Genomic DNA, 115,343 nt, shown 5'->3' on the forward strand with positions numbered 1-115,343 from the left:
GGTCGTTCTTGAGCTGCTGGCACACCTCATGGCCGGTCATGCCCGGCATCATCACGTCCAGCAGGACCAGGGCGGGCCGCTCGCGGCCGGCCAGTTCCAGGGCCTTGGGCCCGTCCTTGGCGAACAGCAGGCGGTAGTCGTCCTGGAGGATGTGGCGCAGCACCTGCAGGTTGGTGGGTTCGTCGTCCACCAGCAGCAGGCACTGGCGCGGGTCCGGCGAAGTCGGGCTCATGATGGGGATAGCTCTCCTGTCTCCAGCCAGGCCTGCAGCTCGGTGAGCTGCTGGAGGGCCTGGTCGAAGTCGAAATCGTCAATGGCATGTTGCAGCGCGTGCAGGCGTGCCTGGGCGGCCTGCCCCTCCAGCCCCTGGCGCAACAGGGCGAGGGCCTCGTCGTCCAGCCCGCCACGGGCCAGCTCGGCGGCCAGACGGCGACTGGCCTCCAGCAGGGCCTCCCGCGGGACCGGCGCGGACGCCACCTCGGCCTCCGCCGGGAACACCGGGACCGCGGCGCGGACCCGGATCATGATAGCCGCCAGTTGCTGCAGCAGCGTCTCCAGGGCCTGCGGCTGGCCGCCGCTGCCGGCATGCTCCAGCTCGGCGGCGCAGGCGGCCATCTCGTCCAGCCCGAGGTTGGCGGCGGCGCCGCGCAGGCGGTGGGCGTTGGCCACCACGTCGCTGAAATCGCCCTGCCGGACAGCCTCGCGCAGGTGGCCGAGGAGCCGCTCCTGCTCGTCGAGGAAGCGCACGATGGCGGCGGCCATCTGCACGGCGCCGCCCCACAACTGCTGGCCCCGGACCCAGTCGAACAGCGCATCCGGGTCCGCCGGCGCCTGGGCCGCTGCCGGGTCGGTATCACGGCCCGGCTCCACGCCCAGCAGCCGGGCCATCTCGTGCAGCAGCTCGGCCATGTCCAGGGGCTTGCCGGCAAAGCCGTTCATGCCGGCGTCCAGCGCGTTCTGCCGGTCACGGTCGAGCACGCTGGCGGTCAGGGCGATGATCGGCACCGGGCGCCGGCCTTCGGCCTGCTCGCGCTGGCGGATCGCACAGCTGGCTTCCAGGCCGTCCATGCCGGGCATCTGCACGTCCATCAGGACCAGATCGAAGGCCTGCTCGCCAAAGGCGGCGACTGCGGCCGCGCCGTCTTCCACGCCGTGCACGCGGTGCCCCAGGCGTTCGAGGTTGAGGGTGAGCAGCTCCAGGTTCTGTGCCACGTCGTCCGCTGCCAGGATGCGCAGCGGCGGCAAGGTGGGCGCGCTCTGGCGCAGCGCATTGACATGGGCGCGCTCACCGGCGGCCAGCGGCACCTCGACGGTGAATACGCTGCCCTCGCCTTCCCGGCTCTCGACGCGGATGCGTCCGCCCATCAGTTCCACCAGTTGGCGGGAGATGGTGGTGCCCAGCCCGGTGCCGCCAAAACGCCGGCTCATGGAGGCGTCGGCCTGGGCGAAGGGGTCGAAGATCTTCTCCAGGCGGTCGGCGGCGATGCCGATGCCGGTGTCGTGGATGGCCAGGCGCAGGGCGCCGGGGGCGCCGTCCACCACCAGGCGCACGCGGCCGCGCTCGGTGAACTTGACGGCGTTGCCCAGCAGGTTGGTGACCACCTGCTGCAGGCGCAGCGGGTCGCCGCGGAAGTAGTCGCCCAGGTGCTCGGCGTAGTCCAGCTCCAGGCTCAGGCCCTTGCGCTCGGCGCCCAGGCGCTGGGAGTCGCAGACCTGCTCGCAGAGTTCGCGCAGGGAGAAGTCGATGTCCTCCAGCTCGATGGCGCCCCGGTCGAGCTTGGCGGTGTCTAGGATGTCGTTGAGCAAGCCCAGCAGGGAGCGCGAGGAGTGCTGCACGGTGCGCAGGTGGCGGCGCTGGGTTTCGCCCAGGGGCGTGTCCAGCAGCAGTTCGGTGAAGCCGATGATGGCGTTCATCGGCGTGCGGATCTCGTGGCTCATGTTGGCCAGGAAGCTGCTGCGGGCGGCGGCGGCCTGCTCGGCGCGGTCGCGGGCGTTGCGCAGGTCCTGCTCCATCATCCGCCGTGGGGTCAGGTCGGTGGCCAGCTTGAGGATCTTGAAGGGGCGGCCGTCGGCATCGAGGATCGGGTTGTAGGTGGCCTGGATCCACACATCGCGCCCGTCCTTGCCGAGCCGGCGGTACTCCCCGGAGCGGAAATGGCCCTCGCGCAGGTCTTCCCAGAACAGGCGGTAGCGCTCGCTGGCCACCAGGTCGGCGTCGCAGAAGATGCGGTGGTGCTGGCCGATCAGCTCCTCGCGGGTGTAGCCGAACAGGTCGAGGAAGTTCTCGTTCACCTCCAGCACGTGGCCGGTGAGGTCGAACTCGATCAGTGCCATGGCCTTGCTGATGGCGGTCACCTTGCCCTCGTATTCGGCGTTGCGCAGCTTGGTCTCGGTCTGGTCCAGCATCACGCCGTCCACCCAGCGCGGCACGCCCTGGGCATCGACGTCGACGCTGCCGCTCTCCCACACCCAGTGCTCGTGGCCATCGCGGTCGAACAGGCGGTACTCCACCACGTAGCTGCGCCCCAGGCGGGCGGCGTCGTTGACCTCGTCCAGCACCCGCTCGCGGTCATCCGGGTGGCACAGCTCGATCAGCGAACGCTCGCCACTCATGAAGGACTCCGCCGGCCAGCCGGTGACGCGGCGCACCGCGTCGCTGACGAAGCGGGTGCTGCAGCGCTCGTCCATCAGGCAGCGGAAGGACACGCCGGGGATGTTGCGGATCAGCGAACGGTACTGCTGCTCGCTGTCACGCAGGGCCTGCTCCATGGCCTTGCGCTCGCTGATGTCGGCGACGAACACCACGAACCAGGGGTTGCCGTCGCGCTGGGTCACGCCCAGGCTGACCCGCACGGGAATCTCCCGCCCATCGCGGCCGATGCCCGACACCTCCAGCTCGCTGCCGGAAAGACGGGACATCCCGGTCAGCCGGTACTGCTCCAGCGCCTCGGTGAACTGCCGGGAATGCCGCTCGGGCATCAGCAGGCTCATGTGGCGCCCGATCAGCTCCTCGGGTTGCCAGCCATACAGGCCGGAGACGGCATTGTTGACGGAGCGGATGACGCCCTGGTGGTCGATGGTGAAAATCACCTCGAAGGCGGCATCCAGCAGCGAGTTGAGGTGGTCGCGGCCGGCCTCCAGTTCGCGGAACAGCTCGCGGTAGCGCAACAGGCCGTTGACCGCCGCCACCAGCAGGCTCAGGGCCACGGTGGCCATGGCCACCGCCATCGCCAGGTAGGCCGCGCCCACCACCGGCTGCGGCATGCTGAATTCCTCGATGCCGGTGAAACGCGCCGCCGCCATGCCGGTGTAGTGCATGCCGCTGATGGCCAGCCCCATCACCGTGCCGCTGAGCAGGATGGCGCGCACCCCGCTGACGCGTCCCCGCAGGCCGAAACGCACCCACAGGGCGATGATCGCCAGCACCACGGCGACCAGGATCGACAGCCCGAACATCAGCGGGTCGTAGCGCAGCAGCGGCGCCAGCTGCATGGCGGCCATGCCGCTGTAGTGCATGGCGCCGATCCCCGCCCCCACCAGCACGCCACCCATGACGAACTGCACCGGCGACACCCGGCGGCGCGACAGCAGGTTGAGCGCGATCCAGGAGGCGAACAGGCTGGGCAGCATGGAGAGTACGGTCAGGCCAGGGTCGTAGCGCACGGCGGCGCACAGCTGGAAGGCCAGCATGCCGATGAAGTGCATGGCCCAGACGCCGCCACCCAGGGCCACGGCACCGGTGCCGATGGCCAGTTGGCGGTACAGCGGGACGCGGCTGAGACGGGCCATGCCGGCCAGTTGCAGGGCCATGGCGGAGGTGAAGATGGCGATGCAGACCGACAGCAGCACCAGCCAGGGATTGTGACTGCCGAAGACCAGCAGCGTGGGCTGGTCGTTGTCGAAGAAGAACCGGGAGAACTCGAACATCGGGTGGGTCTCGAGGGCAGCGACTGGCGTGTCTGGAGTCAATGCCCTCTTGCCCATCCGGTCAAATGCCGATGGGCGGAAATCAGGGGGCGGGGCTCCGGCAAAATGCCATCATCCCGCCCCCTTGCCAAGCGCCGGCTGGCCGCTACAGGAAGACTTCGTCCAGCAACGCGTCCATGGCGGCGAAGGCCCGTCGCGCCACCTTGGGGTTGTACTGCGCGACGCCGGGGCGATTCGCCTCGGGATCGGTGAAGGAATGCACCGCTCCGCCGTAACTGAGCAGTTGCCAGTCGACCCCGGCGGCGCTCATTTCCTCGGCGAAGGCCGGCAGTTGCGTGCGCGGCACCAGCGGGTCGGAGGCGCCGTCCAGCACCAGCACGGCGCCCTTGATGTGGCGGGCGTCGGTGGGGTCGGGGGTGTCCAGCGCGCCATGGAAGGAGACGAAGGCCTTGAGCTCGGCCCCGGCTCGGCCCAGCTCCAGCGCGCAGGTGCCGCCGAAGCAGAAGCCAAAGGCCGCAAGACGCCGGGGGTCGATGGCCACCGCGTGTTGCTCCAGCAGGGCCTGCAGCGCAGCCTGCATGCGGCGACGCAGCAAGGCGCGATCCTCCTTCAGCGGCTGCATGGCGGCAGCCGCTGCCTCGGCATCCTTCGGCCGCACCTCGGCGCCATAGAGGTCCGCCACCAGCACCACACGCCGCTCCTCGGCCACCTGGCGCGCCGTTTCCACGGCGGTCTCGGTGATGCCGAACCAGTTGGGCGCCATCACCAGCCCGGGGCGCGGGTCCTGCACGCTGGGGTCGTAGACCAGTTGGCCTTCGAAGGCCTGCCCGTCGAGTTCATAACGGATGGCATGGGCGCGGATCTGGGTCATGGATCACCTCTCTCGGGACGGATGGGATTGGGCAGCCACTCGGCGGGGCCTCATCGGCCGGCAGTGGAGCTTAGCGCCACCGCGCACCGAGCGCATGCGACCGTTTGGACAGGCTCCGCCGGCCATTCGTGCAGGGTTTCGCGTTTCGCTGCACGGATTCACCGCGCCCCATTGCGAGCGCGCCATCATATCGGCATCATTCCGCCGCCGTTTTTCCGGCGCCAAGAACACTCGACCATTTCCCTCACAAGGAGCGTGACATGAAGGGGCCTTTCGCCGCTGTCCTTCTCGCCCTGTCCATGCTGACGGGGTGCGCTACCGTGCCCCAGGGCACGGATTTCCCCACTCCCGACAAGACCGCCACCACCAGCCAGCAAAGCGTCGCCCTGGCCAGCGTGGAGGTCACCGACAAGACCTTCGTCAACTGGAATGCCGGAAAGACCCAGTCCACCGGCATGACCCTCAGCCTGGGTAACTACCTCAAGGCGAGCAATCGGTTCAGCAATGTGCGCATGCCCGGCCAGACCGTCGCGGCCGATGACCAGGTGCTCTCGTTCAGCTTCGACACCTACAACGTCCACCGTCGGCCCTATGGCGGCTACTTCCCCTTCGCCATCGTGACCCTGACCGGCTACATCTGGTTCGGCGGCACGACCCACATCGACGAGTCCAACGTCAGCGGCCGCCTCCAGGTCAGCGATGCGCAGGGCAAGCTGCTCTACAGCTACCAGACCCGCCAGCACGCCGAACACAGCGTCTCGCTCTACTCGATGGGCACCGTCAACGGCAGCCCGGAGCGCCGCAGTGCGCTCGACGACCTGCTCAACCAGTATCAATCCGACCTTGGGAAACACACGAAATGACCCGTCTCCTGCGAATCTCCGCCCTCTTCCTGGGCCTGGCCCTGCTCACCGGTTGCGCGGGCGTCCGCTCCGGCGAAACCGCTGACCTGGGCGCCTGGCCGGCAGCCAAGGAACAGAAGCCTTCGCTGCGTTATGTCGTGGAAGGCCGGATGAAGATGAACGATGCGGACAGCACGGCTGCACCGGCCGTGGTCAAGTCGTGGTCCGACATCGTTGGCAAGGCCTACCAGGAGTCGAACCTGTTCTCGTCGGTCAACGAAGGCTTTGGCGATGCCGACATCACGGCGGAGGTCAAGGTGACCAACGATGGCCACGGGAGCATGGCGCTGGCGTTCATCAGCGGCTTCACACTCGGCGTCATCCCGGCAACCGGTGAAGACCGCGTGATCACCGAAACCATCTACCGCGATCGCAACGGGCAGGTGCTGGCCACGCTGACCAAGGAGGATGGCGTCCGCACCTGGATCCAGATCCTCCTGCTTCCGGGCGCCTTCGTGGCCAACCCCTTCACCAAAATCAACCAGGTTCACTACGACAACAACAAGGCCACGATCCTGGAGGCCAGCAAGAAAGGCATCTTCTGATCGCCAATGCCCCATGAAAAAGCCCGCTGACGCGGGCTTTTTCATGGCAGCGGTTACGACCGTTCGACTCAGGCGGAGAGTTCCACCAGCAGCTTGTTCAGGCGGCGCACGTAGGCGGCCGGGTCCTTCAAGCTGTCGCCGGCGGCCAGGGCGGCCTGGTCGAAGAGGATGTGGGACAGCTCGCCGAAGCGCTCTTCATCCTGCTCGTTGTCCAGCTTCTCGATCAGCGGGTGGCTGGGGTTGAACTCGAAGATGGGCTTGGAGTCCGGCACCTTCTGCCCGCTGGCTTCGAGGATCTGGCGCATCTGCAGGCCCAGGTCCTGTTCGCCGATGGCGAGGATCGCCGGGGAGTCGGTCAGGCGGTGGGAGACACGCACCTCGGCCACCTGCTCACCCAGCGCGCCCTTCAGGCGCTCCACCAGCCCTTCCTTGGCCTTGGCGACTTCTTCCTGGGCCTTCTTGTCCTCTTCCGAGTCCAGCTTGCCGAGGTCCAGGTCGCCACGGGCGACGTCGACGAACTGCTTGCCGTCGAACTCGGTGAGGTAGCTCATCAGCCACTCGTCGATACGGTCGGTGAGCAGCAGCACTTCGATGCCTTTCTTGCGGAAGACTTCCAGGTGCGGGCTGTTCTTCACCTGGGCGTAGGACTCGCCGGTGAGGTAGTAGACCTTGTCCTGGCCGTCCTTCAGGCGGCCGAGGTAGTCGGCCAGGCCGACGCTCTGCTCGCCGCTCTCGTCGTGGGTGGAGGCGAAGCGCAGCAGGCCGGCAATCTTCTCCTTGTTGGCGAAGTCTTCCGCCGGGCCTTCCTTGAGGACCTGGCCGAAGTTCTTCCAGAAGCCCTTGTATTGCTCGGGTTCGTTCTTGGCCAGTTTCTCCAGCATGTCCAGCACGCGCTTGGTCAGTGCCGACTTCATGGAGTCGATCACCGGGCCGTTCTGAAGGATCTCGCGGGAGACGTTCAGGGACAGGTCGTTGGAGTCCACCACGCCCTTGATGAAGCGCAGGTACAGCGGCAGGAACTGCTCGGCCTGGTCCATGATGAACACGCGCTGGACGTAGAGCTTGAGGCCCTTCGGCGCTTCGCGGTGGTACAGGTCGAACGGTGCGCGGCCCGGTACGTAGAGCAGCGAGGTGTACTCCAGCTTGCCCTCGACCTTGTTGTGGCTCCAGGACAGCGGGTTCTCGAAGTCATGGGCGATGTGCTTGTAGAACTCCTGGTACTCCTCGTCCTTCACCTCGGTGCGCGGACGGGTCCACAGGGCGCTGGCACGGTTGACGGTTTCCCACTCCGGCTCGGCCGGTTTGTCCTTCTCTTCGCCGTGGTGCTCCTTCGGCAGTTCGATGGGCAGGGCGATGTGGTCGGAGTACTTCTTGATGACGTTGCGCAGGCGCCAGCCATCGGCGAACTCTTCCTCGCCGGCCTTCAGGTGCAGGACGATGCGGGTGCCGCGCTCGGCCTTCTCGACGTTGGCGATGTCGAACTCGCCCTCGCCGCGGGAGGACCAGTGCACGCCATCGGCGGCGGAGAGGCCGGCACGACGGGTGAACACGTCCACCTTGTCGGCGACGATGAAGGCGGAGTAGAAGCCCACGCCGAACTGGCCGATCAGGTGCGAATCCTTCTTCTGGTCGCCCGACAGGTTCTTCAGGAAGTCGGCCGTACCGGACTTGGCGATGGTGCCGAGGTGGGCGATGACTTCATCGCGGCTCATGCCGATGCCGTTGTCTTCGAGGGTGACGGTCTTGGCGTCCTTGTCGAAGCTCACGCGGATCTTCAGCTCGGCACCGCCTTCGAGCAGCTCGGGCTTGGCCAGGGCTTCGAAACGCAGCTTGTCGGCGGCGTCGGAGGCGTTGGAAATCAGCTCGCGGAGGAAGATTTCCTTGTTCGAATAGAGGGAATGGATCATCAGGTGAAGCAGTTGCTTCACCTCGGTCTGGAAGCCCAGGGTTTCTTTTTGAGTTTCCACACTCATGGTCATCTAGCTCCAAGGACGGTTGAAGCCGCAGGGGCGGCGGATGTCAGCCGAGATGGGGCCATGCTGTGGAATTTCAAGGGCTTTTTTCACACGACGCTACGAGCGGCGTCGCCAGGATGCGCGGGAGCGCACGCCTGGCGGGGTGGAAGCGGGCTCAGGGCTCCAGCAATTCGATCCGGGCGATTTCCTCGGGACGCAGCACGAAGCTGGCGGAACCGGCGCCGGAGACGTTGCGCTGGATCACCACCTGGCCATCGGGGTTGATCCCGGTGAAACGCCCTTCCACCTGGCTGCCTCGGGCGGTCTGCACCCGTACGGTGAGGTTCTGGTAGCGGTTGGGGTTGGTCAGCAGGCGCTCCAGGGAGAAGCGCTGGCGGCGGTCCACCGGACGGCTGGGGCGCGCCTCTTCGGGCTCGGCCTCGGCGGTGGCGGGCTTGGCCTCCACGGCTGGCAGCGGCGGGAAGGCATCGCCACGGATGCCCCAGCCACGCAGGTCGCTCTTGAAGAACTGCAGCGGCAGGCGCTGGGCCACGCCGTCGATGCGGGCCTCCACGTCCAGGTCCAGGTCGCGGGCCGGCAGGCTCACCGGGGGCAGGTGAGTGACCTGCACCTCGCGGGTGGCGAAACGACGCTGCAGGTAGTCACGGGCGACGTAGGCGAGGGTGTCCTGGGAGTCGTGGCGCAGATCGACCTGGCCGTTGGCGTAGCGCAGGCGGTCGGTGAACAGCTCCAGGTCGCCGCTCAGGGTGGTGCGCAGTTGCGGCGGCAGCACCAGGTGGAAGCCGCCGGCCAGCGTGTTGGGGCCGGTGCGCTTGAGGTCCAGGTGCAGGGTGTAGCCCTTGCTCAGGCGGCGGGCCTCCGGCAGCTCCTGCTCGGGGAGCAGCCAGCTGATCTCCACTTCGGGCTTGCTGCCCGGGTCTTCCGGGAGGATGTCCAGGCGCACGTCGCCTTCGGGCTGGCTGGGCAGGCGGATGCTCACCTCGCGCCGTGCGAAGAAGTCCTGCCCTTCGCGCAGGCTCAGCACGCCGTCGATCAGCTCGGCCTGTTGAGGCAGGAAAGGCTCGCCGTTGAGCTCGCCCCGCAGGTGGATGGCCAGTTCGCCCGGGGCCTGCTTCTCCGGCTTGGCCCAGTCGAGGCTGAGCAGCGCGTGCAGGCGCTCGGGGTCGCGGTAGGCCAGCATGGTCAGGCCCACCACCAGCGGGATGATGCCCAGCGCGAGGAGCATCACGGCCTTGCGCGCGGTGCGCCAGTGCGCCGCGATGTAGGCCAGGGTGATCGGCGGCAGCAGCAGGCTGCCGAAGCCCCACAGCAGGCTGGTACCGAAAGCCAGCATGACCAGCCAGACCAGGCTGAAGAGGATCGACAGCAGGCCGCCGAGGATCAGGAGCGCATCCATCCAGGATTCCTTGTTGCATGGACCGGGCGCATCGCGCCCGGCCACGGGTCAGGGTTCGTCGACCTTGAAGTGGGCTCGAGCGGTGGCGATGGGCTCGGTCTGAGTGGTTTGCCAGGCGGTGATGGCGACGTTGGCGACGCGCCGCCCCTGTCGCCAGACCTGGCAGTGGGCGTAGGTGTCACGATAGTGCCCGGCGCGCAGGTAATCTATCGAGAAGTCGATGATTTTGGGCAAATGTGGCGTGCCCATGAAGGTCAGCAGGTGCAGCATCGCGGCGTGTTCCATGAACCCCGCGATCACCCCGCCGTGGATCGCCGGCAAGGTCGGGTTGCCGATGCTGTCCTTGCTGGCGGGCAGGCGGAAGACCATGTCGTCGCCCAAGCGCAGGCATTCGATGCCCAGCAGGCGCGCATAGGGAATGGCACGCACCAGGGCGTCGTAGTCGTTCTTCTCGTGGGCTTCGCGCACCAGGGCGCTCAGGTCCAGGCTCATGCCGCACCTCCGGATTTCCCGGTCTTCCCGCCGATGGCCTTGCCCATGCGCATGAAGGCGCCGACCACGTGGGCGATGGGCTGCTCGGGGTCGTCCTGGTAGGCGTAGCCACGGGTGAAGATCACGTTCGGGGTGACGCGGTAGCACTCGGCGAACCCATAGACGTCCTTGTTCGGCTCGGCCGGGTGCATGTAGTCGATGCGCAGGTCCAGGGTCGGGCAGATCTCGAAGGACGGCAGCACGCACACGGTGGAAATGCCGCAGGTGGTGTCCATCAATGTGGTGATGGCGCCGCCATGGATCACGCCGGTCTCCGGGTTGCCGATGATCTGCTCGCTGTACGGCAGGCAGAGGGTCAGGCCCTGGCGGTCGGCGCTGTGCACGCGCATCCCGAGGACCTGGCAGTGACGCAGCACAGCGAGGAATCGCTGGGCGTTGTCGAAGATCGGGTTTTCGCTCATCCGGTACTTCCCATGGCGTTGGCGGTAAGGCGCGCATGATACCGCCGCCGGCCAACCGCCGGGCAGGCCCGACTGAACTTCCGGCCGACCATGGGGTTCGAAAGGGGGTCTCGACATTCATCGGACCAAGGAGACCTACATGAAAAAGCCTCTCGCCTACAGCCTGTTGCTCGCCTCTGCCCTGGGCCTGGCCGCCTGCGACAAGCCCTCGGATGAGAAAGCCGCCCAACCGGCGACCCCGCCGGCCACCACGCAACCGGAAGCGACTCCGCCGACCCAGCCGGCACCCGCCCCTGCCGCCCCCAGCACTGCACCGGGCGAAACCACTTCGCCGGCCGCCCCGCAAGGCGGCACCCAGCAGTAACCTGCAGGCCGCCAGCCCCGGCTGGCGGCCTCATGCCCTACCGTCCGCCTTGTCCAGGAGGACCACCGTGCGCAAACGCCTCGCCCTGCCCCTCTGCCTCGCCCTCACGCTGGCGCTCAGTGCCTGCGAACCCACCACCGAAGACCGCCTCGCCGCCGCCGAGGAGTCCGCCTCCCAGGCGCTGGACTCATTGCTCGCGGCCAGCCAGCCGCCCCAGGCCGAACCGGCCCGCCCGGCCACCCGGGATGCCTCCGCCGGGCAGCCGTCCACCGCCCGTGATGGGTGAGGTTGTACGCGCAGGAATGCCTTGAAGGGCCGGGCGCTGCCAGGAAGGTAGCGCTCGGCAGGAGGGTGCCCCGGCCTGGCCGGGGCCATGGGATCAGAGTGCCGGGCTGAGCATCAGCACCAGGCAGCACAACAGGCTGACGAACCAGGCCAGACTGCGAAGCGTCGACAGGTCGCGCAAGTAGCAGAACAGGAACACCAGCCGCGCCGCGATGAAGGTCAGCGCCAGGCCGTCCACCAGCCAGCCACGGGTGTCGGTGGTGTGGGCCATCAGCACCCCGGCGAGGAACAGCGGGAACATCTCGATGCTGTTGAGGTGCGCCGCCAGCGCCCGCGCCCCGAGCCCGGTGAGGCGCGCCTGCTGGATCCGGGGGTTGTGGTTGTCGTAACCACTGCCCTCCTCCTTCATTGCCTTGCCCACGAAAATCCGTGGGATGTAGGTCAGCAGCACAGCAAGAAGCACACACCAGAACGGCAGACTCATTCCTCTTTCTCCTTGGGCGGCTCGGGCGCCCGGGTCGGGGTGTAGACCATCACGTCCAGAACGGCGGAATGGAACTCGCGGCGGTACAGCACCAGCACCACACCCGCCGTCACGATCATGAAGAACCAGGGGTTGATGAACCAGGCCAGCATGGCCAGGCCGAAGTAGTAGCTGCGCAGGCCCAGGTTGAACTGGTTGGCCGCCAGGGAGATGACCCGCGCGGTGCGCTCGGCGAAGTCCTTGCGCTCCTGGTCCCCCACATTGCGCTCACCGATCAGCGGCGCCGACCCCACCAGCACGGCGGCGAAGTTGTACTGGCGCATGCACCAGCTGAAGGTGAAGAAGGAGTAGACGAACACCACCGCAATGGACAGCAGCTTGACCTCGGAGATGCCCCGGGTGGCCGACTGCACGAACGGCAGGTCGGCGAGGATCGACACCGCGCGCTCGGTGGAGCCCAGCACCGTGAGCACGCCGGCGAGGATGATGAGGGTGCTGGAGGCGAAGAACGACGCGTTGCGCTCCAGGTTGGCGATCACGCTGGCATCGGCGATGCGGTTGTCGCGCATCAGCAGCCGGCGCATCCAGTCCTCGCGGTAGAGGTGCATGACCGAGGCGAGGCAGGGGGTGTCGCGGCCCTTCCAGATGGCGTAGCGGGTATAGCCGACCCAGCAGACGATGAACCAGATGATTGCGATGACGTTGTGCAGGGCGTGGCTCGACATGAAGGCTCCTAGGCAGAATGCCGCGCATTATAACGGCCGGCAGTCGCCCGAGCGCGTGCGGACAGCGCCCTGCAGGTCGCTATCCGCACGTTTTTCAGCAGGGTGCGGGCCTGTGGTGACAGACCCGCGCGGGGCTCAGAAGGTTTCCCCTTTCGCCGCCTTCTCCAGCAGCAGCGCCGGCGGCTCGAAGCGCTCGCCGTACTGCTCGGCCAGGTAGCGGGCACGGGCGACGAAGTCGTCCAGGCCGTACTGGTTGATGAACTGCAGCGCCCCGCCGGTCCAGGCGGCGAAGCCGATGCCGAAGATCGAACCGATGTTGGCGTCGGCGGTGGACAGCAGCACGCCCTCCTCCACGCAGCGCACAGTCTCGATGGCCTGGATGAACAGGATGCGGTCGCGCACGTCTTCCTGCGGGATCTGCCGGTCGGCCTTCTCGAAGCGCGCCTTCAGCTCCGGCCACAGGTGCTTCTTGCCGCCTGCCGGGTACTCGTAGAAGCCGCCGCCGGCCGCTTTGCCGGGGCGCTTGAACTCGTTGACCATCAGGTCGATCACGGCGAAGGCCGGGTGCTGCGGCATCGCCTTGCCTTCGGCCTTGAGGTCGGCGGCGGTCTGGTTGCGGATGTGGGTCATCAGGCTCATGGAGACCTCGTCGGAGATCGCCAGCGGGCCTACCGGCATGCCGGCCTTGCGGGTCTCGTTCTCGATCATCGCCGCCGACACGCCCTCGCCGAGCATGGCGATGCCTTCGTTGGTGAAGGTGCCGAACACCCGCGAGGTGAAGAAGCCCCGGCTGTCGTTGACCACGATGGGGGTCTTCTTGATCTGCAGCACGTAGTCGAAGCCACGGGCCAGGGTCTCGTCCGAGGTCTTCTCGCCCCGGATGATCTCCACCAGCGGCATCTTGTCGACCGGGCTGAAGAAGTGCAGGCCGATGAACTTCTCCGGCTTGGCCACGGCGGTGGCCAGCCCGGTGATGGGCAGCGTGGAGGTGTTGGAGGCGATCACCGCATCCGGCCGGGCCGCCGCCTCGGCGGCGGCGGTGACCTTGCCCTTCAGCTCGCGGTTCTCGAACACGGCCTCGATGATCAGGTCGCAGCCGTCGAAGTCGGCGTCATCCACGGTCGGCTTGATGCGGGCGAGGAAGGCGTCGCGCTTCTCCGCGCTCATGTGGCCACGGGCGACCTTCTTGTCCAGCAGGCCGGCGGAGTAGGCCTTGCCCTTCTCGGCGGCTTCGATGGAGACGTCCTTGAGCACCACCTCGATGCCGGCGGCGGCGGAGACGTAGGCGATGCCCGCGCCCATCATGCCGGCGCCGAGCACGCCGACCTTCTTCGTTTCATAGCGGGTCGGGCCCTTGGGCCGGGAGCTGCCGGCGTTGATCTCGTTCAGCTGGAACCAGAAGGTGCCGATCATGTTCTTCGCCACCTGGCCGGTGGTCAGCTCAGTGAAGTAGCGCGCCTCGATCAACTGGGCGGTGTCGAAGTCCACCTGGGCGCCTTCGACGGCGGCGCACATGATCTTCTCCGGCGCCGGGAAGCAGCCCTTGGTCTTGTCCCGCAGCACGCTCGGGGCGATGGCCAGCATCTGCGCCACGGCCGGGGTCGACGGGGTGCCGCCGGGGATCTTGTAGCCCTTCACGTCCCAGGGCTGCACGGCCGTGGGGTTGGCGGCGATGAAGGCGCGGGCCTTGGCCAGCAGCTCGTCGCGGTCCTTGGCGATGTCGTGGATCAGGCCGGCCTTGAGGGCCTGGTCCGGGCGCACCTTCTTGCCTTCGGCGAGGTACGGCAGCGCCTTCTCGATGCCCAGCAGGCGCACCATGCGCACCACGCCGCCGCCACCGGGCAGCAGGCCCAGGGTGACTTCCGGCAGGCCGAGCTGGACGTGGCTCTCGTCAAGGGCGATGCGGTGGTGGCAGGCCAGGCAGATTTCCCAGCCGCCGCCCAGGGCCGCGCCGTTGATGGCGGCAACCACGGGCTTGCCGAGGCTCTCCAGGCGGCGCAGCTGGCCCTTGATCTTGAGGATCATCTGGTAGAAGCCGTTGGCGTCGGCCTGGGTGACCTTGATCAGTTCGTTGAGGTCGCCGCCGGCGAAGAAGGTCTTCTTGGCGGAGGTGACGATGACCCCGGCGATGGAATCCTTCTCGGCTTCCAGGCGGTCCACGGTGGCGCCCATGGCCTCGCGGTACACCGCGTTCATGGTGTTGGCGCTCTGGCCGGGCATGTCGATGGTCAGGACGACGATGTTGTCCGGGCCTTTTTCGTAACGGATGGCGTCAGTCATTTTTTGTTCTCCGGCCTCAAACGCGCTCAATGATCGTTGCGATACCCATGCCGCCGCCCACGCAAAGGGTGGCGAGGCCGTAGCGCAGCTGGCGCTTCTCCAGCTCGTCGAGCAGGGTGCCGAGGATGGCGCAACCGGTGGCGCCCAGGGGGTGGCCCATGGCGATGGAACCGCCGTTGACGTTGACCTTCTCCTCCGGCACGCCCATGTCCTTCATGAACTTCATCACCACCGAGGCGAAGGCTTCGTTGACCTCGAACAGGTCGATGTCCGCCACCGACAGCCCGGCCTTGGCCAGGGCCTTGCGGGTGGCCGGCGCCGGGCCGGTGAGCATGATGGTCGGGTCGGTGCTGGTCACCGCCGTGGCGACGATGCGTGCGCGGGGCTTGAGGCCCAGTTCCTTGCCCTTGGCTGCGGAGCCGATGAGCATGGCGGCGGCGCCGTCGACGATGCCGGAGCTGTTGCCCGGGGTGTGCACGTGGTGGATGCGCTCGACGTGGCTGTACTTGCGCAGCGCGGTGGCGTCGAAGCCCATCTGGCCCATCATCTCGAAGCTCGGCTTGAGGGCGCCGAGGCCTTCGAGGGTGGATTCGCCGCGGATGAACTCGTCGTGGTCCAGCAGCACGATGCCGTTCTGGTCGGTGACCGGCACCAGGGATTTGCTGAACGAGCCGTCGGCGCTGGCGCGGGCGGCCTTCTGCTGGGAGCGCAGGGCGAAGGCGTCCACGTCCTGGCGGCTGAAGCCTTCCAGGGTGGCGATCAGGTCGGCGCCGATGCCCTGGGGCACGAAGTGGGTGTGCAGGTTGGTTTCCGGGTCCATGGCCCAGGCGCCGCCGTCGGAGCCCATGGGGATGCGCGACATGGATTCCACGCCACCGGCCACCACCAGGTCCTCGAAGCCGGAGCGCACCTTCATCGCGGCGAGGTTCACGGCCTCCAGGCCCGACGCGCAGAAGCGGTTGATCTGCTGGCCCGAGACGGTCTCGTCCCAGTCGGCCACCAGCGCGGCGGTCTTGGCGATGTCGGCGCCCTGGTCGCCCACCGGGGTCACGCAGCCGAGGACGATGTCGTCCACCTGGCTGGTGTCCAGCGTGTTGCGCACCTCCAGGGCCTTGAGCAGCCCGGCGATCAGGTTGACCGGCTTGACGCTGTGCAGCGCCCCGTCCTTCTTGCCCTTGCCGCGGGGCGTGCGCACCGCGTCGTAGATAAATGCTTCGGTCATGGCGTTCTCTCTTGTCGTTAGGCAGACGGGCCGACCCGGGGCCGACCACGGTGGGTCTACCTTAACGGCGACGCCCGCCGGCTCAATGACCGAACTGCTCAGCGCCATTGACCACGGCGCTCAGACGAACGGTCGGCTGACCCCGGGGTCAACGCGAGGCTCTGGCCCAAGGCTCACCCCTGACGCTATGGCAAAGCCGAGGGTAAAGGCCGGCGGCTTGATCCCAAGCGTTCTAAGCCGCCGGGCGGGCCGCACCTAGTGTTCAACGGGCAAGGGGCCGTTGCCGGGTCATGCCGGAGCGGTCGATCAGCAACGCCACGGGGCGCCAGCACCAGGCCAGGCCGTAAGGGCCCGACGCCGCGCCCCAACAAGAAGAAAGGCAGTTGGCCATGTTCAAACAGCCGAAGATGCGGCAGGCGAGCCTTATCGTCTTTGCCACCACGCTCATCCTGATCCTTCCCAATCTGACTCGCCTGGTCGGTTGACCACCGCCTGCCTGCGCTACGCCCCGCTCAACGCGGCGCAGCGCGGGCAAGGAGCGTCCGCACGCCATCAAAACGACATCCCCCGCAGGGCTGGAACCCGCGTTCCAAAGCGGTCGAACAGCCTTTTTGGAGTGTGCTAGGGTCCAACCGGTCACTGTTTGGAAGGAACTGAACCCATGCGCTATCTGATCACCCCGCTCGCCCTCTCCCTCAGCCTCCACGCGGTCGCCGGCGACGTCGACCAGGCCGCCGCCCTGGAAGCCCTGAAGCAGGAGGGCGCCGTGCTGATCGATGTGCGTACGCCGGAGGAGATCCAGGAAGGCGCGCTCCCCGGTGCCCGCTACATCGGCTTCGAAGACATCGGCAAGCGCATCGCCGAGGTCGCCCCGGACAAGTCCACCCCCATCGTCCTGTACTGCCGCAGCGGCAGGCGCTCCGGCATCGCCCAGGACGACCTGCTCGCCCGGGGCTATACCAACGTGCAGAATGCCGGCGGCTACACCCGGCTCAAGCCCCTGTTGGAGAACGCCCCCTGATGCGCCACCTGCTCCTTGCCCTGCTGCTCGCCACCGGCCTGGCCCGCGCCGCCGACCTGACCCTGGAACTGCCCGGCGGTACCCGCACCCTGAGTACCGCCGAGCTGCTTGCCCATCCCCAGGCCCAGGAAGTGCGCATCCCCCAGGACGTCGCCTACAAGCGCGCCATGACCTACCGGGCCGTGCCCCTGGCGGCCCTGCTGCCCGGGGTGGCGCCGGAGCAGCACCTGCAGGCCGTGGCGGCCGACGGCTTCGCCGCCGAACTCAGCGCCGCCCCGCTGCTGGCCCGCGAGGGCGCCCGCGCCTGGCTGGCCGTGGAAGACCCGGCCAAGCCCTGGCCGGGCCTGGCCAAGGACAAGCCCAGCGCCGGCCCCTTCTACCTGGTGTGGACCGCCCCCGAAGCCGGCGGCATCAGCCCCGAGCAATGGCCCTTCCAGGTGGTGAAGATCCGCGCCCTGGCCTCCGTCGCCGAGCGCTTCCCCGCGCTGCTACCAGCCTCGGATGCCAGCGCCGACGTCCAGGCCGGCTTCGCCCTGTTCCAGAAGAACTGCCTGGCCTGCCACCGCCTCAACGGCGCCGGGGACGCCCAGTTCGGCCCCGACCTGAACCTGCCCTACAACCCCACCGAATACTTCGCCGAAGGCTTCCTGCAACGCTACATCCGCGACCCGCAGAGCCTGCGCCGCTGGCCGGAAGCGCGCATGCCGGCCTTCCCCGCCCAGGTCATCGATGACGCGCAGCTGGAACAACTGGTCGCCTACCTGCGCCACATGAGCGGCCGCAAGACGCCGTGACCGCCGCCACGAACCCGCGCAGCCGGCCTTTCCTGCCGGCCTCGCCAGCGCTACGCTCGCTCACCTGAATCGCCGGCCTGGAGGGCCAGCATGAGCACCGAGCTGCACGTCGAGAGCCTGGTCCTTCGCGGGGCCCGCAACGAAGCCTTCACCCCCGACCTCAACCTGCACCTGGCGGACTCCCGGCTCACCCTGGGCGAGCTGATCCGCCGGGTGGTGCTGCACCAGGTGGCCGAACGGACGGTCGCCGGCTGGCTGGACCGCCTCCAGGCCAGCCCCCCTGCCGACTACCTCAGCGATGACGAGATCCGCCGCCAGGCCGCGCGAGGTGCCATCAAGCCGCACGCCGAGCGGCCCGACGCCCCCCGGATCGACGCCGAAGCCGAAGTTCAGCGCGCCCTGGAGGGCTTCCGCCAGCGCCGCTACCGCATCCTCCTCGACGGCCAGATGCTCAACGACCTCGACCATTCCCTCGACCTGCCCGCCCAGGCCCGGCTCACCTTCCTGCGCCTGGTGCCCCTGGTCGGCGGCTGACCCCCAACACGAACGGACACCCCCCATGCAGCACTACCAAGCCGATGCCCATCAGCAGGCCCGCATCGCTCTGCTCGAAGCCTTCCTCGACCGCACCCTGGATGCCCTGCCCGAACGCGACGCGCTGCTGGCCGAAGACGGCCACCATCACCCGTTCTGGGACGAGGTGGACGGCCTGGCCCTGGCCGACGCCTTCCTCGCCGAAGCCGGCCCCGACGGCCCGCAGGCCCTGGTGGACGCCCTGGTCTTCCCGCGCAGCTTGGGCCACGACGAAACCGAACACCTCTACACCCGCCAACGCCTGCTGCAGATCACCAGCAGCGTCGGTGTCGCCGCCTACCCGAGCACCCGCAGCTTCCAGGCCCTGGAGCGGCGCGTGCGGCACATACTGGCCCACGCCTTCGAAGACAGCGACCACGCCCTCCGCCCTGGCTACGTGGCCCGCTATTACTGGCACGACCCCGCCAACGCCTGGACCACCCCCAACCTGGCAGACTGCCTGGAGCTGCTGGCCGAACACCCCGTCGACAATGCCTGGCTGGACGTTGCCCAGTGGCTGCTCAGCGGCGACTGGGACCGCCGCAACCCCCTCGAAGACGCCTATCACCCACGGCTGGCCGGGAGCTACCAGGGCAGGGCCGAGGACGCCATCCGGCGCTTCGCCGTGGGCCTGGCCGACGCCGGCCGCCTGGATGCCGCCCGGCACGAGCACGCCGTGCACACCTGGGCCGACAGCCTGTGCACCCTGCCGCCCCTCGCAGCAGGCGGCAGCCCAGGCGAACAACGGCTGGACGCGCTCAACGCCGACTTCGTCCAGCGCTCGTTGGCCCAACTGCCGGAAAGCGCCGAGCAGCTGCGCAGCCTGATCGGCGAGCGCGGCACCTCCACCGCCCACTGGTTGCTGGCCGGCGTGCGCGAGCTGGCACGCCTCGGCCTGGAGCCAGAAGCCCTCGAAAGGCACTACGAAAACCATCAGGGCCGCGTACTGACCGCCCTGCTCGACGTCGGCCACCTGGAAAAGGACGAAGAGGCCGCACTGGCCGAACAACTCGCCGGCTTCCCCCGCGCCAGCCTGCTCACCGCCCTGCCCTTCAGCGGTGCAGCCAGCGAAGCCGTGCTGGACGCCCTCGGCTGGAGCGACCTGAAGCCCCTGCAGCGCCTCTACCTCGACCTGGCGCTGGCCGTCGACCACACCGGGCACCTGGTGGAAGACCTGCAGAGCAGCGACGACCCGGAGCTGGGCGTGGTGGACCGCGACGCCCTGCAAGCCGCCCTGGACCAGGCCGATGCCGGGCACCTGGCCGACTACCTCGCCGCGCTGGAAGGCACCCCCTGGGCCTTCCCCAACACCCGCCTGCTGCTGGACGCCTTCCGCGGCCTGGAGCGCAAGGCCCTGGAGAAGAAGCTGCAACGCCACGCCCAGGCCGCCCTGCGCGCCTACGGCCTGCTGCCCACAAGCGGCGCGGACGAAACCCGCGAACGCTACCTGACCCTCAAGCGCTACCACCGCGAAGTCGAGCGCTACGGAGCCGAACGCCAGGCCAACTCCCAGGCGGCCATCCAGGCCGGCCTGGAGAACCTCGCCCGCACCGCCGGCTATGGCGACGCCACGCGGCTGGAATGGGCGATGGAAGCGGAGATCGCCGAACAGACCCCGGACCGCCTGCACCTGGACGGCTACGACCTGTGGCTGGAATTGCAGGGGCTCAACCCGGTCATGGTCGCCGGCAAGGGCAGCAAGCGCCTGAAGTCCGTCCCCGCCGCCCTGCGCAAGCACGACGGCCACGCGGAGCTGAAGGCCCTGCAGGGCCGCATGAAGGACCAGATCCGCCGCTTCCGCCTGACCCTGGAAACCATGATGGCCCGGGGCGAAGCCCTGGAGCCGGCGCAACTGCACCAGCTGCTGCGCATGCCGGCGGCGCGCCTGCTGCTGGACCACCTGGTACTGCGCGATGGCGACGGCCTGCTGGGCTGGCTGGACGGCGACGCCTTCGCCCTGCGCCCGCTGGCCGGACCGGCGCGCCCCATCGAAGGCCCGCTGCTGATCGCCCACCCGCTGCACCTGTACGAAGCCGGCGCGCTCTCCGCCTGGCAGCAGGCCCTGGTGGCCCAGCGCCGGGTGCAGCCCTTCAAGCAGGTGTTCCGCGAGCTGTACCTGCTGACCCCGGCCGAACGGGAGAACGGCCTGAAATCCATGCGCTTCGCCGGTCACGTGCTGCGCAGCGCCGTGGCCGCCCGCCTGCTGCGGGCCCGGGGCTGGACCACCCATGACGGCGAGGAAGTGTTCCGCAACTGGGGCCAGGGCCTGTATGCCTTCGTCGACTTCCCCGATGCGCAGCGCTACCTGCCGCTGACCGAGACCATCACCCTGCAAGCCATCGAATTCGTCCGCGACCGCGCGCCCCTTCCCTTGCAAGAGGTCCCGCCGCTGGTGTTCTCCGAGACCCTGCGCGACGCCGACCTGATCGTCTCCGTGGCCTTCACCGGCGAGACCGGCACCCACGCCGGCAGCGCCGAGGTCATCCAGCGCCGCGCCGAGCTGGTGCAGGCCCTGGTGGGCAACCTGGGGCTGGCCAACGTGCGCTGCGAGGGCCACCACGCCCACATCACCGGCAGCCGCGCGCGCTACCGGCTGCACCTGGGCAGCGGCGTCATCCATATCGAGCCGGGCAACTACCTGTGCATCGTCCCGGCCGGCAAGCCGGCGGATGACCTCTACCTGCCCTTCGCCGACAGCGACGCGCGCACCAGCGAGATCATCAGCAAGCTGTTCCTGCTGCTGGACGACGGGGCGATCGACGACCCGAGCATCCTCGAACAGATCCGCCGCAGCGAGGCGCCGGCATGAGCGCCACGCTGAACGAGCGGCTGGAGCAGGTGGAGGACGCCGCCAGCTTCCTCGCCTTCGTCCGCGCCCTGCGCGAAGACCGCCTGCGCGCCCTCGCCGCCCCGGAGACCGGCGCCTGGGCCCACGACACCATCGAGGACTTCCTCGACGGCGCCCTGGCCTGGGCCGACGACAGCGACTTCGGCGCCCGCCAGGGCCTGGCAGGCGCCAACCCCTGGCGCTGCGCCGCCACCTTTCTGCTGTGCGGCAGTCTTTACGAATAGCCGCTCTTCCATAGCGGGCTGACGCGTACCCGGCCGCGCCCGGGTATGCGCACCCGTTGTCCCGCCTGTTAACCGGCCCCACGGCAGCACGCCACGCCGGTCTCCTCCACCTTCCTGCAACCGTCGCGGCATGTGGCTACACGGCGCCAGCCATCTGCACCCCTTCAGAAAGTCACAGCTGATACTTGCACTGCTGATATTATGGTATACCATCATACGCACAGACACTTCCGCCCACCTGACTGGAGCCGTTCATGAGTTTTGAAATCCGCAAGATCGTCAGCTACGTCGAAGAAACCTTCATCGAAGGCGGCAAGTCCGCCGAGAAGCCCGTGACCATGGCCGGGCTGGCTGTCGTGATCAAGAACCCCTGGCTGGGCCGCGGCTTCGTGGAAGACCTCAAGCCCGAGATCAAGGCCAACTGCTCCGACCTCGGCGCCCTGATGGTCGAGCGCCTGGTGGCCCTGGTCGGCGGCGCCGACAAGATCGAGGCCTACGGCAAGGCGGCGGTGGTCGGTGCAGACGGTGAGGTCGAGCACGCCTCGGCGGTGATCCACACCCTGCGCTTCGGCAACCACTACCGCCAGGCGGTGGATGCCAAGAGCTACCTGAGCTTCACCAACAAGCGCGGTGGCCCCGGCACCTCCATCCAGATCCCGATGATGCACAAGGACGACGAAGGCCTGCGCTCCCACTACATCACCCTGGAAATGCAGATCGAGGACGCCCCGCGTGCCGACGAGATCATCGTCGTGCTCGGCGCCGCCGACGGTGGCCGCCTGCACCCGCGCATCGGCAACCGCTACATCGATCTGGAAGAGCTGGCTGCCGAGAAAGCCGAGCAGAACCGCTGATCCAACAAGAAGTGCAGGAGCGCTCCATGATTCGGCTCACCGCTGAACGTACCCCCGCCGGCACCAGCTACCTGGCGACCGGACAAGGCCAACCCGTGGTGCTGATCCACGGTGTGGGCCTCAACAAAGAAATGTGGGGCGGCCAGGTCGTCGGCCTGGCCACGCAGTACCGCGTGATCGCCTACGACATGCTGGGTCATGGCGACAGCCCGCGCCCGGAGCCCGGCACCGAGCTGCTCGGTTACGCCGACCAGTTGCGCGAGTTGCTCGATCACCTGGGCCTGACCCAGGTCACGGTGATCGGCTTCTCCATGGGCGGGCTGGTGGCCCGCGCCTTCGCCCTGCACTACCCCCAGTACCTGCAGGGCCTGGTGGTGCTCAACAGCGTGTTCAACCGCACGCCGGAGCAGCGTGCCGGCGTCATCGCCCGCACTGCCCAGGCCGCCCAGCACGGGCCGGACGCCAACGCCGAGGCGGCGCTGTCGCGCTGGTTCAGCCGTGAGTACCAGGCTGCCAACCCGGCGCAGATCGCGGCGATCCGCCAGACCCTGGCGAGCAACGACCCGCAGGGCTACCTGACCACCTATGAGCTGTTCGCCACCCAGGACATGTACCGCGCCGACGACCTGGGCAACATCCGCGTGCCGACCCTGATCGCCACCGGCGAGCTGGACCCGGGCTCGACGCCGGAGATGGCCGAGCAGCTCGCCCAGCGCATTCCCGGTGCGCGGGCCGCCGTACTGGCCGAACAACGGCATATGATGCCGGTCGAGTCGCCGCGCCTGGTCAACCAGCTGTTGCTGGACTTCCTGGCCACGGCACAGGCCCGACCCAATCCAATCAAGGGGATCGTTGCATGACACTCGCACGCTTCCAGATGTGCATCGGCGGGGCATGGGTCGACGCCCTGTCCGGCAAGACCTTCCAGAGCCTCAACCCGGCCCTGGCCGAACCCTGGGCCGAGCTGCCCGACGCGGACGAAGCCGACGTCGAGCGCGCCGTCCAGGCCGCCCAGGCCGCCTTCGAAGCGCCGGCCTGGCGCAGCCTCACCGCCACCGCGCGGGGCAAGCTGCTGCGCCGCCTGGGCGACCTGATCGCCGAGAACAAGGAACACCTGGCCCAGCTGGAAAGCCGTGACAACGGCAAGCTGATCCGCGAGACCCGCGGCCAGGTCGGCTACCTGCCGGAGTTCTTCCACTACACCGCCGGCCTGGCGGACAAGCTGGAAGGCGGCACCCTGCCGATCGACAAGCCGGACATGTTCGCCTACACCGTGCACGAGCCGCTGGGCGTGGTGGCCGGGATCATCCCCTGGAACAGCCCGCTGTACCTGACGGCGATCAAGCTGGCCCCGGCCCTGGCCGCCGGCAACACCATCGTGCTCAAGCCGTCCGAGCACGCCTCGGCAACCATCCTCGAACTGGCGCGCCTGGCCCTCGAAGCCGGCTTCCCGGCGGGCGTGGTCAACGTGGTGACCGGCTACGGCCCGAGCACCGGCGCTGCTCTCACCCGCCACCCGCTGGTGCGCAAGATCGCCTTCACCGGCGGCGCCGCCACCGCCCGCCACGTGGTGCGCAGCAGCGCGGAGAACTTCGCCAAGCTGTCCCTGGAGCTGGGCGGCAAGTCGCCGAACATCATCTTCGCCGACGCCGACCTGGACAGCGCCATCAACGGCGCCGTGGCCGGCATCTATGCCGCCTCCGGGCAGAGCTGCGTGTCCGGCTCGCGCCTGCTGGTGCAGGACAGCATCTACGACGAATTCGTCAGCCGCCTGATCGAACGCGCCCAGCGCATCCGCATCGGCAACCCGCAGGACGACGCCAGCGAGATGGGCCCCATGGCCACCGCGCAGCAGCTCGCCGTGGTCGAGGGCCTGGTGGCCGACGCCCTGGCCGAGGGCGCACGCCTGCGCCTGGGCGGCAAGCGCCCGGCGCACCTGGAACAGGGCTGGTTCTACGAGCCGACGCTGTTCGAGTGCGACCGCAACTCGATGAAGATCATGCAGGAAGAGGTGTTCGGCCCGGTGGCCTCGGTGATCCGCTTCAAGGACGAGGCCGAAGCCCTGGCGATCGCCAACGACTCGCAGTTCGGCCTCGCCGCCGGCATCTGGACCCGCGACCTGGGCCGCGCCCATCGCCTGGCCCGGGACATCCGCTCGGGCATCGTCTGGGTCAACACCTACCGCGCGGTGTCCGCCATGGCGCCCATCGGCGGCTTCAAGAACAGCGGCTACGGCCGCGAGAGCGGCATCGAGTCGGTGATCGCCTACACCGAGCAGAAGACGGTGTGGATCAACCTGTCCCAGGCGCCGATGCCTGACCCCTTCGTGATGCGCTGAGAGGCACGCCATGATCGAACCCGGTATCTACAAAGACGTGATGAGCCGCTTCCCGTCGGGCGTGACCGTGGTCACCACCCTCGACGCGGACGGCCAGATCGTCGGCATCACCGCCAGCGCCTTCAGCGCCCTGTCGATCGACCCGGCCCTGGTGCTGTTCTGCCCCAACTACGCCTCCGACACCTACCCGGTGCTGCGGGACAGCAAGCGCTTCGCCATCCACCTGCTGGCCGCCGAGCAGACCGCCGAGGCCTATGCCTTCGCCGGCAAGGGCAAGGACAAGGCCAAGGGCATCGACTGGCACCTGAGCGAGCTGGGCAACCCGCTGCTGGCCAAGGCCACGGCGATCATCGAGTGCGAGCTGTGGCGCGAGTACGACGGTGGCGACCACGCCATCATCGTCGGCGCGGTGAAGAACCTGATCCTGCCCGAGGAGCCGGTCATCCCGATGCTCTATCACAAGGGCAAGCTGGGTGCGGTGCCGCCCCTCGCCTGATCCCCTTTATGGGGCCGTAATCTGTCACCCCACGGCCTCTTTTTTCTTTCTGGAGTGGGCATGAACCCGACCGCTTCCCCCCTCTTCCGCCAGCAGGCCTACATCGACGGCCAGTGGCTGGACGCCGCCGACGGCGCGCGACAGGACATCTTCAACCCCGCCACCGGTTCCTGCATCGGCCAGGTGCCGAACCTCGGCGCCGCAGAGGCCCGGCAGGCCATCGAGGCCGCCGAACGCGCCTGGCCGGCCTGGCGCGCGCTGACCGCCAAGGACCGCAGCGCACGCCTGAAGCGCTGGCATGCGCTGATGATCGAGCACACCGAGACCCTGGCGCAGATCCTCACCCTGGAACAGGGCAAGCCCCTGGCCGAGGCGCGCGGCGAGATCGTCTATGCCGCCAGCTTCATCGAATGGTTCGCCGAGGAGGCCAAGCGCATCTACGGCGACACCATCCCCAGCCACAAGGGCGATGCACGCATCGTGGTGACCAAGGAGCCCATCGGCGTGGTCGCCGCCATCACCCCGTGGAACTTCCCCGCCGCGATGATCACCCGCAAGGCCGGCCCGGCACTGGCCGCCGGCTGCCCGTGCATCGTCAAGCCGGCACCGGAGACGCCCTTCTCCGCCCTGGCCCTGGCGGCCCTGGCCGAGCAGGCGGGCATTCCGGCCGGAGTGTTCAACGTCATCACCGGCGACGCCGTGGCCATCGGTGGCGAGCTGACCGCCAGCCCGGCCGTGCGCAAGCTCTCCTTCACCGGCTCCACCGCCATCGGAAAGCTGCTGATGGCCCAGTGCGCACCGACCCTGAAGAAGGTGTCCCTGGAGCTGGGTGGCAATGCGCCCTTCATCGTCTTCGACGACGCCGACCTGGAGCGGGCCGTGGAAGGCGCCCTGGTGGCCAAGTTCCGCAACGCCGGGCAGACCTGCGTGTGCGTCAACCGCTTCCTGGTGCAGGACGGCATCCACGATGCCTTCGTCGCCCGCCTGGCCGAGCGCGTGGCGCAACTGAAGGTCGGCAGCGGCTTCGACGAGGGCGTCACCCAGGGCCCGCTGATCAACGAGCGCGCCGTGGCCAAGGTGGAAGACCACGTGCGCGACGCCCTCGCCCAGGGCGCCCGCCTGCTCTGCGGCGGCGAGCGCCACCCGCTGGGCCACGGCTTCTACCCGCCCACGGTGCTGGCCGAGGTCAACACCGGCATGAGGGTGGCCCGCGAGGAAACCTTCGGCCCGCTGGCGGCGGTGTTCCGCTTCCAGGACGAAGCCGAGGCCGTGCGCCTGGCCAATGACACCGAGTTCGGCCTCGCGGCCTACTGCTACACCCGCGACCTGGGCCGCGCCTGGCGCATGAGCGAGGCGCTGGAGTACGGGATGGTCGGCATCAACGAAGGGCTGATCTCCACCGAAGTCGCGCCATTCGGCGGCATCAAGGCCTCGGGCCTGGGCCGCGAAGGCTCGTACTACGGCATCGAGGATTACCTGGAAATCAAATACACCCTCATGGGCGGCCTGTGAGCCGCCGGGAGCTGGACGCATGAGCAACGAGAAATACGAGAAGGGCCTGGAGATCCGCACCCGCGTGCTGGGCGAGGCCTACGTGAAGCGCTCCATCGAGAACGCCGACGACTTCACCCGCCCGCTGCAGGAGATGGTCACCGAGTACTGCTGGGGCCATGTCTGGGGCCGTGAGGGTTTGTCGCCCCAGGAACGCAGCATGATAAACTTGGCCATGATTTCGGCCCTGAACCGGCCGCACGAGCTCAAGCTGCACGTGCGGGGTGCCTTGCGCAACGGTCTGAGTCGTGAACAAATACGCGAAATCCTGCTTCAGGTCGGTATCTATTGCGGCGTTCCCGCAGCCGTGGACAGTTTCCGGCTCGCCCGGGAAGCCTTCGCCGAAGCCGACGCCGAAGCCTCCAGTCAAACCCCGGCTGTTTAGATGACGAGCACGATCACTGCGCATCGTGCTCGTTTCGCATGGACAGCCCATAAAGAGCGGACCCCATGAAACGCCTGCCACTCGACGACAGCTTCAAGGTCAATCGCAACCCCGTCACGCTCCGTGAAATCGTGCTGGACAAGCTGCGAAGCGCCATCATGAACTTCCAGCTCCTGCCCGGTGACCGCCTCGTGGAACGCGACCTCTGCGACCGCCTGGGCGTGAGCCGCACCTCGGTCCGCGAGGCCCTGCGCCACCTGGAATCCGAAGGGCTGGTGGAATTCGCCGATGCCAAGGGCCCGCGCGTGGCCATCATCACCCTGGAAGACGCCGTCGACATCTACGAGCTGCGCTGCGTGCTCGAAGGCCTGATCGTCCAGCTGTTCACCCTGCGGGCCAAGGCCAAGGACATCAAGGCGCTGGAAAAGGCCCTGGAAGAGAACCGCAAGGCCCTCAAGGACGGCGAGCTGCAACAGGTGCTCGACTCGGTCCAGGGCTTCTATGACGTGCTGCTGGAAGGCTCCGGCAACCACATCGCCGCCACCCAGCTGCGTCAGCTGCAGGCCCGCATCAGCTACCTGCGCGCCACCTCGGTGTCCCAGGAGAACCGTCGCGGCGCCAGCAACCAGGAGATGGAGCGCATCGTCGAGGCCATCAAGAGCGGCGACCCGCTGGCCGCCCACCAGGCCTCGGTGGACCACGTCCGCGCGGCCGCGAAGGTGGCGCTGGAGTACCTCAAGCGCAAGCAGGACGAGAGCGGCGACCTGCCCGAGATCACCGCCCCCATCGCCCTCAAAGAGCCGCGCATAGGCCGCTGAACATGAGTCGCCCGAACTTCTGCGCCCAGTGCGGCAGCCAGGACCTCGGCCTCCAGCGGCCGGCGGGCGACACCCATGAACGCCTGATGTGCCGCGCCTGCGGCTACATCCACTACGTCAACCCGAAGATCATTGCCGGCTGCATCATCGAGCGGGACGGCAAGTACCTGCTCTGCCAGCGCGCCATCCCGCCGCGTCCGGGCACCTGGACCCTGCCGGCGGGCTTCATGGAAGGCAACGAGACCACCGAGCAGGCGGCCCTGCGCGAGGTATGGGAAGAGAGCGGCGTGCGCGCCGAGATCCTTTCGCCCTACTCCATCTTCAGCGTGCCGCGCATCAGCGAGGTCTACATCATCTTCCGCGCCATCGTCCTGGAAGACACCGGCCAGTACGGCCCGGAAACCCAGGACTGCCGCTTCTTCGCCCCCGACGAGATCCCCTGGGACGCCATCTACTACCCCGCCATCCGGCAGATCCTCGAACGCTACATCGAAGAACGCCAGGCGGGGGTCTACGGCATCTACATGGGCAACGACGACAGCGGCAAGGTGCACTTCATCCGCTAGCCGCCGTCACCGCGTCGCCCTCAGGGGCGCGTGCGGAACGCAAGCCGCCCGGCTCAGGGCGCCATGCCCTCGACGATGATCACCTCGGCCCGTGCCACGCCTTCGCGGTGGCGGCGGGCCTCCTGGTATTCCGGCGAGTGGTAGCAGGCCAGCGCCTGCTCGTAGGAATCGAACTCGATCACCACGCTGCGCTGCGGGGTGTCACGCCCCTCCAGCGCCTCGCTGCGCCCGCCCCGAGCCAGGAAGCGCGCCCCATAGCGGGCGAACGCCGCCGGCGCGCGCTGGGTGTACTGGCTGTATTGATCGGCGTCCTCTACGTCTACATGAGCAATCCAGTAAGCCTTCATGATGACCTCTCGCGTTAATTCGTAATATGGTATACCACATTACGTCTTACACCCCACAGAGAGAAGCCCATGGCCTTCCACCCCATCGAAGAACTCATCGCCGATTACCGCCAGGGCAAGATGGTGCTGCTGGTGGATGACGAAGACCGCGAGAACGAAGGCGACCTGCTGCTGGCCGCCGAGCGCTGCACCCCCGAGGCCATCAACTTCATGGCCCGGGAAGCCCGCGGCCTGATCTGCCTGACCCTGACCGACGAGCACTGCCAGCGCCTCGGCCTGGAGCAGATGGTGCCGAGCAACGGCAGCGCCTTCAGCACCGCCTTCACCGTCTCCATCGAAGCCGCCAGCGGCGTCACCACCGGCATCTCCGCCGCCGACCGCGCCCGCACCGTGGCCGCTGCCGTGGCGGCGGACGCCGTGCCGGAAGACCTGGTGCAGCCCGGCCACATCTTCCCCCTGCGCGCCCGCGAAGGCGGCGTACTGACCCGTGCCGGCCACACCGAGGCCGGCTGCGACCTGGCGCGCCTGGCCGGCTTCAGCCCCGCCTCGGTGATCGTCGAAGTGATGAACGACGACGGCAGCATGGCCCGTCGCCCGGACCTGGAGCGCTTCGCCGAGAAGCACGGCATCAAGATCGGCACCATCGCCGACCTCATCCACTACCGCCTCAGCCACGAGCACACCGTGGTGCGCATCGGCGAGCGCGAGCTGCCCACCGTGCACGGCACCTTCCGCCTGTTCACCTACGAGGACCGCATCGAAGGCGGCGTGCACATGGCCATGGTGATGGGCGAGATCGACCGCAACCACCCCACCCTGGCCCGCGTCCACGTCATCGACCCGCTGCGCGACCTGGTCGGCGCCGAGTACCACGGCCCGGCCAACTGGACCCTCTGGGCCGCCCTGCAGCGCGTCGCCGAGGAAGGCCACGGCATGGTGGTGGTGCTGGCCAACCACGAGTCCTCCCAGGCGCTGCTGGAGCGCGTGCCGCAGCTCACCCTGCCGCCGCGCCAGTACACCCGCTCGCAATCACGCATCTATTCCGAGGTGGGCACCGGTGCCCAGATCCTCCAGGACCTGGGCGTGGGCAAGCTGCGGCACCTCGGCCCACCGTTGAAATACGCCGGCCTGACCGGCTACGACCTGGAGGTGGTGGAAAGCATTCCCTTCACCGGCTGAAGGCGGCAGCGGGCCGCGCATCCCGTGGCCCGCCAGCCCCCTTGGGAATCGCGCTGCAGCAGGACGACCGGCACGGCAAAGTGCTTGCACAAAGTTTGGAATACCATAATATGATATTCCGTAGACCGAACAGTTTCAGCCAGGCGAACCCGTCACGGACAGCGTGATATCAGGCCCCTGGCACGGTCGCCACACAGGCTCCGATGGACCCCACTGCTCCCGAAAAGCGGGCGTAGCAGCCCGCTCACAAACACAACAAATGAGGGCGTCACAATGGTGTTGAAAAAAGGTGTATCTGCCGCACTGATCGCCGGCCTGCTGGGAACCGCCAGCACCCTAGCCATGGCGGCCGAGAGCGTGAACTTCGTCAGCTGGGGCGGTACCACCCAGGATGCGCAGAAGCAGGCCTGGGCCGACCCGTTCAGCAAGGCCAGCGGCATCACCGTCGTGCAGGACGGCCCCACCGACTACGGCAAGCTGAAAGCCATGGTCGAGAGCGGCAACGTCCAGTGGGACGTGGTCGACGTGGAAGCCGACTTCGCCCTGCGTGCTGCCGCCGAAGGCCTGCTGGAGCCCCTGGACTTCACCCAGATCCAGCGCGACAAGATCGACCCCCGCTTCGTCTCCGACCACGGCGTCGGCTCCTTCTTCTTCTCCTTCGTGCTCGGCTACAACGAGGGCAAGCTCGGCGCCAACAAGCCGGTGGACTGGAGCGCCCTGTTCGACACCAAGACCTACCCCGGCAAGCGCGCCCTCTACAAATGGCCGAGCCCCGGCGTGCTCGAACTGGCCCTGCTGGCCGACGGCGTGCCCGCCGACAAGCTCTACCCGCTGGACCTGGACCGCGCCTTCAAGAAGCTCGACACCATCAAGAAGGACATCGTCTGGTGGGGCGGCGGTGCCCAGTCCCAGCAACTGCTGGCCTCCGGTGAAGCCACCCTCGGCCAGTTCTGGAACGGCCGCATCTACGCCCTCCAGGAAGACGGCGCCCCGGTGGGCGTGAGCTGGAAGCAGAACCTGGTCATGGCCGACTTCCTGGTCATCCCCAAGGGCGCCAAGAACAAGGACGCGGCCATGAAGTTCCTGGCCAACGCCAGCAGCGCCAAGGGCCAGGCCGACTTCTCCAACCTCACCGCCTACGCCCCGGTCAACGTCGACAGCGTCCAGCGCCTCGACTCCGTACTGGCCCCCAACCTGCCGACCGCCTACGCCAGCGACCAGGTCACCCTGGACTTCGCCTACTGGGCCAAGAACGGTCCGGCCATCGCCACACGGTGGAACGAATGGCTGGTCAAATGAAAATGACGGCGAGCATGCCCCGTCAGCCCGCCACCGGTAGCGCAGCCCGCGCTGCCGGTGGCGCGGCCGCCCACCAAGGCCCGAGCCTCGCACAACGCTGGAAGGGCTTCGGCAACCTCGGCCCGGCCCTGGTGTTCCTCGGCCTGTTCTTCCTCGCCCCGCTGATCGGCCTGCTGCTGCGCGGCGTGCTGGAGCCGGAGCCCGGCCTCGGCAACTACGCCCAGCTGTTCGCCAACTCGGCCTACTCCCGGGTGCTGATCAACACCTTCTCGGTGGCGGGCCTGGTGACCCTGTTCAGCCTGCTGCTGGGCTTCCCCCTGGCCTGGGCCATCACCCTGGTGCCACGCGGCTGGGGCCGCTGGATGCTGAACATCGTGCTGCTGTCGATGTGGACCAGCCTGCTGGCCCGCACCTACTCCTGGCTGGTGCTGCTGCAGGCCTCCGGGGTGATCAACAAGGTGCTGATGGCACTGGGCGTGATCGACCAGCCGCTGGAGATGGTGCACAACCTGACCGGCGTGGTGATCGGCATGACCTACATCATGATCCCGTTCATCGTCCTGCCCCTGCAGGCCACCATGCAGGCCATCGACCCGATGATCCTGCAGGCCGGCTCGGTCTGTGGCGCCAGCCCCTGGACCAACTTCTTCCGGGTGTTCCTGCCGCTGTGCCGTCCCGGCCTGTTCTCCGGCGGCCTGATGGTCTTCGTCATGTCCCTGGGCTACTACGTCACCCCGGCCCTGCTCGGCGGTGCGCAGAACATGATGCTCCCGGAATTCATCATCCAGCAGGTTCAGTCGTTCCTGAACTGGGGCCTGGCCAGTGCCGCCGCCGCGTTGCTGGTGCTGATCACCCTGGTGCTGTTCTACGTCTACCTGAAGCTCCAGCCGGAATCCCCGGTGGGTGCCAGCAACGCGAGGTAAGTCGACATGCTCCTGACCCCCTCCGCCATGAGCCTGCGCATGCGCCTGGGCCTCTACGGCGTCACCGGCGTGATCGCCCTGTTCCTGCTGCTGCCGATCCTGTTCATCGTCCTGCTGTCGTTCGGCTCGTCCCAGTGGCTGGTATTCCCGCCGCCGGGCTGGACGCTGAAGTGGTACGGCCAGTTCTTCTCCAACCCCGACTGGATGAACGCCGCCCTGGCCAGCCTCAAGGTCGCCGTGCTGACCACCGTCTGCGCCGTCGCCCTCGGCCTGCCGACCGCCTTCGCCCTGGTGCGCGGGCGCTTCCCCGGCCGCGAGATGCTCTACGGGCTGTTCACCCTGCCGATGATCGTGCCGCTGGTGATCATCGCCGTGGCCGTCTACGCGCTGTTCCTCAAGCTCGGCTTCACCGGCACCCTGTTCGCCTTCGTGGTGAGCCACGTGATCGTCGCGCTGCCCTTCACCATCATCTCCATCATCAACTCGCTGAAGCTGTTCGATCAGTCCATCGAGGATGCAGCGGTGATCTGCGGCGCCTCGCGCCTGCAGGCGGTGTTCAGGGTCACCTTCCCGGCGATCCGCCCCGGCATGGTCGCCGGCGCCCTGTTCGCCTTCCTGGTGTCCTGGGACGAAGTGGTGCTGAGCGTGATGATGGCCAGCCCGACCCTGCAGACCCTGCCCGTCAAGATGTGGACCACCCTCCGCCAGGACCTGACACCCGTGATCGCCGTCGCTTCGACGCTGCTGATCGGCCTCTCCGTACTGGTCATGGTGATCGCCGCCGTACTGCGTCGGCGCAACGAGATTCGCGCCGCCTGAGGCGCCCAGGAGTACCCCCATGAGTGCAGTCAAAGATCCCGCTCACCAGGCCGACAAGACCCTGGTCAGCCTGCGCAACCTGAACAAGCACTACGGCGACTTCACCGCCGTGGACAGCATCAACCTGGACATCAAGGACGGCGAGTTCCTCACCTTCCTCGGCTCCAGCGGCTCCGGCAAGAGCACCACCCTGTCCATGCTCGCCGGCTTCGAGACCCCGAGCAGCGGCGAAATCCTCGTCGACGGCCAGTCCCTGGTGAACGTGCCGCCGCACAAGCGCGACATCGGCATGGTGTTCCAGCGCTACTCGCTGTTCCCGCACCTCTCGGTGCGCGACAACATCGGCTTCCCCCTGGACATCCGCAAGATGCCCCGCGCCGAGCGTGAACGCCGCGTCGACGCCATGCTCAAGCTGGTGCAGCTGGACACCTTCGCCCACCGCCGCCCCGCCCAGCTCTCCGGCGGCCAGCAGCAGCGTGTCGCCATCGCCCGTGCACTGGTCTACGAACCGCGCATCCTGCTGATGGACGAACCCCTCGGCGCCCTCGACAAGAAGCTGCGTGAAGACCTGCAGGACGAGCTGCGCCAGCTGCATCGCCGCCTCGGCATCACCATCGTCTACGTCACCCACGACCAGGAAGAAGCCATGCGCCTGTCCCAGCGCATCGCCATCTTCAGCCACGGCCGCATCGTCGGGCTGGGCAGCGGCTACGACCTCTACCAGAACCCGCCGAATGCCTTCGTCGCCTCCTTCCTCGGCAACTCCAACTTCCTGCGGCTCAAGGCCCGGGGCAACGCCGTGGCCAGTTTCGAGAACCAGCCGCTGGCCATCCGCCTCACCGCCAACCTCACCCAGGACCAGGACGTGCTGCTGATGGTGCGCCCGGAGAAGGCCCAGGCCCTGAGCCTCCAGCAGGCCGAGCAGGAGCCCCTGGCCGCCGGCTGGAACCAGATCCGCGCCCGCGTCAGCGAAGTGCTGTTCCTTGGCGAAAGCCAGACCTGCAGCGTGGTCACCGACGGCGGCACCGCGCTCACCGTCAAGGCGCTCTCCGCCGCCGGCATGCCGCTCAAGCCCGGCGATGCCGTGTGCGTGCGCTGGGCCACCGCCGATGCCTGCGTCTACACCGAGTGGAACGAAAGCGACCTGAACAAGGCCGCTGGCAGCCACTGAACACACCGGGGCGGCATGGCCGCCCCGGTCCGTTCCAGGCCCCTCGTGGCCGCCAGGAACGGCGCGAAAAGTGCGCTCGGCGTCACCAATCGCGAACTGCTTCAATTGTCGGACAAAGAGGCTCCCGCGCCCCTTCTAGAGCCCTTCGCGGAGTGCGATAGTGGCGCCGGCCATCATGATCTCCCGGACGAGATCCAGCCCCGGGTTCATCCTGGCCAGCCTTGCCTCCGCGCCCCTGGCGCCGCGAGTCGACCATGGAAATCCATCCTGGGACAGGATCATGAACAAGAAAAACATCACACTGGCGCTCTCCCTCCTCCTGGCCGCCCTCCCCGGCCTCACCCCGCACAGCGCCGAACAGACGCTCACTTTCACCAGCTGGGGTGGCACCACCCAGGCCGCCCAGGAAGCCGCCTGGGCCAAGCCCTTCGAGCAGGAAACCGGCATCCGCGTGAACCAGGCCGGCCCCACCGACTACGACAAGCTGCGGCAGATGATCAAGGCCGGCGACGTCACCTGGGACGTGATCGACGTCGAGGCCGACCAGGCCCTGCGCCTGGGCCGCGAAGGCCTGCTGGAACCCCTGGACCTCAAGCAGATCGCCCAGCGCAACATCGACCCGCGCTTCGTCACCATCTACGGCGTGGGCTCGTTCTACTTCTCCTTCATCCTCGGCTACAACACCGAACGCCACGTCAAGGCCCCGCAGGGCTGGGCCAGCCTCTTCGACACCCAGGCCTACCCCGGCAAGCGCGCCCTCTACAAATGGCCGAGCCCCGGCGTGCTGGAAATGGCCCTGCTGGCCGACGGCGTACCCGCCGACAAGCTCTACCCGCTGGACCTGGATCGCGCCTTCAAGAAGCTCGACACCATCAAGCAGGACATCGTCTGGTGGGGTAACGGCGACGAATCGCAAAAGCTGCTCAGCTCCGGCCAGGCCAGCCTCGGCATGTTCTGGAACGGTCGCGTCACCGCCCTCAAGCGCTCCGGCTCACCGGTGGCCATCGGCTGGGAGCAGAACCTGGTGACCGGGGACTTCCTCGTCATCCCCCGTGGCGCCAAGCACCTCGATGCCGCCAAGCGCTTCCTCGGCTTCGCCACCGGCATCAAGCCGCAGGCCGACTTCGCCGTCGCCACCGGCTACACCCCGGTGAACCTGCAGAGCCTCCCGCAGATCCCCGCCGACCTCGCCGCCGACCTGCCCAGCGCCCACCGCGACGGCCAGATCACCCTCAACTTCAAATACTGGCGCGACCACGGCGAAACCATCGCCCAGCGCTGGAACGCCTGGCAGGCCCACTGACCCCCTCCCCGCAGCCCGCCGTCAGGGCGGGCTGCAGCCGCTTCCGTCAGCGCCCGCCCCTGGCTTTTGATGCAGCCCTTCACAGCGCGTCTGGCGGTGACCGTTCCTTGTTCCTGGCACTCCATCAGCACGTCATGAGCGCACACTGCGCTGCTGCCCGACTCCAAATGGTGGGGCGGGGACAGTGCCCCGTCAGGAGGCCGAGCGGAATCGTCATGAAACGCAGCGAAGCGAAGTAACAGCTAAAGGCTGGCCCGAAGGGCGAGCGAAGCGAGTCAGGGGGCTGAGCGACATGGAAGTCGCGAGAGCGCTGACGGGCCAGGGATAGCCCGTCGAGTGGGAGGCCCCCGCCGGTCCCAGGAATGACGATGGAGGGAGGGAGGGGACCCGACGCAGTTGTGAAATTGCAATGAGCTGACCACTCAACTGCATCCGACCTGACAAGTCATGTGCATGAGATTTGACCAGAACGCAATTGGCTGAGATCGAACCCTGGCGGCTATAAGCGCCGGGTACCACCAACGAAATGGGCCAGAGCAAGTACGGATGCTCACGCTCAACGAGCCAGCCAGGTGGGACTCAGGCAGAGCTCGTTACAAGCCAGAGCCAATTCCCCCTAAGCAAATACAAAGAAGCCGCCCATGAGGCGGCTTCCTTGCTCAGCCAGCCCAGACAGCTCACTTCCGTCCTGACATTCGAGGGTTTCGGAACATCGGGAGAAATAGAGAGAGCATGACCGAGAAGAAAAGCATGGAGAGGATCGTAACTATCAGGCCCAGAGCATTTGGGGCTGTAAGGGTTTCAGGCTCGGCATATCGCCAAATGACCAAGAAGGCCAATGCTGCACCAAGAGCCAACTGAATAGCGCTTGCCATGGTGCCTGCAGCGTCACTCAAAATGCCGAAGACATACTTGGTGATATGGTCTGTCCCGCGCTGAGTGGACACTGACTTTAGGTGGATAATGTCCACCGCAAGGAGTGTTCATGACCCAGACCAGACGACGTTTTCCCGAATCCTTCAAACGCGAGGCGGTAGACCAGGTACTTGCAGGCACGCCGCTTCGTCATGTAGCCGAGACGCTGGGCATCGCTGAAAGCCTGTTGGGCAAATGGAAGCGCCAGTACGAGCAGCAAGGTGACGATGCCTTTCCGGGCAACGGCAAGCAGCGAGGCGAGAGCGCGGAACTGCGTCGTCTACGCCAGCAACTGGCTCAGGTCACCATGGAGCGCGATGTTTTAAAAAAGGCGCTCGCCATCTTCTCGCAGCCCACGAAGTGAAGTTCCGCGCCATCGAGGCGTTGGCCGGTCGCTATCCCGTAGCGCCAATGTGTCGGCTGCTGCGGGTATCCCGCAGCGGCTTCTATGCATGGCAGCAGCGACCACCTTCGGCGAGAGAGATGGCGAATCGGCGTCTGAGCAAGGAGATCCGCACCATCCACCATGAGGTGAATGGGATCTATGGCCATCGCCGAATCAAGGCCGAGTTGGCGGCCATGGGGCATGCGTGTGGTCGACACCGAGTCGCTCGACTGATGCGCGAAGCCGGCCTGCGTGTTCGTTCGCGCAAGCGTTGGCGGCTGGTTTCCAGCAGTCGTCATGCTCTGCCGATTGCCCCGAACCATCTGGATCGCCAGTTCGCCTCGGATCGCGCCAATCGGCACTGGGTCTCGGACATGACCTACGTGCGGACGGCCCAAGGCTGGCTATATCTGGCCGTCGTGCTCGATCTCTATTCACGCGCTGTCGTCGGTTGGGCGATGCACCACCGCATGCAGCAGGCTTTGGTACATGCCGCGCTGGAGATGGCCGTTGCACGTCGACAGCCGAAAAAAGAAGTGCTGCTGCACTCGGATCGTGGCAGCCAATACTGCGCGTACGACTACCAGGCCTTGCTTCGGCGACATCGAATCGTGCCCAGCCATTCACGTCCGGGGAACTGCTGGGACAACGCCGCGATGGAGAGCTTCTTCCGTTCGCTGAAGGCTGAGCGGGTGTACCTGACTCGCTACGCCAGTTACCAGGAGGCGAAAACCGACCTGTTCGACTACATCCGCTTTTACAATCACCGCCGTCGCCACTCGACGTTGGGCTATCTCAGTCCGATGGAGTTTGAGCGGCGAAATGCGAGCAGTAGCTCTTAACTACCTGTCCACCAGTCCCGGGACAGACCAATATTCAGAATCCGACCTCTACGCATGTTTATGAACTTTGCAAAGCACGCTCCTATACAAAGCGGAATCATCAAGCATGCGTACCACTTCATAAGGGGGATCGGAGTCAAGCTAGCATTGATCAGCTCTTTCAAAGCTTGGTTCGTCGGGGCAAACATTAGCAGCGGGATGCCGCCCACGATGAACGAAACAGTTAGCTCTCTGCCTGCTTGTCCAAGCACCTGGAGAACTTCCGATCTAGGGGGAATCCAGCTCATTTATTCTCATCCTTCTGTAGTTATGGAGCTGACGGGCGAGTGGTGTGATCAAGCATTTCTTCGAGGATCATTACAACGCCAGGGAAGTGCGCCTGTGACTCCTGCACATGTTTTCCTTGTTTAGGGAAGATCCAGGCGTATGACGTTCTGCGGTTCGGGGTACTGGAGAAATCACCGCAGTCCTCTAACCAACGCTGGACAATCTCGTCGACCGTCTGCTGACAAATGCCATCTACTCGATCACCTTGAGCTTGCTTCATACGAATAGTTGGGACCACGAATGTCACTGCAAGCCGTCGATTCGACTCGCCCTTGAGATACCAGCAATCGTGCCAGGCCGCCCGCTGAGCTTTGCGCATGGTATTCAACCCGGACCCGTTGCGCCCTATACGCTGCCATGCCTGCTTGGCCTCAATGGCATACGACAATCTCTGATTAGAGATAAGCAGATCGCAGCGCCCTGGCCGGAGCTCACCTGATTCGACTGAAGGAGAGGGAATCTTCCCCCTCTTCTTGGTGCTGAACTCTTCCAGCGCTATCCAGCCCGGAAGGCTCCAGGCTGCACCGGCGAGTGTGCTAAGCGTGGCTCGCTCGTTGTACCACCAGCTTTTGTCTCCAGGAAATACTCTCTGGTATCGCCGCACCGATTCGATCCATGCTTTAAGTAACTTGCTTAGGTCTCGATCCTTTTCATAGGCGAAAACCCTCCATCGTTCTTCCACTGTGGCGCTCCCATAATGTAAGGGTGAATAGTCCCGGCTTTTCTAGAGATCGTCTTGCCTCAGAAAATACTGACTTGATGATATTCACCCTGCCCTTGGGCAGGGTAGTCAACTGACATGCAATTACTGGTCAGATCGAATGCAATCACTGATCAAGGCTGAGGCGATCAGCCGGTCAGGTCAGATGGAATTTCGCAGCAGTCGGACGGGGACGCCTAGTTCGGATGCAGGGGCAAGTTTTTTGGTCCCTTTTCACCGAGCTGGCGATCCAGCGATTGGAAAAGGGACTCGCCCGGGAGGGCGAAACAGAAAACACCAGCAGAACTCGATGATCAGCTTGTTCTCGAAATGTGGCCCTGAAAACACCACCCTCTACGTTCGGATAACCGAACGCCTTTCCCTCCAATATCCGAACCACCGAACAAAGCCCTTCCAAGCCCAACCACCCATAAAAATAAAAACCAATAAATTCAACTAGTTACAAACAAATCCCGACACCATACAGATGGCACGCATCCTGCCATTACAGATCCCCGACGGCGCCGAAAACCGCATCGCGCCGATAAGAACAAACAAAGTCGAGGACTGAAACACATGCGTACCCTTCCCAAGGTTCTGGCCGCCGCCATCGCTGCGACCCTGATTTCCGCTCCCGCCATCGCCGACGAACTGACCGGCACCCTGAAGAAGATCAAGGACAGCGGCACCATCGTCCTCGGTCACCGTGACGCCTCCATCCCGTTCTCCTACCTCGGCACCGAGCCGGGCAAGCCCATCGGCTACTCCCATGACCTGCAACTGAAGGTCGTCGAAGCCGTGAAGAAGGAGCTGGCCCTGCCGGACCTGAAGGTCCGCTACAACCTGGTCACCTCCCAGACCCGCATCCCGCTGGTGCAGAACGGCACCGTGGACATCGAGTGCGGCTCCACCACCAACAACCTCGAGCGCCAGAAGCAGGTCGACTTCTCCGTCGGCATCTTCGAAGTCGGCACCCGCCTGCTGTCGAAGAAGACCGCCGGCATCAACGACTTCGCCGACCTCAAGGGCAAGAACGTGGTGACCACCGCCGGCACCACCTCCGAGCGCCTGCTCAAGTCCATGAATGCCGAGAAGCAGATGGGCATGAACATCATCTCCGCCAAGGACCACGGCGAGTCCTTCCTGATGCTCGAGTCCGGCCGCGCCGTCGCCTTCATGATGGACGACGCCCTGCTCTACGGTGAGATGGCCAAGGCCAAGAAGCCCGACGACTGGGTCGTCACCGGCCAGCCGCAGTCCTACGAGATCTACGGCTGCATGGTTCGCAAGGGCGACGAAGCCTTCAAGAAGGTGGTCGACAAGGCCATCGCCGACGTCTTCGCCTCCGGCGAGATCAACGGCATCTACGACAAGTGGTTCACCCAGCCCATCCCGCCGAAGAACCTGAACCTGAACTTCCCCATGAGCGACGAGCTGAAGAAGCTGATCGCCACCCCCACCGACAAGTCGGCCGAAGAAATCTGACCTGTTGCGCCCGCCTCCCACAAGGAGGCAGGCCGGGCGTGAGGGCGAACGGGCGTACCACGCCGCCTTCGTCCCGTCCCCCTGCCAGCGGCAGGGGGCGCCCCCTTCCGCTGCCGTCAACCGCAGACCGACAAAGACCCTGAGGGGACCACCCTGATGAATTACAACTGGGACTGGGGCGTATTCTTCAAGTCCACCGGCATCGGCGATGAAATCTACCTGGACTGGTTCGTCACCGGCCTGGGCTGGACCATCGCCATCGCCCTGGTGGCCTGGATCGTCGCCTTGCTGCTGGGCTCGCTGCTCGGCGTGATGCGCACCGTGCCGAACCGCCTGGTGTCCGGCATTGCCACCACCTACGTGGAGATCTTCCGCAACGTACCGCTGCTGGTGCAGCTGTTCCTCTGGTACTTCCTGGTACCGGACCTTCTGCCCGAACCGCTGGAAATCTGGTTCAAGCAGGACCTCAACCCGGCCACCTCCGCCTACCTCAGCGTGGTCGTGTGCCTCGGCCTGTTCACCGCTGCCCGCGTCTGCGAGCAGGTGCGCACCGGTATCCAGGCCCTGCCCAAGGGCCAGCTCGGCGCCGCCCGTGCCCTGGGCTTCGGCCTGCCGGCCATCTACCGCTACGTGCTGCTGCCGCAGGCCTTCCGCATCATCATTCCGCCGCTGACCAGCGAGTTCCTCAACATCTTCAAGAACTCCTCGGTGGCCTCGCTGATCGGCCTGATGGAGCTGCTGGCGCAGACCAAGCAGACCGCCGAGTTCTCCGCCAACCTGTTCGAAGCCTTCACCCTGGCCACCCTCATCTACTTCACCCTGAACATGAGCCTGATGCTGCTCATGCGTCTGGTGGAGCGGAAGGTCGCCGTGCCCGGCCTGATCGCCGTAGGGGGTAAATGATGGATTTCTCCGCGATCATCCCCGCCCTTCCCGGCCTCGCCGACGGACTGCTGATGACCCTGCAGCTGATGGTGCTGGGCGTGCTGGGCGGCGTCGCCCTGGGCACCCTGCTGGCCCTGATGCGCCTGTCCCACAACCCGCTGCTGTCGAAGATCGCCGGGCTGTACGTGAACTACTTCCGCTCGATCCCGCTGCTGCTGGTGATCACCTGGTTCTACTTCGCGGTGCCCTTCATCCTGCGCTGGATCACCGGCGAGGACACCCCGGTCGGCGCGTTCACCTCGTGCCTGGTGGCCTTCATGATGTTCGAGGCCGCCTACTTCTGCGAGATCGTCCGTGCCGGCATCCAGGCCATCCCCAAGGGCCAGATGGGCGCGGCACAGGCCCTGGGCATGACCTACGGCCAGTGCATGCGGCTGATCATCCTGCCCCAGGCCTTCCGCAAGATGACCCCGCTGCTGCTGCAGCAGAGCATCATCCTGTTCCAGGACACCTCGCTGGTGTACACCGTCGGCCTGATGGACTTCCTCAATGCCGCCCGTTCCCGTGGCGACATCATCGGCCAGCCCCATGAGTTCCTCATCTTCGCCGGCCTGGTCTACTTCAGCATCAGCTTCATCGCCTCCCAGCTGGTCAAACTCCTGCAGAAAAGGTTAGCCGTATGATTTCCATCAAGAACGTCAACAAGTGGTACGGGGACTTCCAGGTGCTGACCGACTGCAGCACCGAGGTGAAGAAGGGCGAAGTGGTCGTGGTCTGCGGCCCGTCCGGCTCCGGCAAGTCCACCCTGATCAAGTGCGTCAACGCCCTGGAACCCTTCCAGAAGGGCGACATCATCGTCGACGGCACCTCCATCGCCGACAAGAACACCGACCTGCCCAAGCTGCGCTCCCGCGTCGGCATGGTGTTCCAGCACTTCGAGCTGTTCCCGCACCTGTCCATCACCGAGAACCTCACCATCGCCCAGGTCAAGGTCCTCGGCCGGGGCAAGGCCGAAGCGCTGGACAAGGGCCTCAAGCTGCTCGACCGCGTCGGCCTCAAGGCCCACGCCCACAAGCACCCCGGCCAGCTCTCCGGCGGCCAGCAGCAGCGCGTCGCCATCGCCCGCGCCCTGGCCATGGACCCGGTGGTGATGCTGTTCGACGAACCCACCTCCGCGCTGGACCCGGAGATGGTCAACGAAGTGCTCGACGTGATGGTCGAGCTGGCCCAGGAAGGCATGACCATGATGTGCGTGACCCACGAGATGGGCTTCGCCCGCAAGGTCGCCGACCGGGTCATCTTCATGGACCGCGGGCAGATCGTCGAAGACTGCGCCAAGGACGAGTTCTTCGGCGACGTCAGCCAGCGCTCCGACCGCGCCCAGCAGTTCCTCGCCAAGATCCTGCAACACTGACGCCTCACCGCCCCCGGCCTGCCGGGGGCCTTTCCCCTCTTCACAACAACAACAGGGAACCCGTCATGCACTCGAAGCGCCTCAGCCCCCTCGCCCTCGGCCTGCTCCTGGCCGCCGCCCACGGCAGCGTCCTCGCCGCGCCCCTTGAAGGCGGCGCCGTCGCCGCACCGGACAGCTACGGCGCCCAGGTCGCCGCCGACGTCCTCAAGGCCGGCGGCAACGCCGTGGACGCTGCCGTCGCCACCGCCTTCACCCTCGCCGTCACCTACCCCGAGGCCGGCAACATCGGCGGCGGCGGCTTCATGACGCTGTACATGGACGGCAAGCCCTACTTCCTCGACTACCGCGAGATCGCCCCCAAGGCCGCCAGCAAGACCATGTACCTGGACGACAAGGGCGAAGTGATCGAGAACCTCAGCCTGGTCGGCGCCCGTGCCGCCGGCGTACCCGGCACCGTGATGGGCCTGTGGGAGGCCCACCAGCGCTTCGGCAGCAAGCCCTGGAGCGAGCTGATCACCCCCGCCATCGGCTACGCCCGCAACGGCTTCAAGGTCGCCCAGCAGCAGTACCAGTATCGCGAGGACGCCCTCGCCCTGTTCAACGGCAAGACCAACTTCAACGACTACTTCGGCACCCTCAAGCCCGGCCAGACCTTCAAGCAGCCGGAGCTGGCCAGCACCCTCGAACGCATCGCCGCCAACGGCCCGGACGAGTTCTACAAGGGCAAGACCGCCCAGCTGCTGGTCGCCCAGATGAAACAGGACAACGGCCTGATCAGCGCCGAAGACCTGGCCGGCTACCGCGCCAAGTGGCGCGAGCCCATGCGCATCGACTGGCAGGGCAACACCCTCTACACCGCCCCGCTGCCCAGCTCCGGCGGCATCGCCCTGGCCCAGCTGATCGGCATCAAGGAAGCCCGCGCCGCCGACTTCAAAGGCGTCGAGCTGAACTCCGCGCGCTACATCCACCTGCTCGCCGAGATCGAGAAGCGCGTGTTCGCCGACCGCGCCGACTACCTGGGCGACCCGGACTTCTCCAAGGTGCCGGTGCAGCAGCTGACCGACCCGGCCTACATCGCCCAGCGCGCCCGCGAGGTGAACCCCGGCGCCATCTCCGCCACCGAGAAGGTCCGCCCCGGCCTGGAACCGCACCAGACCACCCACTTCTCCATCGTCGATGCCCAGGGCAACGCCGTCAGCAACACCTACACCCTCAACTGGGACTTCGGCAGCGGCGTGGTGGTCAAGGGCGCCGGCTTCCTGCTCAACGACGAGATGGACGACTTCAGCGCCAAGCCCGGCGTGGCCAACGCCTTTGGCGTGGTCGGCAGCGACGCCAACGCCATCGAACCCGGCAAGCGCATGCTCTCCTCCATGAGCCCGAGCATCGTCACCCGCGACGGCAAGGTCAGCCTGGTGCTCGGCACCCCCGGCGGCTCGCGCATCTTCACCTCGATCTTCCAGGTGCTGAACAACGTCTACGACTTCAAGCTGCCCCTGGAGAAGGCCGTGGCCGCCCAGCGCGTGCATCACCAGCTGCTGCCCAAGGACACGATCTACTACGACGCCCACGCCCCGCTCACCGGGCCGGTGGCCGAGCAGCTCAAGGCCATGGGCTACACCCTGGAGGACCAGGGCTGGAACATGGGCGACATCCAGGCCATCCGCGTCGATGGCAGCACCCTGGAAACCGCTTCCGACCCTCGCGGCCGTGGTGTCGGCCGGGTGGTGAAACACTGACCCAGGCGGCCCGCCGCCGACCGGGCGGCGGGCTGGCACGGCCCGGATGACTATGATGCAATGCCCCACCACCAGCCTCCGTGCCGTCCCGCCCGCCCTCACCGTGAAGCCGCGCCTGCTCCGCCACCTCTCGCTGACCCTCCTGCTGCTCCTGGCCATGCTGGGCGCCGGCTGGGTGGTCTATCACCTCAGCGAACAGGCCGGCATCCGCGCCCTGGCCAGCAACGGCGAACGCCAGCTGGAACTCCACGCCCGCGCCGTTGAGAGCGAGATCAACCGCTACACCTACCTGCCCAGCCTGCTGGAGCTGGAGTCCAGCGTCAGCCACCTGCTGCTCAACCCCACGCCCTACCGGCGCAACCTCGTCAACGACTACCTCGAAGGGCTCAACCGCCGCAGCGGCAGCCGCGCCACCTTCCTGCTCGACACCGAAGGCCGTGTGCTGGCCACCAGCAACTGGCGCGATGCCGACAGCTTCCTCGGTGAAGACCTGGCCTTCCGCGCCTACTACCAGGACGCCATGAAAGGCCTGCCGGGCCGCTTCTACGGCATCGGCAGCACCACCGGCGAAGCCGGCTACTACCTGGCCCACGGCCTGCGCTACCAGCAGCGGATCATCGGCGTCGCCGTGGTCAAGGTGAAGCTGGAGGCCCTGCAGGAGCGCTGGGAAAAGGCCCGCCTGCACGCCTTCGTCAGCGACGAGAACGGCATCATCATCCTCTCCAGCGACCCGGCCCTGCGCATGAAGGCGGTCCGCCCGCTGTCCGCCGACGACCGGGAGCGCCTGGCCCGCAGCCTGCAATACCACTGGTCGGCCCTCGACGAATGGCAGCCCAGCGCCCGCCAGGACCTGGGCGAAGGCCTGGAGATCATCAGCTTCCCCAACGGCGAAGGTACCGGCAGCGTCGCCTACCTCTCGCAGGCGCGCCTCCTCAACGACACCCGCTGGCACTTCACCCTGCTCTCGCCCCTGGCCGACCTGCGCCGCGAAGCGGTGATCCACGGCCTGCTCGCCGCCGCCGGGCTGGCCCTGCTGGCCTTCCTCGGCATCGCCTGGAACGAACGGCGCAAGGTCCTCGCCACCCGCCTCGCCGCCCGCGAAGCCCTGCTGGCCGCCAACAACGAACTGGAACGCAAGATCGGCGAGCGCACCCAGGACCTCATCGCCAGCAACCAGCGCCTGATGGACGAGATCCGCGAGCGCAAGCAGACCGAGGAAAATCTGCGCAAGGCCCAGGACGGCCTGGTGCAGGCCGGCAAGCTGGCGGTCATCGGGCAGATGTCCACCAGCATCGCCCACGAACTCAACCAGCCCCTCGCCGCCCTGCGCACCCTCTCCGGCAACACCGTGCGCTTCCTCGCCCGGGGCGCCCTCGACGTGGCCAGCACCAACCTCACCGCCATCAACGAACTGGTGGACCGCATGGGCCGCATCACCGCCAGCCTGCGCGCCTTCGCCCGCCGCGCCGACGACCATGGCCAGGCCTCCCTCGGCAAGGCCGTGGACGCCGCGCTGTTCATCCTCCACACCCGACTGGAGAAGAGCCCCATCACCCTGCACCGCACCTGCGCCGAAGCCGAACTGGCCATCGACCAGACGCGCCTGGAGCAGATCCTGGTCAACCTCATCGCCAACGCCCTGGACGCCCTTGCCGGCCACGACGACGGCCAGATCTGGCTGGAAGGCCGCGACGAACAGGGCCGCTACCGCCTGGAAGTACGCGACAACGGCCCCGGCATCGCCCCCGACGCCCGCGTGCACCTGTTCGAGCCCTTCTTCACCACCAAGCCCGGCGAGCACGGCCTCGGCCTGGGGCTGACCCTCTCCGCCAGCCTGGCCACCGCTGCCGGCGGCAGCCTCGGCGTGCGCCACCCGGAAGCCGGCGGCACCGCCTTCGAACTGCTCCTGCCCTACGCCGCTCACCGCGAGCCCGCGCCGAGGACCCCGACATGACCGAGCCCCTCACCGTCCTCATCGTCGAAGACGATCCCCACGTGCTGCTGGGCTGCCAGCAGGCGCTGATCCTCGAGGACATCCCCTGCATCGGCGTCGGCAGTGCCGAGGACGCGCTGGCCCAGGTCGGCGCCGACTTCGCCGGCATCGTCATCACCGACATCCGCCTGCCGGGCATCGACGGCCTGGAGCTGCTCAGCCGCCTCAAGGCCCGCGACCGCAGCCTGCCGGTGGTGCTGATCACCGGCCACGGCGACATCAGCATGGCGGTCAACGCCATGCGCGACGGCGCCTACGACTTCATGGAGAAACCCTTTTCCCCCGAGCGCCTGGTGGAGGTCGCCCGCCGTGCCCTGGAAAAACGCAGCCTCGACCGCGAGGTCAGCGCCCTGCGCCGCCAACTGGCCGGGCGCCAGTCCCTGGAGCAGCGCATCATCGGCCGCTCCCCGGCGATCCAGGCCCTGCGCGAGCTGATCGCCAACGTCGCCGACACCGCCGCCAACGTACTGATCGAAGGCGAGACCGGCACCGGCAAGGAGCTGGTCGCCCGCTGCCTGCACGACTACAGCCGCCGCCGCGACCACGAGTTCGTCGCCCTCAACTGCGGCGGCCTGCCGGAAAACCTGTTCGACAGCGAGATCTTCGGCCACGAGGCCCACGCCTTCACCGGCGCCGGCAAGCGCCGCATCGGCAAGATCGAGCACGCCAACAAGGGCACCCTGTTCCTCGACGAGATCGAGAGCATGCCCATCAACCTGCAGATCAAGTTCCTCCGCGTGCTGCAGGAGCAGACCCTGGAGCGCCTCGGCTCGAACCAGCCGATCCCGGTGGACTGCCGGGTGATCGCCGCCACCAAGACCGACCTGGACGACGCCGGCAAGGCCGGCACCTTCCGCAGCGACCTGTACTACCGCCTCAACGTGGTGACCCTGGAACTGCCGCCCCTGCGCGAGCGGCGCGAAGACATCCTCATGCTCTTCGAGCACTTCCTGCAGCTCGCCTCCCTGCGCTTCGACCGCCCCGCGCCCACCCTGGACAACGCCACCGCCTCCAGCCTCATGGCCCACGACTGGCCGGGCAACGTACGCGAGCTGCGCAACGTCGCCGAGCGCTACGCCCTCGGCCTGCCGGCGCTGAAGAAGAGCGGCCAGGCGCCCGACGGCAATGCCCCGTCCTTCGCCGAAGCGGTGGAAGTCTTCGAGCGCAACCTCATCGGCCAGGCCCTGGAGCGCCACGCCGGCAACATCAGCCAGGCCGCCCTCAGCCTCGGCATGGCCAAGACCACCCTGTTCGACAAGGTCAAGAAGTACGGCCTCTGAATCCGCCGGGCGGGTCGGGTGTGAACCCGATGGCGGCAGGGCCGAACCGTTTTGTGGTCCAATGCCGCCCCTCGTCAGACAAGGACGCACGATGACCACACGGATACTCGCCCTGCCCCTGCTCGCCACCACGCTCCTGCTGGGTGGCTGCGACAGTGATTTCGCCACCCTCACCTTCGAGCGCTCGGTGCGCAAGGCCCCGTTCGGTGACGAACTCCTGCCGGTCTACCGCGAGCAGCTGGAGGCGCTGATGCAGGCACAAGGCATCGACCCGACCCGCATCACCCCACGCATCAAGAACAGCCTGGGCACGGAGCTGGTGCTCAGCGAACCGATCTTCGGCGGCCTGGAACCGGCCCAGAAGAGCGCCCTGCAGGCCGCCCTCAAGGCCATCGTCGATGCCCGCCAAGCACCGCTGGACATGCACCTGACCCTGCACCCCGACGACATACCCCCGAGCCTCCCCCGTGCACGGGAAAAAGCCCTCGAACTACCCCGCGAGTACGACGCCCACTTCACCCTCGACGCGGTGTCCCTCAGCGTGGCGTTCGGCATGACCGACCTGGTCAACGCAGCCCTGAAGGGCTCGCTGAACATGCAGAGCGAGGTGATGTGCAACGTCACCGCGCAGTTCGAACCCGCCCTGCCCTTCATCGGCATGAAGGTGCCGGAAGAGGAAGGCCCCTACCGCACCCTGATGGTGAAGGACCTCGCCAGCGCTTACTCCTACGACGAGATCCCGGTGGAGGTGCGTTTCGCCGACCCGGACCTGCAGGCCCTGGTGAGCCAGCAGAAGGTGCAGGTCACCTCGGCCATTACCGACCGCTCGACCCCCTTCCGCAACAAACGCGGCCTGAAGCAGTTCGAGTTCATCATCGGCCCCGTCGGCACCGTCAATCACGAGAACGCCAAGGTGGATTTCTATTCCCACACCGACCTGGCGGTGAAATGCGAGCACCTGGCCGGCGCCCTTGGCCGCCCCTTCAGTTACAAGCTGGGCGACTCGCTGGATCGGCTGGCTTCGGTGGTCTTCTACTGAGGCACGGCGGGGTGGCGGCACGGGCCACCCCATTGATCGAAATCCGGTTGGGCGCCAGCGCGGATAGCTGTATAAATAGCCAGCCATTCGCCCACCCTGTTCCGCCATGCCCAGCGCCCTCGACGACCCGTTCTATTACCTGAACAACTTCCACACCGTGCTCGACTGGATCGGCTCGCGCTACGACGACCTGCTGCTGGATGAGGAGCGCACCTTCCTCGCCGCCTTCGCCGGGCTGCCGCGCGAAGCCCAGGCGCTGCTGGTGCGCATGGTGATGCGCAAGGGCGAGCGCTTCCGCGAGAGCAAGCTGGTGTACGCCGAGATCGGCCCCACCCGCGAAGCGGTGCGCCCGCTGCTGGCGCTGGGCTGGGTGGATGCAGCGCCCGCGCTGGACCTGGAGCAGCTGTTCGCCCTGCTGCGCAAACCGGAGATCGCCGCCTGCTTCGGCGCCGAGCTGGGCCGGGGTGACGCACGCAAGGCCGAGCAACTGGCGCGGCTGCAGCCCCTGTACTCCGAACCGCGCCCCTTCGATGCCTGGTGCCCGACGCTGGACGACCGCGTCTACGCGCTGCGCCTGATGCCCCTGTGCGATCGGCTGCGGCTGATGTTCTTCGGCAACCTGACCCAGGACTGGTCCGAGTTCGTGCTCGCCGACCTGGGCATCCACCAGTACGAGCAGGTGGCGCTGGAAGCCGATGCCCGCGGCTTCCGCCACCGCGACGACGTGGACCTGTACCTGCACCTGCACCGGTGCCGCGAGCGGCTGGAAGCCGGCGACGCCTGCCCGGCCATGTTGCTGGCGGACATCCCCCCGGCCAACGACAACCCCTGGCTGCAAGGCCGGCGCGCACGGCTGCTGTTCCAGCTCGGCCAGCACTGCGAACGCCTTGGCGAGCTGGACCTGGCCCTGGCCGTCTACCGCGACTGCCCCTGGCCCGGCGCACGCATCCGCCAGTTGCGGGTACTGGAGCGCCTGGAAGCCTTCGAGCAGGCCCATACGCTCGCCCTGGCCCTGGCCGACGCCCCCGGCGACGAGGAAGAGCGCCAACACCTGGCGCGCATCCTCCCGCGCCTGCAGCGCAAGCTCGGCCTGCCCCGCGCCGGCGCCCGCAAGCCGGCACCGGTGGAGCGGCTGGACCTGCACCTGCCGCGCCCCGAGCCGTTCGTCTCGGTGGAGCACAGCGTGCTGGCCCACCTCAGCGACGACGACGGGCCAGTGCACTACGTCGAGAACACGCTGATCAACTCGCTGTTCGGCCTGCTGTGCTGGGAGGCCATCTTCCACCCGCTGCCCGGGGCCTTCTTCCACCCCTTCCATGCCGGCCCGGCCGACCTGCTGGCCCCGGACTTCCATGCCCGGCGCGCCGAGCGCTTCGCCGCCTGCCTGGCCCGGCTGGACGACGGCAGCTGGCGCGACGCCATGCGCCACACCTACCGCACCAAGTACGGCCTGCAATCGCCCTTCGTCTACTGGGGCATGCTGGACGAGCCCCTGCTGGAGCAGGCCCTGCATTGCCTGCCGGCCGACCACCTGAAGCACTGGTTCCGCCGCCTGCTGCAGAACATCAAAGCCAACCGTGCCGGGTTGCCGGACCTGATCCGCTTCTGGCCCGGCCAGGGGCGCTACCAGATGATCGAAGTGAAGGGCCCCGGCGACCGCCTGCAGGACAACCAGCTGCGCTGGCTGGACTTCTGCGCCGAGCACGGCATGCCGGTGAGCGTGTGCTACGTGCAATGGGCCGACACCGAGGCCCTCCCGGCATGAGCTACCGCGTGGCGGTGCGGGCCCTGTGCGAGTTCACCGCCAAGCGCGGCGACCTCGACCTGCGCTTCACCCCCTCCCCCACAGCCCAGGAAGGCATCGCCGGCCACGCCCTGGTGGCGGCCCGGCGGGGCAACGGCTACCAGCGCGAAGTGCCCCTGGCCGGCGCGTTCGGCCCGCTGCAGGTGCGCGGCCGCGCCGACGGCTACGACCCGGCAGGCAACCGCCTGGAAGAAGTGAAGACCCACCGCGGCGACCTGGCCCGCCAGCCCGACAACCACCGTCACCTGCACTGGGCCCAGGTGCGCGTCTACGGCTGGCTGCTGTGCGCCGAACGCGGACTGGACGAGGTGGAGCTGGCCCTGGTCTACCTCGATGTCGCCAGCCAGAAGGAAACCACCTTCACCACCCGCGCCAGCGCCGCCGAACTGCGGGCCTTCTTCGAGACCCAGTGCCAGGCCTTCCTCGCCTGGGCCGAACAGGAGCTGGCCCACCAGGCCCGGCGTGACGGTGCCCTGCAGGTCCTGCGCTTTCCCCATGCCAGCTTCCGCCTCGGCCAGCGGGAACTGGCCGAGGCGGTTTACAAGGCCGCCAGCACCGGCTGCTGCCTGATGGCCCAGGCGCCCACCGGCATCGGCAAGACCCTGGCCACCCTGTTCCCCCAGCTCAAGGCCCTGGGCGGCGGGCGCCTGGAGCGCCTGTTCTTCCTCGCCGCCAAGACCCCCGGCCGGCAACTGGCCCTGCACAGCCTGGCGACCCTGCGCGACAGCGTGGACACGCTGCCCGTGCGGGTGCTGGAGCTGACCGCCCGCGACAAGGCCTGCGAACACCCCGGCAGCGCCTGCCACGGCGACGCCTGCCCCCTGGCACGGGGCTTCTACGACCGCCTGCCGGCTGCCCGCGAGGCGGCTGCGGAACGGTGCTGGCTGGACCGCGCCGCCCTGCGCGAGGTGGCCCTGGCCCACAACGTCTGCCCCTATTACCTGGGCCAGGAGATGGCGCGCTGGAGCGACGTCGTGGTGGGGGACTACAACTACTACCTCGACCTCGGCGCCCTGCTCTTCGGCCTTGCCCAGCTCAACCAGTGGCAGGTGGGCGTGCTGGTGGACGAAGCCCACAACCTGGTGGAGCGCGCCCGCGCCATGTACAGCGCCGAGTTGCGCCAGGGCGCGCTGAAGGCCCTGGTCCGCAGCGTGCCCGGCCCGCTGAGGAAGCCCCTGGAGCGGGTGCAGCGCAGCTGGAGCGAGCTGAACAAGGCCCAGCTGGTGGATTACCAGGCCTACGACGAACCCCCGCAGAAGCTTCTGGGCGCGCTGCAGAACGCGGTCACCGCCATCACCGACCACCTGGCGGAACAGCCCGGCGCGCCGCTGGACCCGGCGCTGATGACGTTCTACTTCGACGCCCTGCACTTCACCCGCATGGCCGAACTCTTCGACACCCATTCGCTGTTCGACCTGAACGCCTACGGCAGCGGCCGCAACCGCCAGTCCACCCTGTGCCTGCGCAACCTGGTGCCGGCCCCCTTCATCGGCCCGCGCCTGGAAGCCAGTCGGTCCACCGTGCTGTTCTCCGCCACCCTCAACCCGCGCCGCTACTACAGCGACCTGCTGGGGGTGCCGGGCAACACGCCGTGGCTGGAGGTGCAATCCCCCTTCACCGCCGAGCAGCTGCAGGTGCGGGTAGCCCAGCACCTCTCCACCCGCTACCAGCACCGGGCGCAATCCCTGGAGCCCATCGTCGAACTGATGGCCGACCAGTTCTACCAGCGCCCCGGCCATTACCTGGCGTTCTTCAGCAGCTACCAGTATCTGGAACAGGTGGCCACGCTGTTCACCGAGCGGCACCCCTTCATCCCGGCCTGGAGCCAGTCGCGGAGCATGGGCGAGGCCGAGCGCCTGGCCTTTCTCGAACGCTTCACCGAGGGCGGGCGCGGCATCGGCTTCGCCGTGCTCGGCGGGGCCTTCGGCGAAGGCATCGACCTGCCCGGCGAGCGCCTCATCGGTGCCTTCATCGCCACCCTCGGCCTGCCCCAGGTGAACCCGGTGAACGAGCAGTTGAAGCAGCGCATGGGCGCAATCTTCCAGGCTGGCTACGACTACACCTACCTCTACCCGGGCCTGCAGAAAGTGGTACAGGCCGCCGGCCGGGTGATCCGTACCCAGGGTGACCGGGGCGTGGTGCACCTGATGGACGAACGCTTCGCCCAACCCGAGATCCGCCGGCTGCTGCCCAGCTGGTGGCGGGTGGAGATGGGGTGAGACCGCACAGGCTATGAGGCTTCGCCCTCGGCGAGTAGCCAGCGGCTGAAGGTCACGAGTGCAGGCGGTGACTCGGCCAGGGGGCGGGTCACCAGCACATAACGCTCGCAGAGTTGCGCCAGAGTCGGCCAGGGCGCACTCAGCCTCCCTTCATCCAGGTCACCCTCGACGTAGCGTCTCGGCACCAGCGCCATGCCGAAACCCACCTTGGCAGCCTCGATGAGCAAGGCGTAGCGGTCATAGACCGGCCCCGTAGTCGCGCTGGACAGGGCCATGCCGGTCAGCTCGGCATAGCGCGGCCAGCCATTGGGGCTCCCATGCTTGTGCAAGAGGGGCATGCGGGCGGGCGCCTCGCCCGCCAAGTGCGGGTGGCAGACCGCGACCATTGGCTCCTCGAACAACGGCTGCACCTGCATGGAGCGCCAGATGGGATGGTCGTAGTTGATCGCCGCATGCAGGTCGCTGTCCTCCAGAGTGAAGGGCTGCGTACGCTCGCGCAGGTTGATCTCGATATCGGGATGGCGTTGACGGAAGCGCGCGAGCCGAGGAATCAACCAGCGGCTGGCCAAGGTGGGGATGACCCCGATCTCCAAGGCAACGCCAGTGGTTGTCTCACTCATCGCCTGGCGGGTATGCCGCTCCATATCCGCTAACACCGTGCGCATCTGCGCCGCGTAGCGAACACCGGCGCTCGAGAGCTCGACTCGGTTGCCCGCACGGAGGAACAGGCGCACCCCGAGGAACTGCTCCAGCTTGGCGATCTGCCGGCTGATAGCCCCCTCGCTCAATGAGAGTTCATGTGCGGCCCTGGCGAAGCTCTGGTGGCGCGCGGCGGCTTCCAGGGCGAGCAAGGCAGAGGTGCTGGGCAGGCGTCTGGTCATCGGTGGCCATCCGTGGATCGATGGGGCGACAGGATGACGCATGCGCAAGCTGCCTTGCAAAAAAAACGGTAACCCATTGCATGGGGGGCCCCTAGCATGGGGCCGCGATTCCGCAAGAGCCGGAACGCAATCCATGATGATTGGGAGTGCTGCCGTGAAGACGATTGACCGGGCCCTGCTGGGGCTGGGCGTGCTGATTCCGTTCTGGCTGTTCGCGGGTGTCGCACTGACCGCGCTCGCCTATCCGGGCTATAGCCATCTCGACCAGGCGATGAGCCAGTTGGGGGCCACAGGCGCCCGAACACAAGGCTTCTCCGCCTGGGTGAACAACCTTCCGTTGGGGGTGCTGTTCGTGCTCTTCGCGGTGGGTGTGGCGAGGCGCTTTCAGGCATCGCGTCTCGCGCTGGTGAGTGCCTCCCTGATCCTCCTCCACGGTCTGGCCAGTTTCGCCACGGGTTACTTTGCCTGCGACCAGGGTTGCGCGCCGACGCAGCCGTCCGTATCGCAGCAGGTGCACAACCTGGCGGGGCTGTTGATGTTCGCCTCGCTGACCCTGGCCAGCGCCCTGTGGGTGTTCCTCGGCAGACGTCTACTCGATGCCCCCGGCTTCGGGGTATTTTCAGCGCTCTGCGTGGTGCTGGCCCTGGTGACGGTAGTGCTGATGGGCAGGGCCCTCGCCGATGGCCAGCTGTTCGGCCTCTACCAGCGGCTCAACTACGGAGTCTCGGTTACCTGGGTAGCATCCTTGGCGCTACTCGCCTTACGGCGCCAGGCGAAGACCGATGGCGTTGGCAACCTCGTTACTACCAGCTGTTGATGCCCTGGGCGGGCGGCAAGTCCACCTGGCTCGGCGGACCTTCCCTCAACGAATCGCCTCGACTACGATCCGCCGAGGCTGATGCTGCCTGCCGCTCGCATCCTTCGGGAATGGTGAATGCATCGCTCCACCGTCTCCCGTTCAGCACCCTCTTGAATGTCGAAGACCGGCAACGCGAGCCCCATGAGCTTCGACATCTGGAGGCAACATGCAAACCATCCAAAACGCCAAAGTCATGGCCAAGCGGCTGCGGGCCCTGCTAGCCACAAGCAGTCACGACATCAGCCACTCCGCCGCCCTCGAACTGGTCGCCCAACAGCTCGGCTATCGCGACTGGAACACCGCCTCGGCCCAGCTTCGAGACGACACCCAGGGCATCGTGTTCGAGCGCAGCATTCCCATCCTGCGGATGTTCGATGAAGGCAAGGCGCGCGAGTTCTACTGCGACTTCCTCGGCTTCTCGGTCGAATTCGAGCATCGCTTCGAGGCGAATCTACCGCTGTACCTGGGTCTGGACCGCGCCGGGCTCAAGCTGCACCTGTCCGAACACCATGGCGACGCCAGCCCAGGCGCCACGATCTTCGTGCCCATGCGCAACATCGCTGCCCTGCATGACGAACTGATCGGCAAGCACTACAGCTACGGCCGGCCAAACATCGTCGAGCAGGACTGGGGGCAGGAGATGCAGGTCCACGACCCGTTCGGCAATCGCATCCGCTTCTGCCAGTACTGAATCGCACTTCGGTCGGGTGGTGGATCCGCCCGGCCATCTGTGTCCGGCCTCAACCGGCGGCCATCGCCTCGTCACGGCTGGCCGAGGGGCTCTGCCCGGTCCAGCGCTTGAAGGCCCGGCGAAAGCCGCGCACGTCGCTGTAGCCGAGCGCTTCGGCGATGCGCTCGATGGGCATATCCGGGTTGCTCAACAGGCTCATGGCCCGCGCCCGGCGCACCTGCTCCAGCAGGGTTTCGAAGGTGATGCCGTGCTCGCTCAGGCGCCGGCGCAGGGTCCGGCTGCTCATGTTCAGCCCGTGGGCCACGGCGTCGATGGGGCTGCCCTGGGGCAGGTCGCGGGCGATGGCACGCTCCACGGTCTGCAGGAGGCTGGCCTTCTGCTGCACCTGGGCGCTTTCCAGCTCCAGCAATTGCAGGGCCTGGCGCAGGGCCACCGGCTGGTGGCCGGGCAGCGTCCTATCCAGCCAGTGGCTGGCGAACACCATGCGGTTGTGCAGGCAACCGAAGTGCAGGTTCGGCCCCAGCAGGCGCTGGTACTGCTCGACGTAGGGCGGCGCGCCATGGGTGAACTCGAAGCGCAGGGGCTGGAATTCGGCGCTGGCCAGGGCGCGGTTGTAGACCATCAGGCTGGCGAAGAACTCTTCCACCGCGAACACCTGCACATCGGCAAAGGGCAGTTGGCATGCCACCTCCACGAAGCTCTCGGCGGCCCCCTCGTGCAGGCTGTAGACGGCCATGCTGCCGGCGGTGTGCTGGAAGCGCAGGCCCACCTCGAAGGCGTCGCGCAGGGTCTTGCACAGCGACAGCACGTGGCCGAGCAGGCCGAGAGTACCGAGCACATTGCGGTGCCCCACCCACAGCCCCAGCCCCCCTTCCGGGAAGGCCGCGAGGGCGCGCTGGATCAGGGTCGCCGCCTGGCGGTAGGAGATGCGCTGGGCTGGGTCCTGGAGGTCATCGGGGGTGAAGCCCAGGCCACGGCACAGGCGTTCGCTGCTGATGCCCCGGTCGCTCACCACCTCTGCCAGGGTCTGCAGCAGGAAGGGTGAAACCTGGGCCAGGTCGTACTGGGCGTCGAGGGGCGTGAGGGTCATGGGCAGGCACATCCGAAGCCGGCGCCTGAGGGTTCTTGTTGTGGGGCCAGGCGCGCAGGGTGGCCATCATAACGCGTTCGGGATCGACCCAAGAGGGGTTGTAACAGCGTATTGCAGCCTGGCCTTCAATGCCCCCTGCCTGTCCGGCAATGCCCTGCTCCGCCAAGCCGCCAGCGCTTATTCCTATGGCGCCGCCCGAGGGGCCCTCCGGCGGCGTCCACACACAATAACAATGAGCACCCCCATGAATCCGAACCGTGCCACTTGGCTGCTTCCCCCTGCAGCCGCCCTCGCCATCGCCCTGCCACTGGCCGCCCAGGCCACCGAGAACGGTGTCGACAACATCGGCCCCGGCACCGATGGTTTCTTCGTCCTGCCGCTGGACGTGAACAGCCTTCCGGACCACATGTTCGCCTTCAACCTCTACTACAACCACTACGAGTCGAAGAAGCTGGACATCAGCTCCCTGGGCGGCAAGGTGCCGGAGGTGAAGATCACCTCCGATGCGATCATCCCGCGACTGGACTACCTCAGCCCGCTGCGGCTGCTGGGCGGCCGGGTCGGTGGCTACGTGGCACAACCCTACATGCGCCAGCAGGTGGCGCTGTTCGGCCAAGAGAGCCGCCGCGAAGCCCAGGGCGACACCACCATCGCGCCACTGATCCTCTGGGACATGGGCAAGGACCTGACCCTGGGCGCGGCCCTGGAGATCACCCTGCCCACCGGCAGCTACGACGCCGCGCGGCCGGCCAACACCGGCAACAACTTCGTCACCTACAAGCCGCTGCTCTCGGCCACCTGGCAGCCCAGCGAGCGCACCGAGCTGTCGGTCAAGGCCACCTACAGCTTCAACAAGGAGAACCCGGACACCGACTACCAGTCCGGCCAGCTGTTCCACTTCGACTACTCCACCAGCTACCGGGTGACCGACAACCTGCGCCTGGGCCTGAACGGCTACTACGTGAAGCAGACCACCGACGACAAGCAGTTCGGCCGCACGGTGACCTTCATGGGCGAGGACGTGGACGACGGCGTGCGCGGGCAGGTCTTCGCCATCGGCCCAGCGGTGCACCTGACCTTCCTCAAGTACGCCAGCGTTGAGATGCGCTGGGCCAAGGAGTTCGCCGTGGAGAACCGCCCGGAAGGCGAGATGCTCTGGGCCAAGCTGAACCTGCCGTTCAGCCTCTGAACCTTTCGGCCTCTGGACCTTCCCGGAACGCAGAACCCCAGGCAAGGGCCTGGGGTTCTCTCAGTCAGTTGGCATCGACCGCAGGAGCGAGCGCTGCTCGCGAAGCGCTTCACGCTGGAGTAGCTGACCCCGCGCTCAGCTGTACACCGGCCACTGCTCGACGATGCGCCCGTCACGCACCGCCAGCAGGTCGCCGAACTGCAGGAGGATGGATTCGGACTGGGTCGGCCGCAGGAACACCTGGTCATCCACGCCCAAGCCGACGGCGTGGGAGCCGTTGATCATTTCCTGGTTGGAGCTGCGCCCGTAGAGGCCGTTGAACTGCAGGCCCTTGGGCGACTCCGGCTCGGCCATCCAGTTGCCGCCGTAGATGAAGAAGGTCTCGCGCTGGTTCGGGTCCCACCAGGAGAACAGCGCCGACTTGCCGTCCAGCGCCGGGATGCGCACCGCGCCGGTGCTCTTGAGCACCGGGGTGGCGATGTAGGCCGCCGGCTGGTGCTCCTCCAGGGAGGGCAGGTCGTAGTGGGTGGGCTTGAGCAGCGCCGAGCCCACCGAGACCTCGCTGCTGGTGCGCTCGCGCTCGTGCATGCGGTAGCTGGGGCTGCCGGCGGTGTTCAGGGTCAGGTCCGGGCGCCACAGCGTTGGGTGCCGGGTGCGGGCGTAGTCGACGAAGCCGTCGTACAGCGTCATCACCTTGGCGAAGAGCGCTTCGGGCGAGCCGAGGATGCCGGGCACGCCCATGCCGACGAAGGGGTCGTAGCCCATGAAGCCGGCGAACTCCAGGTGCTGCGGGTTGGCGCCGATCAGCTTGAGCATCCGCCCGAGGCCGGCCGTGTCCTGCACGCCGCCCCGGTGCAGCCCCACGTCCAGTTCGATGTTGATGCGCATGCGGATGTTCAGGGCCTTGGCCAGCGCCAGGTACTGCGCCAGTCGCTCGGGGGTGTCGAGCAGCCACTGCAGCTGCCGGGCCGGGTCGAACGGACCGCGATGGGCCTCGTAGAACAGCTGCGCCGCACGCACCGGCAGGGGCTTGCCGAGCAGAATGTCCGACTCGGGGAAGCGCTCGGCGTCGTGGTTGAGGAAGGGCTGGTGGAACGACATCAGCCGCTGGGTGCCGGCACGCTTGGCGATGTAGTCCAGTAGTTGCGGCGACGGCAGGGACTTCTCCACCAGGCGAAGCGACTTGCCGGCACGGCGCACCGACTGCATCACCACGTCGATGTTGTGGTCCAGCCGGTCGAGGTCGATCAGCATCACCGGGTGCATCGGCCCCTGGGCCTTCAGCTCGCGGTTCAGGCGGGCGAAGTAATCGCTGTACGGGGCGCCCTTGTCGGCCGGCCGCAGCCAGGCGCCGACACCGGCGAGCAGTACGCCGGCACCGGCCGTGCCGACGAGGAATTTGCGACGGTTCATGGCTTCTCCTTGTTATCCGGCCACGCCGAGGATCGAGGACAGGTGCGCATTGAGGAACTTGCCGCTCGGGTCCAGCGCCTGGCGCACCTCGGTGAATTCCTTCCAGCGCGGGTAGAGCGCCTGCAGGGTGCGCGCGTTGAGCGTGTGCAGCTTGCCCCAGTGCGGCCGGCCGGCGTACTTCCAGAAGATCGGTTCGACGGCGGCGAAGAAGTTGTGGTGGTCCATGCTGTAGTGCTGGTGCACGGAGATGGAGCAGCTGTCGCGGCCCTCGAACATGCTCAGGGGGATGTCGTCGGCCTTCACGTAGCGGTACTCGATGGGGAACCAGGTGCGCAGGTCCTTGTCGCGGATCAGCGCGAGTATCTCCCGCAGGCAGGCCGGGCCATGCTCGGCGGGCACCGAGTACTCCATCTCGTTGAAGCGCACGTTGCGCACGTTGGCGTAGATCTCGTAGGAGTCGCCGACCCGGTCGTCGAAGCTGGCGATGTGGCGCAGGCTGTTGAGCAGCGCGCGGCGGGCGGCGGGGAAGTCGCTGCCGTACTTGTCGAGGTTCTCGATGATCTTCACGAAGCCGTTGCCGCCCTCCTCCTCCGGGTCCAGCGGCGGCGTCGCCGGGTCGGTGGTCTCGTTGAGGGCAACGGACAGCGCGTAGTCGGAATGGGTGATCACCAGCATCTCCCAGTGCTGGTTGTCACGGGTGAGGTTGCCCACGTCCTCCAGCAGCTCCTCGGTACTGGCGATCCACTGCTTCTCGCGCAGGCGATAGGCCTCGCGGTTCTGCAGGCGCACCCGCGTCGCCACGCCCAGGGCACCCAAGGACACCCGCGCGGCGTTGAACACCTCGGGGTGGTGCTGGGCGTCGCAATCCAGCACCTCGCCGCTGGCGGTCACCAGTTGCAGGCCGGTGACCTGTGAGGAGTAGGAGCCGAAGCCGACGCCGGTGCCGTGGGTCGAGGTGGCGATCGCCCCGGCCAGGGTCTGGTAGTCGATGTCGGCCATGTTCGGCAGCGCCTGCCCAACCGCCTGCAGCGCCGGCCCCATCAGGGACATCGGCGTGCCGGCGGCGAACTCAGCCTGCAGGGTGGCCGGATCGTGGGCGAGCAGACCGTTGAAGTAGGCCAGCGACACCAGGGTACCGTCGGTGGGCACCAGGGCGCTGAAGGAGTGGGCCGAGCCCACCGGGCGGACCTTGCCTTCGGCCTGGCGGATGACCTGGACCAGCTCGTCCAGGCTCTGCGGGGCGAGGCGTGCCAGGGGCAGGCAGCTCTGCCCGCCGGACCAGTTGCGCCAGGGGATCAGCCGGGGCGCACGGGCCAGTTCCGCCAGCGCCGGGGTGCAGGCCAGCGCGGTGAAGGCGCCGGCGACGCCGGCCCGCTGCAGCAGCTGGCGTCGGGTGAGGTTCATAGCCATGGAGGACGCCTTATTCGAGGTGCTGACCGGACATGAAGGAAATCAGCGCGAGGAACTGTTCTTCCGAGCACTGCATGCACATGCCCATCGGCGGCATGCCCTTGAAGCCGTTGATGCTGTGGTCCAGCAGGCTGTCGGTGCCCTGGGCGACACGCGGCGCCCAGGCGGCGGCGTCACCGCTCTGCGGCGCCCCGGAGGCGGGGTTGGCGTGGCACAGCTTGCAGCTGGTGTCGTAGACCTTGGCCAGGGCCGGGTCGGCCGGTGCCAGGGTGGCGGCATTCTGCGGCGCGGCCGGCTTGGCCTCCTCGCCACAGCCGCCGAGCAGCCCGGCCAGGGCCAGCAGGGCGGGAATCAGCAGGTTCGCGGGTTTCGGCATCGCACTCCCCTCTTCTACCGTGCCAGGCGGCACGGCGCTTGTTGTGGTGGGTAGCGCGCCACGTTACGCCAGGTGCCTCCGGGCGCTGAGGGCATTGGCGGACAGCGAGGGGGCTTGGCAGGACAGCGCGATGACCGCGCCGGAAACCACAGGGTGCGGCGGTGCCTCAGCCGAGGGTCTTGGTCATCTCGCGGGTGGCTGCCCAGCCGAGGGCCTGGTACACCGGGCGGCCGACCTCGGTGGCGTGCAGCACGGCGAAGCCCAGGCCACACCGGGCGAACTCGGCTTCCGCCAGCTTCATCAGTGCCGTCGCCAGCCCCCGACGCCGGTAGGCCGGCTCGACGTAAACGTTGAGCACGTAGCCGCGCTGGTCCTGGGTCGGGTGGGCCGGGTGCGGTGGCCAGTCGATGCTCATCAGGCCGATGCCGGCCGCCGGACTGCCCTCGTCCATCACCATGAAGCCGTAATAGCGGCCGTCGTCCAGGCGCACCCGCAGCCAGGGGCGGAAGTGCTCGGTCATCACCCGTAGCGAAGCCGGATCACCTCCGGCTTCGAGGAACATCGCCTCGCGGTGCCTGCAGATCAGTTCCAGGTCGTCCGGTACCAGCTGCCGTACCTGCAGCCCACCGAAATCGCTTGCCTCGATACCCTCTTCCATCGCCCTATCCTCCCTGGTTGAGCGCCGATCCTAGGGGCATCGCGTGCCATGGCATAGGCACAGATCGAGGTGGGAAAGGCCATACACCCGACGGGATGTAACCTGCCGGGGACAAGGACGGGTCGAACCCAGGTGGACTGATGAAACAGGAGGGTAGGAGATGGAACGATTCACCGGAGGCTGCCTGTGTGGCGACCTGCGCCTGGTGGCGGAGGGTCGGCCGTACCGGGTCGGGCTGTGCCACTGCCTGGACTGCCGCAAGCATCACGGGGCGCTGTTCCATGCCTCGGCGATCTTCCCCGAGGCGGCGGTGACCCTCGAAGGGACCGCCCACGCCTACGCAGGCCGGCATTTCTGCCCCCGGTGCGGGTCATCGGTGTTCAACCGTTCGGGCGATGAGGTGGAGGTCAACCTGGGGGCGTTGGACGCGCCCGACCAGTTGGTGCCGACCTACGAGAGCTGGGTGATCCGACGCGAGTCCTGGCTGCCGGCCTTCCCACTGGCCAGGCACTACTCCCGGGATCGCGACCCGACCAGCCGCTACGAGGACTGACGGCGCGCACCGCCACATCTCCGCACGGCTGGCGTGCAACAGCGGCTAGAAGGTGTAGGCGATGCCGGCCTGTACGGTGCGCGGCGCGCCGGGATAGGCATAGAGGTTGAAGGCGCCCTCCTCGTACTCCTCGTTGAGCAGGTTCTTCACGTCCAGGTTCAGACGTACCTGCGGCGTCAGTTGGTAGAAGCTGAGCAGGTCGACGACGGTATAGCCCTTCATCGCATAGGTGCTGGCGGAGGTCTGTCCGGCGCGGTCGTCCACGTAGCGCACGCCGGCGCCCAGGCCCAGGCCCTTGGCGGCGCCGTCCTGGAACTCGTAGACGTTGAGCAGGCTGAAGCTGTTGCGCGGGATATTGGCCAGGCGGGTACCTTTCTTCAGGCTGTTGTCGCGGGTCACCTCGGCATCGACAAAGGCGTAGCCGCCGGTCATGCGCCACTCAGGGGTGAGGTTGCCGGCGATGTTGAGGTCGAAGCCACGGCTGCGTACTTCGCCGGCGGCAACACTGAAGGCGGAATCCAGGGGGTCGAGGGTGAGCACGTTCTGCTTGACGATGTGGTAGACGGCCGCGTCGACGCTGAGCTGCTGGTCCGGCGACTCCCACTTCAGGCCCACCTCGTAGGCCTTGCCTTCCTCAGGATTGAAGCCATCGCCCTGGCGGCTCGCACCAGTGTTGGGCTTGAAGGATTTCGACGCATTGGCATACAGCGCCAGGCTATCGGTGAGGTCGTAGATCACCCCCAGGCGCGGGGTGGTGGCGGTGTCCGCCGTGCTCCAGTCGCGGCTGCCGGGCAGACGGTTGTCGTAATCGTGCTCGTAGCGCTCCACACGTACGCCCGCCAGCACCTTGAAGCGTTCGGTGAGCGCGACCTGATCCTGGACGAACGCCGCCCAGGTGTTGAGGTTTTCCTTGTCGTGGGTGGTCACACGGGTCAGTGCCGGACGTGCCTGGCCGGTGGCGGGGTTGAAGATGTCCACGGTGTAGTCGCCGGTCGAACCGCCGGAGCGACGGATGATGGACCTGTAGTGGTAGTCCTCGTATTCCACGCCAGTCAGCAGGGTGTGGGCCAGGCCGAAGGTGTCGAAGTGGCCAGTGAGGTTGAGCTGGTAGTCGCGGTCGCTCCAGTCCAGCTTGCGGTAGTTGAAGTTGCGCCCCAGGGTGCGCCTGTCAGCCTGCAGCCCGTTGGCTTCGATGGCGTTGCCCTGCAGGGTGCCGTTGAGGTCCTGCACGCCACCAGCGAGGGTCCAGTCGGCGTTGAGGGCATGCTCGAAGCGCAGTTGCAGCATGTCGTTGTCGTTGTGCAACCGATTGTCGCTACGCGAGCCCCAGGCATTGATGTCGCGAGAGGGGTTACCGGCCTGGTTGGGGTAGCGGGTCAGGCCCCGGTCGAGGGGATGGTTGTTGCGCATCAGGTCGGCTTCGAGGGTGATGCGCGTGTCGTCGGTGGCCTGCCAGCTGATCACCGGCGCCACGTCGTAGCGCTCGCTCTCGACGTTGTCGCGGAAGCTGTCGCCCCCCTCCCCCAGCAGGTTCAGGCGGTAGGTCACGCGGCCTTCCTCGTCGAATGCGCCAGTGGTGTCCAGGGTGCTGCGGTACAGGCCCTGGTCGGTAACCTGCGCGCCGAGCGTGGTCTTGCGCTCGGCCTGGGGCTGCTTGGTCACCACGTTGAAGGTGCCGCCCGGATCGCCACGGCCATAGAGGCTGGACGCCGGCCCGCGCAGGACTTCAAGGCGCTCGATGGTGTTGGCGTCCGGCGCATTGGGATAACCCCGGTTGATGGGGAAGCCATTGCGATAGAACTCGCCGGTGGTGAAGCCGCGCACGGTAAAGGTGGTCAGCCCCTGGCCCCCGAAGTTATTGGCGCGACCGACGCCACCGGCGTAGTCCAGCGCCTCCTGCAGGCGCGTTGCCCCGGTGTCCTCGACCACGTCGCGGGGGACCACGGTCACCGACTGCGGGGTTTCGTGCAGGGCCGTGTCGGTGCGCGTGGCGCTGGCTGACCGGGTCGCCTTGTAGCCCTTCACCGGCCCATCCGCGCGCTCCCATGCTTCAGCCTGGGCATCGATGTTCAGGGCATTGAGCTCCAGCGAACCGGTGTCTTCGGCGGAGAGTGGCGGTTCGGCACTGAAAGCGGGGGCGGCAGCCTGGAGCAGGCAGAGGGACAGAAGGGTACGGCGCATCGAAAAGCGGTTCCTTGCAAGACGAGGTGAAGGTATTTGTAGGAATGCGCCGCACGCTATCACAAATGACAAGCTTTATCATTCGCAAAAATGCCTTGTCCTACAAAATCTTCTTGCCCGGGCGCTACCAGCGAGCCGCCCAACCCTTCAAGGGTGGCTCGCTGACAAAGACCAGCGCGCCCTCACTTGCACGCCTTCAAATTAACCGCCCCCACGAAATGGTTGCCGTGCCCCATCACGCAGGCCACGCGCTGGTTGCGGTTCCGCTCCCAGGCTTCCACCGGGTACTGCTTGTTCCAGGCGGTGTAGAGCTGGCGGTCCTGTTTGGACAGGCGCAGGCCGTAGCGTTCGCTCATGTAGAAGTAGGTGCGCGCGATCATCCCGCGGATCTGCTGGCGCGGCATGGCCTTGCGCGCCTTGAAGTCCACCACCATCGGGCAGGCGCCGTACTGGCTGGGCGCCTGGGGCAGCCAGCCGAAACCGTAGTTGCTGCGGTCGCCGTTCACCTCGCCGATGCTCGGCACCAGGTTGTGCAGGTCGGCTTCGGCCCGGCGGTAGGCGTCGTCGTGTCGGGCACAGTTCTCGCGGCCGCCGTTCTGCCAGCACTTGCGCTGGTGGCCGATGACCCAGGCCGGGACGATGTGCTCCCACTCGATACGGCTGGCGCGCTTGGCATTGGTCCGCGGGACGTAGCCACAGCTCTTGAGGTCCACCTTGTTGCCGCTGTAGCGGCAGCCGCAATAGAACTCGACGGGGTGGGAAGCGTAGAGCTTCCAGGCGGCTTTCTTGGCTTCCTGGAAGGTGCGCGGCGCGGTGGCCTGGGCGGTACCGGCCAGCAGGAGGGAGAGCAGCAGGACGAAACGGATCATGGATCAGGGGATTCCCGTACAGCGTGGAGAGGCACTCACTGACAGCGGTTCTTCATCGGAGTTTTGTTGCCAGGGGATGAGTTCACCGAGTATATGTATATTCATACAGTATTCAATGAGAATCGTCCGATGATGCCTTCAGCCCCCATGCCCTTGCCAAAACCGCTGTCACAAATCCCTGGGATGATCCGTTCCCGGAAACACCCGCTGCCGCTGCGCGTTGCCGGCGGTCCGGACAACCCTGCACCACGCCGGCCGGCTGGAAGCCGCCACGGGGCGCGGTGCCTGCACTGATGAGGAGAACAGGGATGGTCGACGTGATGCAGTTGAAGTACACGGTCAACCGCATGGCGGTATCCGAAGTACGCGAGGCGGTGGACGAGCTGCTGCTGGAGGGGCTGGTGACCGACGGCAAGACGCCTTTCACCCGCGTGCACTTCAACACCTGCCTGGCGGAGATCGAGGCGCTGTTCCAGCGGGCGGGCTACCACCGGCCGCTGGACGTGGTGGGCTACCAGGGGCTGGTGTATGTACTGTTCGACCCGACCCGCTGGGAGCCGGTGGAGGTGCTGCGCTGGCTGAAGGACTACGTGGAGAACGCCCAGGCCTGCCGCTCCCTGGCACGCACCGCCGACGAGCTCAGCGCCGCTGGGCGTACGCCGTGAACAGGCCGCTGCCGACGATGATGGCGATGCCAACCACGCCGATGGCATCCGGCGCGTGGTCGAAGAGCAGGTAGCCGAGCAACCCGGCGAAGACGATCTGCCCGTAGCTGAACGGTGCCAGCAAGGCCGGCGAGGCATACCGGAACGCCTGGGTCAGCAGCATGTGCCCGCCCATGCCACAGGCGCCCAGGGCCAGCATCAGCAGGCCGTGGCCAGTGGTGGTGGGCAGGCTCCAGAAGAACGGCACCAGGGTGCTCATGATCAGGGTGTTGGTGAGGCCGGTGATGAAGTTGGTGGTGGCCGGGCTGTCGTAGCGCGAGAGGATGCGCGTCAGCAACTGGTAGAAGGCGAAGCACACCGCAGCCGAAACCGGCAGGAGCACCGCCGGGGTGAACAGCGCGCCCCCGGGCCGCACGATCAGCAGCACCCCACCCAGCCCCAGCAGGACCGCCACCCATTGCCCGCGGGTGACGCGCTCCTTCAGCAGCGGCACCGACAACGCCGTGACCAGCAGCGGCGCCAGGAAGATCACCGAGGTCGCCTCCGCCAGGGGGATGTAGCGCAGCCCGGTGGTGAACAGCAGGCTCACCCCGATCAGGCACAACGCCCGCGCCACCTGCAGCCCGGGGCGCTTCGCCCGCAGCACCCGCAAGCCCTGCTGCGGCAGCAGGTAGCCGGCCAACAGCAGCGTGTGCACCAGGTAGCGCACCCACACCACCATGATGATCGGGTAGAAGGCCGACAGGTATTTGGAGATGGCGTCGTGGCTGGAGAACAGGAAGATCGCCACGCAGATCAGCAGGATGCCCTTCAAGGGCTCCTCGCGGCGCAGCGATGGGGTACTGGGGCTCATGCGGGGTTCCGGGCAGTCTGCGGCCGATATGTTTAGCAGACTAATGATGAGGCGGCTCAGAAAATAGCGGCTTGAGCGACCGACCTCAACTCAGCGCGACCGGTCTGGGGTTATCCTAGCCGCCCCTCCCCGACCCCGCCCGGCCCGATGAACCCCGAAGACCTCCTGCTGCTGGTGACCCGCGAGATGCCCTACGGCAAGTACAAGGGCCGCCTGATCGCCGACCTGCCCGGCCACTACCTCAACTGGTTCGCCCGCGAGGGCTTCCCCAAGGGCGAGATCGGCCGCCTGCTGGCCCTGATGCAGGAGATCGACCACAACGGCCTCAAGCCGCTGCTGGAGCCCCTGCGCCAGAAACGGCGCCGACCGCAGGCAGGTGCAACCAACTCGGACTAGTATGGAAACGCGCCCCTCGCCGCGTTTTCCCGACGACCGGTTGCACCTCCCAAGGCAGCGCGCAACCCCGCGCGCACCGAGGCGGTGCGGGGTTTCCCAGGCTTGCTGGAGACAGCGAAATATCAAGGTTGCACCTGGTTGCACCCCGACTTCGGCACAGCTACTCTTGGCGCCGCAATCCGCCGTGCCGACCACGGCAGCTGACGAGGACAAGAAATGGCCACCACCACTACCCTTGGCGTGAAACTCGATGAGGCGACCCGCGAGCGTCTCAAGGAAGCCGCCCGCCGCATCGACCGCACGCCCCACTGGCTGATCAAGCAAGCGATCTACAGCTACCTCGAGACCCTCGAGAGCGGCACCACCCTGCCGGAGCTGCAAAGCATCGCCGCGCGCCTGGCCGAGGGCGACAGTGAAGCGGTGGAGGCCCTCCTCGACCCGGTCTACCAGCCCTTCCTCGAATTCGCCGAGAGCATCCTCCCGCAGTCGGTCCTGCGCGCCGCGATCACCGCCGCCTACCGCCGCCCCGAGGAAGAAGTGGTGCCCATGCTGCTGGAGCAGGCCCGCCTGCCCGCCGAGATGGCCGAAGCCACCTACAAGCTCGCCTACGGCATCGCCGAGAAACTGCGCAACCAGAAGAGCGCCGGCGGCCGTGCCGGCCTGGTGCAGGGCCTGCTGCAGGAGTTCTCCCTGTCCTCCCAGGAAGGCGTGGCGCTGATGTGCCTGGCGGAAGCCCTGCTGCGCATCCCGGACAAGGGCACCCGTGACGCCCTGATCCGCGACAAGATCAGCAACGGCAACTGGCAGCAGCACCTGGGCCAGAGCCCGTCGATGTTCGTCAACGCCGCCTCCTGGGGCCTGCTGATCACCGGCAAGCTGGTGTCCACCCACAACGAGGCCGGCCTCTCCAGCTCGCTGAACCGCATCATCGGCAAGAGCGGCGAACCGCTGATCCGCAAGGGCGTGGACATGGCCATGCGCCTGATGGGCGAGCAGTTCGTCACCGGCGAAACCATCGCCGAGGCCCTGGCCAACGCCAACAAGTTCGAATCCAAGGGCTTCCGCTACTCCTACGACATGCTCGGCGAAGCCGCGCTGACCGAAGAGGACGCCCAGCGCTACTACGCCTCCTACGAGCAGGCCATCCACTCCATCGGCAAGGCCTCCCACGGTCGCGGCATCTACGAAGGCCCGGGCATCTCCATCAAGCTCTCCGCCCTGCACCCGCGTTACAGCCGCGCCCAGTACGAGCGCGTGATGGACGAGCTGTACCCGCGCGTGCTGGCCCTGACCCTGCTGGCCAAGCAGTACGACATCGGCCTGAACATCGACGCCGAGGAAGCCGACCGCCTGGAAATCTCCCTCGACCTGCTGGAGCGCATGTGCTTCGAGCCGGGCCTGAAGGGCTGGAACGGCATCGGTTTCGTCATCCAGGCGTACCAGAAGCGCTGCCCGTACGTGATCGACTACGTCATCGACCTGGCCCGCCGCAGCCGTCACCGCCTGATGATCCGCCTGGTCAAGGGCGCCTACTGGGACAGCGAGATCAAGCGCGCCCAGGTCGACGGCCTGGAAGGCTTCCCGGTCTACACCCGCAAGGTCTACACCGACGTGTCCTACGTGGCCTGCGCCCGCAAGCTGCTGGCCGTGCCGGACGCCATCTACCCGCAGTTCGCCACCCACAACGCCCACACCCTCTCGGCCATCTACCACATCGCCGGGCAGAACTATTACCCGGGCCAGTACGAGTTCCAGTGCCTGCACGGCATGGGCGAACCGCTGTACGAGCAAGTGGTGGGCAAGATCGCCGACGGCAAGCTGAACCGCCCCTGCCGCATCTACGCCCCGGTGGGCACCCATGAAACGCTGCTGGCCTACCTGGTGCGTCGCCTGCTGGAAAACGGCGCCAACACCTCGTTCGTCAACCGCATCGCCGACAGCTCCATCTCCATCAAGCAACTGGTGGAAGACCCGGTCGCAAGCATCGAAGCCATGGCCGCGGCCGAAGGCACCCTCGGCAAGCCGCACCCGCGCATTCCCCTGCCCCGTGACCTGTACGGCGCCGGCCGTGTGAACTCCAGCGGCATCGACCTGGCCAACGAGCACCGCCTGGGCTCCCTCTCCAGCGCCCTGCTCGGCAGTGGCCATGCCGACTGGCGCGCCCGCCCGATGCTGGGCTGCCCGGTCTCCGAAGGCGAGAGCCTGCCGGTGCTCAACCCGGCCGACCGCCGCGACGTCGTCGGCCACGTGCAGAACGCCAGCCTCGAAGACGTCGGCAACGCCGTGCTCGCCTCGCTGACCGCCGCCCCCATCTGGCAGGCCACCCCGCCGGTGGAGCGCGCCGCCGCCCTGGACCGCGCCGCCGACCTGATGGAGGCCGAGATCCAGCCACTGATGGGCCTGCTCTGCCGCGAGGCCGGCAAGACCTTCGCCAACGCCATCGCCGAAGTGCGCGAGGCCGTGGACTTCCTGCGCTACTACGCCGCCCAGGCCCGCCACGACTTCGCCAACGACAGCCACCGCCCGCTGGGCCCGGTGGTCTGCATCAGCCCGTGGAACTTCCCCCTGGCTATCTTCACCGGCCAGGTGGTCGCCGCGCTGGCTGCCGGCAACACCGTGCTGGCCAAGCCCGCCGAGCAGACCCCGCTGGTGGCCGCTCAGGCCGTGCGCATCCTGCTGCAGGCCGGCATCCCCGAAGGCGCCGTGCAGTTGCTGCCGGGTGAAGGCCACACCGTGGGCGCCGCCCTGGTGAACGACGAGCGCGTCAAGGGCGTGATGTTCACCGGCTCCACCGAAGTCGCCGGCATCCTCGCCCGCAACGTCGCCGGCCGCCTGGACGCCCAGGGTCGCCCGATCCCGCTGATCGCCGAGACCGGCGGCCAGAACGCCATGATCGTCGACTCCTCCGCCCTGCTGGAGCAGGTGGTCAACGACGTGGTCGCCTCCGCCTTCGACAGCGCCGGCCAGCGCTGCTCGGCCCTGCGCGTGCTGTGCCTGCAGGAAGACGTGGCCGACCGCGCGCTGGAGATGCTCAAGGGCGCCATGGCCGAATGCCGCCTGGGCAACCCGGACAACATCATCGTCGACATCGGCCCGGTGATCGACGCCGAAGCCAAGGCCGGCATCGACCGCCACATCGAAGCCATGCGCAAGAAAGGCCGTCACGTCTACCAGGTCGCCCGCACCGAAGGCGACGTGATGAGCCGCGGCACCTTCGTCATGCCGACCCTGATCGAACTGGAAGGCCTGGACGAGCTGGAGCGCGAAGTGTTCGGCCCGGTGCTGCACGTGCTGCGCTACAAGCGCGAGAACCTGGACCAGCTGCTGGACCAGATCAACGCCACCGGCTACGGCCTGACCCTGGGCGTGCACACCCGTATCGACGAAACCATCGCCAAGGTGGTGGACAAGGCCCACGCCGGCAACCTCTACGTCAACCGCAACATGGTCGGCGCCGTGGTCGGCGTGCAGCCCTTCGGCGGTGAAGGCCTCTCCGGCACCGGCCCGAAAGCCGGCGGCCCGCTGTACATGTACCGCCTGCTCGCCACCCGCCCGGACGATGCGGTCACCCGCACCTTCCAGCGCCTCGACGAGCAACAGGCCGACGCCGGCCTGCGCACGCTCCAGGAAGAGCGCCAGGGCAAACCGCTGGCCGCCCTCAAGGAGTGGGCCGCGAAGGAAGGCCGTGGCGAGCTGGCCAGCCTCTGCGACCGCTTCGCCGAGCTGTCCCAGAGCGGCCTGAGCCGCACCCTCCCCGGCCCGACCGGCGAGCGCAACACCTACCTGCTGCTGCCCCGCGAGAACGTGCTGGGCCTGGCCGACGACGAAGCCGACCTGCTGGTCCAGCTGGCGGGCGCGCTGTCGGTGGGCAACCGTGTGGTCTGGCAGGACGGCGAAGTGACCAAGGCCCTGCGCGCCAAACTGCCGAAGGCGGTTCAGTCGCGCATCCAGTTGGTCACCGATTGGAAGAGCGAGGACGTGGCGTTCGACGCCGTGCTGCACCACGGTGATTCCGATCAGCTGCGCGAGATCTGCCAGCAGGTCGCCGCCCGCAAGGGCGCGATCATCGGCGTCCAGGGCCTGTCCCGTGGGGAAACCGCCGTACCACTGGAGCGCCTGCTGATCGAACGCTCCCTCAGCGTCAACACCGCCGCCGCCGGCGGCAACGCCAGCCTGATGACCATCGGCTGACGTCCCGGGCCGCCTCGCGGCCCAACGGCCCGCGCTTCCACAAGAAGCCGGGCCGTCCGGTTCCCGGCCTTGCGCCGGGCACCTTCCCAGCCGGCGGCCAGTCCCGCCACCCGCCCCCAGGGCACGAGAGCGACGCCACAAGCGTCGCTCTTTTTTTGCCTGGCGCTCCGGCAGCCTTGGACTCGCCGCTGCAGCCGATCAGGTACGGAAGCGCCGCACCAGCTGGTTCAGCTCGTTGCTGAGGTCGGTGAGGTTGTGGGCATCGCCGCGGGTGGACTCGGCGAGGTTGGCCACCAGTTGCGCATCGCCGTGGATCTGGCTGATGTGGCGGTTGATGTCCTCGGCCACCTGGTGCTGCTCTTCGGCGGCGGTGGCGATCTGGGTGTTCATGTCGCGGATCACGTCCACCGACTCGCGGATCAGCTCGAAGCTCGCCCGTGCCTGGTTGATCGACACCACCGTTTCCTGGGAGACCTCCAGGCTGGCATGCATCTGCTTGCCCATCTGGTGGGTGCGGCGGGCCAGGTTGCCCAGCAGCGTGTCGATCTCGCTGGTGGAATCGGCGGTGCGCTTGGCCAGGGCCCGCACTTCGTCGGCCACCACGGCAAAGCCCCGGCCCTGCTCGCCGGCACGGGCCGCCTCGATGGCAGCGTTGAGCGCCAGCAGGTTGGTCTGCTCGGCAATCGAGCTGATGGTGCCGAGGATGGACTGGATGTCGTTGCTGTCCTGCTCCAGTTGCTGCATGGCCTCGGCGGACTGGCCGATCTCGCGGCTCAGGCGGTCGACATTCGTCACCGCTTCGTCGATCTGCCGCTGGCCGTCGTGGGCCTGGCGCTGGCCGCTGTCGGCGGAGTCGGCGGCCTGGCTGCAGGAGCGCGCCACTTCGTTGGAGGTGGCGACCATCTCGTGGAAGGCCGTGGAGACCATGTCCACCGCCTCGCGCTGGCGGCTGGCGACCTCGGCCAGGTCCTGGGCGGTCTCGGTGGAGCGCCCGGAGGTGCTGTGGATCTCCCCGGCGGCATCGCCGATACGGCGGATCAGGGTGCGGATGGCTTCGAGGAACTGGTTGAACCACCCCGCCAGCTGCGCGGTTTCGTCCTGGCCGCGCACGTCCAGGCGCGCCGTGAGGTCGCCTTCACCCTGGGCGATGCCTTCCAGGCCGCTGGCCACACCACGGATCGGCTTGACGATGAGCCCGGCGGAGAAGCCGCCGACCAGCGCGAACAGGCCGCCGCAGGCCAGGGCGATGAGCGCGATCACCCAGCTCAGGCGGGTGGCCGAGGCCATCACCTCGTCCTCGCGGATCACCCCGATGAAGCGCCAGCCCAGCGCGTCGGACGTCCAGACGTTGGCCATGTAGCGCTCTCCGCCCAGCACCACCTCTTCCAGGCCGGTGCCGGCCTTGGCCAGTTGCGCATAGCCCTCGCCCAGGTCGCTGAGGTTCTTGAAGTTGTGCTCCGGTGCGTTGGGGTCCACCAGCACCTTGTCGTTGCCTTCCAGCAGCATCAGGTAGCCGCTCTCGCCCAGGCGGATCTGCTTGACCAGGTCGGTCAGCTGCTTGAGCGACACGTCGATGTTCACCACGCCGCCCGGGTTGCCCAGTTGGTTGGCGAAGCTGCGCACGGTGCTCACCAGCACAACGTCGTCCGCCGCCCAGTAGTAGGCGGAGGTGCGCAGCGTCCTGCCCGGCTGGGCCATGGCGGCCTGGTACCAGGGGCGGGTGCGCGGGTCGTAGCTGGCGAGCTTGGGGTCACCGGGCCAGAACACGTAGCCACCCTGCTGGGTGCCGAGGGACAGGTAGGCATAGGCCGGGTGGGACTTGGCCAGGCCGTTGAACAGCTCGAACACCTGCTCGTCCTGGGGGCCGGTGGGCAGGTCCGCTGCGTTGGCGGCGATGTACTGCTTGAGGCTGCCATCCACCGCCTGCAGGCGTGGATGGGTGGCCAGGTAGTCGACGTTCTGGCTGATGCCCTCGAAGAACAGCTTCATGGCGTTCTCCACCTGGCGGATTTCGCGGCCGCTGCTGTCGAGGAAGTCCTCGCGCGCCTCCCCGCGCAGGTTGAGGACGATCAGCACCGCCACGAGGACGACCGGCACGCTGGCGATGGCGGCAAAGGCCATCGTGAGTTTTTGTTTTATGTTCATCTCGCTCGGATTCCTTGAGGCCGACAGATTGTGTTTGCGGATATTCCATATTATGGTATACCAATATCACAACAGCCGACCAGCGGTATCCCGAGCGGATCCGGTGGCCTGAACATCCCGGCAATGCCCGCTGCAGGCGGGTCATCGCATCGGCCAACAACAAAAAGCCCGAGGTAAGCGAAATGAAATTCTCCCTCTTCGTACACATGGAGCGTTGGGACGAGAGCATCAGCCACCGCCAGCTGTTCGAAGACCTGACCGAACTGACGCTGATGGCCGAGGCCGGCGGCTTCAGCACCGTCTGGATCGGCGAGCACCACTCGATGGAGTACACCATCTCCCCCAGCCCGATGCCGACCCTGGCCTACCTCGCGGCCCGCACCACCACCATCCGCCTGGGCGCCGGCACCATCATCGCGCCGTTCTGGAACCCGGTCCGCGCGGCCGGTGAATGCGCCCTGCTGGACGTGATCAGCAACGGCCGCATGGAAGTGGGCCTGGCCCGTGGCGCCTACCAGTTCGAGTTCGACCGCCTCGCCAACGGCATGCCAGCCACCGACGGTGGCCAGCACCTGCGCGAAATGGTCCCGGCGGTGAAGGCCCTGTGGCAGGGCGACTACGCCCACGACGGCGAGATCTGGAAGTTCCCCACCTCCACCTCCTCCCCGCGTCCGATCCAGCAGCCCTACCCGCCGATGTGGATCGCCGCCCGCGACCCGGACTCCCACAACTTCGCAGTGAAGAACGGCTGCAACGTGATGGTCACCCCGCTGATGAAGGGTGACGAGGAAGTGGTGGACCTGAAGAACAAGTTCGAGGCCGCCCTGGCCAACAACCCGGAGGTGCCGCGCCCGCAACTGATGGTGCTGCGCCACACCCACGTGCACAGCGTGGACGACCCGGAAGGCTGGAAGCTCGGCGCCGCCGCCATCTCGCGTTTCTACCGCACCTTCGACGCCTGGTTCGGCAACAAGCAGACCCCGGTCAACGGCATCCTGCCGCCCAGCCCGGAAGAGAAGTTCAAGGACCGCCCCGAATTCGAGCTGGAGAACATCCGCAAGAACACCATGATCGGCACCCCGGACGAGATCATCGCGCGCATCCGCTACTACCAGGAGCTGGGCGTGGACGAGTTCAGCTTCTGGTGCGACAACAGCCTGCCCCACGCCGAGAAGAAGAAGTCCCTGGACCTGTTCATCAAGCACGTGGTGCCCGCGTTCCGCTGATCCCCCGCTCTCCCTTCTGACTCGCCATGCCGATCGAGCGTCCAGGCATGGCGGGTCGTTTTGCATTCCCCCGCCCATTCACGGGCCCTCCCCCGTCACCCGCCCCCTCGCTGAACGCGAACTCAGCCCTCCGCCCACGCAGCACCTGGCCATGCCCTGCGCGGCCATGACGGGCGGCAAGCACGCGCGTTCAGGGCGCGATCAGCTCGATGAAGGCCCGCGACAGCGGTGAGCGCTCGTCATCCCGGCGTACCAGCCACACGGCGGTAGTGGCGCCGGCGTCCAGCAGCGGCCGGTAGACCACGCCATCGAAGTGCATGCGGGTGAAAGACGCCGGCAGCACCGAGACCCCGAGCCCCGCCGCCACCAGCCCGATCAGCGTCAGTGCGCTGTGGGATTCCTGGGTGATGCGCAGGCTGAAGCCGGCCTCGTGGGCCAGGGCGATCACCTGGTCGTAGAGGCCGGTGCCGGCATTGCGCGGGAAGTATACGAAGGGTTCGGCTGCCAGCTCCGCCAGGTGCAGTCCGGCGCTTTCGCCTGCCAGCCGGTGCTGGGCGGGCAGCACCGCCACCAGCGGCTCGCGGAACAGCTCCACCGCCACCAAAGACTCCGGCAACGGCAGCGGGCGGATCAGCCCCACCTGGATGCGCCCGTTGAGCAGCGCGTCGGCCACCTCCCGGCTGTTCAGCTCGTGCAGTTCCAGCTGCACCTCGGGGAAGGCCTGGCGAAAGCGCAGGATGGCGCCAGGAATCACCGAAGTGAACGGCGCCGAGGAGGTGAACCCCAGCTTCAACTGGCCCAATTCACCGCGCTGGGCACGGCGCGCCACCTCGGCCGCCTGGTCCACCTGGGCGAGTATCTGGCGCGCCTCGTCGAGGAACAGCCGACCGGCCTCGGTGAGGGCCACGCGGCGATTGGTGCGCTCGAACAGTCGCGCCCCCAGCTCTTCCTCCAGGGCCTGGATCTGCTGGCTCAGCGGTGGCTGGGATATGCCCAGCAGCTCCGCCGCGCGACCGAAATGGAGTTCGTCGGCGACGGCAATGAAGTAACGCAGGTGGCGGAGTTCCATGGCGGCGATTGATAGGTTTCAGATATCAAAGATGTCGAACAATATATTGGAAACGCGTATTGGGCACCGATAGGCTTTTCACCGTCCCCCAGAGCCCGCCAGCAGCGGGCCACGGCCCCCACGGGCCGACTGCCTGATTCGCGTGATGAGGTCCCCGATGAGCCACCCCGAGCGCCAGACCGCCACCGGCGCGCCCGCCGAACCGCCCACCCATATCGAGAAAGGCAGCGCCGCCTTCCTGCGCACCAACCTGGCGCTGTTCTGCGGCGGCTTCGCCACCTTCGCCCTGCTCTACTGCGTGCAACCGATGATGCCGGTGCTGGCCCAGGCCTTCGCCATCAGCGCTGCCCAGGCCAGCCTGGTGCTGTCGGTGTCCACCCTGGCGCTGGCAGTGGGCCTGCTGTTCACCGGTTCGCTGTCCGACGCCTTGGGGCGCAAGCGGGTAATGGGCGTTTCGCTGCTCTGCGCGGCCCTGTTCACCCTCGCCAGCGCCGCCATGACCCGCTGGGAGCTGGTGCTGCTGATGCGCGTGCTGGTGGGGCTCTCCCTCAGCGGCCTGACTGCCGTGGCCATGACCTACCTGAGCGAGGAGATCCACCCGGCCCACACCGGCCTGGCGGTGGGCCTGTACATCGGCGGCAACGCCATCGGCGGGATGTGCGGCCGCCTGGTGGCCGGGGTGATGGTGGACTACCTGTCCTGGCACTGGGTGCTGGCCTGCATCGGCCTGCTGGCGCTGCTCGCCGGCCTGGTGTTCTGGCGCCTGCTGCCGGAGTCCCGGCACTTCCGGCCCCGGCCGATCACCCTGGGCAACCTGGCCGGCGGCTTCGCCCTGCACCTGCGCGATGCCCGGCTGCCGGTGCTGTTCGTCGAGGCCTTCCTGCTGATGGGCAGCCTGGTGACCTTCTTCAACTACATCGGCTTCCACCTGCTGCAGGCGCCCTACCACCTCAGCCAGGCGGCGGTGGGCATGCTCTCGGTGGTGTACCTCTCCGGCACCTACAGCTCGGCCATGGCCGGCTCCCTGGCCGACCGGGTGGGCCGGCAGAAAGTGCTGTGGGTGATGATCCTGCTGATGCTCGTCGGCTTCGGCCTCACCCTGCTGGCGCCGCTGCCGCTGATCCTGCTGGGCATGCTGCTGTTCACCTTCGGCTTCTTCGGCGCCCACTCGGTGGCCAGCAGCTGGGTCGGCCGCCGTGCCACCCAGGCGCGGGGCCAGGCGGCGTCGCTTTACCAGGCCTTCTACTACACCGGCTCCGGCGTGGCCGGCACCCTCGGCGGGCTGTTCTGGCACCAGGCCGGTTGGCACGGCATCGGCCTGTTCGTCGGCGGCATGCTGGTGCTGGCCCTGGTACTGGCCATCGGCCTGGCCCGGCGCCCCCTGGGCGAAGCGGGAACCTGCCCGGGAGGCCCGCGCTGAGCCCGACGCCTGGCTGGCGGAATGCCCGGCACCTGCTTTAGTAAGGAGCTGTAGGCAACATCGCACCAGGGAGGGCACGTGGAAGACCAATACAAGGCCGAACAGGAACGCATCGACTGGCGCCGCGAGACGCTCGGCATCGACACCCCGGCGGAACCGTGCCGCCGCCCCTGGGCCCTGGCCCTCTCCGGCGGCGGCATCCGCAGCGCCACCTTCTGCTTCGGCGTGCTCCAGGCCCTGGCCCGCGCGCCCTACACCCCCGCCAACCGCCCCCTCGGCAGTACCGGCGACGCCCCCGCCGAGCGCCTGCTGCCGCGTTTCGACTACCTCTCCACCGTGAGCGGCGGCGGCTACATGGGCTCGTTCTTCTCCAGCCTGTTCCAGCCCGGGCGCCTGCGCCCCAGCACGGGCACCGAGCAGGCCCAGGCACGCCAGGCGGCCGAGGACGCCTACCGGGTGCTGAGCTACCAGCCGCCGGGGCGCATCCACTCCTCCACCAACTACCGCGCGGCCCCGGTCGGCGCCGGGCCCACCGCCTGGCTGCGGGAGAACGGCCGCTACCTGACGCCCACCGGCGCCGGTGACCTGCTCTACGCCCTGGCGATGACCTGGCGCAACTGGGTGGCCGTGCACCTGGTGATCGGGCTGCCGATCCTGCTGGTCACCGCGCTGCTGGCCCTGACCCAGGGCGTGGCCTGTTCGCGCTGGAACCTGTTCTGCGACCACCTCCTGGCCATTCCCCTGGGCATCGCCCTGTTGGCCGTGGCCCCGCTGATGCTGGCGTACTGGCTGATCTACTCGCGCAAGACCCAGGACGAACCGCCCGCGCTGCTCAACTGGGCCACCGGCAGCGCCCTGGCGATGGCCGCGGCGCTGGGCTGGCTCACCTGCAAGGTGCCCGACACAGCGGACTGGCTGCCGGTGCCCGCCCGCGACCTGCTCTGGATAGTGGTCACGGTGCTCGGTCTGGGGCTGGCCTGGTGCGCCGCGCTGGTGGCGTCCCAACGCCTGAAGCAGCGCCCCGACGACGGTGGGCTGGACGCCGACAACGTGCGCAACTACCGGGTCAACGTCACCCGGGCGCTGAGCACGGCGATCACCTGGGCGGCTGTCGCCCTGGTGCTGGTCCTGGTGCACCAGTTGACCTTCGAGCTGTACACGGTGCTGGCCCGGCACTGGCAGGGCAGCCTCACCTTCAGCGTGCTGCCGGTGCTGATCTGGCTGGTGCGCCACCTGGCCCGCAGCCGTGACGAGAAACCCGCCCCTGGCCTGCTGAAGAAACTGCCCCTGGACGCCCTGGCGCTGGTCGCCGGCCTGGTCCTGCTGCTGGCCGTGACCCTGGCCTGGGGCCTGCTGGCCCACTGGTTCGCCTGGAACGGCCGGGTGCCGGGCGCCCACGCGGGTGATGCGCAGCTCTTCCGCTTCGGCCTGCTGGCGGTCATCGCCCTGGTGATGGCGGTGGTCACCGGGCAGTTCATCGGCTTCATCAACCTCTCCAGCCTCCAGGCGTTCTACGCCGCCCGCCTGACCCGCGCCTACCTGGGCGCCTCCAACGGCCAGCGCTTCGACGTCTCCTGCGCCCAGAGTCGCCGACGCATGAGCGTGGCGCAGACCCTCTCGCGGGACGACATTCCCCTGAAGGACTACTACGGCAAACGCACCGCCGGCCCGCTGCACCTGATCAACGTCACCATGAACCTCACCGTGGACCCGGCCGAGCAACTGGTGCAGCGCGACCGCAAGGGCAAGCCGCTGTGCGTGGCGCCCTACCGCTACACCCCCGGCGGCGAGCAGGACCAGGTCACCAGCTTCATCCTCGACGGCCAGCGCAAGTCCCGGCAGCCGCCCAATGGCCGCGGCGAGATCAACCAGCCGCTGAGCCTCGGCCAGTGGGTGGCCACCTCCGGCGCCGCCGCCAGCACCGGCCTCGGCCGCCAGACCAGCCTGGGCCTCTCGCTGCTGCTGGGGCTGGCCAATGTGCGCCTGGGCACCTGGTGGCAGAGCAACTTCGTCGGCCGCGCCAAGCCGCTGTCGCGGATCGGCGAGGCGTCGTCCCACTGGTTGCCGACCCAGACCTACCTGTTCTACGAACTCACCGCGCGCTTCCACGGCCATCGCCGCGACAAGCTCTACCTCACCGACGGCGGCCACTTCGAGAACACCGCCACCTACGAGCTGCTGCGCCCCGCCCGCGACATCGAACTGGTGGTGATGTGCGACTGCGGCTGCGACCCGGAGTACCGCTTCGACGACCTGGCCAACCTGGTGCGGCTGTCGCGCATCGACCACGACCTGGAGATCGAGGAAGACTCCGGCGTGCTGCGCCACCCGCTGCTGTCCCAGGTGTTCGGCAGCACCCAGTCCCTGCGCGCCGCCACCGAACCGAGCGACCGCCGCTGCGCCGTGCTGCTCAACGTCTTCCACACCCCGGACCGGGAGAACCCCGACATCCCGCGCCGCCTCACCAGCCGCATCCTGCTGATCAAGCCCCGGCTGATCGAGGGCGTGCCCACCGACGTGCTCAACTACGTGCGCGCCAACCCGGACTTCCCCAACCAGACCACCGGCGACCAGTTCTTCGACGAAGCCCAGTTCGAGAGCTACCGCCAACTGGGCCTGAGCATCGGGCAACTGCTGTTCGGTGACGGCCAGCGCCCCAACAACATCGCCCACGCCCTGTCGCGCTACCTGGCCAAGCCGGTGCTGGAGGATGCCGCCGGGGAGTGAACGCACATGCCGGGACGGTTCCTTGTGAGCCGTCCGACGGGTTGCGTCATGGCGCATTGACAGCCCGGTCGATTTGCGCAAAATCCGCGCCTTGCCATCAGGGAAGACGCCGCTTTGAACGCCATCCAGCACGCCGCCAGTGAACTCCGCTCGGCCATTCGCACCGCCACCACCGGCCTCGTCGGCCGTGAGCAACTCGCTGAACTCATCATCCTCGCCGCCGTGGCCCAGGAGCACCTGCTGGTGGTCGGCCCGCCCGGCACGGCAAAAAGCGCCGTGGTGCGCCGGGTGGCCCAGGTGCTGGGCGGCCGCTACTTCGAGTACCTGCTCGGGCGCTTCACCGAGCCCAGCGAGCTGTTCGGCCCGGTGGACCTGCGCAAGCTGCGCGAGGGCACGGTGGAAACCGATGTCAGCGGCATGCTGCCGGAAGCCGACGTGGCCTTCCTCGACGAGGTGTTCCTCGGCTCCACCGCCATCCTCAACACCCTGCTCGGCGTGCTCAACGAACGGCGCTTCCGCCGTGGCCACACCGAGCTGCGCTGCCCGCTGCGGGTCTGCGTCGGCGCGGCCAACGGCCTGCCGGAAGACGAGGCCCTGGCGGCCTTCGCCGACCGCTTCCTGCTGCACCTGTTCGTCGACACTGTGCCGGACCACCAACTGGAAGCCATGCTCGCCGGCGGCTGGAAGGCCGAGCAGCTACCCGTGCTGGACGCGCACCACCTGGGCCACCTGGACACGCTCTGCGGCGCCCTGCGCCAGGTCGACCTTGACAGCGTGCGCCCGGCCCTGGCCGACGCCATCCGCCGCCTGCGCCAGGCCGGCATCCCGCTTTCCGACCGGCGTATCGTCAAATCGCAACGGCTGATCGCCGCCGCCTCACTGCTTGGCGGCCGCCAACAGGCCAGCGAGGCGGACCTCTGGCCGCTGCTCTACGCCCTGCCCACCCAGGCCATGCAGCAACAGGCCCGCGAGGTCCTGCGCGAGCTGTTCGCCCAGGCCAGCAACGACAACCTCTTCAGCGCGGTGGAAGAAGCCACCCTGCAACCGCTGTCGCGAGCCAGCCGCCTGGCCGAAGAAGCCCGCGCCTGCCTGGACGAGGCCGAGGGGGCGAACCCGGAAGCGGTGCTGCGGGAGATCGACGCCAACTTCCTCGCTGACGCCCTGCCGCCGGAACTGGCCGAGCTGCGCGAGCGCCTGGTCGCCCGCCTCGCCACCCCCGCATGAGCGCCCTGAAACAGGCCTGGCGCTGGCAACCCCGCGTCCAGGCCCTGGAACCCCGTGCTGCCGTGGCCTGGGGCGAAGCCTCCCGGCGCCTGCACGCGCGCCTGCTGGCCCTGCCCGCCGGGCAACTGGCGGGCCTGCAGGCCACCGCCGCCGATGACCTGCTGGTGGTGATCGGGGAAGGCGACGCCCTGCCCTGGGTGGATGGCATCGACTACGCCGCCCCCTGTGAAGTCGCCCCTGAACTCTGGCTGCCAACCCGGCTGTGCCCCGATGCGCCACTGGACCTGCTCGCCCGCGCCCTCACCAAGCGCCACGGCCGCACCCCGCTGCTGCTCTGGCCCGCGCCGGCCAGGACGGTGCCGCTGGACCGCCAGCTGCCGCTTTCCGAAGGTCACCTGGCGCGCATTGCCGAACATTGGGCAGCCCCATGAGCCTGCTGCTACCCGACGCCCTGGCCCACTGGGGTCAGCCTCTGCAGGAACTGGACAGCGAGCTGGCCGAAGCCCTGGCCGACATCGCGCAACGCCTGCACAACCTGGTGGGGCCGGTTCAGCGCCGGCAGAGCGGTGAGCTGAAGGAGCCGGACGGCCTGGGCGACCTGCAACGTCGCGGCCCCTATGAGCGCCTGCTACCCAGCGAGTGGTTGCTGGCCGACGCATTTCCCGACGAGTTCCTGCGGCGCGCCGCCAGCGGCGAGCACCTGTTCCTCGCCTCCGAGGCACGCGCCTGCCAGGGCAACCGCACGATCATTGCCCTGTTCGATGCCGGCCCCCGGCAACTGGGCGCCCCACGGCTGGCCCACATTGCGATGCTGATCCTCTTGGCGCGCCGTGCCCAGGCCGTGGGTGGCGAGTTGCGCTGGGGCATCCTCCAGCAACCCGGCTGGATCGATGGCGTGCGCGGCGCAGTTGACTTCGCCCGCCTGCTCGAAGCCCGGCGCTGGCAAGCCGCCGAGCCCGATGACTGGCGCGCCTGGAGCGACCTGCGCAACGCGCTGCCCGCAACGCCGGACGAATGCTGGCTGATTGGCGCCCAGGCCACGGATGACGGTTTCAGCCACCGCCTGCACCTGTCCACCAGTCTGGATGGCGAAGCGCTGGAGGCCGAGCTGCACCTGGGCAACAGCCGACGTGCCCTGAGCCTGCCCTTGCCGAGCCCGGCCATCGGCAGGCGCCTGCTTTCAGGGCAGTTCGCCCTCGCCAGGCAGGTGCCTGCCGGGCACGCCGAGCCCTTGAACGTGGAGCGTGTGGCATTGACCTTGCCACCGATCATTTCGCGCTCCGGGCAGATGGTGGCGTTGGCGCTGCTCGATCAGCCCGGCGTACTGGTGTTCAAGCTGCCGGCCCTGGGGAGCAAGAAGAAACCCAGGACCCGCCGGCTCCTCTGGAGCACGGGGGAGCAGCCGCTGGCCCTCGCGTTCACCGGGCGGAGCCTGGCCGGCGTGATGGATGCCGGCCCCAACCTGCGCTTCTGGCAGTTGTCGCCCTTGAGTACCGCCACACGCCCGCCACAGGAGGTACTGAGCGCTCCGCCAGGGACCGCCAGGTTGCTGCCCCTCGCCCTGGTGGACAGCATCCATGACGGCGAACGCCTCTACCTGCTGGATGCCCAGGGGCGACTGCTGCACTGGCACCACCAGAAAGGCCTCCCCCGCAGCCAGGAGCCGCTTCTGGAACGCGTCGAAGACGATGTGCTCGCCATGAGCCACCTCGACGATGGCCGCCTCTATTACCTGCACAAGCGTGACCAGCGCTTCATCCTCCAGGAGGTGCTGTCGGGACACCGCGTGAGCACGCCCCTGCGCCTTGGCGAGGTGGGTGAGGCCAGCAAGGCCTTCATGGCCCGGTTCAGCACCACCAGCACCCACCCGGCATGCGCCCTGCGACTGAGCGCAACGCCCCAGGAGCGCTGGCGGCTGTGTCGCCCCAAGGATCGGCAAGGCGGCGCTGCAGAGAACTGGACACTCGACGTGCCGCCGGGCTGGAGTGCCCAGGGCCTGGTAGCCGACCCCGACGCCAGAGGGTTGCTGCTGGTGCTGATGTCCGGCGATCGCAAGCGCCTTGCCCTGTATGACGGCACTGCGCTCCGGAGCATCGTCGAAACACCCGATGCCATTGCGCGGCTGAGTGTCTGTGCCAGCAGCGGCCTGCTGGCGATCCTCAGTCAGGCTCGCGAGCTGGTGCTCTATTGCACCCGGCACCACGTCGTGCGCCTGCGGGCCTCCTGCACCCGGGCAGATGACCAGGGAGGCACGCCATGAGTGCACCGGATACCCGCGTTCGTCAGCCCTCGCTCAAGGGGCGCCGACCGGTCGCAGGCCTGTGGCTGCCTGCCGACTGGCTGGCGGTCGAGGTCCGTGCGGCGCTGTTGCTGCGCCATTGGCGGGCCGGCTCGGCAGCCTGGCGCTTCCCCGAGGGCGACCTGTTGCGCTTCAACGCGACCGTTGTGCAGGACTGTGACGCGCTGGAGGGCTGGCCGCTGCTGGCCCTGGAGACCGGTGGCCTGTGCTCGGCCGAGCTGACACAGGAAGAGCAGGCAACCCTGCCGGCCGCCGATCTCTGGCTGGTACAGGGTGGCCGCGTCGCCGCGCTGGACCTGCATCAGGCCGAACGCCTGGCGCTGGAGGACTGCCTCGATCTCGACGGCCACCCCTGGCAGGACACCCATGACTGCCGGGACGCGCTACCGCCACTGGTGGTCGAGGAGCTGCCACCCGCCAAGGACATCCACACCATCCTCCAGGGCAAGGTGAAACCACCCAGCCCGCAACGCGAGGCCTTCCTCCAGTCACTGGCGAAGCAACCCCCGGCGCGTGCGTCGGGCAAGCGGGCGCCTGCGCAGGCAACATCCGGAGGCGCCGGCAAGGGCCTGCTCATCTGGATCGTGCTGTTCGCCGTGGTGATCCTGGGTAACCACCTGCCAGAAGCCGTGCACCTGGCCCAGGACGCCGTGTCGCCCTCGGCCAGCACGGCTCCGCTGGCCCAGGACTCCGACGATCCATCCGGCCCCGGGGCGCTCCTGTTCGTGGCCGCCCTGCTGATCGTCATCACCCTGCTGCTCATCGGCGCCTTGCGCCGGTTCTTCTCCGGCACGCCCCAGCACTGGACGGCAGCCCCCAGGCCGGTCGCCAGTGCGCGCGCCCTTCCTCCCCGCAGGAGCCAAGCGCCGGCCACCCCGAGCCGCTGGCGTCGCCTGCTCACCAGCCTGGCCATCACTTCCCGTTTCAGTGCACTGCTCAACCGCCGCCAGAGTGCCTACCTGCGGCGCATGCTCAACCTGTTCGAGAAGGGCGACATCGACGAGGCCCTGCGCCATGCACTGCCCCTCGGGGGTGAACAGAGCAGCCTGGGCCAGGCATTCGGCACGCCGGACCGCCGCGACGACCTGTCCCTGGGACGCCCCTCGGGCCCCGGGGCCTCCATCTCCCTGGGCGAGGACCTGGAAGCCCACCTGCGCAAGGTCTATCGCCAGCACTTCGAGAAACTCGACCGAGCGGGGCGCATCGACGAAGCAGTGTTCATCCTCGCCGAGCTGCTCAAGGTGCGGCAGGAGGCGCTGGACTACCTGGAGCGCCACCAACGCTTCCGCCAGGCCGCCGAGCTGGCACTGGCCTGGGACATGTCGGCCGACTGGATCGTGCGCCTCTTCTGCCTGGCCGACGACTGGAAGACGGCCCTGCAGGTGGCACGCCGTGACGACGCCTTCGTCAGCGCGGTGCAGATGCTGCAGACCAAGTGGCCGCAAGTGGCCGACCGCCTGCGCCTGGAGTGGGCCGAGATGCTGGTAGCACGCGGCGACTGGCTGAAGGCGGTGGACGTGGCCTGGTCCCTGCCCGAGGCCCGGGAGCGGGCGGTGCAATGGCTGAGTCAAGCCGAAGCGGCGGGTGGCAGCCTGGGCACCGAGGCCCTGGTGACCCGCGCCGCCCTGCTGCCGGACACCCTGGAGGCCTACGCCGCCCCCCTGCGTGCGCTGCGCGACGACCCGGCACGTTTCCGGGATCGCCAGGCCCTGGCCCGCGCCCTGCTGTGGGTCGGCACCAAGAACCGGCACACGCGGGACAACCGCTCACTGGCCCTCCTGGCCAGGATGGTGCTGCCCGCCTTGCTGGATGACCACGCCACCCAACGCGCGCACCTGTCCAGGTCCGAGCTGGACAGCCTGCTCAAGCTCAGCCGGGACACGCTGCTGCAGGCCGACCTGCCGTCCCGCGGGTTTCCCAAGGGGCGTGCCACCCCCTTGCAGCGCGCCACCTCGCCGCTGCATTGGCAGGCGCCCCCCGCCGGGCAGCAGGCGATTCTCGACGCGGTGGCCCTGGAGGACCAACGCACACTGGTGGCCCTCGGGGAAGCCGGAGCCCAGGTGCTGGATGCCCACGGGCGCGCAGTATTCAGCTTCGCCGAACCGGCACACCGCCTGGTCATCGCGCACAACCGGCGTGTTGCCCTGGCCATGGCACGCCGCGACCAGGTCTGGCGCATCACCAAACTGGACCTGGTCAGGCGCACGGCACGGGACCTGGGTGTACTGGAGCTGCACGCCCACTCACCGGTCTTCGACGGCATCAGCTGGGCCGTCACCCTGCGGGACAGCGTTCGTGTCGTGGACGTCGACCGCTCGTTCGCCGTGCTCTGGCATGTCAGCGACCTCAATGGCGACATCCGCCTCTTCCACCACACCGAACACTTCGAGCAATGGCTGGTGTCCGGCGCAGACGGATCGCTCGTACTCTGGCGCTACGCCCTGCCCTCGCGACGCCTGGCCGAGCGCAGGCCCGTGGACGCCCCCCTGGAGCGCCAACTCATCACCCCCAACCCCCTGGGCGGGTTGCTGACCTTCACCTGCCAGGACGGCACCACCGGCACGATGAGCCTGACGATGGAAAGCACCGGTGGGCGATACGACATCCCCCTGCCCGATATAACGCCGGAGCAGGTGGCGGTGCCGGACCTGGAGGTGCTCCCGGAGTGGCTGCTGATCGGCCTCGCGCCCCAGGGCAACACCCGGCAGTGGCGCCTGGTGAGCCAGCAGTCGCTGCAGACCTGCGCCGTGCTGGACTGGCAGGCGGACGCCCCGCTGCAGGTGCGCGCCCAGGCACACGACTGGCGTCTGTTCGACCAGACGGGACGCCTGCTGCGCCTGGACACCCTGACCAGCGAACTCCGCGAGCTGCGCGGGTAAGCGGCCGCGCGGCGGTTGCCGCCGCGCTTCAGAACCTGTCCAGCTTCGGCAGCCACACGCGGATCAGCGAGAACAGCCGCTCCAGGTCGATGGGCTTGGCCAGGTAGTCGCTGGCACCGGCCCCCATGCACTGCTCCTGGTCGTCCTTCATCGCCTTGGCGGTGACGGCGATGATCGGCAGCCGGCTCCAGCGCGGGTCCTGGCGGATGCGCCGGGTGGCTTCGAAGCCGTCCATGACCGGCATCATCACGTCCATCAGTACCAGGTCGATCTGCGGGTTCTCCTCCAGCTTCTGCAGGGCTTCCTGCCCATTGCGGGCGGTCACCACCTGGGCGCCCTTCTCGTCCAGGGCGCTGATGAGGGCGAAGATGTTGCGCACGTCGTCGTCCACCACCAGCACGGTGCGCTCCTCGAACACGCGGTCGCGGTTGCGCGCGCTCTGCAACATGCGCTGGCGGTCGCTGGAGAGGGAGGACTCGACCTTGTGCAGGAAAAGGGTGACCTCGTCGAGCAGGCGCTCGGGGGAACAGGCGCCCTTGATGATGATGGAGCGGGAGTGGCGCAGCAGTTCCTCCTCCTCGCGCGGGCTGAGCTGGCGGGCGGTGTAGACGATCACCGGGGGGAAGTTGCCGAGCGCCTCGGCGGCCATGCGCTCCAGCAGTTCGTTGCCGCGCATGTCCGGCAGGGCGAGGTCGATGATCATGCAGTCGAACGTGCCGCCACGCAGGTGCTCCAGGGCCTCGGCGCCACTGGCGACGGCGCTGACCTGGATGTCTTCGTCGCTCACCAACTGGGCGATGCTGTCGCGCTGGCTGGCGTCGCCCTCCACCACCAGGACGTGCTTGACCTTCTGGGTGAGCTTGTCCTCCAGGCGGGCGAAGACTTCGCGCAGTTGGTCGCGGGTGGCAGGCTTGCGTGCGTGGCCGATGGCCCCCAGCTGCAGCGCCGGACCGGTACGGTCGTCGACGGAGAGCACGTGCACAGGCAGGTGCCGAGTGACGGGGTCTTCCTTGAGCGTCTGCAGCACGGCGAGGCCGGACTCGTCCGGCAGGCGCATGTCCAGCAGCACGGCATCGGGCCCCTGCTCCCGTGCCAGACGCAGGCCTTCCTCGGCGTTGCCGGCCACCAGGCAGCGGTGGCCCAGTTCGTGGGCAAGCTCGTAGAGGTCACGGGCGAACTTCGGGTCGTTCTCGATCACCAGCACGCAGTGGCGCGCATCGACGGGCCGCTGGCGGTCGTCCTGAAGGCCACTGGCGGACGCCGCGGGCGCGACAGCCCGCACACCTTCGGCGGGCTGAACCTGGGCGATGGACGGCAGCGGCTCCCCGGCAAGGCAGTTGCTGGGCAGCCAGAGGGTGAAACAGCTGCCGCACCCGGGCTGGCTCTGCACGGTGATGCTGCCACCGAGCATTTCCGCGAGGTTGCGGGAGATGGACAGGCCGAGGCCGGTGCCGCCGAAGCGTCGGTTGGTGGTGCCGTCCACCTGGCGGAAGGGCTCGAAGATGATGCCCATCTGCTCGTCGCTGATGCCGATGCCGGAGTCGCTGACCTCGAAGGCGATGCCGCCGCTGGCGGCGCGGACCTTGAGGCCGATGCGACCGCTGGCAGTGAACTTGACGGCGTTGGACAGCAGGTTGCGCAGGATCTGCCCGGCTCGCTGGCCGTCGGTGTAGAGCCGTGCCGGGGCGCCGGGCTCGACCTGCACGTCGAACGCCAGCCCCTTGTCATCCGCCTGGGGCTGGAACAGAGCGCGCAGCCCGTCCACCAGTTGCGCAACGTCGGTGTCCTCGGGGTGCACTTCCAGGCGGCCGGCCTCCACCTTGGAGATGTCGAGGATGTCGCTGATCAGCCGCAGCAACTCGTTGCCGGACTTGTTGATCAGCTCGGCGTAATGCACCTGCTGCGGGTCGAGGTTGCCCTTGCGATTCTCTGCCAGCAGCTTGGAGAGGATCAGCGAGCTGTTCAGCGGGGTGCGCAGCTCGTGGGACATGTTGGCGAGGAACTCGGACTTGTAGCGGCTGGCCCGCTGCAGCTCCTCGGCACGCGCCTCCAGCTCGCGCCGGGCCTGGTCGAGGGCGTGGTTGCGCTCGTCCAGCAGGTCGCGCTGGTCTTCCAGGCGGCGGGTCTTCTCGCTCAACTGCTCGTTGGTCTGCTCCAGTTCGGCCTGCTGGGTCTCCAGGTTGGCCTGGGAGTCGCGGATCACCCGGGCCTGGTCTTCCAGTTCCTCGTTGGCGACACGCAGCTCCTCCTGCTGCACCTGCAGCTCTTCGTTGAGCTGCTGGGTCTCGGTGAGCATGTCGTGCAGACGCTGGCGGTAGCGGGCCGCCTCGATGGAGGTCCCTAGGCTCTCGGCAACGGCTTCGAGCAGTTGCCGGTCGCGGGGTGACAGGGGCCGCAGGAGGGCCAGTTCCAGCACGCCGTTGACCTGCCCATCGCTTCGGGTCGGCGACAGGATCACCGTCAGCGGATCGGTATCGCCCAACCCGGAGTTGACCCGCAGGTAGGACGGGGGAAGCCCCTCCATGACCCGCGGCTCGCGGGACCGCAGCACCTGACCGAGCAGGCTGGCGCCGTCCTCGAAGACCTGGTCGCGGGCCTGCTGCCCGGGTGCGAAGCCATAGTCGGCCACGCGCCGCAGCCGCCCTTCGCCCTCGCGCACATAGAGGGCACCCACGGCGACCTCCAGGTAACCGGCGAGAAAATCCAGCACGGCGCGACCGATCAGTGCCGGGGTCTGCTGGCCGATCAGTTGTTCGGCCAGTTGCGACTGCCCTTCCCGCAGCCAGGCCTGGGCCTGCAACTGCTCGGTGAAGCGTGACTGCTGGTCGAGGATGCGGTTGTAGTTGGTCGAGAGGCCGATCAACTCGCGCCGGCCGAAGATCGCCAGCGCTCCGCTGCCGCCCAGTTGCATGACCACCAGCAAGCCGATGATCAGCACCACCGCCCGGTTGGCCCGCTCGCTGCGCTCGTGGCGCAGCTGCTCTTCGGTGGCAACCAGGGCCACGAAGCCCTGACGCACCTCGTCCATCTGCCGTTTGCCCTGCTTTTCGCGAATGAAGGCACTGGTGTCCTGGTTGGCGCGCCGCGCGTCGATCACAGCCTCGGTCATCTTCAGCCAGCGCACCTGGGCGGCCTCGATGCGCGCCAGACGCTCGCTCTGGACGGGGTTGTCGTGGATCAGATCACGCAGCGCCTGCAGCCCGGCCAGCAGACGCGGGGCCGTTTCCCGGTAGCCTTCGAGGAACTCTTCCTCCCCGGACAGCAGGAACCCCCTGAAGCTGGACTCGCACTCCACCGACTGGCGCAGGCTCTCGTTGCTGCGGGCGATCACCTGGTCGGTGTGCTCCACCCAATTGAGCACGTACAACAGGTAGCCGATCAGCCCGACGAACAGCACCACGCCCAGGACGCCAACGCCCAGGGGCAATGCCACGTTGCGGGTGAGAATGCGGCGGAAACTGTCTGCATCGATGCTGAAAGACGTGCTGTTCATCGGCCTTCCCTGCTGAACGGTAAAGCGGAACTCCCCGCACAAGGGCACATCCCGAGGCCTTGCACTGGGGTCGGATACGGCGTAGGCACCCAAGAAAGACTGTAGACAGTCGTAGGCAAAATGCCTGCATGTGCGTCACCAAGCCCTACAGGCTCTGAATCCCCTTGGAGTGAGAACCGCTCGTCAATCCGCCGCTTTTTATCCCGGGGGCGGTTTTGTCAGAATGGCGCGCGCATTTCATGGCGCCTCGCCATCATCAAGGAAGAAGGCTTTTATGCAGGAAAGCTCCCCCCACGAGCCGGGACAAGCGCTCGACACTGGGCTTGCGTGCCTGGTGATGCTGGCCCGTTTCCACAACGTGGCCGCCTCCCCCGAACAACTCGCCCACGAATTCGCCGAAGACGGCCGCCACTTCGCCAAGGCCGAGATGCTCCTGGCCGCCAAGAAGCTCGGCCTCAAGGCACGCCCGGCGCGCAGCACCCTCAAGCGGCTGGAGCACACGCCGCTGCCGGCGATTGCCGCCGACCGGGAGGGCCGCTTCTTCATCATCGCGCGGCTGGACGACGGCAAGGCGCTGATCCACGACCCACGCGCCCAGCGCCCGGAGGTGCTGGAGTTCGACGCCCTGGAGGCCCGCTGGAACGGTGAGCTGCTGCTGATCCGCTCCCAGGCGTCGCTGGCCGGCGACCTGGCCAAGTTCGACTTCACCTGGTTCATCCCGGCCATCGTCAAGTACCGCAAGCTGCTGGGCGAGGTGCTGCTGGTGTCCTTCGTGCTGCAGATCTTCGCGCTGCTGACGCCGCTGTTCTTCCAGGTGGTGATGGACAAGGTGCTGGTGCACCGGGGCCTGTCCACCCTGGACGTGATCGCCCTGGGCCTGCTGGGGATCATGCTCTTCGAGTCGCTGCTCTCGGGCCTGCGCAGCTATGTGTTCGCCCACACTGCCAGCCGCATCGACGTGGAGCTGGGCTCCCGGCTGTTCCGCCACCTGGTGACGCTGCCGCTGGCCTACTTCCAGGCGCGCCGGGTGGGCGACTCGGTGGCGCGGGTGCGGGAGCTGGAGAACATCCGCAGCTTCCTCACCGGCAACGCCATCACGTTGATCCTCGATGTGCTGTTCTCGGTGGTGTTCATCGCGGTGATGTTCTTCTACAGCGGCTGGCTGACGCTGGTGGTGGTGCTGTCGCTGCCGCTGTACTTCCTCATCTCCCTGTTCATCACACCGCTGCTGCGGGCGCGGCTGAACGAGAGCTTCACGCGCGGGGCGGAGAACCAGGCCTTCCTGGTGGAGACCGTCAACGGCATCGACACCCTCAAGGCGATGGCGGTGGAGCCGCAGATCAACCGCAAGTGGGACAACCAGCTGGCCGGCTACGTGGCGGCCAGCTTCCGCACCCAGACGCTGTCCACCCTGGCCAACGAGGGCGTCGGCCTGGTGGGCAAGCTGGTGACGGTGGCGACCCTGTGGCTGGGCGCGCGCCTGGTGATCGACGGCGATCTGAGCGTCGGCCAGTTGATCGCCTTCAATATGCTGGCCGGCCGGGTGTCGCAGCCGATCATGCGCCTGGCCCAGCTGTGGACCAACTTCCAGCAGACCGGCGTCTCGGTGCAGCGCCTGGGGGACATCCTCAACACCCGCACCGAGCTGTCCCAGGCCACCCGCAGCGCGCTGCCGCCACTGCGTGGCCATGTGGAGTTCGACCAGGTTCACTTCCGCTACCGCCCGGACGGTTCGGAGATCCTGCGTGGGGTGAGCCTGACCATCCAGCCGGGCGAGGTGATCGGCATCGTCGGCCGCTCCGGCTCGGGCAAGAGCACCCTCACCCGCCTGCTGCAACGCCTCTACACGCCGGAGCGCGGCCGGGTGATGGTGGACGGCATGGACCTGGCCCTGGCGGACGTGTCGTCCCTGCGCCGGCAAATCGGCGTCGTGCTGCAGGACAACATGCTGTTCGCCCGCAGCATCCGCGAGAACATCGCCCTCACCGACCCCGGCGCGCCCATCGAGGCGGTGATGCAGGCCGCCAAGCTGGCCGGCGCCCACGAGTTCATCCTCGAACTGCCCGAGGGCTACGACACGGTGGTGGGCGAGCACGGTGCCTCGCTCTCCGGCGGCCAACGCCAGCGCGTGGCCATCGCCCGGGCACTGATGGGCAACCCGCGCATCCTCATCTTCGACGAGGCCACCAGCGCCCTGGACTACGAGTCCGAGCGGGTGATCCAGCAGAACATGCGCGCCATCTGCCAGGGGCGCACGGTGATCATCATCGCCCACCGTCTTTCGGCCGTTCGCGATGCCAACCGCATCGTGGTGATGGACCGCGGGCAGATCGTCGAACAGGGCACCCACGCCGAACTGCTGGCCCACCAGGCCGGCCACTACTCGCGCCTGCACCGCCTGCAACAGGGGTGATCCCCTGATGAACCCCATTCCAGCCAGCCCCCTCTCCCACCGGGAGAGGCCCGGGGTGAGCGCAACCTCACCCGCAAGGAAGCCCACGCCATGAGCGCACGCCGTGAACTGATCAACCGCTACCGCACCGTCTGGCGCCACGCCTGGCGCAACCGCAAGGCCATGGACGCGCCCGCGCGCCTGAGCCACGAGGTGCAATTCCTCCCCGCCGCCCTGGCCCTGCAGGAGCAGCCGCCGCACCCGGCGCCACGCATCATCCAGTGGCTGATCATCGCCTTCGCCGTGCTGGCGCTGGTGTGGGCCTGCATCGGCGAGATCGACGTGGTGGCCACCGCCACCGGCAAGATCGTCCCCAGCGGCAAGACCAAGGTCATCCAGCCCAGCGAGGTAGCGGTGGTCAAGGCCATCCACGTCTACGACGGGCAGAAGGTGAAGGCCGGCGACCTGCTGGTGGACCTGGACGCGCAGATCACCGGTGCCGACGTCGACCGCCTGAAGAGCGACCTGCTCGCCGCCCAGGTGGACAGCGCCCGCGCCCGCGCTCTGCTCGACGCCATCCAGGACGGTGGCGAGCCCACCTCCCTCGCCGCGCTGATACCCGAGGCCAGCCCCGAACAGCAACTGGCCGCCCAGCGCTGGCTGCAGGGCCAGTACCTGGAGCTGCGCAGCACCCTCGACCAGGCCGACGCCGAGATCGAACAGCGTGTGGCCGAGATCCAGGCCGCCAAGGCCTGGGTGGCCAAGCTGGAGGAGTCCCTACCCATCACCCGCCAGCTCTCCGCCGACTACAAGCGCCTGCTGGACAAGGCCTACGTGGCCAAGCACGCCTACCTGGAAAAGGAGCAGGCACGCCTCGACCAGGAGCGCGAGCTGGCCATCCAGCAGGCCCGCGTGATCGAACTCACCGCCGCCCGCAGCGCCGCCGAACGCCAGCGCAACACCGTGCTGGCCCAGACCCGCCGCGCCATGCTCGACCTGCAGCACGAGTCCGAACAACGTGCCGCCGGCCTCGTCCAGGAGCTGAAGAAGGCCGAACAGCGCGACCGCCTGATGCGCCTCACCGCCCCGGTGGACGGCACCGTGCAGCAACTGGCCATCCACACCAACGGCGGCGTGGTCACCGAGGCCCAGCCGCTGATGGTCATCGTCCCCAGTGACCAACCGGTGGAAGTGGAAGCCATGCTGGAGAACAAGGACATCGGCTTCGTCCACCCCGGCCAGGAAGTCGAGATCAAGGTGGAAACCTTCACCTTCACCAAATACGGCGTGGTGCACGGCAAGGTCGTCAGCATCTCCAACGACGCCATCGACGACGAAAAACGCGGCCTGGTCTACAGCACCCGCATCCAGCTGGAGGAGAACAGCATCCAGGTCGGCGACAAACGCGTGGAACTCTCCCCCGGCATGGCCGTACGGGCGGAAGTTAAAACGGACAAGCGGAAGGTGATCGACTACTTCCTGAGTCCGTTGAAGGAATATCAGGATGAGAGTTTGGGGGAGCGGTAAGAGCCACATTAATTCGAGCCACTGACGCGCTGAAAAGCGCTCATACAGCTCAGATTGAAAGCCAGCATGGATCGATATTTATCGTACTCCCGCTGCTGGCACTGACGTTATGGCTACCTGCCTATCAGCCGCTTTTCTATGCGGCATACCTCTCCAGCACTAATTCAACAACCGTGTTGCACGCAAACCTGCAACCGCTCTTCAAGGGAAATGAAACATATGAGCATCACTTCACACTACAACCCTGAAAATGGTTCACCCGGAATCACAGTTAGTAAAGACCAGGCGAAGGCATATGTTGAGTTCAACTCGAACGGCCAGGCATTTGTCTCTGGTGATTTTGCTGCCTTAAATATTAAATACGATCAGGCAAAAGGCACTTACTCTGAAACTGTAAAAATTCCGGTTACTGGCGGATGGCTGGCAGTTAAAGTCGGTAACGCAGGCGTAATACAACCGAATGGCACTTTGAAGATTGACTCGATTGTAATCGGCGGAGAAATCAAAGGCCCCGGTCCCTATGCCCCTAAGGCCTCTGTCAGCGCTCAGATTGGAGCAGGGATAGATGAGGATGGGGATAGAGCTTTCAAAGTGAAGCTGAAGGCTGACCTAGATATGGGGCCGTTTAAGGTCAGGCTGGAAAGTGACGAGTTCTATCTCGACCCTGCTGACTTGATCGACCCCGATGAAAATGGACTGCTTTCCAAAGGCCTCTTGGGTAATGCTTACGCTGCGCTCAAACACCGCGGTGATTACATTGATGCTCAGGTCGATGCAGCCGTTAATGGGGTGGACCCAAATGTTAACCTTCACTACGAGCGCGCATTGAAGACGTCTTCGCCAATCGTGCTGGACCTGGATGGTGATGGCATCGAGACCTATGGCGCGGAAGGCCAGACCCTGTTCGACCATGACGGTGATGGCAACAAGCATGGCTCAGGCTGGGTGAAGGCAGACGACGGCCTCCTAGTTCTCGACCGAAATGGCAATGGCACGATCGACAGCGGCCGCGAGCTGTTTGGCGAGCACACCCTACTCGCCAACGGACAGAAGGCCCGCGATGGTTTCGAGGCCATGCAGGCCGTGGACAGCAACGGGGACGGCAAGCTGGATGCCAGCGATAATGTCTGGGCGGACCTGCGCATCTGGCGAGACCTGAACGGCGACGGCATCAGCCAGGCCAACGAGCTCAAGACGCTGCAGGAAACGGGTATTGCCAGCATTTCCACGAGTTCCGATGGCAAGAAACAAGCGCTGGGCAACGACAACCACATCGACGGTTTCAGCACCTTCCAATGGGATGAAAACCATGGCGGGAAGGTGGGTGTATCGGGCGATGTCTACTTCGAGAACAACCCGTTCTACCGTCGATTCGCCGATGCGATTTCGATCCCGGCGCACCTGGCCGAAACCCCGAACATGCGCGGTGCAGGTGCTGTAAGGGACTTGCGTGAAGCCGCAGCGCTCAGCGGCGCTGTGAGAGCGGCTCTGTCGACCTACTCCCAAGCCGACAGCCGCGCTGCCCAGTTGGCACTGCTGAATAACCTCGTTAACGCCTGGGCAGACAGTGCAGATTTCCGCACCTTCGACGAACGCGTCTCCGACTTGGCCAGTGGCCGCGCCTTCGAGGTTAAGTTTGCCTATTCCTGGGAAATCAAACGGGAGGGCATGGGCGTAGGTGGCTCAGGTGGAGGCGGCGGAGTCCAGGGCACGACGATCGGCGATTCGCAAAGCAGTGGGCCGACCGCAGACCAAGTGCGCAAGAAAGAGCTGCTGGAAATGGTCCGGGTCCTGGAGGTTTTCAACGGCCAGTACTTCTTCGATTTCAAACCGCAGACTAGAGATGGCTGGAACGGCCAGCTAGCTCTGGAGTACAAGGCAGGCATTCAGGGACGCACAGCCAAGGCAAATGCCGTGCTGGTCACTGGGACGACCTACTACCTGACTGAAGAGGACTTCTCGATCGGTCAAGCGCAGGAGGTGGGTATTCGGACGGCCTACCAAGCTTTGCTCGACTCGGTCTACAACGGCCTACTACTCCAGACCCGGCTCAAACCATACGTAGACCTGATATCTCTTGCCATGACGAAGGACGGCTTGACACTGGATTTCAGCAAGATGATGGAGAAGTTCACCGAAGTACACTCCAGTCAACCAGTCCGCGCCATAGTCGACCTGTTCGAGTTCGGTAATGCCTCTGCGGCAAGCGGGGGATGGTCCTTTAGGGAGGCAGCGCTCTCCGGCGATTGGATACGGCAGTTGGCCCAAGCGGATGTCGAATCGCTCCGCCAACAGCTGGGAGCTGAAAACAGCGTGGTGTTCGACACTACTGGAGCAAGCAGTATCAAAGGCTCCGGCAGTACCGACTTCCTCTTAGGTGAAGGAGGCCAGGACACTCTCTACGGAAACGGAGGGGCTGACTACCTGGAAGGTGGCAACGACAATGACCAACTCAACGGCGAGGATGGCAACGACCTGCTCGACGGTGGTGAAGGCAGCGACGTCCTCTACGGCGGCAACGGTAATGACCTGCTCCTCGGCGGCAACGGCAATGACTACCTCTACGGTGATGCCGGTGACGATGTGCTGATCGGTGGCCTGGGCAGCGACTACCTCGACGGTGGTGCCGGCAATGATGTCTACCGCTTTGAGCGTGGTTGGGGCAATGACACCATCAGCAACTACGACTCGACCTCCAACAAGCTCGACGCCATCGAGTTCGGGACCGGCATTGGTGCCAGCGAAATTCTCATTACCCGCAGTGGCACCAACCTTGTGCTTTCGCTCATTGGCACCACGGACCGCATCACCGTCAACAGCTACTTCAGCGACGACGCAACTGGCCCCTACAAAGTTGAAGAAATCCGCTTCGCCGACGGCACCGTATGGAACATCAACACCGTCAAGCAGATGTCCGTCGCCAAAACCAGCGGCAACGACACTCTCATCGGCTATGCGACTAACGACATACTCGACGGAGGCGATGGTAACGACACACTCTCCGGAGGCAACGGCAACGATCTCCTCATCGGCGGCAGCGGCAATGACAACATCAATGGCGATGCAGGTGACGATGTGCTGATCGGTGGCCTGGGTAACGACACCCTCGACGGTGGCGCCGGTAATGATGTCTACCGCTTCGAGCGTGGTTGGGGTAGCGATTTCATTAGTAACTACGACACCACCACCAAGCTCGACGCCATTGAGTTCGGTACAGGTATAACTACCGGCGACATCCTCATCACCCGCAGCGGAAATAATCTCGTGCTTTCGCTCAGTGGCACCACTGACCGTGTCACCGTCCGCGACTACTTCTACCTTGATGGAACCAGCCCCTACAAAGTCGAGGAAGTCCGCTTCGTCGACGGAACCACTTGGAACATCGACACCGTCAAGCAGATGGCCTTGGTCAGCACCAGTGGTAACGACACCCTAACCGGCTACACCACGAATGACCTGATCACCGCAGGCAACGGCAACGACCTGGTCTACGGCGCAGCGGGCAATGACTCGCTTTCCGGTGAACTCGGGGATGACCGTCTGTACGGAGGAGAAGGTAGCGACCTACTCGACGGCGGGGAAGGCAATGACACTCTCGGCGGCGACAACGGAAATGATCTGCTCCTCGGCGGCAGCGGCAACGACAGCCTCGATGGCGGTGCCGGTGACGACACACTAATCGGCGGTCTGGGCAATGACACTCTCGGCGGCAGCGCCGGCAATGATATCTACCGCTTCGAGCGTGGTTGGGGCAGCGACACCATCAGCAACTACGACACCACAGCCAATAAACTCGATACCATCGAGTTTGGAAGCAGCATCGTTGCCAGTGACATCCTTATCACCCGCAGCGGCACTAACCTCGTACTCTCGCTCAGCGGCACCGCTGACCGCATCACCGTCAGCAACTACTTTCACCTCGATGGAACCAGTGCCTACCGACTAGAGGAAATCCGCTTCGCTGACAGTACCGTCTGGGGCGTCGACACAGTCAAGCAGCTCGCCCTGGTCAGCACCAGTGGCAACGATGCCATTACCGGCTATGTCACCCATGACCTGATCACCGCCGGCAACGGCAACGACTCGGTCTACGGGGGAGTAGGCAATGACTCACTCTACGGCGAACTCGGGGATGACCATCTCTACGGCGAAGATGGCAACGACCTGCTCGACGGCGGCGAAGGTAAGGACACTCTTTACGGCGGCAATGGCAACGACCTGCTCATCGGCGGCAATGGCAATGACAACCTCAACGGCGATGCCGGTGACGATGTGCTGATCGGTGGCCTGGGTAACGACACCCTCGACGGTGGTACCGGTGATGATCTTCTAGCCGGCAGCCTCGGCAACGATATCCTCAACGGGGGCACAGGCAACGACACCTACACCTTCGGGAAAGGCGACAGCCAGGACACCCTCTACGACAACGGCGGGAACGACGTCCTGAGCCTTGGCGAAGGCATCAATGCCTCGGATGTCTGGTTCAAGCGCACCGGCAACAACCTGGAACTCTCCGTCCTCGGCTCCGACGACAAGGTCACCATCAGCAACTGGTACGCCAGCGCCTCGAATCACGTCGAGACGATCAAGACCGCTGACGGCAAGACCCTCCTCGACAGCCAGGTGCAGAACCTGGTCAACGCCATGGCGGCCTTCGCGCCGCCGACTGCGGGCAACGCCAACCTCACGCCTGAGCAACGGGCTCAACTGGAGGTGGTGATCGCCGCCAACTGGCAGTAACACCACCCGCTTTCGACAAGGCCCCGCAAGGGGCCTTGTTCGTCTTGGGCGGCAGCGCGGCAATCCGCCCGCTCTGCCGCGCTGCATTTGGCAGTATCCTGTCGCCCTTTCCCCTGCCAGGAGCGCTGCCATGTCCCGTTGGCCCGATACCCGTATCCAGGATCTGTTCGGCATCGAACTGCCCATCATCCAGGCGCCAATGGCGGGGCCGTCGTATGCGGAGATGGTGGTGGCGGTGGCGCAGGCCGGTGGCTTGGGTTCGCTGCCCTGCGCGATGCTGAGTACCGAGCAGATCCGCCAGGAAGTCGGGCGGATTCGCGAAGGGACTGCGGCGCCGATCAACCTGAACTTCTTCGCCCACTCGGCGCCGGTGCCGGACGAGGTCAGCCTGGCGGCCTGGAAGCAGCGCCTGGAGCCCTACTACCTGGAACTCGGCCTGGACCCGGCCGAGCCGGTGCCGCTGTCCAACCGCGCGCCGTTCGATGAAGCACTCTGCGAGTTGGTGGAGGCATTGCGCCCGGAGGTGGTGAGCTTCCACTTCGGCCTGCCGGAGGCAGCGCTGGTGGAACGGGTGAAGGCGACCGGGGCGAAGGTGATTTCGTCGGCCACCACGGTGGCCGAGGCCCGCTGGCTGGAGGCCCGGGGCTGTGACGCGATCATTGCCCAGGGCGCGGAGGCCGGCGGTCATCGCGGGCTGTTCCTCGATACGAGGGTGGACACCCAGGTGGGCACCTTCGCGCTGCTGCCCCAGGTGGTGGATGCGGTGCGGGTACCGGTGATTGCGGCCGGTGGCATCGCCGATGCACGGGGCATCGCGGCGGCTTTCGCGCTGGGGGCGGCGGCGGTGCAGTTGGGCACGGCCTACCTGTTCACCCCGGAGGCGCGCCTGCCGGCCCTGCACCGCCAGGCGCTGGCGCAGAGCCGGGACGACGGTACGGCCATCACCAACCTGTTCACCGGGCGCCCGGCGCGGGGGATTCTCAATCGGGTGATGCGTGAGGTGGGGCCGTTGAGCGACCTGGCGCCGGCCTTCCCGCTGGCGGGCGGTGCGCTGGCCCCGTTACGGGCCAAGGCCGAGGCGGCAGGTGCCGATGATTTCATGTCGCTGTGGTCGGGCCAGGCGGCGGCGCTGTCGAAGCACCTGCCGGCGGGCGAGCTGACTCGGGTGCTGGCGGCCGAAGCCCTGGAGCGCATGGGGCGCTGAAAGGCCTCTGCGCTTTCATCCCCTGAGGGTGGAGCCCGGTGCCTCGCGGCACCGGACGTGGGCTCAGAGGCCCATCTGCTTGCTGATGATCTCGTTCATGATTTCCCGCGAGCCGCCGCCGATGGAGAGGATGCGGTTGTCGCGGTAGAGCCGCTCCACCAGGCTCTCGCGCATGTAGCCCATGCCGCCGAGCAGTTGCACGGCGTCGTAGGTGACCCGGTCGGCCACGTCGGTGGCGAAGTTCTTGGCCATGGAGATTTCCTTGATCACGCTCTTGCCGGCGGCCATCTTCGCCGCCTGGCGGTAGGTGAACTCGCGGGAGACCTCGACCTGGGTGGCCATTTCCGCCAGGCGATGCTTGAGCACCTGGAATTTGCCGATGGGTTTGCCGAAGGCCTGCCGCTCGCGGGCCCAGCGCTCGGCTTCTTCCAGGGCCATCTGGGCGGTCATGTTGGCCATGATGGCCAGGGCCAGCCGCTCGGACTGGAAGTTGGCCATGATGCAGGCGAAGCCCATGTTCTCGACGCCGATGAGGTTGCCCACCGGGACGAGGCAGTCCTCGAAGAACAGCTCGGCGGTGTCGGAGGCCCACCAGCCCATCTTCTTCAGTTGGCGCCCGACGCTGAAGCCGGGGGTGCCCTTCTCGATCAGCAGCAGGCTGACGCCGCCGAAGCCGTCGCCGCCGGTGCGCACCGCCACGGTGTAGTAGTCGGCGCGCACGCCGCTGGTGATGAAGGTCTTGCTGCCGTTGACGCGGTAGAAGTCCCCCTCGCGCACCGCGCGGGTCTTCAGGTTGGCCACGTCGGAGCCGCCGGAGGGCTCGGTGACGGCCAGTGCCATGATCTTCTCGCCGGCCAGCACCTGCGGGGCGATGCGCTCGCGAAGCTCGGGGCGGCCCCACTTGATCAGGGGCGGCAGGCCGATGTCGAGGGAGCCGAGCCCGGCCACCAGGCCACCGGAGCCGCTGCGCATCAGCTCTTCGCTGGCGGCCACCTTGGCGAACAGGTCGCCCTCATGGCTGCCGCCGTATTGCTCGGGGTAGCCGATGCCGAGGATGCCGGCGGCACCGGCCTTGAGGTAGAGCTCGCGGGGGAAGGATTCGGCCTCTTCCCAGTCGTCGATGTGGGGGAGGATTTCCCGCTCGACGAAGCGGCGTACCGAATCACGCACCAGTTGATGGGATTCGTCGAAGTATTCTTGGCAGGCCGGCATGGCGTAGCTCCCTGGCGAAAGTCAGGAAAACTTACCGAGCGCTTGCTTGGTTTTCAAGGCGGGAGTTGCGCCATCGATCAGGTCGTATGCGCCGCGCCGAAGCGCTCACGGTAGGCCGAAGGCGGCAGCCCGACGGCGTTGCGGAAGGCAACGCGGAAGCTCTCCACCGAGCGGAAGCCGCACCGTTCGGCGATGCGCTCGCTGCCGTCGGCCGTGCTTTCCAGCAGTTCGCGGGCACGGGCCAGGCGCTCGTGCTGCAGCCAGGCCTTGGGGGTCATGCCGGTGGCTTCGCTGAAACGCCGCAGGAAGGTACGCTCGCTCATGGCCACGCGGCGGGCCAGTTGGCTCACCTCCAGGGGCTCGTGCAGGTGCTGGCGGGCCCACTGCATCAGGGCGGACAAGTCATTGCGCGGCGCCTGCGCCACCGGGGCGGGAATGAACTGCGCCTGGCCGCCAGCCCGCTGGGGCGACATGACCAGGCGTCGGGCCACGGTGTTGGCCACCTGGGTGCCGAAGTCCCGCGCTACGAGGTGCAGGCAGGCGTCGATACCGGCAGCGCTGCCGGCCGACGTGATGAGCAGGCCGGCATCCACGTAGAGCACGTCCGGGTCCACCTCGATGGCCGGGAAGCGCTGCGCCAGTTCGTCGGTGTAGCGCCAGTGGGTGGTGGCGCGCTGGCCGTCCAGCAGGCCGCTGGCGGCGAGGACGAAAACGCCGGAGCAGATGGACACCAGCCGTGCCCCACGGGCATGGGCATCACGCAGGGCTGCCAGCAGCCGTTCCGGGGGTGCCTCGGCGCGGTCACGCCAGCCGGGAATGACAATGGTCCGGGCCTCGGCCAGGCGCTCCAGGCCGGCATCGGCCAGCACCTGGATGCCGCCCATGGCGCGCATGGGGCCGTCGTCCAGACCGACGATGCAGTGGCGATACCAGGGGAAATCGAACTCGGGCCGTGGCAGGCCGAAGATCTCCACGGCAATGCCGAATTCGAAGGTGCAGAGGCCGTCGTAGGCGAGGATGGCCACCAGGCCAGGGTCGTCGTGCATTTGGCGGAAACTTACCAGTTACTGTCTCGCCCGCCACTTTAGGGAAGAAAACGCGCTGGATACAGTGGCGCCATCCCCTAACCGACGGAGAACCACCATGCCCAGCCTCGTTCGCCAGCATCCCGCTGCCCACCCGGAAGCCGCCCTCGCCCATTTCGCCCAACGCCTGGCCTTCGAGACCGATTGCTCGGACGTACATGCCAGCCAGCAGGCCGGTGACGTGGACTACGTACTGGTCGACGTGCGCAGCGAGGCGGCCTATGCCGCCGGCCATGTGCCGGGCGCGATCAACATCCCCCATCGGCTGATGACCGCCGAGTTCATGGCCGGCTACCCGCGCGACACGCTGTTCGTCGTCTACTGCGCCGGCCCTCACTGCAACGGCGTGCATCGCGCGGCCGTGCGCCTGGCCGGGCTGGGTTTCGCGGTGAAGGAGATGCTCGGCGGCGTCACCGGCTGGCTGGACGAGGGCCTGAGCCTGAGCGGCGCGCAAAGCCCGCAGACAGCCCACCCAGCCATCTCGTGCGCATGTTGAGCCCATCCGTACGCGAGGCGCGGGCCGAGGACGTGCCCGCCATCCTCCCGCTGATGCGCGAGCTGGCGCGTTTCGAGGCGTACCTGGAGGAGTTCGCGGTGAACGAGGCACAACTGCTGGCCCGCGCCTTCGGCCCGGAGCCCCAGTGCCAGGTCTTCGTGGTGGAAACCTCGGGCCGACTGCTCGGCTATGCCGTGGCCCAGGAGATCGTCTTCACCTACGACTTGCGCCCGACGGTGCGGCTCAAGGAGCTGTACCTGGTGCCGGACGCGCGTGGCCAGGGTCAGGGACAGCGCCTGATGGCCGCCGTGGCGCGCTGGGCGCAAGCTCGCGGCGCGGGACGCCTGAAGTGGGATGTACTGGTGGGCAACCGAGGTGCCGAGCACTTCTATCAACGCCTGGGCGGTCGCCCCGACAGCAAGTGGATTGCCTACGGGATGGATGACAAGGCGCTGGAGGCCTTGGCTGCGCTGGGGTAGCCGGTAGGCCGATGCGATCCTGGGCTACGGAAGAGCGATCAGAGGCCGATGGGGCGGCGGCCGGCCAGGGCGTGGGTCAGGGTGCCGCCGTCCACCAGTTCCAGCTCGCCACCCAGCGGTACGCCGTGGGCGATGCGCGAGGCCACCAGGCCCTTGGGTGCCAGCAATTGGGCGATGTAGTGGGCGGTCGCCTCCCCTTCCACGGTCGGGTTGGTGGCGAGGATCACTTCGCTGAAGGCACCGGCCTCGATCCGCTCCATTAGCTCAGGAATGCCGATGGCCTCCGGGCCCAGGCCATCCAGGGGCGAGAGGTGCCCCTTGAGCACGAAGAAACGGCCGCGATAGCCAGTCTGCTCCACGGCGAACACGTCCAGCGGCCCTTCCACCACGCACAGCAGCGAGTCGTCGCGACGCGGATCGGCGCACTGCGGGCAGAGGTCGTCCTCACTGAGGGTGCGGCACTGCTTGCAATGCCCGACACCTTCCATTGCAGCGGTAAGTGCCTGGGCCAGGCGCAGGCCGCCGCTGCGGTCACGCTCCAGCAACTGCAGCGCCATGCGCTGGGCCGTCTTCTGGCCTACACCGGGCAGGATGCGGAGGGCGTCGATCAGTTGGCGGATCAGCGGACTGAAGCTCATTCAGAAATCTCGGATTGGGGCTGAAACGAGCTCCAGTGCCCTGCTCGCTTCCGACTTCTATTTACAGTCGCTGTCGCCAGGAGCGATCAGACGGCATGCAGTACAAGGCGTGAACGGCTACGGGCACCGGAGTTTACGTCTGTAAATGAGGATGCCCGGAGCCGTTCGCAACGCAGTCATGCGTGCTGGCTGGGCGCTCCCCACTTAGAAGGGCATCTTGAAGCCGGGCGGCAGTTGAAGGCCGGCCGTCATGCCGGACATCTTCTCCTGGCTGTTCTGCTCGATCTTGCGCACGGCATCGTTGACGGCGGCGGCGATCAGGTCTTCGAGGATTTCCTTGTCTTCCTGCATCAGGCTGTCATCCAGGCTCACGCGCTTGACGTCGTGACGGCCGTTCATGACCACGCTCACCAGGCCGGCACCGGATTGACCGGTCACTTCGGCGTTGGCCAGCTCTTCCTGCATCTTCTGCATCTTTTCCTGCATTTGCTGGGCCTGTTTCATCAGGCCTGCCATGCCACCCTTCATCATGATGGTTGTCCTCAGCGGTCAAGGGGTTCAATGGTGTCCGGGCGCACGCTGGCCCCGAACTGTTCGATCATCTTCAACACCAACGGGTCGCTGGCAATCGAGTCTTCGGCGTCACGCTGGCGGGCCGCACGTTTGCGGGCGGCGGCCTGGGCCGGGGTTTCCTGCTCGGGGCGGCGGATCTCCACCTCAAGGGTCAGGGTGCGGCCGTGGTACTGGTTGAGGGCCTCGTTCATGCGCCGTTGCTGGGTGGCGTTGAACAGGGCGCTCTGGGCCGGGTCCAGGTGCAGGCGCCAGGTGTCACCCTCCACGGCGACCAGGGTGCAGTTGGCGGCGATGTTGCCAGTCATGCCGCTGATGCCGAGGCGTGGGAACAGGTCCAGCCATTCGGCGGCCAGGCCAGTGGCCGGCTGCACATCCGGCAGGACTTCGGGCTCGGCCACCACGGCCGGCTCGCCGACGGGAAGCTCGTCGAGGTAGGCGATGGAATCGGCGTCCGCCTGATAGTAGTCGTCATAGTCCCCGGGCGGCGGCTCTTCGTCGTCGAAGGGCGCTTCGGACGCCGGCACGGCTTCGGCGACAGGTGCCGACGCTGCGACGTCTGGGGCCGGTGCGGCGTTCGGTACGGGCGCTTCGGCTGCAGGCTCGGGCTCGGGCTCGGGCTCGGGCTCGGGCTCGGGGGCAGGCTGCGCGACTTGCACGGACGCGGCTGCTGCAGCGGGCTCCTCCCAGGGCAGGTCGACCGGCACCTCGGCGGGGGACTCGGCAACCACGGCGGGCTGCGGCGCCGGCTCGATGACCGGTTCGCTCGCCACGACGGGCTCGACCGGCGCTACAGGCTCGGGTTCAGGCTCGGGCACCACGGCAGCAGGCGCGGCCTCGACCACCGGTTCCGGCGCCGGCTGCAGGGCCGGCACGACCGCCGGAGCGGGCGCGGCGACAGGGGCCGGCATGGGCGGTTGGGGCACGGGCGCGGGGATGACGGCCGCCGGAGCCACAACGGCGGCTCCGGCCACGGGGTTCTGGCTGGAATCAGCTGTGGCCTTGCTGATCCCCGGATCCTTTAGCACCACCCTCGGCGCGCCGTCGGCATCGGCCGGGCGGAACGCCAGCATGCGCAGCAGCACCATCTCGAAGCCGCCGCGCGGGTCCGGCGCCAGGGGCAGGTCACGACGACCGATCAGGCCCATCTGGTAGTAGAACTGCACGTCTTCCGCCGGCAGCGCCTCGGCCAGTGCCAGCACGCGGTCGCGGTCGCCCTGGCCGTTGTCGACGGCATCGGGCAGGGCCTGGGCGATGGCCACGCGGTGCAGCACGTTGAGGATTTCGGCCAGCACGCCGTTCCAGTCCGGGCCCTGCTCGGCCAGGTGGCGGATGGCCTCCAGCACGCCACGAGCATCGCCCTGCAGCAGCGCGTGGAGCACGCCGTAGACCTGGCCGTGGTCGAGGGTGCCGAGCATGGCGCGCACGTCGGTGGCCAGGACCTTGCCTTCACCAAAGGCGATGGCCTGGTCGGTGAGGCTCATGGCATCGCGCATGGAGCCATCAGCGGCGCGGCCCAGCAGCCACAGCGCGTCCGGCTCGAAGGGGACGCTCTCGGCGGTGAGTACGTGGGTCAGGTGCTCCACCACGCGCTCCGGCGGCATGTTCTTCAGGGAGAACTGCAGGCAGCGGGAGAGGATAGTAACGGGCAGCTTCTGCGGGTCGGTGGTGGCCAGCAGGAACTTCACATGGGGCGGCGGCTCTTCGAGGGTCTTGAGCAGCGCGTTGAACGAGTGCGTGGAGAGCATGTGCACTTCGTCGATCAGGTAGACCTTGTAGCGGCCCCGGGTCGGCGCGTACTGCACGTTGTCCAGCAGCTCGCGGGTGTCCTCGACCTTGGTGCGGCTCGCGGCGTCCACTTCGATCAGGTCGACGAAGCGACCTTCGTCGATCTCCCGGCAGACCGAGCACTGGCCGCAGGGCGTGGAGCTGATGCCGGTCTCGCAGTTCAGGCACTTGGCGAGGATGCGCGCGATGGTGGTCTTGCCCACGCCACGGGTACCGGTGAAGAGGTAGGCGTGGTGCAGGCGCTGGTTGTCCAGGGCGTTGATCAGGGCCTTCAGCACATGGGTCTGGCCGACCATTTCCCGGAACGAGCGGGGACGCCATTTGCGCGCAAGAACCTGATAACTCATTGAAAACCGTCGCAGCAGTGAATCGGGAGGGGGCTAATGCTAGCGGAGCAACCTGCAAATTGCACCCGAGATGCACGCTCGTGACGAACTTCTTTCGGTCACGGGAACGCCATAAGGACGGGACGTGGCACGGCAGTGCTCACGCAATGCGTGGCGAAGAAATCAGAAAGAAGGGGATGAAGCGAGGGTAGAAATTAGGAGGCGACCCCACCAGCCACACCCCGGCACTCGATGTCACCGCTGCGGCTGCTCCCTTCCGGGCCTGACCGGGTTCACGGCTGATCAATGCGGGGGGACCGGCAGGGCCACCATAACGCGACTCGCCAGATCGGCGAGCCGCGCCATTGTACTGGCTCTTGGCAAACTTACAACCGCTGAAATCACTTTTCCTGACAAGCACTTGCGTTCAGACCCGGAAGCGCCCCACCAGGCTGGCCAGGCCGCTGGACAGCTCGGACAGGTGCCGGCTGGCCTGGGTGCTCTGGTCCGAGGTCTGAGAGGCCTCCATGGACAGGTTGCGGATGTCGCTGATGTTGCGGGCGATCTCCTCGGTCACGCTGCTCTGCTCCTCGCAGGCGGTGGCGATCTGCGCGGCCATGTCGTTGATCCGCTGCACCGAATCGCCGGTGTCGCTCAGGGCCTGGTCCACCCCGGCGGCGCGCTCGACGCTGTCCCGCGCCTGATGACTGCCGGCCTGCATGGCCCGCACGGCATTCTCAACGCCGACCTGCAGGCGGGCGATCATTTCCTGGATGTCCTTGGTGGAGTCCTGGGTGCGGGCAGCCAGTGCGCGGACCTCATCGGCTACCACCGCGAACCCCCTCCCCTGCTCGCCTGCCCGGGCGGCTTCAATGGCGGCGTTCAGTGCCAGCAGGTTGGTCTGGTCGGCGATGCCCTTGATGACGGCGAGCACCGCACCGATGTTGGCGGTCTCCTGCTGCAGCGTCTCGATGGTGGTGGAGGCGCTCTCCACTTCCTGGGCGAGCTGGCGGATGGCACGGATGGTGGCCCCCACCACCTGGGCGCCCTCGCGGGACTGGCTTTCGGCGTGGCGGGCGGCGTCGGCGGCGTTCTGTGCGCTGCGGGCCACCTCGTGGACAGCGGCGCTCATCTCGGTGGCAGCGGTGCTCACCTGGTCGACAGCGGCGTGCTCGCTGGTGATCAGGCGGTCATTGGCGGCCGCCAGGCCGGCCAGGCTGCGCGCGGAGTTGGCCACCTCGTCGGTCACCCGGCCGACTTCACGGATCAACGGCTGGAGCTTGTCGAGGAAGCGGTTGAAGGCATGGCTGAGCTTGCCCAGTTCGTCCCGCGAGGTGACTTCCAGCCGTACACGCAGGTCGCCGTCGCCCTCGGCGATCTGCTCGATGCGTTCCAGCAGGCGATGCAGCGGGCGGGTCACCAGGGTGGGGAACCCCAGCACCAGCAGCAGGCAGATGCCGCAGGCAACGGCCATGATCACGCCCTGCTGGAGGCTGCGCTGCTGACCCAGGGCGGTCGACGCCAGGCCCTCGGCGTTGGCTTCGGCATCCTCCAGTTCACCCAGCTTGTTGATGACATCGCGCATGGCCTGGAACTGCTTCTCGCTGTCGCCGAAGCTCAGGCGGCTGGCTGCCTCGGGCTCGCTGGAGGACAGGGCCACCACCTTCAGCGAGGTGGCCTTCCACTCGGCAAACCCACGGTCGAAGCTGGCCACCAGCTGACGAGCCTCGTCACCGGGCTTGAGGTCGGCGTACTTGTGCACCCGGTCGTAGGCCTGCTGGAGGTTCTCGGCATGGTCGGACTTGAGCTGGGTGACGAAGTCCCCGGAGCTCTCGTCCAGCAGGCTGCGCTCGGCGGTGAAGGCCTGGTAGAGGTCGCGGTCGGCGTTCAGCAACAGGCTGACGGCGGGCAGGTAGCGATTGGTCAGGCGGGCACTGGAGTCGACCACCTGGTTGAGCCCCTGCACGCCGAGCCCGCCCAGCAGCGCGAGCAGGACCAGCAGGAGCAGGATGGGCAACGTGATCTTCCAGCGGAAACTCAGGTCGGCGAAGGCTTGCAGCATGACGACTCTCCCCAGGGCGCGGCGATTCGCACAAGCGTAGTCCGACTCCCTGCAACGCGCGGGAAACCGAACTGTGCTAGCGTGCCCCCGCCCCGCTTAGAGCCGGGCGCCTTCATCTTCATCGGAGCACCCCCATGGCACTCACCAAAGACCAACTCATCGCCGACATCGCTGACGCCACAGACGCCACCCGCGCAACCGTGCGCGCCGTGCTGGAGCAACTGAGCGAGATCGTCAGCGACTCGCTGGAGAACGGCGATGAGATCACCCTGCCGGGCATCGGCAAGCTCAAGGTCAGCGAACGCCCGGCGCGCACCGGCCGCAACCCGCAGACCGGCAAGAGCATCGAGATCGCCGCGAAGAAAGTGGTCAAGCTGGTGCCGGCCAAGGCCCTGACCGACGCCATCAACGGCTGATACGAAAAGGCCGGGCATCGAGCCCGGCCTTTTCATGTGTGGCGCCTTCACGCGGCGCCGAGGGTCTTCAGTTCAGCGAGGAACTGCTCCTCGTCCAGCACCCGCAACCCCAGCTCGGTGGCCTTGGCCAGCTTGGAGCCAGCACCCGGCCCGGCGACCACGCAGTGGGTACGCGCCGAGACCGAACCCGCCACCTTGGCCCCCAGGGCTTCCAGCTTGTCCTTGGCCTGGTCGCGGCTCATGGCCTCCAGCGTGCCGGTCAGCACCCAGGTCTGCCCGGCCAGGGGCAACCCTTCCACCACCTTGCGCTCGCACGACCAGTGCATGCCGAACTCCAGCAGTTGCGCCTCGATGCGCAGGGCGTGCTCGCGGTTGGCCGGCTCGTCGAAGAAGTCGCGCAGGGAGCGGGCGGCCTTTTCGTTGAGGCGTTCCACCTGGCGCAGGTCCAGCCAATCGGCCTGGATCACGCCCTGCAGGCTGCCGAAGCGGGCCGCCAGCTTCTCGGCGCCGGTGGTGGCGATGCCGGGGATGTTCAGCTTGTCGAGGAAGCCACCCAGGGAGGCGCAGGCGGTGAATTCGGCACTGACCTCGCCTTCGTCCTGCAGGACGACGCCGCGGGCCAGCAGGTCGGCAATCACCTGACGGTTGTGGTCGTCGCCGAAGAAGTTGTGGATCTCCGACGCCACTTCCAGCCCCACGTCGGGCAGGTAGGTCAGCACTTCCGGCAGTGCCTGTTCCAGGCGCTTCAGCGAGCCGAGGGCGCGAGCCAGCAGCTTGGCGGTCTCTTCACCGACATCGGGAATGCCGAGGGCGAAGATGAAGCGCGCCAGGGTCGGCTTGGCGCTGTCCTGGATCGCCGCCAGCAAGTTGCGGGTCGACAGATCGGCGAAGCCCTCCAGCTCCACCACCTGCTCGTAGGTGAGGGTGTAGAGGTCGGCGGGCGACGCCACCAGGCCGGTATCCACCAGCTGCTCGACGATCTTGTCGCCCAGGCCGTCGATATCCATCGCGCGGCGGGAGGCGAAGTGGATGATCGCCTGCTTGAGCTGGGCGCCGCAGGCCAGGCGGCCGACGCAGCGGTAAACCGAGCCTTCGCTGGTGGTGGCCTTGCCCTTGGCGCGCTTGACCAGTTGGGTGCGCTCGACGGCGGAACCGCACACCGGGCATTGCTCCGGCACGTGCACCGGGCGGGCATCCGCAGGGCGGCGCTCTGCTACCACTTGCATGACCTGCGGGATCACGTCACCGGCGCGGCGGATGATGACGGTGTCGCCGATCATCAGGCCCAGGCGGGCGACTTCGTCCATGTTGTGCAGGGTGGCGTTGGCGACGGTGACACCCGCCACCTTGACCGGCTTGAGGCGCGCCACGGGCGTCACCGCACCGGTACGGCCGACCTGGAACTCGACGTCCAGCAGCTCGGTCAGCTCCTCCTGGGCGGGGAATTTGTGGGCGATGGCCCAGTGCGGGGTGCGGGCGCGGAAGCCCAGCTGCTGCTGGTCCTCCAGGGTGTTGACCTTGAACACCACGCCGTCGATGTCGTAGGGCAGCGCCATGCGCCGCTGGCCGATGTCGCGGTAGTAGTCCAGGCAGGCCTCGACGCCCTTGGCCAGGCGCAGCTCGCGGCTGATGGGAATGCCCCAGCCCTTGAGGCGCTCCAGCATGCCCACCTGGGTGGGGGCCAGTTCGGCGCTGACCTGGCCGATGCCGTAGCAGCAGAACTCCAGCGGACGGCTGGCGGTGATCTTCGGGTCCAGCTGGCGCAGGCTGCCGGCGGCGGCGTTGCGCGGGTTGGCGAAGGTCTTGCCGCCGCTCTCGGCCTGGCGGGCGTTGAGCTCCTCGAAGCCGGCCTTGGGCATGTACACCTCGCCGCGTACCTCCAGCACCTGCGGCCAGCCCTCGCCCTTCAGCTTGAGCGGTACGTTGCGGATGGTGCGCACGTTGGCACTGATGTCCTCGCCGGTGGTGCCATCGCCACGCGTCGCGCCTCGCTCCAGCACGCCGTTGCGGTACAGCAGGCTGACGGCCAGGCCGTCGAGCTTCGGTTCGCAGCTGTATTCCACGGCTGCGCCACCGCCGAAGAGGTCGCCGCCGGACAGGCCGAGGCCGCTCTGCACGCTGCGATCGAAGGCCAGCAGGTCCTCCTCCTCGAAGGCGTTGCCCAGGCTCAGCATGGGCACTTCGTGACGCACCTCGCCGAAGGCGCTGAGGGCCTCGCCGCCGACACGCTGGGTGGGCGAATCGGGGGTGACCAGTTCCGGGTGCTCGGCTTCCAGGGCCTGCAGCTCGCGGAACAGGCGGTCGTACTCGGCGTCGGGCACGCTGGGCTCGTCGAGGACGTAATAGCGGTAGTTGTGCTCATCCAGTTCGGCACGCAGTGCCTGGATGCGCTGGGCGGCATTGCCTGAGGTTTCGTTCATGATGCGGGGCTCTTTTCCGTGCAAACGAAAAGAGCAGCCTGGGCTGCTCTGTTTCGGTGGATCTTCCGGTTCAGCGCTTCTGGGTCAGGCTGCGACGCTCGAACTCGACGATGCGCTGGCGGTAATGCTCGATGGTCTGGGCGGTCAGCACGCTGCGCTGGTCGTCCTTCAGCTCGCCGTTCAGTTCCTGGGAGAGCTTGCGGGCTGCGGCCACCATCACGTCGAAGGCCTGCTTCGGGTGACGCGGGCCAGGCAGACCGAGGAAGAAGCTCACCGCACGGGTGCTGAACAGGTCGATGTCGTCCAGATCGAAGGTGCCGGGCTTGACGCCGTTGGCCATGGAGAACAGCACCTCGCCATTGCCGGCCATGCTCTCGTGGCGATGGAAGATGTCCATCTCGCCGAAACGCAGGCCGCTCTCGAGGATGTTCTGCAGCAGGGCGGGCCCCTTGAAGCCGCCTTCGTCGCGGGCGACCACGTTGATCACCAGCACTTCCTCCACGGGCGGCAGGTCCTGGACCTTGGCCGGGCGCGCCGCCTTGGCCGCTGCGGCCTCCTCGACGGGGGTCAGCAGGGTCGGCACCGGCTCGTCCAGCGCCAGGTCGCCCTGGCGTGGCTCGTTGCGGCGCTTGTTCAGTTCCTTGGCGCTCATGCTGGGCAGGTCTTCCTCGTCCAGCAAGGGCTCCCCACGTTCGCGAACGCGGGCCGGTCCGAGGAGGTTGGGGTCCTCCCCGTCATCGGGAAGGTTGGAGAAGCTGCGGTCGAGCTTGAACTTGAGCTTGCCTTTGCCGCCACTCATGCGGCGCCAGCCATCGAACAAAATGCCGGCGATTACGATGACGCCGATGACGATCAGCCACTCGCGCAGACCGATTTCCATTAATCCTGTGTCCCCTGGTCAAAAAATATTCTGATAGTGATGAAGAAAGGACATCCGGTCCTCTGAAAACGTGGCGCCCAACTCCATGTTCCCAATGGCGTTTTCCACGTGTCAAAAAAATTGGGCATTAAGCTAGCACGGCCAGCCCAGCAGAGAAACCTCTGATCACGAGGCCTGCAGGGCAACCCGGGCGGCATTGCCGGCCGGGCGTGTCAGGCCTCTACGAGGGAAAGCGCCTCCTCGACATCCACGGCGACCAACCGTGAGCATCCCGGCTCGTGCATGGTCACGCCCATCAACTGGTCGGCCATCTCCATGGCGATCTTGTTGTGGGTGATATAGATGAACTGGACCTTCTCCGACATTTCCTTGACCAATCGTGCATAACGGCCGACGTTCGCGTCGTCCAGCGGCGCATCCACCTCGTCGAGCATGCAGAACGGCGCGGGGTTGAGCTGGAAGATGGCGAACACCAGCGCCAGCGCGGTAAGGGCCTTCTCGCCACCGGACAGCAGGTGGATGGTGCTGTTCTTCTTGCCTGGCGGACGCGCCATGATGGCAACCCCGGTGTCCAGCAGGTCTTCGCCGGTCAGCTCCAGGTAGGCGTGCCCACCACCGAAGACCTTCGGGAACAGCGCCTGGAGGCCGGCGTTGATCTGGTCGAAGGTTTCCTTGAAGCGGTTGCGGGTCTCCTTGTCGATCTTGCGGATGACGTTCTCCAGCGTGTCCAGCGCCTCCACCAGGTCATCGTTCTGTGCGTCCAGGTAGCGTTTGCGCTCGGACTGCTGCTGGTATTCGTCGATGGCCGCCAGGTTGATCGGACCCAGGCGCTGGATGCGCGCGGCCAGTCGCTCCAGCTCCTCGTCCCAGGCGGGCTCGCTGGCGCCCTCGGGCAGCGTGGCGAGTACGCCGTGCAGGTCGTAGCCGTCTTCCAGCAACTGGTCCTGCAGCGCCTTGCGGCGCACGGTCAGGGCCTGCCACTCCATGCGTTGCTGTTCCAGCTGGCCGCGCAGCAGTTGCGACTGCTGCTCGGCCTGGGTGCGGCGCTTCTCGGCGTCGCGCAGTTCGCGGTCGGCATCCTCGAGGGCGAGCCGGGCGAGCTTGAGTTCGTCTTCCACCGCCATGCGCCGTTCCAGCAGCTCTTCCAGCTTCATGCGCAGCTCTTCCAGCGGGGCGGCGCCCTCCTCCAGGTTGAGGCTGAGCTGCTCGCGACGCTCTTCGAGGCGTTCGAACTGCTGGCTGAGGCGCTCCAGGGCCTGGCGTGTCGAGTCGTGCTGGGCCCGCAGGGAGCCCAGGCGCACGGCCAACTGGTGGGCCTGGTCCTTGTGCTGGCGAGCCTCCTGGCGGATGCGGTCGAGGCGTTCGCGCAGGTCATCGCGCTCAGCCAGCAGGCGTTCGCGCTGCTCGGTGTCGGTGGCCATGGCGTCCAGAGCGTCCTGCAGCACCAGGCGGGCTTCGCCCAGCTGCTCATGCTCCAGGGCACGCTGTTCATCAAGTTCGGCCAGCTCCGCTTCCAGGCGCTGGCGACGCAGGTTGAGCTGCTCGACCCGCGCCTGCTGGGCAGACAGGCGGGCCTTCACCTCGGACAGGCGACGCGCCTCGTCCTGCACCTGGCGGCGTTGTTGTTCACGGGTTTCTTCCTGCTGGCGCTGCTGGTCCCGCAGGGTTTGCAGGGCCTCGTCGAGGCGCTCCAGGGTGGCTTCGCGCTCGTCACGCTCGGCGTGCAGGCGCTCCAGCTCCTGGCCACGGGCCAGCAGGCCGCTTTCCGCTTCGCTGGCGCGACGGACGCGGAGGAAGTTGCGCCCGACCCAGTAGCCATCGCGGCTGATCAGGCTTTCGTCAGCGGCCAGCGCGGCGCGGCCGGCCAGGGCCTCGTCCAGGCTCTCCACCGGACGCACGCGGCCGAGCCAAGGGGCCAGGTCGAGTCGTGACTCCACCTTGTCCAGCAGGCTACCGGCGATTCGTGCACCGCCTTGGCCGGCGGCCACCAGGCGCAGGTCGCCTTGGCTGAAGCCCGCCAGGTCGAGTCCCTGGAAATCATCCAGTTGCACGGCCTGCAGGTCCGCCCCGAGGACGGTCTCCACCGCCAGTTCCCAGCCCGCCTCCACCCGCAGGCCTTCGGCCAGGCGCGGGCGCTGGTCGAGCCCATGCTCACGCAGCCAGTCCGCCGTGCCAGCGCCGGGGTCGAGGGCGGCCTGCTGCAGGGCTTCCAGCGAGGCGATGCGGCCGTTGAGGCGCTGCAGCTCGCCCTGGGCCTGCTGCTGGGCCTGGCTGGCGCGCTGCAGTTCATCACGCAGCTGCTCCAGGCGCTCCACCAGGGCCTCTTCGGCGGCCTGCAGGGTTTCCAGTTCCAGCTCGCCAGCGGCGGCCTGTTCATTCAATTCGAGGATGGCCGCGCTCTCGGGGTCGGCGGCCAGCTGGGTACGCTCATCCGCCAGGCGGCGCTCGCGCTCCAGCACGCGTTCGAGGCTCTGTTCCAGCTGCTGGATGCGCGCCTGCTGCACTTCGGCCTGGCGCCGGGGCTCGGCGCTACGCTGGTTGAAGCCGTCCCAGCGCTCCTGCCAGCCCTGCATGCCGGCCTCGGCCTCTTCGAGCTGGGCGCTGGCCTCTTCGGCGGCGGCGGCGCTGAGTTCCTGCTCGGGGATGAGCATGTCCATCTCTTCGCCGAGGGTCGCCAGCAGGGTGCGGTCATGCCCCAGGTGGGACTCGGTCTCCTGGCGGGCGCGCTCGGCGTCACGCAGGTCGTCCTGCAGTTGCCGCTGGCGCTGCTGGCCGTGCTGGATGCTCTGCTCGACCCGGGCGATGTCACCGCCCACGGAATAGAAGCGGCCCTGCACCAGGTTGAAGCGCTCGGACAGCTCGTGGTGGCCGTCACGCAGGCGCTCGATGGCGGCGTCGGCGTTGCGCTGCTCGGCCACCAGTGCCTCGAAGGCCACCTCCTGGCTGCCGATCACACCCTCGCGCTGGCCCACCTGCTCGTTCAGTGCCTGCCACTTGAGGGCGGACAGCTGGGCCTTGAGCTGGCGCTCCTCAGCCTTGTACTCCTGGTACTTCTCCGCCGCCTGGGCCTGCCGGTGCAGACGGTCGAGCTGGCGCTCCAGTTCTTCGCGCAGGTCGGTCAGGCGCGCCAGGTTCTCGTGGGTGCGGCGGATGCGGTTCTCGGTCTCGCGGCGGCGCTCCTTGTACTTGGAGATGCCGGCGGCTTCCTCGATGAAATTGCGCAGGTCCTCGGGCTTGGCCTCGATGAGCTTGGAGATCATCCCCTGCTCGATGATGGAGTAGCTGCGCGGCCCCAGGCCGGTGCCGAGGAAGATGTCGGTGATGTCCCGGCGGCGGCACTTGGTGCCGTTGAGGAAGTAGGTGTTCTGGCCGTCACGGCTGACGCGGCGGCGAATGGAAATCTCGGCGAAGGCGGCGTACTCGCCCACCAGGGAGTTGTCCGAGTTGTCGAAGATCAGCTCGATGCTGGCCTGGGCCACCGGCTTGCGGGTGTTGGAGCCGTTGAAGATGACGTCGGTCATCGACTCGCCGCGCAGGTTCTTGGCCGAGCTCTCGCCCATCACCCAGCGCACGGCGTCGATGATGTTGGACTTGCCGCAGCCGTTGGGGCCCACCACCGCCGACATGTTGCTGGGGAAGTTGACCGTGGTGGGGTCGACGAAGGACTTGAACCCGGCCAGCTTGATGCACTTGAGCCGCATGGGCGCCTCTCCCGGTCAGTGGCGTCAGTGGCCGGCCAGAGCGGCGAGCACCAGCTGGCAGTTGTGCTGGCCGTAGCCCACCAGCACTTCGCGGATGCGCGCCAGGTCGCGGCCGATCACCGCCTTGAGCAGCTCGGCGAAGGCGGCCATGAACTGCGCCATCTCGCCTTTGCGCTGCTCCAGC

The 115,343-nt window shown here is 67.2% G+C and carries 89 protein-coding genes, 1 other RNA gene and 2 pseudogenes (2 of these 92 running past the window's edge); 55 read left to right on the top strand and 37 right to left on the bottom strand.

What is annotated here, in order from left to right:
* The 3 genes from FBY21_RS09535 to FBY21_RS09545 all read right to left on the bottom strand — a co-directional run.
* Positions 1-232: the start of a two-component system response regulator gene (locus FBY21_RS09535; protein ID WP_142010621.1), read on the bottom strand. The gene continues 776 nt to the left of window position 1, outside the view; only the first 232 of its 1,008 coding nucleotides appear in the window; its start codon is at positions 230-232; the stop codon falls past the left edge of the window.
* Positions 229-3,927, bottom strand: a complete 3,699-nt coding sequence (locus FBY21_RS09540) for a PAS domain S-box protein (RefSeq protein ID WP_142010623.1) — start codon at positions 3,925-3,927, stop codon at positions 229-231. Before FBY21_RS09540 ends, FBY21_RS09535 begins: the two co-directional genes overlap by 4 nt.
* 145 nt (positions 3,928-4,072) lie before the next feature.
* On the bottom strand, positions 4,073-4,798 hold the full coding sequence (locus FBY21_RS09545; protein ID WP_142010626.1) for a dienelactone hydrolase family protein: 726 nt from the start codon (positions 4,796-4,798) through the stop codon (positions 4,073-4,075).
* Between the two features lie 260 nt (positions 4,799-5,058).
* Here FBY21_RS09545 and FBY21_RS09550 point away from each other — a divergent pair, with 260 nt between their 5' ends.
* Positions 5,059-5,661: a hypothetical protein gene (locus tag FBY21_RS09550; protein ID WP_142010628.1), complete on the top strand. Its 603-nt coding sequence runs from the start codon at positions 5,059-5,061 to the stop codon at positions 5,659-5,661.
* Entirely contained in the window at positions 5,658-6,245 is a 588-nt protein-coding gene (locus tag FBY21_RS09555) for a hypothetical protein (RefSeq protein WP_142010630.1), read from the top strand. Before FBY21_RS09550 ends, FBY21_RS09555 begins: the two co-directional genes overlap by 4 nt.
* A gap of 68 nt (positions 6,246-6,313) precedes the next feature.
* Here FBY21_RS09555 and htpG read toward each other — a convergent pair whose 3' ends face one another.
* The 4 genes from htpG to FBY21_RS09575 all read right to left on the bottom strand — a co-directional run bounded on the left by htpG (position 6,314) and on the right by FBY21_RS09575 (position 10,570).
* Positions 6,314-8,218, bottom strand: a complete 1,905-nt coding sequence (gene htpG, locus FBY21_RS09560) for a molecular chaperone HtpG (RefSeq protein WP_142010632.1) — start codon at positions 8,216-8,218, stop codon at positions 6,314-6,316.
* 157 nt (positions 8,219-8,375) lie between these two features.
* Positions 8,376-9,617, bottom strand: a complete 1,242-nt coding sequence (locus FBY21_RS09565; protein ID WP_142010635.1) for an MFS transporter — start codon at positions 9,615-9,617, stop codon at positions 8,376-8,378.
* Positions 9,618-9,665: 48 nt separating this feature from the next.
* Entirely contained in the window at positions 9,666-10,109 is a 444-nt protein-coding gene (locus FBY21_RS09570) for a PaaI family thioesterase (RefSeq protein ID WP_044407907.1), read from the bottom strand.
* A complete protein-coding gene (locus tag FBY21_RS09575) occupies positions 10,106-10,570 on the bottom strand; it encodes a PaaI family thioesterase (RefSeq protein WP_044407910.1) in 465 nt (154 codons plus the stop codon). Before FBY21_RS09575 ends, FBY21_RS09570 begins: the two co-directional genes overlap by 4 nt.
* 139 nt (positions 10,571-10,709) lie before the next feature.
* Between FBY21_RS09575 and FBY21_RS09580 the strand changes: the two genes are divergently transcribed.
* On the top strand, positions 10,710-10,934 hold the full coding sequence (locus tag FBY21_RS09580) for a hypothetical protein (protein WP_074969418.1): 225 nt from the start codon (positions 10,710-10,712) through the stop codon (positions 10,932-10,934).
* A 67-nt stretch (positions 10,935-11,001) separates the two neighbouring features.
* Positions 11,002-11,220 carry a hypothetical protein gene (locus FBY21_RS09585; RefSeq protein ID WP_142010637.1) on the top strand — a complete coding sequence of 73 codons (219 nt, stop codon included), beginning with the start codon at positions 11,002-11,004 and terminating at the stop codon, positions 11,218-11,220.
* 93 nt (positions 11,221-11,313) lie between these two features.
* On the opposite strand, the gene FBY21_RS09590 is transcribed toward FBY21_RS09585, so the two are convergent.
* The 4 genes from FBY21_RS09590 to FBY21_RS09605 all read right to left on the bottom strand — a co-directional run bounded on the left by FBY21_RS09590 (position 11,314) and on the right by FBY21_RS09605 (position 15,930).
* The gene (locus FBY21_RS09590; protein ID WP_044407919.1) at positions 11,314-11,703 is read right to left on the bottom strand and encodes an MAPEG family protein; all 390 of its coding nucleotides are present in this window, start codon (positions 11,701-11,703) and stop codon (positions 11,314-11,316) included.
* Positions 11,700-12,428, bottom strand: a complete 729-nt coding sequence (locus tag FBY21_RS09595; protein WP_044407922.1) for a DUF599 domain-containing protein — start codon at positions 12,426-12,428, stop codon at positions 11,700-11,702. The genes FBY21_RS09590 and FBY21_RS09595 overlap by 4 nt, the downstream gene beginning before the upstream one ends.
* Before the next feature lie 135 nt (positions 12,429-12,563).
* Positions 12,564-14,708: a 3-hydroxyacyl-CoA dehydrogenase NAD-binding domain-containing protein gene (locus tag FBY21_RS09600; protein ID WP_142010639.1), complete on the bottom strand. Its 2,145-nt coding sequence runs from the start codon at positions 14,706-14,708 to the stop codon at positions 12,564-12,566.
* A 16-nt stretch (positions 14,709-14,724) separates the two neighbouring features.
* On the bottom strand, positions 14,725-15,930 hold the full coding sequence (locus tag FBY21_RS09605) for an acetyl-CoA C-acetyltransferase (RefSeq protein WP_142010642.1): 1,206 nt from the start codon (positions 15,928-15,930) through the stop codon (positions 14,725-14,727).
* A gap of 661 nt (positions 15,931-16,591) precedes the next feature.
* Between FBY21_RS09605 and FBY21_RS09610 the strand changes: the two genes are divergently transcribed.
* From FBY21_RS09610 to FBY21_RS09670, 13 genes are all read left to right on the top strand, one after another.
* Positions 16,592-16,951 carry a rhodanese-like domain-containing protein gene (locus FBY21_RS09610; protein WP_142010644.1) on the top strand — a complete coding sequence of 120 codons (360 nt, stop codon included), beginning with the start codon at positions 16,592-16,594 and terminating at the stop codon, positions 16,949-16,951.
* Positions 16,951-17,745 carry a cytochrome c gene (locus FBY21_RS09615; protein WP_142010646.1) on the top strand — a complete coding sequence of 265 codons (795 nt, stop codon included), beginning with the start codon at positions 16,951-16,953 and terminating at the stop codon, positions 17,743-17,745. The genes FBY21_RS09610 and FBY21_RS09615 overlap by 1 nt, the downstream gene beginning before the upstream one ends.
* A gap of 90 nt (positions 17,746-17,835) precedes the next feature.
* Positions 17,836-18,279, top strand: a complete 444-nt coding sequence (locus FBY21_RS09620) for a hypothetical protein (protein ID WP_142010648.1) — start codon at positions 17,836-17,838, stop codon at positions 18,277-18,279.
* Positions 18,280-18,304: 25 nt separating this feature from the next.
* Entirely contained in the window at positions 18,305-21,127 is a 2,823-nt protein-coding gene (locus FBY21_RS09625) for a DUF4132 domain-containing protein (RefSeq protein WP_142010651.1), read from the top strand.
* On the top strand, positions 21,124-21,390 hold the full coding sequence (locus tag FBY21_RS09630) for a hypothetical protein (RefSeq protein ID WP_044407944.1): 267 nt from the start codon (positions 21,124-21,126) through the stop codon (positions 21,388-21,390). The genes FBY21_RS09625 and FBY21_RS09630 overlap by 4 nt, the downstream gene beginning before the upstream one ends.
* A gap of 254 nt (positions 21,391-21,644) precedes the next feature.
* Positions 21,645-22,244, top strand: coding sequence for an amino acid synthesis family protein (locus FBY21_RS09635; protein ID WP_142010653.1), 600 nt, complete (start codon positions 21,645-21,647; stop codon positions 22,242-22,244).
* Between the two features lie 26 nt (positions 22,245-22,270).
* Positions 22,271-23,104: an alpha/beta fold hydrolase gene (locus tag FBY21_RS09640; RefSeq protein ID WP_044407951.1), complete on the top strand. Its 834-nt coding sequence runs from the start codon at positions 22,271-22,273 to the stop codon at positions 23,102-23,104.
* Entirely contained in the window at positions 23,101-24,582 is a 1,482-nt protein-coding gene (locus FBY21_RS09645) for an aldehyde dehydrogenase (protein ID WP_074969401.1), read from the top strand. The genes FBY21_RS09640 and FBY21_RS09645 overlap by 4 nt, the downstream gene beginning before the upstream one ends.
* Before the next feature lie 10 nt (positions 24,583-24,592).
* Complete coding sequence (locus FBY21_RS09650) at positions 24,593-25,078, top strand: flavin reductase family protein (protein WP_107330465.1); 486 nt, start codon at positions 24,593-24,595, stop codon at positions 25,076-25,078.
* A 60-nt stretch (positions 25,079-25,138) separates the two neighbouring features.
* Entirely contained in the window at positions 25,139-26,590 is a 1,452-nt protein-coding gene (locus tag FBY21_RS09655) for an NAD-dependent succinate-semialdehyde dehydrogenase (RefSeq protein WP_142010655.1), read from the top strand.
* A 19-nt stretch (positions 26,591-26,609) separates the two neighbouring features.
* Positions 26,610-27,014 carry a carboxymuconolactone decarboxylase family protein gene (locus FBY21_RS09660; protein WP_044407962.1) on the top strand — a complete coding sequence of 135 codons (405 nt, stop codon included), beginning with the start codon at positions 26,610-26,612 and terminating at the stop codon, positions 27,012-27,014.
* Positions 27,015-27,079: 65 nt separating this feature from the next.
* Positions 27,080-27,832 carry a GntR family transcriptional regulator gene (locus FBY21_RS09665; RefSeq protein WP_044407964.1) on the top strand — a complete coding sequence of 251 codons (753 nt, stop codon included), beginning with the start codon at positions 27,080-27,082 and terminating at the stop codon, positions 27,830-27,832.
* A gap of 2 nt (positions 27,833-27,834) precedes the next feature.
* On the top strand, positions 27,835-28,398 hold the full coding sequence (locus FBY21_RS09670) for an NUDIX hydrolase (RefSeq protein ID WP_044407968.1): 564 nt from the start codon (positions 27,835-27,837) through the stop codon (positions 28,396-28,398).
* Positions 28,399-28,451: 53 nt separating this feature from the next.
* Here FBY21_RS09670 and FBY21_RS09675 read toward each other — a convergent pair whose 3' ends face one another.
* Positions 28,452-28,745 (bottom strand): DUF1330 domain-containing protein, encoded by a 294-nt coding sequence (locus FBY21_RS09675; RefSeq protein ID WP_074969395.1) that lies wholly within the window; start codon positions 28,743-28,745, stop codon positions 28,452-28,454.
* 69 nt (positions 28,746-28,814) lie between these two features.
* Between FBY21_RS09675 and ribBA the strand changes: the two genes are divergently transcribed.
* The 7 genes from ribBA (at position 28,815) to FBY21_RS09715 (ending at position 37,581) form a co-directional block, all read left to right on the top strand.
* Positions 28,815-29,924: a bifunctional 3,4-dihydroxy-2-butanone-4-phosphate synthase/GTP cyclohydrolase II gene (gene ribBA / locus FBY21_RS09680; RefSeq protein WP_142010658.1), complete on the top strand. Its 1,110-nt coding sequence runs from the start codon at positions 28,815-28,817 to the stop codon at positions 29,922-29,924.
* 273 nt (positions 29,925-30,197) lie between these two features.
* Positions 30,198-31,223 (top strand): ABC transporter substrate-binding protein, encoded by a 1,026-nt coding sequence (locus FBY21_RS09685; RefSeq protein ID WP_044407977.1) that lies wholly within the window; start codon positions 30,198-30,200, stop codon positions 31,221-31,223.
* On the top strand, positions 31,208-32,146 hold the full coding sequence (locus tag FBY21_RS09690; protein WP_142010660.1) for an ABC transporter permease: 939 nt from the start codon (positions 31,208-31,210) through the stop codon (positions 32,144-32,146). Before FBY21_RS09685 ends, FBY21_RS09690 begins: the two co-directional genes overlap by 16 nt.
* A 6-nt stretch (positions 32,147-32,152) precedes the next feature.
* Entirely contained in the window at positions 32,153-32,965 is an 813-nt protein-coding gene (locus tag FBY21_RS09695) for an ABC transporter permease (RefSeq protein WP_044407982.1), read from the top strand.
* Between the two features lie 19 nt (positions 32,966-32,984).
* Complete coding sequence (locus FBY21_RS09700; protein WP_074969387.1) at positions 32,985-34,136, top strand: ABC transporter ATP-binding protein; 1,152 nt, start codon at positions 32,985-32,987, stop codon at positions 34,134-34,136.
* 280 nt (positions 34,137-34,416) lie between these two features.
* Positions 34,417-35,439, top strand: coding sequence for an ABC transporter substrate-binding protein (locus FBY21_RS09705; protein WP_142010662.1), 1,023 nt, complete (start codon positions 34,417-34,419; stop codon positions 35,437-35,439).
* Between the two features lie 985 nt (positions 35,440-36,424).
* Positions 36,425-37,581, top strand: a protein-coding gene (locus FBY21_RS09715) for an IS3 family transposase (protein ID WP_409563791.1) whose coding sequence is annotated in 2 segments (ribosomal slippage) — positions 36,425-36,685 and positions 36,688-37,581 — 1,155 coding nt in all. Because the reading frame shifts where the segments join, the coding sequence is not laid out codon by codon here.
* 307 nt (positions 37,582-37,888) lie between these two features.
* On the opposite strand, the gene FBY21_RS09720 is transcribed toward FBY21_RS09715, so the two are convergent.
* On the bottom strand, positions 37,889-38,590 hold the full coding sequence (locus FBY21_RS09720) for a hypothetical protein (protein WP_142010667.1): 702 nt from the start codon (positions 38,588-38,590) through the stop codon (positions 37,889-37,891).
* A 594-nt stretch (positions 38,591-39,184) separates the two neighbouring features.
* On the opposite strand from FBY21_RS09720, the gene FBY21_RS09725 reads away from it, so the two are divergent.
* The 10 genes and pseudogenes from FBY21_RS09725 to FBY21_RS09770 all read left to right on the top strand — a co-directional run bounded on the left by FBY21_RS09725 (position 39,185) and on the right by FBY21_RS09770 (position 52,466).
* Positions 39,185-40,093 (top strand): glutamate/aspartate ABC transporter substrate-binding protein, encoded by a 909-nt coding sequence (locus FBY21_RS09725; protein WP_074969385.1) that lies wholly within the window; start codon positions 39,185-39,187, stop codon positions 40,091-40,093.
* Between the two features lie 156 nt (positions 40,094-40,249).
* The gene (locus tag FBY21_RS09730; RefSeq protein WP_069565661.1) at positions 40,250-40,996 is read left to right on the top strand and encodes an amino acid ABC transporter permease; all 747 of its coding nucleotides are present in this window, start codon (positions 40,250-40,252) and stop codon (positions 40,994-40,996) included.
* Positions 40,993-41,661 carry an amino acid ABC transporter permease gene (locus FBY21_RS09735; protein WP_164707494.1) on the top strand — a complete coding sequence of 223 codons (669 nt, stop codon included), beginning with the start codon at positions 40,993-40,995 and terminating at the stop codon, positions 41,659-41,661. The genes FBY21_RS09730 and FBY21_RS09735 overlap by 4 nt, the downstream gene beginning before the upstream one ends.
* Positions 41,658-42,392: an amino acid ABC transporter ATP-binding protein gene (locus tag FBY21_RS09740; protein ID WP_044412655.1), complete on the top strand. Its 735-nt coding sequence runs from the start codon at positions 41,658-41,660 to the stop codon at positions 42,390-42,392. Before FBY21_RS09735 ends, FBY21_RS09740 begins: the two co-directional genes overlap by 4 nt.
* Before the next feature lie 65 nt (positions 42,393-42,457).
* Complete coding sequence (gene ggt / locus FBY21_RS09745) at positions 42,458-44,131, top strand: gamma-glutamyltransferase (RefSeq protein WP_074969381.1); 1,674 nt, start codon at positions 42,458-42,460, stop codon at positions 44,129-44,131.
* A gap of 60 nt (positions 44,132-44,191) precedes the next feature.
* Positions 44,192-46,085 (top strand): annotated as a pseudogene (locus FBY21_RS09750) (ATP-binding protein).
* Positions 46,082-47,404, top strand: a complete 1,323-nt coding sequence (locus tag FBY21_RS09755) for a sigma-54-dependent transcriptional regulator (protein ID WP_044412663.1) — start codon at positions 46,082-46,084, stop codon at positions 47,402-47,404. The pseudogene FBY21_RS09750 and the gene FBY21_RS09755 overlap by 4 nt, the downstream one beginning before the upstream one ends.
* Positions 47,405-47,495: 91 nt before the next feature.
* Positions 47,496-48,443: a hypothetical protein gene (locus FBY21_RS09760; protein WP_142010670.1), complete on the top strand. Its 948-nt coding sequence runs from the start codon at positions 47,496-47,498 to the stop codon at positions 48,441-48,443.
* Positions 48,444-48,549: 106 nt separating this feature from the next.
* Positions 48,550-50,208, top strand: coding sequence for a VRR-NUC domain-containing protein (locus FBY21_RS09765; RefSeq protein ID WP_142010672.1), 1,659 nt, complete (start codon positions 48,550-48,552; stop codon positions 50,206-50,208).
* Positions 50,205-52,466: an ATP-dependent DNA helicase gene (locus FBY21_RS09770; protein WP_142010674.1), complete on the top strand. Its 2,262-nt coding sequence runs from the start codon at positions 50,205-50,207 to the stop codon at positions 52,464-52,466. The genes FBY21_RS09765 and FBY21_RS09770 overlap by 4 nt, the downstream gene beginning before the upstream one ends.
* Before the next feature lie 11 nt (positions 52,467-52,477).
* Here FBY21_RS09770 and FBY21_RS09775 read toward each other — a convergent pair whose 3' ends face one another.
* Positions 52,478-53,347 carry a LysR substrate-binding domain-containing protein gene (locus FBY21_RS09775; protein WP_142010677.1) on the bottom strand — a complete coding sequence of 290 codons (870 nt, stop codon included), beginning with the start codon at positions 53,345-53,347 and terminating at the stop codon, positions 52,478-52,480.
* A gap of 154 nt (positions 53,348-53,501) precedes the next feature.
* On the opposite strand from FBY21_RS09775, the gene FBY21_RS09780 reads away from it, so the two are divergent.
* Positions 53,502-54,164: a DUF998 domain-containing protein gene (locus tag FBY21_RS09780; protein WP_142010679.1), complete on the top strand. Its 663-nt coding sequence runs from the start codon at positions 53,502-53,504 to the stop codon at positions 54,162-54,164.
* A gap of 208 nt (positions 54,165-54,372) precedes the next feature.
* The gene (locus tag FBY21_RS09785) at positions 54,373-54,897 is read left to right on the top strand and encodes a glyoxalase superfamily protein (protein ID WP_044412673.1); all 525 of its coding nucleotides are present in this window, start codon (positions 54,373-54,375) and stop codon (positions 54,895-54,897) included.
* Positions 54,898-54,946: 49 nt separating this feature from the next.
* Here the strand turns inward: FBY21_RS09785 and FBY21_RS09790 are convergent, their stop codons facing one another.
* Positions 54,947-55,987 (bottom strand): AraC family transcriptional regulator, encoded by a 1,041-nt coding sequence (locus FBY21_RS09790; RefSeq protein ID WP_044412675.1) that lies wholly within the window; start codon positions 55,985-55,987, stop codon positions 54,947-54,949.
* Between the two features lie 244 nt (positions 55,988-56,231).
* On the opposite strand from FBY21_RS09790, the gene FBY21_RS09795 reads away from it, so the two are divergent.
* Positions 56,232-57,176 carry a transporter gene (locus FBY21_RS09795; protein ID WP_142010681.1) on the top strand — a complete coding sequence of 315 codons (945 nt, stop codon included), beginning with the start codon at positions 56,232-56,234 and terminating at the stop codon, positions 57,174-57,176.
* Between the two features lie 135 nt (positions 57,177-57,311).
* Here FBY21_RS09795 and FBY21_RS09800 read toward each other — a convergent pair whose 3' ends face one another.
* From FBY21_RS09800 to FBY21_RS09815, 4 genes are all read right to left on the bottom strand, one after another.
* Positions 57,312-58,520 carry a DSD1 family PLP-dependent enzyme gene (locus FBY21_RS09800; RefSeq protein WP_174244755.1) on the bottom strand — a complete coding sequence of 403 codons (1,209 nt, stop codon included), beginning with the start codon at positions 58,518-58,520 and terminating at the stop codon, positions 57,312-57,314.
* Between the two features lie 81 nt (positions 58,521-58,601).
* Complete coding sequence (locus FBY21_RS09805; RefSeq protein WP_174244756.1) at positions 58,602-59,933, bottom strand: D-arabinono-1,4-lactone oxidase; 1,332 nt, start codon at positions 59,931-59,933, stop codon at positions 58,602-58,604.
* 76 nt (positions 59,934-60,009) lie between these two features.
* Positions 60,010-60,375, bottom strand: a complete 366-nt coding sequence (locus tag FBY21_RS09810; RefSeq protein ID WP_044412685.1) for a c-type cytochrome — start codon at positions 60,373-60,375, stop codon at positions 60,010-60,012.
* A 166-nt stretch (positions 60,376-60,541) separates the two neighbouring features.
* Positions 60,542-61,033: a GNAT family N-acetyltransferase gene (locus FBY21_RS09815; RefSeq protein ID WP_142010687.1), complete on the bottom strand. Its 492-nt coding sequence runs from the start codon at positions 61,031-61,033 to the stop codon at positions 60,542-60,544.
* Between the two features lie 160 nt (positions 61,034-61,193).
* Between FBY21_RS09815 and FBY21_RS09820 the strand changes: the two genes are divergently transcribed.
* Positions 61,194-61,586: a GFA family protein gene (locus tag FBY21_RS09820; protein WP_142010689.1), complete on the top strand. Its 393-nt coding sequence runs from the start codon at positions 61,194-61,196 to the stop codon at positions 61,584-61,586.
* 45 nt (positions 61,587-61,631) lie between these two features.
* Here the strand turns inward: FBY21_RS09820 and FBY21_RS09825 are convergent, their stop codons facing one another.
* Together FBY21_RS09825 and FBY21_RS09830 are read right to left on the bottom strand one after the other, a co-directional pair.
* Positions 61,632-63,767, bottom strand: coding sequence for a TonB-dependent siderophore receptor (locus tag FBY21_RS09825; RefSeq protein ID WP_142010691.1), 2,136 nt, complete (start codon positions 63,765-63,767; stop codon positions 61,632-61,634).
* 182 nt (positions 63,768-63,949) lie between these two features.
* Entirely contained in the window at positions 63,950-64,636 is a 687-nt protein-coding gene (locus tag FBY21_RS09830; protein WP_074969356.1) for an endonuclease, read from the bottom strand.
* Positions 64,637-64,944: 308 nt separating this feature from the next.
* Between FBY21_RS09830 and FBY21_RS09835 the strand changes: the two genes are divergently transcribed.
* Positions 64,945-65,301 (top strand): transcriptional regulator, encoded by a 357-nt coding sequence (locus tag FBY21_RS09835; RefSeq protein WP_142010694.1) that lies wholly within the window; start codon positions 64,945-64,947, stop codon positions 65,299-65,301.
* On the opposite strand, the gene FBY21_RS09840 is transcribed toward FBY21_RS09835, so the two are convergent.
* Entirely contained in the window at positions 65,276-66,154 is an 879-nt protein-coding gene (locus FBY21_RS09840) for a DMT family transporter (RefSeq protein ID WP_044412698.1), read from the bottom strand. The two genes, FBY21_RS09835 and FBY21_RS09840, sit on opposite strands and share 26 nt — an antisense overlap.
* 147 nt (positions 66,155-66,301) lie before the next feature.
* Between FBY21_RS09840 and FBY21_RS09845 the strand changes: the two genes are divergently transcribed.
* Positions 66,302-66,550, top strand: a complete 249-nt coding sequence (locus tag FBY21_RS09845; protein ID WP_044412700.1) for a DUF3820 family protein — start codon at positions 66,302-66,304, stop codon at positions 66,548-66,550.
* A gap of 216 nt (positions 66,551-66,766) precedes the next feature.
* Positions 66,767-70,741, top strand: coding sequence for a trifunctional transcriptional regulator/proline dehydrogenase/L-glutamate gamma-semialdehyde dehydrogenase (gene putA, locus FBY21_RS09850; protein ID WP_142010696.1), 3,975 nt, complete (start codon positions 66,767-66,769; stop codon positions 70,739-70,741).
* Positions 70,742-70,939: 198 nt separating this feature from the next.
* Here putA and FBY21_RS09855 read toward each other — a convergent pair whose 3' ends face one another.
* Positions 70,940-72,886, bottom strand: a complete 1,947-nt coding sequence (locus tag FBY21_RS09855; protein WP_044412705.1) for a methyl-accepting chemotaxis protein — start codon at positions 72,884-72,886, stop codon at positions 70,940-70,942.
* A gap of 182 nt (positions 72,887-73,068) precedes the next feature.
* Between FBY21_RS09855 and FBY21_RS09860 the strand changes: the two genes are divergently transcribed.
* Positions 73,069-74,112: an LLM class flavin-dependent oxidoreductase gene (locus FBY21_RS09860; protein ID WP_044412709.1), complete on the top strand. Its 1,044-nt coding sequence runs from the start codon at positions 73,069-73,071 to the stop codon at positions 74,110-74,112.
* A 190-nt stretch (positions 74,113-74,302) separates the two neighbouring features.
* On the opposite strand, the gene FBY21_RS09865 is transcribed toward FBY21_RS09860, so the two are convergent.
* Positions 74,303-75,181: a LysR family transcriptional regulator gene (locus FBY21_RS09865; protein WP_044412756.1), complete on the bottom strand. Its 879-nt coding sequence runs from the start codon at positions 75,179-75,181 to the stop codon at positions 74,303-74,305.
* A 157-nt stretch (positions 75,182-75,338) separates the two neighbouring features.
* On the opposite strand from FBY21_RS09865, the gene FBY21_RS09870 reads away from it, so the two are divergent.
* From FBY21_RS09870 to FBY21_RS09895, 6 genes are all read left to right on the top strand, one after another.
* On the top strand, positions 75,339-76,601 hold the full coding sequence (locus FBY21_RS09870; protein ID WP_044412758.1) for an MFS transporter: 1,263 nt from the start codon (positions 75,339-75,341) through the stop codon (positions 76,599-76,601).
* 78 nt (positions 76,602-76,679) lie between these two features.
* The gene (locus FBY21_RS09875; RefSeq protein WP_142010699.1) at positions 76,680-79,328 is read left to right on the top strand and encodes a patatin-like phospholipase family protein; all 2,649 of its coding nucleotides are present in this window, start codon (positions 76,680-76,682) and stop codon (positions 79,326-79,328) included.
* Between the two features lie 114 nt (positions 79,329-79,442).
* Positions 79,443-80,552: an AAA family ATPase gene (locus FBY21_RS09880; RefSeq protein ID WP_142010702.1), complete on the top strand. Its 1,110-nt coding sequence runs from the start codon at positions 79,443-79,445 to the stop codon at positions 80,550-80,552.
* Positions 80,549-80,983 carry a hypothetical protein gene (locus FBY21_RS09885; RefSeq protein ID WP_142010705.1) on the top strand — a complete coding sequence of 145 codons (435 nt, stop codon included), beginning with the start codon at positions 80,549-80,551 and terminating at the stop codon, positions 80,981-80,983. Before FBY21_RS09880 ends, FBY21_RS09885 begins: the two co-directional genes overlap by 4 nt.
* Positions 80,980-82,812, top strand: coding sequence for a hypothetical protein (locus FBY21_RS09890; RefSeq protein WP_142010707.1), 1,833 nt, complete (start codon positions 80,980-80,982; stop codon positions 82,810-82,812). The genes FBY21_RS09885 and FBY21_RS09890 overlap by 4 nt, the downstream gene beginning before the upstream one ends.
* Positions 82,809-85,730, top strand: coding sequence for a bpX6 domain-containing protein (locus FBY21_RS09895; RefSeq protein WP_142010709.1), 2,922 nt, complete (start codon positions 82,809-82,811; stop codon positions 85,728-85,730). Before FBY21_RS09890 ends, FBY21_RS09895 begins: the two co-directional genes overlap by 4 nt.
* Before the next feature lie 28 nt (positions 85,731-85,758).
* On the opposite strand, the gene FBY21_RS09900 is transcribed toward FBY21_RS09895, so the two are convergent.
* On the bottom strand, positions 85,759-89,223 hold the full coding sequence (locus tag FBY21_RS09900; protein WP_142010712.1) for a response regulator: 3,465 nt from the start codon (positions 89,221-89,223) through the stop codon (positions 85,759-85,761).
* Positions 89,224-89,497: 274 nt separating this feature from the next.
* On the opposite strand from FBY21_RS09900, the gene FBY21_RS09905 reads away from it, so the two are divergent.
* From FBY21_RS09905 to FBY21_RS09920, 4 genes are all read left to right on the top strand, one after another.
* Positions 89,498-91,636 (top strand): type I secretion system permease/ATPase, encoded by a 2,139-nt coding sequence (locus FBY21_RS09905; RefSeq protein WP_142010714.1) that lies wholly within the window; start codon positions 89,498-89,500, stop codon positions 91,634-91,636.
* Between the two features lie 90 nt (positions 91,637-91,726).
* Positions 91,727-93,142, top strand: coding sequence for an HlyD family type I secretion periplasmic adaptor subunit (locus FBY21_RS09910; protein WP_142010717.1), 1,416 nt, complete (start codon positions 91,727-91,729; stop codon positions 93,140-93,142).
* Between the two features lie 219 nt (positions 93,143-93,361).
* On the top strand, positions 93,362-97,882 hold the full coding sequence (locus FBY21_RS29910) for a calcium-binding protein (RefSeq protein WP_160158590.1): 4,521 nt from the start codon (positions 93,362-93,364) through the stop codon (positions 97,880-97,882).
* Between the two features lie 130 nt (positions 97,883-98,012).
* The gene (locus tag FBY21_RS09920; RefSeq protein ID WP_142010722.1) at positions 98,013-99,086 is read left to right on the top strand and encodes an NAD(P)H-dependent flavin oxidoreductase; all 1,074 of its coding nucleotides are present in this window, start codon (positions 98,013-98,015) and stop codon (positions 99,084-99,086) included.
* A gap of 63 nt (positions 99,087-99,149) precedes the next feature.
* Here the strand turns inward: FBY21_RS09920 and FBY21_RS09925 are convergent, their stop codons facing one another.
* Entirely contained in the window at positions 99,150-100,298 is a 1,149-nt protein-coding gene (locus FBY21_RS09925; protein WP_142010724.1) for an acyl-CoA dehydrogenase family protein, read from the bottom strand.
* 77 nt (positions 100,299-100,375) lie between these two features.
* The gene (gene ftrA, locus FBY21_RS09930) at positions 100,376-101,344 is read right to left on the bottom strand and encodes a transcriptional regulator FtrA (RefSeq protein ID WP_142010727.1); all 969 of its coding nucleotides are present in this window, start codon (positions 101,342-101,344) and stop codon (positions 100,376-100,378) included.
* A gap of 97 nt (positions 101,345-101,441) precedes the next feature.
* On the opposite strand from ftrA, the gene FBY21_RS09935 reads away from it, so the two are divergent.
* Both FBY21_RS09935 and FBY21_RS09940 read left to right on the top strand, forming a co-directional pair.
* Positions 101,442-101,879, top strand: a complete 438-nt coding sequence (locus FBY21_RS09935; protein ID WP_142010729.1) for a rhodanese-like domain-containing protein — start codon at positions 101,442-101,444, stop codon at positions 101,877-101,879.
* On the top strand, positions 101,873-102,358 hold the full coding sequence (locus FBY21_RS09940) for a GNAT family N-acetyltransferase (protein WP_142010731.1): 486 nt from the start codon (positions 101,873-101,875) through the stop codon (positions 102,356-102,358). The genes FBY21_RS09935 and FBY21_RS09940 overlap by 7 nt, the downstream gene beginning before the upstream one ends.
* A gap of 38 nt (positions 102,359-102,396) precedes the next feature.
* On the opposite strand, the gene recR is transcribed toward FBY21_RS09940, so the two are convergent.
* The 6 genes and pseudogenes from recR to FBY21_RS30245 all read right to left on the bottom strand — a co-directional run.
* Entirely contained in the window at positions 102,397-102,996 is a 600-nt protein-coding gene (recR, locus tag FBY21_RS09945) for a recombination mediator RecR (protein ID WP_044412784.1), read from the bottom strand.
* Between the two features lie 204 nt (positions 102,997-103,200).
* Positions 103,201-103,527 (bottom strand): YbaB/EbfC family nucleoid-associated protein, encoded by a 327-nt coding sequence (locus FBY21_RS09950; RefSeq protein WP_044412787.1) that lies wholly within the window; start codon positions 103,525-103,527, stop codon positions 103,201-103,203.
* A gap of 11 nt (positions 103,528-103,538) precedes the next feature.
* Positions 103,539-105,701, bottom strand: coding sequence for a DNA polymerase III subunit gamma/tau (gene dnaX / locus FBY21_RS09955; protein WP_142010734.1), 2,163 nt, complete (start codon positions 105,699-105,701; stop codon positions 103,539-103,541).
* 205 nt (positions 105,702-105,906) lie between these two features.
* Positions 105,907-106,003, bottom strand: an RNA gene (gene ffs, locus FBY21_RS09960) — signal recognition particle sRNA small type.
* 104 nt (positions 106,004-106,107) lie between these two features.
* Entirely contained in the window at positions 106,108-106,812 is a 705-nt protein-coding gene (locus tag FBY21_RS30240; protein WP_373870858.1) for a methyl-accepting chemotaxis protein, read from the bottom strand.
* A 153-nt stretch (positions 106,813-106,965) separates the two neighbouring features.
* Positions 106,966-107,742, bottom strand: a pseudogene (locus tag FBY21_RS30245) (MCP four helix bundle domain-containing protein); the annotation flags it as partial.
* A 134-nt stretch (positions 107,743-107,876) separates the two neighbouring features.
* Between FBY21_RS30245 and FBY21_RS09970 the strand changes: the two are divergent.
* Positions 107,877-108,158: an HU family DNA-binding protein gene (locus FBY21_RS09970; protein ID WP_044412796.1), complete on the top strand. Its 282-nt coding sequence runs from the start codon at positions 107,877-107,879 to the stop codon at positions 108,156-108,158.
* Positions 108,159-108,205: 47 nt separating this feature from the next.
* Here FBY21_RS09970 and ligA read toward each other — a convergent pair whose 3' ends face one another.
* From ligA to FBY21_RS09990, 4 genes are all read right to left on the bottom strand, one after another.
* Positions 108,206-110,578, bottom strand: coding sequence for an NAD-dependent DNA ligase LigA (gene ligA / locus FBY21_RS09975; protein WP_142010738.1), 2,373 nt, complete (start codon positions 110,576-110,578; stop codon positions 108,206-108,208).
* A gap of 70 nt (positions 110,579-110,648) precedes the next feature.
* Positions 110,649-111,458: a cell division protein ZipA gene (gene zipA, locus FBY21_RS09980; RefSeq protein ID WP_074967626.1), complete on the bottom strand. Its 810-nt coding sequence runs from the start codon at positions 111,456-111,458 to the stop codon at positions 110,649-110,651.
* Positions 111,459-111,670: 212 nt separating this feature from the next.
* A complete protein-coding gene (gene smc, locus FBY21_RS09985; protein WP_074967625.1) occupies positions 111,671-115,159 on the bottom strand; it encodes a chromosome segregation protein SMC in 3,489 nt (1,162 codons plus the stop codon).
* A gap of 24 nt (positions 115,160-115,183) precedes the next feature.
* Positions 115,184-115,343: the final stretch of a GntR family transcriptional regulator gene (locus tag FBY21_RS09990; RefSeq protein WP_074967623.1), read on the bottom strand. Its footprint extends 500 nt past the window's final position; the window shows 160 of its 660 coding nt (coding positions 501-660); its start codon lies off the right edge, out of view — the gene reads right to left on this strand; its stop codon occupies positions 115,184-115,186.

This window comes from Pseudomonas sp. SLBN-26 (genome assembly GCF_006715895.1).
GTDB lineage: Bacteria > Pseudomonadota > Gammaproteobacteria > Pseudomonadales > Pseudomonadaceae > Metapseudomonas > Metapseudomonas otitidis.

Coding starts and splice junctions, on each gene's coding strand:
- FBY21_RS09540 (WP_142010623.1), bottom strand. CDS start 3,927: ATGTTCGAGTTCTCCCGGTTCTTCTTCGACAACGACCAGCCCACGCTG.
- FBY21_RS09545 (WP_142010626.1), bottom strand. CDS start 4,798: ATGACCCAGATCCGCGCCCATGCCATCCGTTATGAACTCGACGGGCAG.
- FBY21_RS09550 (WP_142010628.1), top strand. CDS start 5,059: ATGAAGGGGCCTTTCGCCGCTGTCCTTCTCGCCCTGTCCATGCTGACG.
- FBY21_RS09555 (WP_142010630.1), top strand. CDS start 5,658: ATGACCCGTCTCCTGCGAATCTCCGCCCTCTTCCTGGGCCTGGCCCTG.
- htpG (WP_142010632.1), bottom strand. CDS start 8,218: ATGAGTGTGGAAACTCAAAAAGAAACCCTGGGCTTCCAGACCGAGGTG.
- FBY21_RS09565 (WP_142010635.1), bottom strand. CDS start 9,617: ATGGATGCGCTCCTGATCCTCGGCGGCCTGCTGTCGATCCTCTTCAGC.
- FBY21_RS09570 (WP_044407907.1), bottom strand. CDS start 10,109: ATGAGCCTGGACCTGAGCGCCCTGGTGCGCGAAGCCCACGAGAAGAAC.
- FBY21_RS09575 (WP_044407910.1), bottom strand. CDS start 10,570: ATGAGCGAAAACCCGATCTTCGACAACGCCCAGCGATTCCTCGCTGTG.
- FBY21_RS09580 (WP_074969418.1), top strand. CDS start 10,710: ATGAAAAAGCCTCTCGCCTACAGCCTGTTGCTCGCCTCTGCCCTGGGC.
- FBY21_RS09590 (WP_044407919.1), bottom strand. CDS start 11,703: ATGAGTCTGCCGTTCTGGTGTGTGCTTCTTGCTGTGCTGCTGACCTAC.
- FBY21_RS09595 (WP_044407922.1), bottom strand. CDS start 12,428: ATGTCGAGCCACGCCCTGCACAACGTCATCGCAATCATCTGGTTCATC.
- FBY21_RS09600 (WP_142010639.1), bottom strand. CDS start 14,708: ATGACTGACGCCATCCGTTACGAAAAAGGCCCGGACAACATCGTCGTC.
- FBY21_RS09605 (WP_142010642.1), bottom strand. CDS start 15,930: ATGACCGAAGCATTTATCTACGACGCGGTGCGCACGCCCCGCGGCAAG.
- FBY21_RS09610 (WP_142010644.1), top strand. CDS start 16,592: ATGCGCTATCTGATCACCCCGCTCGCCCTCTCCCTCAGCCTCCACGCG.
- FBY21_RS09615 (WP_142010646.1), top strand. CDS start 16,951: ATGCGCCACCTGCTCCTTGCCCTGCTGCTCGCCACCGGCCTGGCCCGC.
- FBY21_RS09620 (WP_142010648.1), top strand. CDS start 17,836: ATGAGCACCGAGCTGCACGTCGAGAGCCTGGTCCTTCGCGGGGCCCGC.
- FBY21_RS09625 (WP_142010651.1), top strand. CDS start 18,305: ATGCAGCACTACCAAGCCGATGCCCATCAGCAGGCCCGCATCGCTCTG.
- FBY21_RS09630 (WP_044407944.1), top strand. CDS start 21,124: ATGAGCGCCACGCTGAACGAGCGGCTGGAGCAGGTGGAGGACGCCGCC.
- FBY21_RS09635 (WP_142010653.1), top strand. CDS start 21,645: ATGAGTTTTGAAATCCGCAAGATCGTCAGCTACGTCGAAGAAACCTTC.
- FBY21_RS09640 (WP_044407951.1), top strand. CDS start 22,271: ATGATTCGGCTCACCGCTGAACGTACCCCCGCCGGCACCAGCTACCTG.
- FBY21_RS09645 (WP_074969401.1), top strand. CDS start 23,101: ATGACACTCGCACGCTTCCAGATGTGCATCGGCGGGGCATGGGTCGAC.
- FBY21_RS09650 (WP_107330465.1), top strand. CDS start 24,593: ATGATCGAACCCGGTATCTACAAAGACGTGATGAGCCGCTTCCCGTCG.
- FBY21_RS09655 (WP_142010655.1), top strand. CDS start 25,139: ATGAACCCGACCGCTTCCCCCCTCTTCCGCCAGCAGGCCTACATCGAC.
- FBY21_RS09660 (WP_044407962.1), top strand. CDS start 26,610: ATGAGCAACGAGAAATACGAGAAGGGCCTGGAGATCCGCACCCGCGTG.
- FBY21_RS09665 (WP_044407964.1), top strand. CDS start 27,080: ATGAAACGCCTGCCACTCGACGACAGCTTCAAGGTCAATCGCAACCCC.
- FBY21_RS09670 (WP_044407968.1), top strand. CDS start 27,835: ATGAGTCGCCCGAACTTCTGCGCCCAGTGCGGCAGCCAGGACCTCGGC.
- FBY21_RS09675 (WP_074969395.1), bottom strand. CDS start 28,745: ATGAAGGCTTACTGGATTGCTCATGTAGACGTAGAGGACGCCGATCAA.
- ribBA (WP_142010658.1), top strand. CDS start 28,815: ATGGCCTTCCACCCCATCGAAGAACTCATCGCCGATTACCGCCAGGGC.
- FBY21_RS09685 (WP_044407977.1), top strand. CDS start 30,198: ATGGTGTTGAAAAAAGGTGTATCTGCCGCACTGATCGCCGGCCTGCTG.
- FBY21_RS09690 (WP_142010660.1), top strand. CDS start 31,208: ATGGCTGGTCAAATGAAAATGACGGCGAGCATGCCCCGTCAGCCCGCC.
- FBY21_RS09695 (WP_044407982.1), top strand. CDS start 32,153: ATGCTCCTGACCCCCTCCGCCATGAGCCTGCGCATGCGCCTGGGCCTC.
- FBY21_RS09700 (WP_074969387.1), top strand. CDS start 32,985: ATGAGTGCAGTCAAAGATCCCGCTCACCAGGCCGACAAGACCCTGGTC.
- FBY21_RS09705 (WP_142010662.1), top strand. CDS start 34,417: ATGAACAAGAAAAACATCACACTGGCGCTCTCCCTCCTCCTGGCCGCC.
- FBY21_RS09725 (WP_074969385.1), top strand. CDS start 39,185: ATGCGTACCCTTCCCAAGGTTCTGGCCGCCGCCATCGCTGCGACCCTG.
- FBY21_RS09730 (WP_069565661.1), top strand. CDS start 40,250: ATGAATTACAACTGGGACTGGGGCGTATTCTTCAAGTCCACCGGCATC.
- FBY21_RS09735 (WP_164707494.1), top strand. CDS start 40,993: ATGATGGATTTCTCCGCGATCATCCCCGCCCTTCCCGGCCTCGCCGAC.
- FBY21_RS09740 (WP_044412655.1), top strand. CDS start 41,658: ATGATTTCCATCAAGAACGTCAACAAGTGGTACGGGGACTTCCAGGTG.
- ggt (WP_074969381.1), top strand. CDS start 42,458: ATGCACTCGAAGCGCCTCAGCCCCCTCGCCCTCGGCCTGCTCCTGGCC.
- FBY21_RS09755 (WP_044412663.1), top strand. CDS start 46,082: ATGACCGAGCCCCTCACCGTCCTCATCGTCGAAGACGATCCCCACGTG.
- FBY21_RS09760 (WP_142010670.1), top strand. CDS start 47,496: ATGACCACACGGATACTCGCCCTGCCCCTGCTCGCCACCACGCTCCTG.
- FBY21_RS09765 (WP_142010672.1), top strand. CDS start 48,550: ATGCCCAGCGCCCTCGACGACCCGTTCTATTACCTGAACAACTTCCAC.
- FBY21_RS09770 (WP_142010674.1), top strand. CDS start 50,205: ATGAGCTACCGCGTGGCGGTGCGGGCCCTGTGCGAGTTCACCGCCAAG.
- FBY21_RS09775 (WP_142010677.1), bottom strand. CDS start 53,347: ATGACCAGACGCCTGCCCAGCACCTCTGCCTTGCTCGCCCTGGAAGCC.
- FBY21_RS09785 (WP_044412673.1), top strand. CDS start 54,373: ATGCAAACCATCCAAAACGCCAAAGTCATGGCCAAGCGGCTGCGGGCC.
- FBY21_RS09790 (WP_044412675.1), bottom strand. CDS start 55,987: ATGACCCTCACGCCCCTCGACGCCCAGTACGACCTGGCCCAGGTTTCA.
- FBY21_RS09795 (WP_142010681.1), top strand. CDS start 56,232: ATGAATCCGAACCGTGCCACTTGGCTGCTTCCCCCTGCAGCCGCCCTC.
- FBY21_RS09810 (WP_044412685.1), bottom strand. CDS start 60,375: ATGCCGAAACCCGCGAACCTGCTGATTCCCGCCCTGCTGGCCCTGGCC.
- FBY21_RS09815 (WP_142010687.1), bottom strand. CDS start 61,033: ATGGAAGAGGGTATCGAGGCAAGCGATTTCGGTGGGCTGCAGGTACGG.
- FBY21_RS09820 (WP_142010689.1), top strand. CDS start 61,194: ATGGAACGATTCACCGGAGGCTGCCTGTGTGGCGACCTGCGCCTGGTG.
- FBY21_RS09825 (WP_142010691.1), bottom strand. CDS start 63,767: ATGCGCCGTACCCTTCTGTCCCTCTGCCTGCTCCAGGCTGCCGCCCCC.
- FBY21_RS09830 (WP_074969356.1), bottom strand. CDS start 64,636: ATGATCCGTTTCGTCCTGCTGCTCTCCCTCCTGCTGGCCGGTACCGCC.
- FBY21_RS09835 (WP_142010694.1), top strand. CDS start 64,945: ATGGTCGACGTGATGCAGTTGAAGTACACGGTCAACCGCATGGCGGTA.
- FBY21_RS09840 (WP_044412698.1), bottom strand. CDS start 66,154: ATGAGCCCCAGTACCCCATCGCTGCGCCGCGAGGAGCCCTTGAAGGGC.
- FBY21_RS09845 (WP_044412700.1), top strand. CDS start 66,302: ATGAACCCCGAAGACCTCCTGCTGCTGGTGACCCGCGAGATGCCCTAC.
- putA (WP_142010696.1), top strand. CDS start 66,767: ATGGCCACCACCACTACCCTTGGCGTGAAACTCGATGAGGCGACCCGC.
- FBY21_RS09855 (WP_044412705.1), bottom strand. CDS start 72,886: ATGAACATAAAACAAAAACTCACGATGGCCTTTGCCGCCATCGCCAGC.
- FBY21_RS09860 (WP_044412709.1), top strand. CDS start 73,069: ATGAAATTCTCCCTCTTCGTACACATGGAGCGTTGGGACGAGAGCATC.
- FBY21_RS09865 (WP_044412756.1), bottom strand. CDS start 75,181: ATGGAACTCCGCCACCTGCGTTACTTCATTGCCGTCGCCGACGAACTC.
- FBY21_RS09870 (WP_044412758.1), top strand. CDS start 75,339: ATGAGCCACCCCGAGCGCCAGACCGCCACCGGCGCGCCCGCCGAACCG.
- FBY21_RS09885 (WP_142010705.1), top strand. CDS start 80,549: ATGAGCGCCCTGAAACAGGCCTGGCGCTGGCAACCCCGCGTCCAGGCC.
- FBY21_RS09890 (WP_142010707.1), top strand. CDS start 80,980: ATGAGCCTGCTGCTACCCGACGCCCTGGCCCACTGGGGTCAGCCTCTG.
- FBY21_RS09895 (WP_142010709.1), top strand. CDS start 82,809: ATGAGTGCACCGGATACCCGCGTTCGTCAGCCCTCGCTCAAGGGGCGC.
- FBY21_RS09900 (WP_142010712.1), bottom strand. CDS start 89,223: ATGAACAGCACGTCTTTCAGCATCGATGCAGACAGTTTCCGCCGCATT.
- FBY21_RS09905 (WP_142010714.1), top strand. CDS start 89,498: ATGCAGGAAAGCTCCCCCCACGAGCCGGGACAAGCGCTCGACACTGGG.
- FBY21_RS09910 (WP_142010717.1), top strand. CDS start 91,727: ATGAGCGCACGCCGTGAACTGATCAACCGCTACCGCACCGTCTGGCGC.
- FBY21_RS29910 (WP_160158590.1), top strand. CDS start 93,362: ATGAGCATCACTTCACACTACAACCCTGAAAATGGTTCACCCGGAATC.
- FBY21_RS09920 (WP_142010722.1), top strand. CDS start 98,013: ATGTCCCGTTGGCCCGATACCCGTATCCAGGATCTGTTCGGCATCGAA.
- FBY21_RS09925 (WP_142010724.1), bottom strand. CDS start 100,298: ATGCCGGCCTGCCAAGAATACTTCGACGAATCCCATCAACTGGTGCGT.
- ftrA (WP_142010727.1), bottom strand. CDS start 101,344: ATGCACGACGACCCTGGCCTGGTGGCCATCCTCGCCTACGACGGCCTC.
- FBY21_RS09935 (WP_142010729.1), top strand. CDS start 101,442: ATGCCCAGCCTCGTTCGCCAGCATCCCGCTGCCCACCCGGAAGCCGCC.
- FBY21_RS09940 (WP_142010731.1), top strand. CDS start 101,873: ATGTTGAGCCCATCCGTACGCGAGGCGCGGGCCGAGGACGTGCCCGCC.
- recR (WP_044412784.1), bottom strand. CDS start 102,996: ATGAGCTTCAGTCCGCTGATCCGCCAACTGATCGACGCCCTCCGCATC.
- FBY21_RS09950 (WP_044412787.1), bottom strand. CDS start 103,527: ATGATGAAGGGTGGCATGGCAGGCCTGATGAAACAGGCCCAGCAAATG.
- dnaX (WP_142010734.1), bottom strand. CDS start 105,701: ATGAGTTATCAGGTTCTTGCGCGCAAATGGCGTCCCCGCTCGTTCCGG.
- FBY21_RS30240 (WP_373870858.1), bottom strand. CDS start 106,812: ATGAGCGCCGCTGTCCACGAGGTGGCCCGCAGCGCACAGAACGCCGCC.
- FBY21_RS09970 (WP_044412796.1), top strand. CDS start 107,877: ATGGCACTCACCAAAGACCAACTCATCGCCGACATCGCTGACGCCACA.
- ligA (WP_142010738.1), bottom strand. CDS start 110,578: ATGAACGAAACCTCAGGCAATGCCGCCCAGCGCATCCAGGCACTGCGT.
- zipA (WP_074967626.1), bottom strand. CDS start 111,458: ATGGAAATCGGTCTGCGCGAGTGGCTGATCGTCATCGGCGTCATCGTA.
- smc (WP_074967625.1), bottom strand. CDS start 115,159: ATGCGGCTCAAGTGCATCAAGCTGGCCGGGTTCAAGTCCTTCGTCGAC.